This window comes from Halpernia sp. (assembly GCF_048269545.1).
Lineage (GTDB): Bacteria > Bacteroidota > Bacteroidia > Flavobacteriales > Weeksellaceae > Halpernia.
The window spans coordinates 1-115343 of record NZ_JBLXIJ010000003.1 but is presented as its reverse complement, the minus strand read 5'-3'; the positions used below and the strand labels follow the sequence as shown (position 1 = coordinate 115343).

At 31.1% G+C, this 115343-nt stretch carries 110 protein-coding genes (1 of these 110 running past the window's edge); 63 read left to right on the top strand and 47 right to left on the bottom strand.

All coding sequences use genetic code 11. The annotated features are described in order from the left end of the window. Together atpD and ACN0WB_RS06265 are read left to right on the top strand one after the other, a co-directional pair. A protein-coding gene (gene atpD, locus ACN0WB_RS06270) for a F0F1 ATP synthase subunit beta (protein ID WP_417429958.1) crosses the window boundary here: on the top strand, window positions 1-1424 show its 3' portion. It extends 85 nt beyond the left edge of the window; 1424 of the gene's 1509 nt are visible here — the last part of the coding sequence; its start codon lies off the left edge, out of view; the stop codon is at window positions 1422-1424. A gap of 78 nt (window positions 1425-1502) precedes the next feature. Continuing rightward, on the top strand, window positions 1503-1784 hold the full coding sequence (locus tag ACN0WB_RS06265) for a FoF1 ATP synthase subunit delta/epsilon (RefSeq protein ID WP_417429956.1): 282 nt from the start codon (window positions 1503-1505) through the stop codon (window positions 1782-1784). Between the two features lie 57 nt (window positions 1785-1841). On the opposite strand, the gene ACN0WB_RS06260 is transcribed toward ACN0WB_RS06265, so the two are convergent. The 4 genes from ACN0WB_RS06260 to ACN0WB_RS06245 form a co-directional block, all read right to left on the bottom strand. Then, window positions 1842-2591, bottom strand: coding sequence for a hypothetical protein (locus tag ACN0WB_RS06260; RefSeq protein ID WP_417429954.1), 750 nt, complete (start codon window positions 2589-2591; stop codon window positions 1842-1844). 76 nt (window positions 2592-2667) lie between these two features. Continuing rightward, window positions 2668-3078, bottom strand: coding sequence for a nucleoside diphosphate kinase regulator (gene rnk / locus ACN0WB_RS06255; RefSeq protein ID WP_417429952.1), 411 nt, complete (start codon window positions 3076-3078; stop codon window positions 2668-2670). A 72-nt stretch (window positions 3079-3150) separates the two neighbouring features. Further along, complete coding sequence (locus tag ACN0WB_RS06250) at window positions 3151-4422, bottom strand: aminotransferase class I/II-fold pyridoxal phosphate-dependent enzyme (RefSeq protein ID WP_417429950.1); 1272 nt, start codon at window positions 4420-4422, stop codon at window positions 3151-3153. Between the two features lie 105 nt (window positions 4423-4527). Further along, a complete protein-coding gene (locus ACN0WB_RS06245; protein ID WP_417429949.1) occupies window positions 4528-5565 on the bottom strand; it encodes a PLP-dependent cysteine synthase family protein in 1038 nt (345 codons plus the stop codon). A 225-nt stretch (window positions 5566-5790) separates the two neighbouring features. Between ACN0WB_RS06245 and ACN0WB_RS06240 the strand changes: the two genes are divergently transcribed. From ACN0WB_RS06240 to ACN0WB_RS06210, 7 genes are all read left to right on the top strand, one after another. Continuing rightward, window positions 5791-9276: a DUF2723 domain-containing protein gene (locus tag ACN0WB_RS06240; RefSeq protein ID WP_417429947.1), complete on the top strand. Its 3486-nt coding sequence runs from the start codon at window positions 5791-5793 to the stop codon at window positions 9274-9276. A gap of 231 nt (window positions 9277-9507) precedes the next feature. Beyond that, on the top strand, window positions 9508-10593 hold the full coding sequence (dnaX, locus tag ACN0WB_RS06235) for a DNA polymerase III subunit gamma/tau (RefSeq protein WP_417429945.1): 1086 nt from the start codon (window positions 9508-9510) through the stop codon (window positions 10591-10593). Between the two features lie 92 nt (window positions 10594-10685). Next, window positions 10686-11234, top strand: coding sequence for a hypothetical protein (locus tag ACN0WB_RS06230; RefSeq protein WP_417429944.1), 549 nt, complete (start codon window positions 10686-10688; stop codon window positions 11232-11234). A 34-nt stretch (window positions 11235-11268) separates the two neighbouring features. Further along, complete coding sequence (locus ACN0WB_RS06225) at window positions 11269-12348, top strand: chorismate mutase (protein WP_417429942.1); 1080 nt, start codon at window positions 11269-11271, stop codon at window positions 12346-12348. A 4-nt stretch (window positions 12349-12352) separates the two neighbouring features. Beyond that, window positions 12353-13132 carry a Fic family protein gene (locus ACN0WB_RS06220; RefSeq protein ID WP_417429940.1) on the top strand — a complete coding sequence of 260 codons (780 nt, stop codon included), beginning with the start codon at window positions 12353-12355 and terminating at the stop codon, window positions 13130-13132. Then, a complete protein-coding gene (rsgA, locus tag ACN0WB_RS06215; protein ID WP_417429938.1) occupies window positions 13125-14057 on the top strand; it encodes a ribosome small subunit-dependent GTPase A in 933 nt (310 codons plus the stop codon). Before ACN0WB_RS06220 ends, rsgA begins: the two co-directional genes overlap by 8 nt. Before the next feature lie 181 nt (window positions 14058-14238). Next, window positions 14239-14658 (top strand): nucleoside-diphosphate kinase, encoded by a 420-nt coding sequence (locus ACN0WB_RS06210; RefSeq protein WP_417429937.1) that lies wholly within the window; start codon window positions 14239-14241, stop codon window positions 14656-14658. A 111-nt stretch (window positions 14659-14769) separates the two neighbouring features. Here ACN0WB_RS06210 and rpe read toward each other — a convergent pair whose 3' ends face one another. Both rpe and ACN0WB_RS06200 read right to left on the bottom strand, forming a co-directional pair. Next, window positions 14770-15420, bottom strand: a complete 651-nt coding sequence (gene rpe / locus ACN0WB_RS06205) for a ribulose-phosphate 3-epimerase (RefSeq protein ID WP_417429935.1) — start codon at window positions 15418-15420, stop codon at window positions 14770-14772. Between the two features lie 71 nt (window positions 15421-15491). Next, entirely contained in the window at window positions 15492-16568 is a 1077-nt protein-coding gene (locus ACN0WB_RS06200; protein WP_417429933.1) for a M42 family metallopeptidase, read from the bottom strand. A gap of 51 nt (window positions 16569-16619) precedes the next feature. Here ACN0WB_RS06200 and ACN0WB_RS06195 point away from each other — a divergent pair, with 51 nt between their 5' ends. Together ACN0WB_RS06195 and ACN0WB_RS06190 are read left to right on the top strand one after the other, a co-directional pair. Then, window positions 16620-17324: a DUF4294 domain-containing protein gene (locus ACN0WB_RS06195; RefSeq protein ID WP_417429931.1), complete on the top strand. Its 705-nt coding sequence runs from the start codon at window positions 16620-16622 to the stop codon at window positions 17322-17324. 90 nt (window positions 17325-17414) lie between these two features. Beyond that, on the top strand, window positions 17415-18203 hold the full coding sequence (locus tag ACN0WB_RS06190; protein WP_417429929.1) for a S1/P1 nuclease: 789 nt from the start codon (window positions 17415-17417) through the stop codon (window positions 18201-18203). Here ACN0WB_RS06190 and ACN0WB_RS06185 read toward each other — a convergent pair. Next, window positions 18198-18614 (bottom strand): NUDIX domain-containing protein, encoded by a 417-nt coding sequence (locus ACN0WB_RS06185; protein ID WP_417429927.1) that lies wholly within the window; start codon window positions 18612-18614, stop codon window positions 18198-18200. The genes ACN0WB_RS06190 and ACN0WB_RS06185 overlap by 6 nt on opposite strands. 25 nt (window positions 18615-18639) lie before the next feature. Next, window positions 18640-19329, bottom strand: coding sequence for a tRNA (5-methylaminomethyl-2-thiouridine)(34)-methyltransferase MnmD (mnmD, locus tag ACN0WB_RS06180; RefSeq protein ID WP_417429925.1), 690 nt, complete (start codon window positions 19327-19329; stop codon window positions 18640-18642). A gap of 83 nt (window positions 19330-19412) precedes the next feature. On the opposite strand from mnmD, the gene ACN0WB_RS06175 reads away from it, so the two are divergent. The 3 genes from ACN0WB_RS06175 to ACN0WB_RS06165 all read left to right on the top strand — a co-directional run bounded on the left by ACN0WB_RS06175 (window position 19413) and on the right by ACN0WB_RS06165 (window position 22219). Further along, entirely contained in the window at window positions 19413-20486 is a 1074-nt protein-coding gene (locus ACN0WB_RS06175) for a branched-chain amino acid aminotransferase (protein WP_417429923.1), read from the top strand. A 71-nt stretch (window positions 20487-20557) separates the two neighbouring features. After that, entirely contained in the window at window positions 20558-21091 is a 534-nt protein-coding gene (locus ACN0WB_RS06170; protein WP_417429921.1) for an FKBP-type peptidyl-prolyl cis-trans isomerase, read from the top strand. A gap of 30 nt (window positions 21092-21121) precedes the next feature. After that, window positions 21122-22219: a peptidylprolyl isomerase gene (locus ACN0WB_RS06165; protein WP_417429919.1), complete on the top strand. Its 1098-nt coding sequence runs from the start codon at window positions 21122-21124 to the stop codon at window positions 22217-22219. 62 nt (window positions 22220-22281) lie between these two features. On the opposite strand, the gene ACN0WB_RS06160 is transcribed toward ACN0WB_RS06165, so the two are convergent. Next, window positions 22282-23112: an ion transporter gene (locus ACN0WB_RS06160; protein WP_417429917.1), complete on the bottom strand. Its 831-nt coding sequence runs from the start codon at window positions 23110-23112 to the stop codon at window positions 22282-22284. A gap of 134 nt (window positions 23113-23246) precedes the next feature. On the opposite strand from ACN0WB_RS06160, the gene ACN0WB_RS06155 reads away from it, so the two are divergent. Both ACN0WB_RS06155 and ACN0WB_RS06150 read left to right on the top strand, forming a co-directional pair. Further along, window positions 23247-24344, top strand: coding sequence for a Nif3-like dinuclear metal center hexameric protein (locus tag ACN0WB_RS06155; protein ID WP_417429915.1), 1098 nt, complete (start codon window positions 23247-23249; stop codon window positions 24342-24344). A gap of 4 nt (window positions 24345-24348) precedes the next feature. Further along, window positions 24349-25128 carry a zinc ribbon domain-containing protein gene (locus ACN0WB_RS06150; RefSeq protein WP_417429913.1) on the top strand — a complete coding sequence of 260 codons (780 nt, stop codon included), beginning with the start codon at window positions 24349-24351 and terminating at the stop codon, window positions 25126-25128. 61 nt (window positions 25129-25189) lie between these two features. Here ACN0WB_RS06150 and ACN0WB_RS06145 read toward each other — a convergent pair whose 3' ends face one another. The 3 genes from ACN0WB_RS06145 to ACN0WB_RS06135 are packed head-to-tail and all read right to left on the bottom strand — an operon-like array spanning window position 25190 to window position 26293. After that, a complete protein-coding gene (locus ACN0WB_RS06145; RefSeq protein ID WP_417430101.1) occupies window positions 25190-25348 on the bottom strand; it encodes a ferritin-like domain-containing protein in 159 nt (52 codons plus the stop codon). 35 nt (window positions 25349-25383) lie between these two features. Next, the gene (locus tag ACN0WB_RS06140; RefSeq protein WP_417429911.1) at window positions 25384-25899 is read right to left on the bottom strand and encodes a pyridoxamine 5'-phosphate oxidase family protein; all 516 of its coding nucleotides are present in this window, start codon (window positions 25897-25899) and stop codon (window positions 25384-25386) included. Window positions 25900-25915: 16 nt separating this feature from the next. Then, window positions 25916-26293: an STAS/SEC14 domain-containing protein gene (locus ACN0WB_RS06135; RefSeq protein ID WP_417429909.1), complete on the bottom strand. Its 378-nt coding sequence runs from the start codon at window positions 26291-26293 to the stop codon at window positions 25916-25918. 284 nt (window positions 26294-26577) lie between these two features. On the opposite strand from ACN0WB_RS06135, the gene ACN0WB_RS06130 reads away from it, so the two are divergent. From ACN0WB_RS06130 to ACN0WB_RS06100, 7 genes are all read left to right on the top strand, one after another. After that, complete coding sequence (locus tag ACN0WB_RS06130; RefSeq protein ID WP_417429908.1) at window positions 26578-27783, top strand: NAD(P)/FAD-dependent oxidoreductase; 1206 nt, start codon at window positions 26578-26580, stop codon at window positions 27781-27783. A gap of 13 nt (window positions 27784-27796) precedes the next feature. Continuing rightward, the gene (locus tag ACN0WB_RS06125) at window positions 27797-28816 is read left to right on the top strand and encodes a ligase-associated DNA damage response exonuclease (RefSeq protein WP_417429906.1); all 1020 of its coding nucleotides are present in this window, start codon (window positions 27797-27799) and stop codon (window positions 28814-28816) included. Continuing rightward, entirely contained in the window at window positions 28813-30393 is a 1581-nt protein-coding gene (locus ACN0WB_RS06120; RefSeq protein WP_417429904.1) for an ATP-dependent DNA ligase, read from the top strand. The genes ACN0WB_RS06125 and ACN0WB_RS06120 overlap by 4 nt, the downstream gene beginning before the upstream one ends. Next, window positions 30393-32852 (top strand): ligase-associated DNA damage response DEXH box helicase, encoded by a 2460-nt coding sequence (locus ACN0WB_RS06115; protein WP_417429902.1) that lies wholly within the window; start codon window positions 30393-30395, stop codon window positions 32850-32852. Before ACN0WB_RS06120 ends, ACN0WB_RS06115 begins: the two co-directional genes overlap by 1 nt. Continuing rightward, entirely contained in the window at window positions 32849-33490 is a 642-nt protein-coding gene (gene pdeM / locus ACN0WB_RS06110; protein WP_417429900.1) for a ligase-associated DNA damage response endonuclease PdeM, read from the top strand. Before ACN0WB_RS06115 ends, pdeM begins: the two co-directional genes overlap by 4 nt. A 17-nt stretch (window positions 33491-33507) precedes the next feature. Next, window positions 33508-34056, top strand: a complete 549-nt coding sequence (locus ACN0WB_RS06105; RefSeq protein ID WP_417429898.1) for a lipocalin family protein — start codon at window positions 33508-33510, stop codon at window positions 34054-34056. 67 nt (window positions 34057-34123) lie between these two features. Further along, window positions 34124-35374 carry a CinA family nicotinamide mononucleotide deamidase-related protein gene (locus ACN0WB_RS06100; protein ID WP_417429896.1) on the top strand — a complete coding sequence of 417 codons (1251 nt, stop codon included), beginning with the start codon at window positions 34124-34126 and terminating at the stop codon, window positions 35372-35374. A gap of 182 nt (window positions 35375-35556) precedes the next feature. On the opposite strand, the gene ACN0WB_RS06095 is transcribed toward ACN0WB_RS06100, so the two are convergent. The 5 genes from ACN0WB_RS06095 to ACN0WB_RS06075 all read right to left on the bottom strand — a co-directional run bounded on the left by ACN0WB_RS06095 (window position 35557) and on the right by ACN0WB_RS06075 (window position 39846). Next, a complete protein-coding gene (locus ACN0WB_RS06095) occupies window positions 35557-37416 on the bottom strand; it encodes a monovalent cation:proton antiporter-2 (CPA2) family protein (protein WP_417429894.1) in 1860 nt (619 codons plus the stop codon). Between the two features lies 1 nt (window position 37417). Next, window positions 37418-37939: an NAD(P)H-dependent oxidoreductase gene (locus tag ACN0WB_RS06090; RefSeq protein ID WP_417429892.1), complete on the bottom strand. Its 522-nt coding sequence runs from the start codon at window positions 37937-37939 to the stop codon at window positions 37418-37420. Between the two features lie 88 nt (window positions 37940-38027). Beyond that, a complete protein-coding gene (locus ACN0WB_RS06085; protein ID WP_417429890.1) occupies window positions 38028-38831 on the bottom strand; it encodes a TPM domain-containing protein in 804 nt (267 codons plus the stop codon). Continuing rightward, window positions 38812-39237 carry a TPM domain-containing protein gene (locus ACN0WB_RS06080; RefSeq protein ID WP_417429888.1) on the bottom strand — a complete coding sequence of 142 codons (426 nt, stop codon included), beginning with the start codon at window positions 39235-39237 and terminating at the stop codon, window positions 38812-38814. The genes ACN0WB_RS06085 and ACN0WB_RS06080 overlap by 20 nt, the downstream gene beginning before the upstream one ends. 3 nt (window positions 39238-39240) lie before the next feature. Further along, window positions 39241-39846 (bottom strand): LemA family protein, encoded by a 606-nt coding sequence (locus ACN0WB_RS06075; RefSeq protein WP_417429886.1) that lies wholly within the window; start codon window positions 39844-39846, stop codon window positions 39241-39243. Window positions 39847-39923: 77 nt separating this feature from the next. Between ACN0WB_RS06075 and ACN0WB_RS06070 the strand changes: the two genes are divergently transcribed. Continuing rightward, a complete protein-coding gene (locus ACN0WB_RS06070; RefSeq protein WP_417429884.1) occupies window positions 39924-40418 on the top strand; it encodes a dihydrofolate reductase in 495 nt (164 codons plus the stop codon). A gap of 255 nt (window positions 40419-40673) precedes the next feature. Next, on the top strand, window positions 40674-41237 hold the full coding sequence (locus ACN0WB_RS06065; RefSeq protein WP_417429882.1) for a DUF2892 domain-containing protein: 564 nt from the start codon (window positions 40674-40676) through the stop codon (window positions 41235-41237). Window positions 41238-41292: 55 nt separating this feature from the next. On the opposite strand, the gene ACN0WB_RS06060 is transcribed toward ACN0WB_RS06065, so the two are convergent. The 4 genes from ACN0WB_RS06060 to ACN0WB_RS06045 form a co-directional block, all read right to left on the bottom strand. Then, the gene (locus ACN0WB_RS06060) at window positions 41293-41928 is read right to left on the bottom strand and encodes a trimeric intracellular cation channel family protein (protein WP_417429880.1); all 636 of its coding nucleotides are present in this window, start codon (window positions 41926-41928) and stop codon (window positions 41293-41295) included. A gap of 44 nt (window positions 41929-41972) precedes the next feature. Next, a complete protein-coding gene (locus ACN0WB_RS06055) occupies window positions 41973-42344 on the bottom strand; it encodes a four helix bundle protein (protein ID WP_417429878.1) in 372 nt (123 codons plus the stop codon). Window positions 42345-42425: 81 nt separating this feature from the next. Then, window positions 42426-42887 carry a pantetheine-phosphate adenylyltransferase gene (gene coaD, locus ACN0WB_RS06050; protein WP_417429876.1) on the bottom strand — a complete coding sequence of 154 codons (462 nt, stop codon included), beginning with the start codon at window positions 42885-42887 and terminating at the stop codon, window positions 42426-42428. 107 nt (window positions 42888-42994) lie between these two features. After that, window positions 42995-43978 carry a D-alanine--D-alanine ligase gene (locus ACN0WB_RS06045; protein WP_417429874.1) on the bottom strand — a complete coding sequence of 328 codons (984 nt, stop codon included), beginning with the start codon at window positions 43976-43978 and terminating at the stop codon, window positions 42995-42997. 150 nt (window positions 43979-44128) lie between these two features. On the opposite strand from ACN0WB_RS06045, the gene ACN0WB_RS06040 reads away from it, so the two are divergent. From ACN0WB_RS06040 to murI, 5 genes are all read left to right on the top strand, one after another. Continuing rightward, window positions 44129-45139, top strand: a complete 1011-nt coding sequence (locus tag ACN0WB_RS06040; RefSeq protein ID WP_417429872.1) for a PASTA domain-containing protein — start codon at window positions 44129-44131, stop codon at window positions 45137-45139. 60 nt (window positions 45140-45199) lie between these two features. Continuing rightward, window positions 45200-46246 carry an RluA family pseudouridine synthase gene (locus ACN0WB_RS06035; protein WP_417429871.1) on the top strand — a complete coding sequence of 349 codons (1047 nt, stop codon included), beginning with the start codon at window positions 45200-45202 and terminating at the stop codon, window positions 46244-46246. A gap of 50 nt (window positions 46247-46296) precedes the next feature. After that, complete coding sequence (locus ACN0WB_RS06030) at window positions 46297-47247, top strand: PorP/SprF family type IX secretion system membrane protein (RefSeq protein WP_417429869.1); 951 nt, start codon at window positions 46297-46299, stop codon at window positions 47245-47247. Window positions 47248-47425: 178 nt separating this feature from the next. Next, window positions 47426-48535, top strand: a complete 1110-nt coding sequence (hemW, locus tag ACN0WB_RS06025) for a radical SAM family heme chaperone HemW (RefSeq protein ID WP_417430100.1) — start codon at window positions 47426-47428, stop codon at window positions 48533-48535. Window positions 48536-48661: 126 nt separating this feature from the next. Further along, on the top strand, window positions 48662-49492 hold the full coding sequence (gene murI / locus ACN0WB_RS06020) for a glutamate racemase (protein WP_417429867.1): 831 nt from the start codon (window positions 48662-48664) through the stop codon (window positions 49490-49492). A gap of 211 nt (window positions 49493-49703) precedes the next feature. Here murI and prmA read toward each other — a convergent pair whose 3' ends face one another. Continuing rightward, a complete protein-coding gene (gene prmA / locus ACN0WB_RS06015) occupies window positions 49704-50531 on the bottom strand; it encodes a 50S ribosomal protein L11 methyltransferase (protein WP_417429865.1) in 828 nt (275 codons plus the stop codon). Between the two features lie 95 nt (window positions 50532-50626). Between prmA and ACN0WB_RS06010 the strand changes: the two genes are divergently transcribed. After that, window positions 50627-50935, top strand: a complete 309-nt coding sequence (locus ACN0WB_RS06010) for a hypothetical protein (RefSeq protein WP_417429863.1) — start codon at window positions 50627-50629, stop codon at window positions 50933-50935. Between the two features lie 115 nt (window positions 50936-51050). After that, entirely contained in the window at window positions 51051-53918 is a 2868-nt protein-coding gene (locus ACN0WB_RS06005) for a M16 family metallopeptidase (RefSeq protein ID WP_417429861.1), read from the top strand. 63 nt (window positions 53919-53981) lie between these two features. On the opposite strand, the gene ACN0WB_RS06000 is transcribed toward ACN0WB_RS06005, so the two are convergent. The 4 genes from ACN0WB_RS06000 to ligA all read right to left on the bottom strand — a co-directional run bounded on the left by ACN0WB_RS06000 (window position 53982) and on the right by ligA (window position 60777). Next, the gene (locus tag ACN0WB_RS06000; protein ID WP_417429859.1) at window positions 53982-56117 is read right to left on the bottom strand and encodes a S46 family peptidase; all 2136 of its coding nucleotides are present in this window, start codon (window positions 56115-56117) and stop codon (window positions 53982-53984) included. A 119-nt stretch (window positions 56118-56236) separates the two neighbouring features. After that, a complete protein-coding gene (locus tag ACN0WB_RS05995) occupies window positions 56237-58177 on the bottom strand; it encodes a heavy metal translocating P-type ATPase (RefSeq protein ID WP_417429857.1) in 1941 nt (646 codons plus the stop codon). Window positions 58178-58220: 43 nt separating this feature from the next. Further along, the gene (locus ACN0WB_RS05990; RefSeq protein WP_417429855.1) at window positions 58221-58646 is read right to left on the bottom strand and encodes a Fur family transcriptional regulator; all 426 of its coding nucleotides are present in this window, start codon (window positions 58644-58646) and stop codon (window positions 58221-58223) included. Between the two features lie 127 nt (window positions 58647-58773). Then, the gene (ligA, locus tag ACN0WB_RS05985; RefSeq protein ID WP_417429853.1) at window positions 58774-60777 is read right to left on the bottom strand and encodes an NAD-dependent DNA ligase LigA; all 2004 of its coding nucleotides are present in this window, start codon (window positions 60775-60777) and stop codon (window positions 58774-58776) included. 244 nt (window positions 60778-61021) lie between these two features. Between ligA and cax the strand changes: the two genes are divergently transcribed. Continuing rightward, on the top strand, window positions 61022-62086 hold the full coding sequence (gene cax, locus ACN0WB_RS05980; RefSeq protein WP_417429851.1) for a calcium/proton exchanger: 1065 nt from the start codon (window positions 61022-61024) through the stop codon (window positions 62084-62086). 132 nt (window positions 62087-62218) lie between these two features. Here cax and ACN0WB_RS05975 read toward each other — a convergent pair whose 3' ends face one another. The 3 genes from ACN0WB_RS05975 to ACN0WB_RS05965 form a co-directional block, all read right to left on the bottom strand. Further along, window positions 62219-64294 (bottom strand): alpha-ketoacid dehydrogenase subunit alpha/beta, encoded by a 2076-nt coding sequence (locus ACN0WB_RS05975; RefSeq protein WP_417429849.1) that lies wholly within the window; start codon window positions 64292-64294, stop codon window positions 62219-62221. Between the two features lie 185 nt (window positions 64295-64479). Beyond that, entirely contained in the window at window positions 64480-64791 is a 312-nt protein-coding gene (locus ACN0WB_RS05970) for a hypothetical protein (protein ID WP_417429847.1), read from the bottom strand. 6 nt (window positions 64792-64797) lie between these two features. Beyond that, on the bottom strand, window positions 64798-66027 hold the full coding sequence (locus ACN0WB_RS05965; protein WP_417429846.1) for a hypothetical protein: 1230 nt from the start codon (window positions 66025-66027) through the stop codon (window positions 64798-64800). 193 nt (window positions 66028-66220) lie between these two features. On the opposite strand from ACN0WB_RS05965, the gene dnaE reads away from it, so the two are divergent. The 7 genes from dnaE (at window position 66221) to ACN0WB_RS05930 (ending at window position 78956) form a co-directional block, all read left to right on the top strand. Beyond that, window positions 66221-70825, top strand: coding sequence for a DNA polymerase III subunit alpha (dnaE, locus tag ACN0WB_RS05960; RefSeq protein WP_417429844.1), 4605 nt, complete (start codon window positions 66221-66223; stop codon window positions 70823-70825). A 74-nt stretch (window positions 70826-70899) separates the two neighbouring features. Continuing rightward, window positions 70900-71505: a TetR/AcrR family transcriptional regulator gene (locus tag ACN0WB_RS05955; protein ID WP_417429842.1), complete on the top strand. Its 606-nt coding sequence runs from the start codon at window positions 70900-70902 to the stop codon at window positions 71503-71505. Window positions 71506-71552: 47 nt separating this feature from the next. Continuing rightward, window positions 71553-72896 carry a TolC family protein gene (locus tag ACN0WB_RS05950; RefSeq protein ID WP_417429840.1) on the top strand — a complete coding sequence of 448 codons (1344 nt, stop codon included), beginning with the start codon at window positions 71553-71555 and terminating at the stop codon, window positions 72894-72896. 24 nt (window positions 72897-72920) lie between these two features. Then, the gene (locus ACN0WB_RS05945) at window positions 72921-73997 is read left to right on the top strand and encodes an efflux RND transporter periplasmic adaptor subunit (RefSeq protein WP_417429838.1); all 1077 of its coding nucleotides are present in this window, start codon (window positions 72921-72923) and stop codon (window positions 73995-73997) included. A 144-nt stretch (window positions 73998-74141) separates the two neighbouring features. Continuing rightward, window positions 74142-77321, top strand: a complete 3180-nt coding sequence (locus ACN0WB_RS05940) for an efflux RND transporter permease subunit (protein ID WP_417429836.1) — start codon at window positions 74142-74144, stop codon at window positions 77319-77321. 404 nt (window positions 77322-77725) lie between these two features. Then, on the top strand, window positions 77726-78247 hold the full coding sequence (locus ACN0WB_RS05935; protein ID WP_417429834.1) for a hypothetical protein: 522 nt from the start codon (window positions 77726-77728) through the stop codon (window positions 78245-78247). Between the two features lie 172 nt (window positions 78248-78419). Then, on the top strand, window positions 78420-78956 hold the full coding sequence (locus tag ACN0WB_RS05930) for a hypothetical protein (RefSeq protein ID WP_417429832.1): 537 nt from the start codon (window positions 78420-78422) through the stop codon (window positions 78954-78956). A gap of 213 nt (window positions 78957-79169) precedes the next feature. Here ACN0WB_RS05930 and ACN0WB_RS05925 read toward each other — a convergent pair whose 3' ends face one another. Beyond that, window positions 79170-79793, bottom strand: coding sequence for a porin family protein (locus ACN0WB_RS05925; protein ID WP_417429830.1), 624 nt, complete (start codon window positions 79791-79793; stop codon window positions 79170-79172). 238 nt (window positions 79794-80031) lie between these two features. Beyond that, window positions 80032-81078, bottom strand: coding sequence for a 3-dehydroquinate synthase (aroB, locus tag ACN0WB_RS05920; RefSeq protein WP_417429828.1), 1047 nt, complete (start codon window positions 81076-81078; stop codon window positions 80032-80034). Window positions 81079-81190: 112 nt separating this feature from the next. On the opposite strand from aroB, the gene ACN0WB_RS05915 reads away from it, so the two are divergent. The 8 genes from ACN0WB_RS05915 to ACN0WB_RS05880 all read left to right on the top strand — a co-directional run bounded on the left by ACN0WB_RS05915 (window position 81191) and on the right by ACN0WB_RS05880 (window position 91616). Further along, window positions 81191-82366: a proline dehydrogenase family protein gene (locus tag ACN0WB_RS05915; protein ID WP_417429826.1), complete on the top strand. Its 1176-nt coding sequence runs from the start codon at window positions 81191-81193 to the stop codon at window positions 82364-82366. 96 nt (window positions 82367-82462) lie between these two features. Next, window positions 82463-82714, top strand: a complete 252-nt coding sequence (locus ACN0WB_RS05910) for a redox-active disulfide protein 2 (protein WP_417429824.1) — start codon at window positions 82463-82465, stop codon at window positions 82712-82714. Between the two features lie 65 nt (window positions 82715-82779). Then, window positions 82780-85206: a replication restart helicase PriA gene (gene priA / locus ACN0WB_RS05905; protein WP_417429822.1), complete on the top strand. Its 2427-nt coding sequence runs from the start codon at window positions 82780-82782 to the stop codon at window positions 85204-85206. A gap of 149 nt (window positions 85207-85355) precedes the next feature. Further along, a complete protein-coding gene (gene dacB, locus ACN0WB_RS05900; protein WP_417429820.1) occupies window positions 85356-86813 on the top strand; it encodes a D-alanyl-D-alanine carboxypeptidase/D-alanyl-D-alanine-endopeptidase in 1458 nt (485 codons plus the stop codon). Between the two features lie 79 nt (window positions 86814-86892). Continuing rightward, window positions 86893-88824: a M1 family aminopeptidase gene (locus ACN0WB_RS05895; RefSeq protein ID WP_417429818.1), complete on the top strand. Its 1932-nt coding sequence runs from the start codon at window positions 86893-86895 to the stop codon at window positions 88822-88824. A gap of 200 nt (window positions 88825-89024) precedes the next feature. Then, complete coding sequence (gene kbl / locus ACN0WB_RS05890; RefSeq protein WP_417429816.1) at window positions 89025-90218, top strand: glycine C-acetyltransferase; 1194 nt, start codon at window positions 89025-89027, stop codon at window positions 90216-90218. A gap of 96 nt (window positions 90219-90314) precedes the next feature. Beyond that, window positions 90315-91100, top strand: a complete 786-nt coding sequence (locus tag ACN0WB_RS05885; RefSeq protein ID WP_417429814.1) for a type II CAAX prenyl endopeptidase Rce1 family protein — start codon at window positions 90315-90317, stop codon at window positions 91098-91100. Window positions 91101-91187: 87 nt separating this feature from the next. Next, on the top strand, window positions 91188-91616 hold the full coding sequence (locus ACN0WB_RS05880; RefSeq protein ID WP_417429812.1) for a DUF4268 domain-containing protein: 429 nt from the start codon (window positions 91188-91190) through the stop codon (window positions 91614-91616). Window positions 91617-91627: 11 nt separating this feature from the next. On the opposite strand, the gene ACN0WB_RS05875 is transcribed toward ACN0WB_RS05880, so the two are convergent. The 7 genes from ACN0WB_RS05875 to ACN0WB_RS05845 all read right to left on the bottom strand — a co-directional run bounded on the left by ACN0WB_RS05875 (window position 91628) and on the right by ACN0WB_RS05845 (window position 96749). Then, window positions 91628-91954, bottom strand: a complete 327-nt coding sequence (locus ACN0WB_RS05875; protein WP_417429810.1) for a type II toxin-antitoxin system RelE/ParE family toxin — start codon at window positions 91952-91954, stop codon at window positions 91628-91630. Next, on the bottom strand, window positions 91944-92156 hold the full coding sequence (locus tag ACN0WB_RS05870) for a hypothetical protein (RefSeq protein ID WP_417429808.1): 213 nt from the start codon (window positions 92154-92156) through the stop codon (window positions 91944-91946). The genes ACN0WB_RS05875 and ACN0WB_RS05870 overlap by 11 nt, the downstream gene beginning before the upstream one ends. Before the next feature lie 262 nt (window positions 92157-92418). Then, a complete protein-coding gene (gldG, locus tag ACN0WB_RS05865) occupies window positions 92419-94074 on the bottom strand; it encodes a gliding motility-associated ABC transporter substrate-binding protein GldG (protein ID WP_417429806.1) in 1656 nt (551 codons plus the stop codon). Window positions 94075-94158: 84 nt separating this feature from the next. Continuing rightward, complete coding sequence (locus tag ACN0WB_RS05860; RefSeq protein ID WP_417429804.1) at window positions 94159-94479, bottom strand: GIY-YIG nuclease family protein; 321 nt, start codon at window positions 94477-94479, stop codon at window positions 94159-94161. 91 nt (window positions 94480-94570) lie between these two features. Then, window positions 94571-95299 (bottom strand): ABC transporter permease, encoded by a 729-nt coding sequence (locus tag ACN0WB_RS05855; RefSeq protein WP_417429802.1) that lies wholly within the window; start codon window positions 95297-95299, stop codon window positions 94571-94573. 46 nt (window positions 95300-95345) lie between these two features. Continuing rightward, on the bottom strand, window positions 95346-95891 hold the full coding sequence (locus tag ACN0WB_RS05850; RefSeq protein WP_417429800.1) for a CopD family protein: 546 nt from the start codon (window positions 95889-95891) through the stop codon (window positions 95346-95348). Between the two features lie 30 nt (window positions 95892-95921). After that, on the bottom strand, window positions 95922-96749 hold the full coding sequence (locus ACN0WB_RS05845) for an SAM hydrolase/SAM-dependent halogenase family protein (protein ID WP_417429798.1): 828 nt from the start codon (window positions 96747-96749) through the stop codon (window positions 95922-95924). 166 nt (window positions 96750-96915) lie between these two features. Here ACN0WB_RS05845 and ACN0WB_RS05840 point away from each other — a divergent pair, with 166 nt between their 5' ends. The 4 genes from ACN0WB_RS05840 (at window position 96916) to ACN0WB_RS05825 (ending at window position 99942) form a co-directional block, all read left to right on the top strand. Further along, window positions 96916-97875, top strand: coding sequence for a PhoH family protein (locus ACN0WB_RS05840; protein ID WP_417429796.1), 960 nt, complete (start codon window positions 96916-96918; stop codon window positions 97873-97875). 112 nt (window positions 97876-97987) lie between these two features. Then, on the top strand, window positions 97988-98473 hold the full coding sequence (locus ACN0WB_RS05835; RefSeq protein WP_417429794.1) for a hypothetical protein: 486 nt from the start codon (window positions 97988-97990) through the stop codon (window positions 98471-98473). A 178-nt stretch (window positions 98474-98651) separates the two neighbouring features. Further along, complete coding sequence (locus ACN0WB_RS05830; protein ID WP_417429792.1) at window positions 98652-99167, top strand: porin family protein; 516 nt, start codon at window positions 98652-98654, stop codon at window positions 99165-99167. Between the two features lie 154 nt (window positions 99168-99321). Then, the gene (locus ACN0WB_RS05825) at window positions 99322-99942 is read left to right on the top strand and encodes a porin family protein (RefSeq protein ID WP_417429790.1); all 621 of its coding nucleotides are present in this window, start codon (window positions 99322-99324) and stop codon (window positions 99940-99942) included. Window positions 99943-100013: 71 nt separating this feature from the next. On the opposite strand, the gene ffh is transcribed toward ACN0WB_RS05825, so the two are convergent. Beyond that, on the bottom strand, window positions 100014-101381 hold the full coding sequence (ffh, locus tag ACN0WB_RS05820; protein WP_417429788.1) for a signal recognition particle protein: 1368 nt from the start codon (window positions 101379-101381) through the stop codon (window positions 100014-100016). A 577-nt stretch (window positions 101382-101958) separates the two neighbouring features. Between ffh and ACN0WB_RS05815 the strand changes: the two genes are divergently transcribed. The 10 genes from ACN0WB_RS05815 (at window position 101959) to ACN0WB_RS05770 (ending at window position 108887) form a co-directional block, all read left to right on the top strand. Beyond that, window positions 101959-102165 (top strand): AtpZ/AtpI family protein, encoded by a 207-nt coding sequence (locus ACN0WB_RS05815; RefSeq protein WP_417429786.1) that lies wholly within the window; start codon window positions 101959-101961, stop codon window positions 102163-102165. Continuing rightward, entirely contained in the window at window positions 102162-102527 is a 366-nt protein-coding gene (locus tag ACN0WB_RS05810) for a hypothetical protein (RefSeq protein WP_417429784.1), read from the top strand. Before ACN0WB_RS05815 ends, ACN0WB_RS05810 begins: the two co-directional genes overlap by 4 nt. Window positions 102528-102590: 63 nt before the next feature. Continuing rightward, window positions 102591-103724, top strand: coding sequence for a F0F1 ATP synthase subunit A (gene atpB, locus ACN0WB_RS05805; protein WP_417429782.1), 1134 nt, complete (start codon window positions 102591-102593; stop codon window positions 103722-103724). 64 nt (window positions 103725-103788) lie between these two features. Then, window positions 103789-103986, top strand: coding sequence for an ATP synthase F0 subunit C (atpE, locus tag ACN0WB_RS05800; RefSeq protein ID WP_417429780.1), 198 nt, complete (start codon window positions 103789-103791; stop codon window positions 103984-103986). Window positions 103987-104085: 99 nt separating this feature from the next. After that, window positions 104086-104583: a F0F1 ATP synthase subunit B gene (atpF, locus tag ACN0WB_RS05795; RefSeq protein WP_417429778.1), complete on the top strand. Its 498-nt coding sequence runs from the start codon at window positions 104086-104088 to the stop codon at window positions 104581-104583. A gap of 1 nt (window position 104584) precedes the next feature. After that, window positions 104585-105124, top strand: coding sequence for an ATP synthase F1 subunit delta (gene atpH, locus ACN0WB_RS05790; RefSeq protein ID WP_417429776.1), 540 nt, complete (start codon window positions 104585-104587; stop codon window positions 105122-105124). Between the two features lie 15 nt (window positions 105125-105139). Continuing rightward, the gene (atpA, locus tag ACN0WB_RS05785) at window positions 105140-106717 is read left to right on the top strand and encodes a F0F1 ATP synthase subunit alpha (protein WP_417429774.1); all 1578 of its coding nucleotides are present in this window, start codon (window positions 105140-105142) and stop codon (window positions 106715-106717) included. A 106-nt stretch (window positions 106718-106823) separates the two neighbouring features. Beyond that, window positions 106824-107684 carry an ATP synthase F1 subunit gamma gene (gene atpG / locus ACN0WB_RS05780; RefSeq protein ID WP_417429772.1) on the top strand — a complete coding sequence of 287 codons (861 nt, stop codon included), beginning with the start codon at window positions 106824-106826 and terminating at the stop codon, window positions 107682-107684. Window positions 107685-107789: 105 nt separating this feature from the next. Then, window positions 107790-108662 (top strand): DUF808 domain-containing protein, encoded by an 873-nt coding sequence (locus ACN0WB_RS05775; RefSeq protein ID WP_417429770.1) that lies wholly within the window; start codon window positions 107790-107792, stop codon window positions 108660-108662. A gap of 39 nt (window positions 108663-108701) precedes the next feature. Further along, a complete protein-coding gene (locus ACN0WB_RS05770; protein ID WP_417429768.1) occupies window positions 108702-108887 on the top strand; it encodes a hypothetical protein in 186 nt (61 codons plus the stop codon). A gap of 3 nt (window positions 108888-108890) precedes the next feature. On the opposite strand, the gene ACN0WB_RS05765 is transcribed toward ACN0WB_RS05770, so the two are convergent. Beyond that, window positions 108891-109316, bottom strand: a complete 426-nt coding sequence (locus tag ACN0WB_RS05765; protein WP_417429766.1) for an Lrp/AsnC family transcriptional regulator — start codon at window positions 109314-109316, stop codon at window positions 108891-108893. Between the two features lie 127 nt (window positions 109317-109443). Between ACN0WB_RS05765 and ACN0WB_RS05760 the strand changes: the two genes are divergently transcribed. After that, the gene (locus ACN0WB_RS05760) at window positions 109444-110160 is read left to right on the top strand and encodes a sulfite exporter TauE/SafE family protein (RefSeq protein ID WP_417429764.1); all 717 of its coding nucleotides are present in this window, start codon (window positions 109444-109446) and stop codon (window positions 110158-110160) included. Window positions 110161-110396: 236 nt separating this feature from the next. On the opposite strand, the gene ACN0WB_RS05755 is transcribed toward ACN0WB_RS05760, so the two are convergent. The 7 genes from ACN0WB_RS05755 to ACN0WB_RS05725 all read right to left on the bottom strand — a co-directional run bounded on the left by ACN0WB_RS05755 (window position 110397) and on the right by ACN0WB_RS05725 (window position 114918). Then, window positions 110397-110594, bottom strand: a complete 198-nt coding sequence (locus tag ACN0WB_RS05755; protein WP_417429762.1) for a hypothetical protein — start codon at window positions 110592-110594, stop codon at window positions 110397-110399. Beyond that, entirely contained in the window at window positions 110581-111120 is a 540-nt protein-coding gene (locus tag ACN0WB_RS05750; protein WP_417429760.1) for an STM3941 family protein, read from the bottom strand. The genes ACN0WB_RS05755 and ACN0WB_RS05750 overlap by 14 nt, the downstream gene beginning before the upstream one ends. A gap of 144 nt (window positions 111121-111264) precedes the next feature. After that, on the bottom strand, window positions 111265-111762 hold the full coding sequence (locus ACN0WB_RS05745; RefSeq protein WP_417429758.1) for a hypothetical protein: 498 nt from the start codon (window positions 111760-111762) through the stop codon (window positions 111265-111267). A 162-nt stretch (window positions 111763-111924) separates the two neighbouring features. Further along, entirely contained in the window at window positions 111925-112236 is a 312-nt protein-coding gene (locus ACN0WB_RS05740) for a helix-turn-helix domain-containing protein (protein WP_417429756.1), read from the bottom strand. A 5-nt stretch (window positions 112237-112241) separates the two neighbouring features. Continuing rightward, window positions 112242-112586, bottom strand: a complete 345-nt coding sequence (locus tag ACN0WB_RS05735) for a type II toxin-antitoxin system RelE/ParE family toxin (protein ID WP_417429754.1) — start codon at window positions 112584-112586, stop codon at window positions 112242-112244. Window positions 112587-113160: 574 nt separating this feature from the next. Then, window positions 113161-113925 carry a hypothetical protein gene (locus ACN0WB_RS05730; protein WP_417429752.1) on the bottom strand — a complete coding sequence of 255 codons (765 nt, stop codon included), beginning with the start codon at window positions 113923-113925 and terminating at the stop codon, window positions 113161-113163. A 369-nt stretch (window positions 113926-114294) separates the two neighbouring features. Next, window positions 114295-114918: a hypothetical protein gene (locus ACN0WB_RS05725; RefSeq protein WP_417429751.1), complete on the bottom strand. Its 624-nt coding sequence runs from the start codon at window positions 114916-114918 to the stop codon at window positions 114295-114297. Window positions 114919-115343 lie beyond the last annotated feature (425 nt).

Sequence of the window (115343 nt, the reverse complement as noted above, 5' to 3'; positions counted from 1 at the left end):
AAATTTATGACGCATTGGAAATCACCAAAAAAAATGGTGAAAAAGTAATTCTAGAAGTTGAACAACACATCGGTGAAGATACTGTAAGATGTATCGCGATGGACGCAACAGACGGGCTTCAAAGAGGTTACGATGTTGTAAGTCAAGGTCAGCAAATTACAATGCCGATTGGTGAAGGAATTAACGGAAGATTATTTAATGTAGTTGGAGATAATATTGATGGATTGCCACAAGTTTCTAAAGAAGGCGGTTTGCCAATTCACAGAGACGCTCCAAAATTTGATCAACTTTCTACTTCAGCAGAAATTCTTTACACAGGAATTAAAGTAATTGATTTAGTAGAACCTTATTCAAAAGGTGGAAAAATTGGTTTGTTTGGTGGAGCAGGAGTTGGTAAAACAGTTTTAATTCAAGAATTAATTAATAATATCGCGAAAGGACACGGTGGACTTTCAGTTTTTGCTGGAGTTGGTGAGAGAACGAGAGAAGGAAATGACCTTTTGAGAGAGATGTTGGAATCAGGCATTATAAAATATGGCGATGAATTCATGCATTCTATGGAAAATGGCGGATGGGATTTATCCAAAATAGATCTTGAAGTAATGAAAGAATCCAAAGCTGCTTTCGTTTTCGGACAAATGAATGAACCTCCTGGAGCAAGAGCAAGAGTCGCACTTTCTGGTTTAACTTTAGCTGAATATTACCGTGACGGAGGAGAATCTGGACAAGGAAGAGATATTTTATTTTTCGTAGATAATATTTTTAGATTTACACAAGCAGGTTCAGAAGTTTCTGCACTTTTAGGAAGAATGCCTTCTGCGGTTGGTTATCAACCAACTTTAGCCTCAGAAATGGGTGCGATGCAAGAGCGAATTACTTCTACAAAAAATGGTTCCATTACTTCTGTACAAGCGGTTTACGTTCCTGCGGATGATTTAACGGATCCTGCACCGGCAACAACTTTTGCCCACTTAGATGCAACTACTGTTTTAGATCGTAAAATTGCTTCTTTAGGAATTTATCCAGCCGTTGATCCTTTGGCTTCAACTTCTAGAATTTTAGCACCGGAAATTATTGGTGAAGAACATTACAAATGTGCGCAAGATGTAAAAGAAATTTTACAACGTTACAAAGCATTACAAGATATTATTGCAATTCTTGGTATGGAAGAGCTTTCTGAAGAAGATAAATTAGTAGTTTATAGAGCGAGAAAAGTACAAAGATTTTTATCTCAACCTTTCCACGTTGCTGAACAATTTACAGGTTTGAAAGGTTCTTTAGTGGATATTAAAGATACCATTAAAGGATTTAACATGATAATGGATGGTGAGTTAGATCATTTACCAGAATCTGCTTTTAACTTGAAAGGAACCATCGAAGAAGCTATTGAAGCTGGTGAAAAATTATTAGCAGAAAACGCATAAATTAGACATGAAATTTTTAGACATGAGATGTGAGATTTTTTTCAGTCTCAAATCTCAAATCTCTTAATCTAAAAAAGTATGAATATAAAAATATTAACACCCGAGTTTGTGGTTTTTGAAGGCGAAGTTAATTCTGTTTTACTTCCAGGAAAAAATGGGGATTTTCAGATTATGAATAATCACGTCGCTATTGTTTCTTCTTTGGTAAGCGGAAAAGTAAAACTTTATACTTCTGCAATTTCTGAGGAATATTCTAAATATTTTAAGAAAGAAAAAGAAAATGACAGTGTTTATTCTTTTGTAGTAAAAAGTGGCGTGATAGAATTTAATCACAATAAAGGAATTATTTTAGCTGAATAATCTATAAAATAAATAAAAAAATCCCGCTAAAGTTTAAACTTTAGCGGGATTTTTTTTTTAAACTTCTTGCTTTTTAAGCTGTCGATGTGCAACTAAAATCATCATCGTAATTAATAAAATTGAAACTAAAGACGCATTTAAAGTCCCTAAATTTAAACCGCCATTTGCTAATGGTTTAGTTAAAAAATCTCCGAAAGTAGCGCCAAATGGTCGGGTAAAAACAAAGGCAATCCAAAAGAGAAGGATTTCGTTTAATTTGGTAAAATAATGCATAAGAATGACTATCAAAATAATTCCTCCGGTAATCATCGCGCCATTTAAGTAACTTAAACCCAGATTATCACTCAAAAAATCGCCAAAAGCAGTGCCTAAACTATTTGAAAAAAGAACGGCAATCCAAAAATAAATTTCTTTTTTTCTTTCAAAAATTGGATAAACATTTAAATCTTGGAACTTTTTATACCAAAGAAATAAAGTAATAAGTAATGCAGTAACTAAAATTAAACTTCCAAAAGCGTAACCCAAACCCAAACTTCTATCCAAAAAATCTGAAATTTCAGTACCTAAAGTAGTAGTTCCAATGATTACCAACCAATAGAAAACAGGAATATATTTTTTAACAGAAAGTTGAATTCCCAAAACAACTAAGAAAAATACCAAAGTAATACCAATTCCTACGGCGTAACCCAAGTTTAAAGTTTGTGCAAAAAAATCACCAAGCGTTTCACCTAAAGTAGTGGCGACAATTTTCATTAGCCAAAATAATAAATTTATTTGTGCGACTTTATTAAAAAGTTTTTCGTTCATTTTTTTTGTAAATGTAAGAATTAACTAAGGGATATATTCATAAATATATTTTATAAAAATGAAAATATTAAATTTCTTATTGGTCAAAATTACCAGCAGCTTCTGGTTGGTAAATAATTTTAGTGATAACTATTTTGGTTTCTCCAGAAGGTAATTTCCAATTGATTTCATCGCCCACTTTATAACCAATTAATGCAGAAGCAACGGGAGAAAATATTGAAATTTTTCTTTCTTTTATATTTGCATCTTGTGGATACACAATTTTAATGGTTGCAGATTTATTGGTATTTTTAAATAAAATTTCCACTTCCGTATTCATTGTGACTAAATCTGCGGAAATTTCTTCTGGATTTAAAAGTTTTGCACTATTTAATTCTTTTAATAAAATTTCAGCTTCTTCAATTTTAATTGTATTGCTTTTTTTTGCTTGTGAAATGCTTTGGCGAATTCTACTGAAATCTTGCTTATTCATTGTAATTTGATTCATAATTTTTATTTTAAGTTATAAAAAAAACCGTTTGATTATTTATCAAACGGTTTTAAATTTTAAGAATATTTTTTAACTTTCTTTGAAGTCTAAATTATTTTCTTTTAAAAATGCTTCCGCTTGCTTTTTGTATTGTCCTGAAACGAGTTTTTCGTGTATCGCATCAAAAGCATCGAGAGTTTCATTAATTTCCGCATCAGAATGTGACGCTGTAGGAATCAATCGAAGCAAAATCATTCCTTTTGGAATAACTGGATATACCACAACAGAGGTAAAAATACCATAATTTTCGCGTAAATCTCGTACTAAAATTGTGGCTTCGATGGTTTCACCTTTCATCATAACCGGAGTTACACAGGTGTTTGTTTCACCAATATCATAACCTCTTTCTCTTAAACCATTTTGAAGTTTATTTACATTATGCCAAAGTTTGGCTTTAATTTCTGGATGTGAACGCAAAAGTTCTAATCTTTTTAAACCACCAATAACCATAGGCATTGTTAAAGATTTAGCGAAAATTTGTGAACGCATATTGTATTTTAAGAAACGGATAATTTCCTTTTCACCTGCAATAAAAGCACCAAAACCTGCCATAGATTTTGCAAAAGTGGAAAAATAAACATCAATTCCTTTTTGGCAATCTTGTTCTTCACCTACTCCTGCGCCGTTTTTTCCTAAAGTCCCAAAACCATGTGCATCATCTACCAAAAGTCTGAAATTATATTTTTCTTTTAAAGCGATAATTTCTTTTATTTTCCCTTGCATTCCACGCATTCCGAAAACTCCTTCTGTAATTACCAGAACTCCGCCGCCATTTTCTTTAGCTACTTTTTCTGCACGAATCAGATTTTTTTCTAAACTTTCTACATCATTATGACGATAAGTAAAACTTTTCCCCATGTGCAAACGAACACCATCTACGATACAAGCGTGTGAATCAGAATCATAAACAATTACATCGTGTCTTGAAACCAGAGAATCTATTGTAGAAACCATTCCTTGATAACCGAAATTTAATAAATAAGCGGCATCTTCTTTTACAAATGCTGCTAATTCTCTTTCTAGTTGCTCATGAGCTTCAGTTTCACCGGACATTGCTCTGGCTCCCATTGGATAAAACATTCCATATTTTGCAGCAGCTTTTGCGTCAGTTTCTAAAACTTCTGGATGATTGCAAAGTCCTAAATAGTCATTTGCACTCCAAAAAATAACTTCTCTTCCTTGAAATTTCATTCTCGGACCAACTGGTCCTTCTAATTTTGGAAAAACAAAATAACCTTCTGCGTAATCTGCAAATTGACCTAAAGGTCCTGGATTGTTTTTAATCCGTTCGAATATATCCATTTATTTTTTCTATAGTTTATTTTGGGTGCAAAGTTAGTGAAATTTACGATATATAAAAAGCCTTTAGTTTTCACAAAAGGCTGATTTATATTATATGTAATATTTTTATTTTATGAATTCCGTTTTAAAAACTTCTTTGTAATTGTGAACACAATTATTGCTAAAACCTTGTTTAGCCATCCAATCATCACTATAAACTTTAGAAATATAACGAGATCCGTGATCTGGAAAAATTAGTACAATTAAATCTTTTTCTGTAAAAGAATTATTTTTTGAATATTGCATCAAAGCTTGAACAACTGCACCTGTTGTGTAACCACCCATTATTGCCTCTTTTAATGCAATTTCACGTGTTTTGTAGGCACTCATTTCATCATTTACTCTTACAAATTCATCAACTTTATCAAACAATAATGCACCTGGAATTAAATTTTTACCTAAACCCTCTATTTGATAAGAATGAATTTCTGATTTATCTATTTTGCCTGTATCATGAAAAGTTTTTAAAATAGAGCCATCTGCATCTACACCAATAATTTTAATATTTGGATTTTGTTCCTTTAAATATTTTGCTGAACCAGAAAGTGTTCCGCCAGTTCCTGTGCAACCAAAAAGATGGGTTATTTTTCCGTCTGTTTGTTCCCAAATTTCAGGGCCAGTTGTTTGATAATGGGCATCAATATTTAATTCGTTAAAATATTGATTGATATAAAAGGAATTTGGAGTTTCTGCTGCAATTTTTTTTGCCACTTCATAATATGATCTGGGATCATCTGCTGCAACAGAAGCAGGGCAAACATAAACGATTGCTCCTAAAGCTTTTAAATATGCTATTTTTTCTGGTTTTGTTTTATCACTTACAGATAAAATACATTTATAACCTTTTATAATACTTACCATTGCTAAAGAGAAACCAGTATTTCCAGAGGTAGTTTCAACTATTGTAGAACCAGGTTTTAAAAGACCCTGCCTTTCTGCAGCTTCTATTATGTGAAGTGCAATTCTGTCTTTTGTAGAGTGTCCAGGATTTGAAGATTCTAATTTTGCATAAACGGTTGCAGGTATATTTTTAGTAACTTGGTTTAATTTAACCATTGGTGTATTACCAATTAAACCAAGAATATTGTCGTGTACATTAGTCATTTTTAATCAATTTTACTCTAAAAATCTGTTTGCAAAAATAATAAAAAAAAAATCAACGAAAGAAAATTGAGCTCTTTATATGATATAATGCATAATAATTTGTACAAATTTTTATAGAAAACATAATTTATAGACTTAAAAAAATAGGGATAAAAACTTTAAAATTTGTTAAAATAATCTTTGTATAAACTAAAATCATTAATTTCGCTGCATTAGAAAAAAATTATGAAAAATTGGTCTTTTAAAAGATGGAATAATGTTTTAGGTTGGCTTGTATTTGCAATAGCTTTTATAACTTACTTATCAACAATAGAACCTAATTTTAGTTTTTGGGATTGTGGAGAATATATTTCTTCTGCCGTAAAACTACAAGTTACTCACGCACCCGGTGCGGCACTTTTTCAATTGGTAGGTGCATTTTTTGCAATGTTTGCATTGGGAAATGGCGACCATTATTCTATTGTAATTAATGCAATGTCTGCTTTATTCAGTGGTTTTACCATATTGTTTTTATTTTGGACAATTACTCATTTTGTACGCAGAATGTTTCATAAAGAATTTTCTGAAGTCACTAAACGTGAAGAAATTACTATTCTGTTTGCGGGTTTAGTGGGGGCTTTATCTTTTGCTTTTTCTGATAGTTTTTGGTTTTCAGCAGTTGAAGGGGAAGTGTATTCAATGGCGTCGCTTTTTATCGCTATAATTTTATGGTTAATTACCAAATGGGAAAATGAGTTTCATGATGCAGATAATGAAAGATGGATTATCTTAATATTTTTTATAGTTGGACTTTCTGTAGGTGTTCATATGATGTGTATGTTGGTAATTCCTGCAGTTTGTTTTATTTATTATTCTAAAAATTACACTTTTACTTGGAAAAGCTTTTTAATAGCAAATCTTGTCACATTAATTATTTTAGCCTTGGTTTTTAAAGGAATTTTTCCATTTGTAATGACCATGTTCGGGAAATTAGAAATTTTCTGCGTAAATGGCTTAGGTTTACCTTTCCATTCGGGAACAATACTTGGTTTTATTATTTTAATTGCACTTTCTTATTTCATTATTAAATTATCTAGAAAATCTGAAAAAAGAATTTATCAAACAATTTCTTTGTCCTTGGTTTATATGATTATTGGTTTTTCTTGTTGGATGGTAATTCCAATTCGTGCCACTGCAAATCCACCTATGAATTTAAATAATCCAGACAACGCAATCGGAATGTTGGATTATTATAATCGTGCACAATACGGAGATTGGCCAACTGCTTATGGGCAAAATTACACCGCTTATCTTGATGCAAACGGAATTCAAAAAAACGAAGACGGAAGTTTTAAAACGGATAAAACGGATGACGTTTATGAAAAAGATGAATCGACTGGGACTTATAGAAAAACCGGTGAAAGATTTAACTACATTTTTTCTCCAGACCAAGTAAGTTTTATGCCGAGAATGTTTAGTGAAGATAAAGATGTAATGGCAAACTATATTTCAATGTATGGCGCGCCAGATTTTAGTTTTAATTATGAAAATCCAGAAATTGCAGACAATCCCGAAGCAAAAAGAGTTTTTGATGAAATGCACAAAAAATATGAAGATGGTACGATAAAAGTTTCAGATTATTTACAAGCGAAGCAATACAATTTAGTTCACGTTCAACGTCCATCTTTAGGACAAAATTTAGATTATTTCTTCACATTTCAAAATGGTTATTATTTTGTTCGCTACTTGATGTGGAACTTCGTTGGTCGCCAAAATGATTTAGAAGGAAATATGGAAAATACCAAAGGAAATTGGATTTCTGGAATTCCTTTTATAGATAATGCAATGTGGGGAAATCAAAATGATATGCCTGCAAAATTTAAAAATGAAAGTACAGTTGCGTTCTTTTTTCTCCCATTTTTATTGGGATTAATTGGTTTCTTTTTTCAATTAAATAAAGATTTTGGAAAATTTTACGCCATTCTTGCTTTATTTATAATTACAAGTGTCGGAATTGTTTTCTACACAGGAATGAAACCATTTGAGCCGCGAGAAAGAGATTATGCATTGGTCGGTTCGTTTTACGCTTTCGCTATTTGGATTGGTTTAGGAGCGGCTGGAATTCTCAGGTTCTTAAATAATAAATTAAAAAATAATACGACAAATTTAATTGCAGGTATTATTTTATTGGGAGTTCCATTTATGATGGCTTTCCAAAATTACAATGTTCACGACAGAAGTAATCGTTACGCAGCTTATGATTACGCATATTCAAGTTTAAAATCTTTACCGAAAGATGATATTTTATTTGTTTACGGCGATAATGATACTTATCCAGTTTGGGCAATTCAGGAAACTTCAGAATTTCGAAAAGATGTGAAAGTCGTTAATTTCACTTTACTTTCCACACCGTGGGACATTGATCAAGTGAAACGCAGAACTTACGATGCAATGCCTGTTCCTTCACAATTAAATCATGCAGATTATAGAGATGGAACGAATGATCAGATTTATCTGATGTCAAAAAAAGATTGGCAAACTATTTTTGCGAATTTAAAAGATTCTGGAGCGCCAGAAACGGCGATGGCGGAATTTAGAAAATATTTAACTCAAGATTCAATGACTTTTAAAGAAGCCATGAATTTTATTAAAAGTAAATCTGAAGATAAAAATGAAATTCTAAAAATGATTTTTGGTGATGAAAAATTTGATAAGTTTAATTTCATTCCAGTAAGTAAATTTATATTACCAGTTAATAAAGCAAATGCCATAAAAGCAGGAATTTTACTTCCAAAAGATGCTGCAAAAGCGGTAGATAATATTACAGTTACCTACAAAAGCAATAGTATGTTTAAAAATAATCTGATGATGATGGATATTTTTGCAAACTTTGATTGGAAACGTCCCATTAATTTCTCATCTGGCGGAATTTATGATGATGAAAATATTTTCTATATGAATGATTTTCTTCAGTTTGATGGTTTCAGTTATAGACTTACGCCAATAAAAACCGAACAATCTGAATCGGGAGATATGGGAAGAGTTGATGGAGATGATTTATATAAAATCGTAAAAAATTACCGATGGGGAAATTTCAAAGATTTAAATGCACATTTCGATGAAACTTGCACGCAAAATATTGTGAGCTACAGAAGCTCTGCAAGTCGCGCTGCAGAAGCTCTGGCTTTAAAAGGTGAAAAACAAAAAGCCATTGAAATTTTAGATTTAGCAAGTAAAGAAATTCCTGTTCAAAAATACAATGATCCTCGTTCTTTAAGTTCCATCGTTTACGGCTATATCGTTTCAGGTCAAGAACAAAAAGGTTTAAAATTAGCAGAAGAATTGAAAAAAGGAATTTTATCAGAATATGATTATTATGCCTCATTAAGTCCGCAAGAACAAAAATATTTAGGACGGCAAATGAAAACCAAACCTATGGAATACTCAATTGTAACAGGAGCTGTTGCAGATGCTTATAAAAAAACAGGAAATTCTACAAAAGCTTATGACTACTTAGTGAGTTCAATTCAGCCAATAGACAAAAGATTTGATATTTTTATAAAAGATTTAAAACAAATGGGCAAAGAAAAAGCAATGGAAAAATCTGAAGATGTACAAAAAATCACTCCATTTTATCAGTATTTATTTGAAATTATGAAACCTTACGATTCCACTTACACCAACGAAAAATTGAATCAAATTTCAAATGAAATGTTTAAAGCAACACAATAAATAAATTTATTTTAAAAAATTAAATCGGGTTAAAATTATTTTATCCCGATTTTTTTAAATGTAATTGTCATTCAGAAAGAAATGAAGCAAAGTGAAATGAAGTGAAGAATTTTTAAAAGAAAAAGATTTATTTCTCCGCACAGAATAACAATTGTAAAAATAAATCTTAAAAAATCACTTTAATTTTCAAAACCATTTTTTAGTAAAGACATATTTCCCTATTTTTGACCAATGGAAAATTTCGTTGTTTCTGCAAGAAAATACCGTCCGCAAGAGTTTGATACTGTTGTCGGACAATCTCACATTACAGATACTTTAGAACACGCAATTGGAAATAATCAACTTGCACAAGCTTTGCTTTTTTGCGGTCCGAGAGGTGTTGGTAAAACCACTTGTGCCAGAATTTTAGCGAGAAAAATCAACGAAAAAGACGGTTCAACTTCGGAAGATAATTTTGCTTACAATATTTTTGAACTTGATGCGGCTTCCAATAATTCAGTAGATGATATTCGGAATTTAACAGATCAAGTTCGTTTTGCACCACAAGTTGGAAAATATAAAATATATATTATAGATGAGGTTCACATGTTGTCTTCTGCCGCTTTTAATGCGTTTTTAAAAACCCTGGAAGAACCACCAGAACACGCTATTTTTATTCTTGCAACTACAGAAAAACATAAAATAATTCCCACGATTTTATCAAGATGTCAAATTTATGATTTTAAAAGAATCCAAATTGAAGACATCCAAAAACATTTAAAACAGATTGCAGACAAAGAAAAGATAAATTACGAAGAAGATGCATTGTTTTTAATTGCTCAAAAAGCTGATGGAGCTTTGCGTGACGCACTTTCTATTTTTGACAGAATGGTGACTTTTTCGCAAAATAATATTACTTTAGAGAAAACGGCGGAAGTTCTCAATATTTTAGATTACGATCAATATTTGAATATTGCAGATATTGCGAAGGAAAATAATATTCCAGAAATACTTTTTGCTTTTAATGAAATTGTAAAAAAAGGTTTTGATCCACATATTTTTATTGCAGGTTTGGGAAGTCATTTCAGAGATTTGATGATGGCAAAAAATCCTACAACTTTAGCTTTGATAGAAGTGGGAGAAAAAAGCAAACAAAAATACAGTGAACAAAGTAAAAATTGGTCTGCGCAAGATTTAATAGATGCGGTTGAAATTTGCAATCACGCAGATATTAATTATAAAAATTCTAAAAATCCGCGATTGACGGTAGAAATTGCTTTGATGCAATTGTCCAGTTTAAATCAAAATACTACAGTTTCTAAAAAAAAAAATTCTTAATTCTAGCGCCTTTTCTTAAAGAAAATTCAGGTTTAAAAGTAGTTTCAGAAGTTTCAAAAGTAGTTTCAGAAATTTCACAGGTAGAGATTTTAGTGAGATCTGAGATTAATAAAATTTTAGGAAACATAGAAGAAGCTTTAGAAAATCCAGTAATTCTTACCGCTGAAAAACCTTTAGTCCATAAAAAGGAAAAATCAAAATTCAGCATTTCTAATGCTTTAAAAATTGAGGAGAAAAAGGAAGTTTTAACTCCAATTTTACCTGATAAAGAAGCGCCTCAAAATCATTTCACAGAATCAGATTTACAACAAGAATGGCTAATTTTTTTGGAAGATTTAAAAACGACTAATTCATTGGTTTACAATGCTATTAATAGTTTTAAACTTAATAAAATTGGAGAGAACGGAGTTGAAATTTGTTGTCCTTCTAAAACGGCAAAATCAGAATTTAGTTCTGTAAGTGCACAATTTTTTAATCATTTTAAACGAAAAGTAAATAATTACCACATTGAAGTCACCTTTAAAATGGATACCAAACTTAAAAAAGAAATACTCACAAAACGCAAAATTTTTGATAAATTTGCCGAGATTAATCCAGTTTTAAATGATTTGAATGATCTTATGAAATTTGATTTTACTTAATTAATGATAAAAAATTGGCAAAGCCAAAACGTAGATGGAATTAAAAGAATTGAAAAATGAATGGGTAAATGAATTCCCAAAACCACTCATCATTGCCGGACCTTGCAGCGCAGAAAGTGAATCTCAAATGCTTCAAACGGCAAAAGAACTAAAAGAATCTAATGCAGAAATCCCAGTTTTCCGCGCAGGAATTTGGAAACCACGAACCAAACCAAATGGTTTTGAAGGTGTCGGTGTAATAGGTTTGAATTGGTTAAAAAAAGTAAAAGAAGAATACGGTTTTAAAACTGCGACAGAAGTAGCAAATGCGCATCACGTTTTTGCAGCATTAGAAGCAGATGTCGATATTTTGTGGATTGGGGCACGTTCTACAGTAAACCCATTTACAGTTCAAGAAATTGCAGTTGCACTTCGTGGAACTAAAAAACCAGTTTTTGTAAAAAATCCGGTAAATCCAGATTTAGCTTTATGGATCGGTGCTATGGAAAGACTTCTCGGACAAGGCGTAGAAAATTTAGGAGCAATTCACCGTGGTTTTTCAACTTATCAAAAAACAAAATATAGAAATATTCCAAACTGGCAAATTGCTTTGGATTTCCGCCATCAGTTTCCAAATATCCCGATGATTGTAGATCCGTCGCATATTTGTGGAAACAGAACGGGACTTGCAGCAATTACGCAAGAAGCTTTAAATGTGGGTTATCAAGGTGCAATGATTGAAAGTCATTTTTCACCGGACGAAGCGTGGAGCGATGCTTCACAGCAAATTACACCAGCCGTTTTAGCAGAATTAATTTCCAATCTAAAAATTAGAAATTCTGATATTTCTAAAATGGATGATGAAATGACACGTCACAGAACTTTAATTAGCGATATTGATTTCCAATTAATTGATATTTTATCTCAAAGAATGAAAGTTTCTGAGAAAATCGGAACTTTAAAAAAGGAAAATAATATTGCGATTTTTCAACCAGATCGATGGAAAATTATCACTGAATATGCTTCTCAAAAAGCCGAAGAAACTGGAATGAGCAGTGAATTTATTGAAAAAGTTTTTAAAGCAATTCACGAAGAATCGATTGAAGTACAGAATAGTATCATGATAAATAAATAATTTGATGACATTCAAAATTCTTAATTCTGATAATTTAGAAGAGTTCAAAAATTCTATAAATTTTGAATTATTAAATAGAATGGAAGAACTTGAGAATCGTGAAATTTCTTTTGATTATTTTAAAACAAACCATGCAATTTCCTCGGTTTTTTCGTTAAAAATAGAAGGTGAGAAAATCGAATTAGACAGTTTTTTTAAGCATAAATTTTTAAATATAAATTTTCTGCCGGATCACACAAAAAGAGCAGACGACTTATTTAACGCTTATGAATTCATGCAAAGCAATACTTTGAATTACAAAAACTTTCTGAAAAGTCATTCTATTTTAAGTCAAAATATTTTACCAGTTTCGAATAGGGGAAAAGTGAGAAAAAATCAAATGTTCATCATCAATAATGAAGGAAAAATTGAGTATGTTGCAGCAGATAAAGCATTAGTTGAAAATGAATTTAAAAAATTATTTGATGATATTCATTCATTGATTCCAGAGGATTTATCATTAAAAGAGATTTTCTTTTATGCGTCACAAATTCATTTGGTATTTGTTAAAATTCATCCATTTGAAGATGGAAATGGAAGAAGTGCAAGATTGCTTGAAAAATGGTTTTTAAAAGAATTTTTAGGTAGAAAAGCATTTGCTATTTCATTAGAGAAAAATTATTTTCAAAACCTAAAAAATTATTATTTTAATTTTAAAATAGTAGGTTTAGAATACACAGATCTTGATTATTCTAAATCTCTAGATTTTTTATTGATGACCGTAAATAGTTTAAAATATGACTAAAAAAGGCCTCATTATAAAATCTACCGGAAGTTGGTATCAAGTAAAAGAAGAAAAAACCGGAAACATTTTCGAGGCGCGCATTCGTGGAAAATTTAAATTATTAAAAAGTAGATTAACAAATCCTTTAGCAGTTGGTGATAAAGTAGAATTTCAACTTGAAATTGATGATGTTGCATGGATTACAAAAATTGAACCGCGAAGAAATTATTTAATTCGGAAATCGGTAAATCTTTCCAAAGAATCACATATTATTGCTTCAAACGTAGATATTGCGTGTTTCATTTTTACTTTAAAGCAACCCGAAACTTCTTTGGGATTTCTGGATCGTTTTCTCGCTTGTTGCGAAGCATACAATATTTTACCATTAATTTTATTTTCTAAAATAGATCTTTTATCGGAAATTGAAATTGAGTTGGTTGAACAAATTCAAAAAATATATCAAAATATTGGGTACGAAAGTTTGCTCATTTCTTCAGTTTCGAAATTAAATTTAGAACAATTAATAGAAAAAATTAAAGATAAAACTTCAGTTTTTTTCGGACATTCCGGCAGTGGAAAATCAACTTTAGTTAATGCTTTGCAACCGGGTTTAGATTTAAAAACTGGTTTAATTTCCGAAATTCATCAAAAAGGAAAACACACCACAACCTTTGCACAAATGCATTTCTGGAAATTTGGCGGAAGTGTAATTGATACTCCCGGAGTTCGTGAGTTTGCAATGATAGATGTGGAGAAAGAAGATATTCAACATTATCTCCCAGAAATTTTTAAACTCGGAAGATTGTGTAAATTTCACAATTGTATGCATATTAATGAACCAAAATGCGCGGTTTTACAAGGTTTAGAAGAAGACACTATTGAAGAATCGCGTTATATAACTTATTTAAAATTAATGGAAGAAGCGGAAGAAATGCAGAAAAATTAAGTTTAAAAAACACAAAACCCCAACCGAAGTTGGGGTAAAAACTAATAACCATGAAAACTCAATTAAACATGAGAATCGTGGTGTATATTTCAAATCTTGTGCCAAAAGAATACAATTGAAATTTAGTTTTCATTTTCTGTTATAATTCATTACTTTTGCGCCCAATTAAAAAAATATAAAAATGTCAGGAAAAATCACATTTACAATGATTAAACCAGATGCAGTTGCAGACGGTCATATTGGTGCAATTTTAGGAAAAATATCTGAAGCAGGATTTAAAATTAAAGCTTTAAAATTAACTCAACTTACAGTTGCAGATGCTCAAAAATTTTATGAAGTTCACGCAGAAAGACCTTTTTACGGAGAATTAGTAGATTTTATGTCATCTGGACCAATTGTAGCGGCAATTTTAGAAGGTGATAATGCAGTTGAAAGTTTTAGAACATTGATTGGTGCAACAAACCCTGCAGAAGCAGCGGAAGGAACTATTAGAAAAATGTTTGCAAAATCTATTGGTGAAAATGCAGTTCATGGTTCAGATTCTGATGAAAACGCACAAATTGAAGCGGCATTTCATTTCGCTGGTAAAGAGATTTTTTAAATAAGATTAGAGATTTAAGAGTCAAGATTTAAAACAAAAACCGTGGAATTTTTTTTCTCGGTTTTTTTTATAATTTTCTAAAATCTAAAATCTAAAATCTAAAATCTCATTCTAAATTTTCAAAAGTTCAATCATTTTCGCAGGATCGTCCGCCGAAAATACTGCATTTCCTGCAACTAAAACATCTGCGCCGACTTCGAACAATTTTGAAGCATTTTCAAGATTTACGCCGCCATCAACTTCTATCAAAGCTGTAGAATTATTGGAAATAATTAAATCTTTTGTTTCGGCGATTTTCTTATAAGTGTTTTTAATGAATTTTTGTCCGCCAAAACCTGGGTTTACACTCATCAATAAAACCAAATCTACCATTTCAATAATATCTTCTAACATTAAAACTGGCGTTGCAGGATTTAAAACTACGCCTGCTTTTGCACCAGATTTTTGAATTAATTGTATGGTTCTGTGCAAATGTGTGCAAGCTTCATAATGCACGGAAACCAAATCTGCCCCTTGTGCGACGAATTCTTCCACATATTTTTCTGGCTCTACAATCATCAAATGAACATCAATAAATTTATCAGAATATTCCTTCACCGTTTTCATTACTGGAAATCCGAAAGAAATATTGGGAACAAATCTTCCATCCATCACATCCACGTGAAGCCAATCCGATTGAGATTCATTTAGCATTTTTATATCCCTTTCTAAATTACCAAAATCTGCGGAAAGTAGGGATGGTGAAATTAATTTTGTTTTCATATTTCTAATTTAAACGTAAAACTTTAATTTTTTTTAATTAAAAAATCTAAAATCTAAAATCTAGATTCTAATTAATGATATTTCAAATTCATTTCCGGCGTTATTTTCAACAAAGTTTCATAAATTAATTTTATCACATTTGCGACATCTTCTTTTGAAACCATTTCCACCGTTGTGTGCATATATCTTAAAGGCAAAGAAATCAACGCGCTCGGAACACCTCCGTTGGAATGTGCAAAAGCATCGGTATCTGTTCCTGTGACGCGACTTGACGCTGCTCTTTGATACGGAATTTTTTTATTTTTTGCAGTTTCTACAATAACTTCTCGCAAATTATGATGTACGGTTGGAGCGAAAAATACAACTGGACCATCGCCGCATTTTTGGTCGCCTTCTTTTTTCTTTTCAATCATCGGCGTCGAAGTGTCGTGCGTTACATCCGTGATAATTGCAATATTGGGTTTTATTGAATCCGCAATCATATCTGCGCCGTAAAGTCCAACTTCTTCTTGAACAGAATTCACGATGTATAAACCAAAAGGTAATTTCTTTTTATTTTCTTTTAAAAGACGGGCAACTTCGGCAATCATAAAACCGCCGATTCTATTATCTAAAGCTCTGCAAACGAAATAACGTTCATTTAATTCAAAAAAAGCATCCGGATATGTAATCATACAACCGACATGAATTCCTAAATCTTCAACTTCTTTTTTTGTAATTGCACCACAATCAATAAAAATATTTTCAATTTTTGGTGTTGTTTCTTTCTCTGCACCCATTCTGGTGTGAATTGCAGGCCAACCAAAAACACCTTTTACAATTCCTTTTTCTCCATGAATATTCACAATTTTTGACGGCGCAATTAATTGGTCAGAACCGCCATTTCTGATGACGTAAATTAATCCATCATCTGTGATGTAATTTACATACCAAGAAATTTCATCGGCGTGCGCTTCTATAACTACTTTAAATTCTGCTTCTGGATTAATAACACCGTAAACTGTACCGTAATTATCAATTTCGACTTTGTCTACATATTTCTTTAAATAATTTTTCCAAATTTTCTGACCTTCGTGTTCGTAGCCAGTCGGAGAGGCGACATTTAAGTAATTTTCTAAAAATTTTAATGATTCTTTTTGAAACTGCATTATAAGGAATGATTTTTGCTAATTTGATTTGTTTTAATAGTGGTAAAAGTAATGAATTTTTATAAATTTTTTTTAATAATTTTCTTTTTTGGGAGTATTAATACGATATTTTCACAAGATACGATTGTGTCTAAATCTCTAGATCAATATCCTCCAGAAATGATTAAAATCGATGAATTTGGAAATCGGTATGTAAATGATGAAAGACAGAAAGCAAAAATTTATGAAATAAATGGCGAAACAGTTGTGGTGATGGATGAATTAGCATTATTTGGAAGACCACATTTTAACAATCAATTAGATCAGAATTATTATTATTTTCTCAATAAAAAATTAAGTAGAGTTTACCCATTATTTATCACAGCTTTAGAACAATATGATGATATTCAGCAAGAAATAAAAACGATTGATGCCAATAAAAGGAGAGCTTACATTAAAGATCGACAAAATAAATTGGCCGATGAATATGAATCTAAACTACGAGATTTGACAACTTCTGAAGGCCAAATTTTTGCAAAATTAATGAATCGTGCTACTGGAAAAACAGTTTTTGAAATTATAAAAGAACTTCGCGGTGGATGGAGCGCTTTTTGGTGGAATGTAAAAGGAAATATTGCAGATGTTGATATAAAAGAACCTTATGATCCTCATAGAAACAGAGTGGATGAATTTATAGAAAACCTTTTACAATCTAACTGGAATGCAGGTTATCTGCAACCCTATCCAGGTTACAAAAACTTTAAAGTCAAAAAATAGTAAGTAAATTTAAAAATATTTTTTCTGAAGAAATGTTTTATGGTGATAATTTGATACATTTGAACTTCTAAAAATAATATAATTTCACACATGAAACATTTGAAACTCATCTTGGTTTTTGCTTTTCTTTTAATTTTTAACTTTGGATATTCTTGGGGAACAACCGGTCACAGAGTAGTTGCGCAAATTGCACAAAACCATTTAACTGGAAAAGCAAAACGCCATTTGAAGAAAATTTTCGGGAATGAACCAATGGCTTATTGGGCAAATTGGCCGGATTTTATAAAATCTGATACAACAGGAGTTTGGAAACCAACCTCTTCATGGCATTATATTAATATTGAAAAACAAAATAATTTTAAAGATTTTGATATTGCAATAAAAAGTCAGAAAGCTCCAAATCTTTACACACAAATTCAAATTTTATCCGATCAAATAAAAGATAAAAAAACACCGATTAAAGATAAAAAAATAGCATTAATTTTTTTAATTCATTTGATGGGTGATTTAGCGCAACCGATGCACACAGGCCGATACGATGATTTAGGTGGAAATAAAATTAAACTTAAATTTTTTGGGCAAGACACTAATTTGCATAGTTTATGGGATTCTAAATTGGTAGATTTCACACAATATAGTTATACAGAATTTGCGAATGTCTTGGATGTAAAATCTGATGATGAAGTGAAACAAATTCAATCTGGGTCTTTAGAAGATTGGCTTTATGACAGTCATCAACAAGCGAATCGTATTTATGCTAATTCTGTCGCAGGAAAAAATTATAGTTATGATTATGATTATAAATTTGAATCACTTTTAGAAAGACAATTACTTTACGGTGGTTTAAGATTAGCAAAAGTTTTGAACGATATTTTATAAAAATTGCTCTTGTAATTTTTTGAAAACAATTTTGTCGATAGGCAATTTAAGTGGCTCTCCTTGCGTTTGTAATGGGAGCCATTCTGTTTTTTCTATACAAGGATCGATAATTAAAAATTCACTTTCATCTACAATTTCTGCTAAATAATATAAAGTCATTAGTTGTTCGTTTTCCCTAAAACGTGAAACTATAAAATCTTCCTGCGTATAAAAATGTGTGATATTTTTTATTTTAACATTGAGCTCTTCCAAAAATTCTCTTTGAAGACATTCTAAAACACTTTCTCCATATTCTAAACCGCCACCTGGAAATTTTACTAAAAAATCTCCGGCATATTCTTCATGTAAAACCAAAACTTTCTTGTCTTTAACAACACAAGCATAAACTCTGATATTAAAATTATCAATCATATTTTATTTTCTTGAAAAATTAAAATTAAGAAAAATCTTCGACTTTTAAAACCGCATTTACCATTTCTCGTTTTCCTTCTGGGCCTTTCAATTTTTTCACTTCAAAACCTAAGTTTTGTAAAGCTCTGCGAAAGCTTCCTTTAGAAGAATAAGTTGTTAAGAGTGAATCTTTTTTCATTTTATTTTTTACTTTTTCTAACAAATTGATTTCCCATAAATCGGGTTGAACCCGTGCTCCAAAGCAGTCGAAATAAACTAAATCAATTTCTGGAAGTTCTATATCATTTAATTGATTAAAATCGTTTTGGATTTTTTTAAAATAAAAATTAGGAACTAATTCCACTAATTTATCCCATTCACAAAAATGAATTTTTTTAAATATTTCTTCTAATTTATTTTCTTTAAAAAGTTTAAAATAAGCCAAATTAAGAATTTCACTCTCATTTACGGGATATTTTTCCAAAGTGAAATAATTAATTATATGATTTTTGTCAGTTTTCAAAAATTCATCAATCGTTACCAAAACATTAAGACCTGTGCCAAAACCGAGTTCTAAAATATTAATATCGTAATTTTTTAGCTTTTTTAATCCATTTTCAATAAAGACGTGTTTTGCTTCTTGAAATGCGCCATGTGAGGAATGATAGCTTTCGTTTAATTCTCTGATATATAGGGTATTAGAGCCATCTTCAGTAATTTTGATTTCTCTTTTCATTGTCTTTTTTATCAAATTTAAACTTAAATTTTCATATAAAAAAAATTATATTATATTTGTAAGACATCGAAAAAATAATTAAAATGATAATTCAAAAATCCGAGAATCCGAGAATATCTTCATTTGATCCTGAAAATTTTTCTTTTGGAAATACTTTTATTGATCACATGCTTATTTGTGAATATGAAGACGGAAAATGGGGAGAGCCAAAAATTGTTCCTTATGGTCCATTAGGTTTTTCACCTGCAATGATGGGAGTTAATTACGGACAAGCTTGTTTTGAAGGAATGAAAGCTTATAAAGATGAAAATGATGACGTTTTCTTATTTCGTCCGGAAAAAAATTATTCCAGAATAAATAAATCTGCAACAAGACTTGCGATGCCGGAAGTCCCGAAAGAAGTTTTTATGGAAGGTTTAAAAACTTTGATAGATTTAGATAGAGAATGGATTCCAAAAGGAGAAGGAATGTCTTTATATGTGAGACCACTTATTTTCGCAACTGAAGAAGTTTTGAAAGCAAGAATTTCTAATAAATATATGTTTGCAATTGTTGCAACTCCAGCAAAAAGTTATTATTCAGAACCTGTTTCTGTAAGAATTTCAGATCATTATTCTAGAGCTGCAAACGGTGGAGTTGGTTTTGCAAAAGCTGCGGGTAATTATGCTGCTTCATTTTATCCAACAAAATTGGCCAATGAAGAAGGTTTTGAACAAGTAATTTGGACGGACGATACTTCGCACGAATATTTCGAGGAAAGTGGAACAATGAATGTGTTTTTAAGAATTAATGATACCATTTATACTCCAAAAACATCAGATAAAATTTTAGATGGTGTAACTAGAGACAGCTTTTTAAAATTAGCAGAAAAAAGAAATATTAAAGTAATTGTAGGTGATGTAAAAGTTACAGAAGTTGTAGAAGCTTTTGATAATGGAACTTTGAAAGAAGTTTGGGGAGTTGGAACTGCGGTTGTTACAAGTGTTTTTAAAGCTTTAGGTTATCAAGATAGAATTTTGAATTTGCCAGTTTTATCTGACGAAGAAAGTTTTGCTATTTCTTTGAAAAAAGATTTAACGGATATTCAAACCAACAAAGCGGAAGATCCTTTTGGTTGGAGATTTAAAGTGGAAAAAAACGTCTTAGAAAAAGCTTAACTTTAATAAAACTTAAACTATAGAAACCGAGAAAATTTTCTCGGTTTTTTCTTTTTTAAAGTTCAACAAAAATGCTTAATTTCGCAGAAGTTTTTATGAAAAATATTATCATTCTTTTGACGTTTTGTTTAATTTCTTGTTCTAAAAATTCACAAGTTCATCCGCCAGTTGGTGGACTTTTGAGTCAGAAGGATTTAGAGATTTCTCGTAATAGAAGTCGAGATTTAAATCAAAATGAACGCAATCAAATTAAAAGTTGGATTCAAAATCAAAATGAAAAATTTTATCCAATGGCGATGAATTATTGGGTGAACAAAGAAGATTTAATTTCTAAACCCAAAAAATTAGATGGGACTTCTGTAAGTTATCAATACGATATTTATGATTTTGATAATGTGAAATTATATCCAGAATCTGTGATAAAAAAAAATGTGCAGTTGGGAAAATTTGAAGATTTAAAAGCGGTTGAAAATGTGGTAAGATATTTAAAATCAGGAGAAGAAGCCACACTTTTAGTCCCTTCTGTTTTAGCTTTCGGAACCTATGGTGATAATAAAAAAATCCCGAGCGATTTGCCTGTAATTATAAAAATAAAAGTTTTTTAATAATTTAAATTTTAAATAAAAAAATTAATTATGTATAAAAAATTATTAAGTTATTCAATCCTATTATTAACACTTATAAATTGTAAAACATTGAGTATAGACAAAGACACTTACAACGGACTTCAAGACGGTATTTATGCCAATTTCAAAACCTCTAAAGGTGAAATGCTGGTAAAATTAGAAGATAAAAAATCTCCAGTTACGGTTGCTAATTTTGTAGGTTTAGCAGAAGGAAAAATTGAAAATAAAGCAAAAAAGAAGGGAGAACCATTTTATGACGGAACTATTTTTCACCGTGTGATTAAAGATTTTATGATTCAAGGTGGTGATCCGCAAGGAACTGGAATGGGCGATCCTGGATATAAATTTGATGATGAAAAAAATGATTTGCAACACACAGGAAAAGGAATACTTTCTATGGCGAATTCTGGACCAAATACAAACGGTTCTCAGTTTTTCATTACGGAAGTTGCAACGCCTTGGTTAAATGGAAAACATACTATTTTCGGTCATGTTATAAAAGGTGAAGCCACAATTGATTCTATTGCAAACGTGCAAAAAGGGCCGCAAGATAAACCTGTAGTTCCAGTGGTTTTAGAAAAAGTTTCTATTATTACTAAAGGAAATGATTATAAACATTATGACGCAGCAAAAATTTTCAATGAAGGAAAATTTAAAATTCAAGAAAATAATAAAGTTTATTTAGAGAAAGCCGCTGCAGAAAAATTAAAAAAGGAAGAAGAATTTAAAGCAAATCAAGTAAAAATGGTAGAAGAATTAAAAGCAGGAATGCAAAAAACAGACTCTGGTCTTTATTATAAAATTACAAAAACAACTGAAGGAAAAGCGCCAAAATCAGGTGACATGGTTTCTGTACATTATGCAGGAAAATTAGTGGACGGAACTGAATTTGATTCCTCTTTTAAACGCGGAGAACCAATCGAATTTAACGTTGGAGTTGGACAAGTAATCAAAGGTTGGGACGAAGGAATCATGTTATTAAAAGAAGGCGAAACTGCGACTTTATTAATTCCATCAGATTTAGGTTACGGCGCAAGAGGTGCAGGTGGCGTAATTCCACCAAATACATGGTTAGTTTTTGATGTAGAACTTGTGAAAGTTCCGTAATAAAAATTAAAATATTTATTTTAAAATCGCTTTCAATTTTTGGAAGCGATTTTTTTATTTATTTAAAATTTCTCACCACAAATTTTACAAAATCTTGCATTTTTATCATTTTCCTCATTTCCACAACGTTCACAAGAAATTCCACTTTTTGCTTGCTTCCGAAATTGAGAAGTTACAATTCCAGTCGGAACTGCAATAATGCTATAACCACAAAGCATTACGATAATCGATAAAAATTTTCCGCCTGCAGTTGCGGGTGAAACATCGCCATAACCGACAGTTGTAATTGTTACAACCGCCCAATAAATGGATTGTGGAATACTACTAAAACCATTTTTCCCATCTTCAATCACATACATGCAAGAACCAATAATGATGATGAATATTACCAAAAACAGAAGAAAAATATAAATTTTTCGGCTACTTTCTTTTAAAGCTTTTACGATGAAAATTCCATCTTGTTGATAATCCGCAAGATTAAATATTCTAAAAATCCGAAGCATTCGAAGCATTCTTATAATCACGAAAAAATGCAAAACAGGAAATATTAAACTTAAATAAAATGGTGCAATCGCCAAAAAATCAATAATTCCCATTCCACTAAAAATGTAAGCTTTTTTATTTCGGATGGATAAAATCCGCAGAGCATATTCTAGTGTAAATAAAATAGTAATGACGAACTGTATTTCATAAAAAATGTGATTGTATTTCACATTAATCAAACTTACAGTTTCCATCATTGCTAAAGCGGTACTGATTAAAATTAATAGCAATAAAATAACATCAAAAATTTTCCCGGCTTTTGTATCCGCATAATAAATGATACGGTAGATTTTTTTTAAAGCGGGATTTTTCTCCGGTAAATAATTATATTCTGGTCGAACAGGTCTCATTCAATTAAAATTAAAAACAAATTAATATCTTCGTGAAAATTACGTAATTAAAATGAAATCGCTTATTGCAAATTTTTAGAAATTGATTTTAAATTTTCTGCGATTGCATTTAATCAAAAAGATGATAAAAACAAATGAATGTAAATGAAGTTTCAAAAGAATTGGCAAATCTTTTCCCTTTGCAAGAAGCGGAAGATTTTGATAATGTCGGATTACTTTGCGGAAATCCAGAGCGTGAAGTTTCTGGAATTTTAATTTGTCATGATGCTTTGGAAATTGTTGTAGATGAAGCCATTTCGAAAAATGTGAATGTTATTGTGGCGTTTCATCCCATTATTTTTTCTGGTTTAAAATCTATTACGGGTAAAAATTATGTAGAAAAGGCAGTTTTAAAAGCTGTTGAAAATAAAATTGCGATTTATGCAATTCACACTTCGTTTGACAATGATTATTTTGGAGTTAATTTTAAAATCTGTGAAACTTTAGGTTTAAAAAACCAGAAGATTTTAATGCCAAAAAAAAGTTCTTTAAAGCAATTACAAGTTTATGTCCCGAAAGAATATTCTGAAAATTTAAAAGAAGCATTATTTAAAGCAGGTGCAGGAAATATTGGTTTTTATGATGAATGCAGTTTTAAAATTTCTGGCGATGGAACGTTCCGACCAATAGAAGGTTCAAATCCTTTTTCTGGAAATTTAAATGAAAGAAAAAACACAAGTGAAGATTTAATTTCTGTCATATTTGAAAGTTATAAATTAAGTAAAATTCTTGCTGTGATGAAAAATTCTCATCCATACGAAGAAGTGGCGCATCAAATTATTAATTTAGAAAATGAAAATCAATATTCTGGTTTAGGAAGATTTGGTGAGTTTGAAAATGAAATAGAATCTGGAGATTTTTTAAATTTAGTTAAAGAAAAATTTAATTTAAAAATTATTAAACACAGCAAAACTTTAAATAAAAAAATCAAAAGAGTGGCAGTTTTAGGCGGAAGTGGCGCTTCAGGAATTTCTGCAGCAATGAAAAATAATTGTGACGCTTATTTAACTGGTGATTTAAAATACCATGATTTCTTCTCTGTAGAAGATAAAATGCTTTTGTGCGATATTGGTCATTTTGAATCTGAGCAATTTATTGTGCAACAATTATTTGAAAAATTATCACAAAAATTTAGTACCTTTGCAATCTTAAAATCTGTGGAAGATACAAACCCCGTAAAATATTTCTTTTAAAAATATGGCTAAGAAAAATATCGAAATTTCAGTAGAAGAAAAACTAAGAGCGCTTTATGATTTGCAAATTATAGACTCACGTCTTGATGAAATAAGAAATACAAGAGGTGAATTGCCGATTGAAGTGGAAGATTTAGAGATAGAAATTGAAGGTCTTGAAAAAAGATCTGAAAAATTTACCACTGAAATTAAAGAGCAAAATGACGAAATTAATAACAAAAAAGAATTAATGAGTCACGCTGCTTCTTTAATAGAAAAATACAAAACGCAACAAGATAATGTTCGTAACAACAAAGAATTTGAATCTTTATCCAAAGAAATTGAATTTCAAGAATTGGAAATCCAGTTGGCGGATAAAAGAATGAAAGAATTTGATGCTAAAATTTCTCACAAAAAAGAAACTTTAGATGAACTAAAAACAAAAATTGGAGAATTAAAATCTCATCTTGGTTACAAAAAAGATGAATTGGAAACTTTGGTTGCAGAAACTCAAAAAGAAGAAGAATTTTTATTAAAAAAATCTGAAGAATTTTCTAAGAAAATAGACCAAAGATTGTTGGCTTCTTACCAAAGAATTCGCAATGGTTCTAAAACTGGTTTAGCTGTTGTAGGTTTAGAAAGAGGTGCGCCAAAAGGTTCATTTTTCACATTGCCACCACAGAAACAAATGGAAATTGCGCAACGTAAAAAAATTATTATTGATGAGCATTCTGGTAAAATTTTGGTAGATGACGAAATGGTAAATGAAGAAAATGAAAAAATGAAAAACGTTATTAAATTTTAATTTAAACTTAAAATATAAAAAAAACGTCCCGAATCTCGGGACGTTTTTTTTGAAAAAAATCTTATTTTTTACTTGTTGTTTCGGGAGTTACTTTAAAATATTTTCTCAGTTTCCAAGCCATTTTTTCATGTTCCTGAATTAAGCCTGTTAAGAAATCTGCAGAACCCACATCTTTAAATTTTTCTTCACATTGATCAATAAAATCACGTTGTGATTTAATAATACTTTCATGTCATAATATTTTATTTTTTTAAGTTATTTATTTTTTACGTTTAAACTTCCTTCAATTCCATCAGAATTATCTGTTTTTTTACCAGAAATTGCAGCGGTGACAAAACTTAACATGGTTACTAATTTTCCAGCTTTCGTATCCCAATAATAAGTTTCATCGGGTGTTACTCGGATAATACTTACATTTGGATCTTCTTTTCCATCAAACCAAGCATTTGCTAAAGGTGACCATTTTTCTTCAATTGTAGATTTATCTTTATAAATAAAAGCTTTTCCAAAAACTGATTTATATTCAGAATTACTTTTATTCATAAAAAATAACTGAACTTTATTATCATCTTTTATTTCAAAATTCTTGTTGCTTTGATCTCCACTTATAAACCAAAGATTACCTTCTTTGTCGGTTTCTTGCAAGCTCATCGGTCTTGCGGTAATTGGTAATTTGCTTAAATCTGTACAGAACATGCAAATTCTTGCACTTTCAGATAAGTCTTTTAATTTTTCTATTGCTTTTGTTTGGTTTAAATTTTCCTTTGACATAATACATTTTTTTCGTTTATATTTTTTCGTTTCCATTGGCGCACCAAAAGATTGCATTTTCCAAATCTTCTGCAGGAAAAGTTTCATATTCACCGGGCATTATAACGCTTAAAATTTCAGTTATATTCCGAATTCCTACTTTATCTGTTACAATTGCAATTCTATTCCAATTGGTTAAATTTTTAATTCCAATAGCTGCGTCTTCTACCATTGCACCGAGCGAAAAATCTCCTAAACTAGAATCTAAATAAAGAAGAAAATTCAATTCATCAAATTCATTCAGTTTTGCTTTTATTTGGGGAATCACACAGTTTTCATAATCTTCTTTTGTTATTTTTCCACTTGCTTTAAATGCAACAATATTATCGGGAGTTTGTGGTAAATTGGTAATCATAATTTTTAATTTTAATCTTTTTTTGAAGCGTCAAGTTTTTATCTATTATCACTTTGGTTTCCCGCTATTCGTTCTATCTTTTTTCTCTTGTCTTGTGACAAGTTAAAAAAGGATGCCACTTCTATCGGGGCTAAAAAGATCTTTTACTTTTTATGTATATTCAATTATTGCACCACAGAAATTATTTTTCTCTTTATTGGTGTTAAAATTTTCTTAAAATATTTTTTTAGTAAGTAATCCTTTTAAAGGCGCAATAATTGCTAACATTTTTTAAAATATATTTTATGGATTTAAAATCAAACGAACCCTTCTGGTTGGTAAAAAACGGGATTATCGATTCTTATCCTTCATTAAAAGAAGATATAGAATGTGAAGTTTTAATCGTAGGAAGCGGAATTACAGGAAGTCTTTTAGCTTACCAAATGATAGAAGAAGGTTACAAAACGGTTTTAATAGATAAAAGAGAAATATGCAATGGAAGTTCATCTGCGACAACTTCAATGTTACAATATGAAATAGATGTTCCTTTATTTGAATTACAGCAACAAATTGGTAGAAAAGGCGCAGATTTAGCCTATAAAGCTTGTTCAAAATCCATTGATGATTTAGAAAATATTTGTTTAAAAATAAACTCAGAAGCAGGATTTACTAGAAAAAAATCACTTTATTTTGCTGCTAAAAAGAAAGATGTTTCTTGGTTAAAAAAAGAATTTGAAGCGAGAAAAGAAGTGGGTTTTTCCGTGAAATGGTTAGAACCAAAACAAATTTTAGATAAATATAATTTAAAAAACACCTTAGGTGGAATTCTTTCAACGCAAGGCGCAAGTGTAGATGCATTTAAATTAGCGCATGAATTATTAAAATACAGTTCCCAAAAAGGGTTGAAAATTTTTGATAAAACAGAATTGAAAACGGTGAAATCTAAAAATGATTTTAACGAAGTTACTACAACACAAAATGTTAAAATCAGTGCAAAAAAAATAATTTATTGTGTGGGTTATGAAAGTACAATTCTAATAAAAGAAAATTTCGTGAATTTGAAAAGTACTTATGCGATGGTAAGTGAAGTTAATCCTGAAAATTTAAAAAAAATAGACGACACTCTTTTTTGGAATACCGATTCTCCATACATTTATATGCGAACAACCGAAGACGGAAGATTATTAATCGGCGGAGGAGATGAAGATTTCAAAGATCCAAAAAAGCGAGATAGATTATTGGGTAAAAAAGAAAAAGAAGTTTTAAAAGTATTAAAGAAAATTCAACCAAACTATCAGTTTTACACAGATTTCACTTGGGCAGGAACTTTCGGAGAAACAAAAGACGGTTTGCCTTACATCGGTGAACATAAAAAATTTCCTAATTCTTTTTTTGTTTTAGGTTTTGGCGGAAATGGAATAACATTTTCAGTCACCGGAATGGAAATGGCTTCAGCTTATTTAAAAAATAAAAAACATCCACTCGCAGAATATTTTAAATTCGGAAGATAAATAATTAATTTTTATGAATCTCATAAAATTTACAAATAAAGGCATTTATTGCATTCCCGGAAAATTTTATCTAGATCCATGGCGACCTGTAGATTTAGCGGTAATAACGCATGGCCACGGTGATCACGCAAAATGGGGAATGAAAAAATATATTTGTCATCATTTTACCAAACCAATTTTAAAAATTAGAATTGGTGAAGATATTAATTGCGAGAGCGTTGGATATAATGAACAAATTACGATTAACTGCGTAAAAGTGAGTTTTCATCCCGCCGGACACATAGTTGGTTCTTCCCAAATCCGCATGGAATATAAAGGTTATGTCACCGTTTTTACCGGCGATTATAAAGTTCAAGACGATGGAATTTCTACTCCTTTTGAATTGGTGAAATGCAACGAGTTTATTACGGAAAGTACTTTTGGTTTGCCGATTTATAATTGGTTAACTCCACAACAATATGCAGAACAAATGCAGAATTGGGTTTCTTTGAATAAAAGTCAGGATAAAATTTCAACCTTCATTGGTTATTCTTTAGGCAAAGCACAAAGGATAATGAAATCAGTAGAAGGCGCTGGTAAAATCTACGTTCATAGTTCTATCGGAAGATTAAATGAAGCCATTGAAAGTTGTGGCATCAAACTTCCAGAGTATGAAATTTTAGATTTTCACGATGACATTAAAAAAGTAAAAGGCGAAATTGTAATTGTTCCGCCGGCTTTATCAGATTCCAATATGATCCGAAAAATTCCGAATCGGGCAACTGCTTTTTGTTCCGGCTGGATGCAAGTTCGTGGTTCAAGACGTTGGAAATCTGCCGATGCAGGTTTTGCTATTTCCGATCACGCAGATTGGAATGGTTTAATTGATACAATAAAAGCAACTGGCGCAGAAAAAGTTCATGTCACTCACGGACAAATTGCTGTTTTTACAAAATATTTAAATGAAATCGGCATCAACGCTTTTGAAGTAAAAACGCATTTCGGCGACGAAGAAGAAAGTTCAACGGAAACTACTAAAGGAGAAGAAATATGAAACACTTCGCTGAACTCATAAACGCAGTAGAAAGCAGTAATAAAACCACCGCAAAAGTGGATGCAATTGTGCGCTATTTAGAAATTGCAGATGAAAATGACAAACTTTGGTTTCTCGCTTTATTTACTGGAAAACGCCCGAAAAGACCAGTTAATTCAAATTTTTTAAAAGAATGGGCTTATGAAATCACCGGAATTCCGGAATGGCTTTTTATGGAAAGTTATTCTTCCGTGGGCGATTTGGGCGAAACAATTTCTTTAATTTTACCTGCACCCGAGGAATTAATTGAAAAACCATTGCACCAATGGATGCAGGAATTGTTAGATTTAAAAGCAAAATCCGACGAAGAAAAAAAAGAATATGTTTTAGAAAGTTGGAACGGTTTAGATTATACAGAACGCTTTATTTTCAATAAATTAATTGGCGGCAGTTTCAGAATTGGTGTTTCAAAAAAGATTTTAATAAATTCATTAGCCAAATATTCGGGAATTGAAAGCAGCACTTTGATGCATTCAATAATGGGAAAATGGGAAGTTGCAAATACCATTTTTTCAGAATTAATTTCCGGCGAAAATATTAATCCAGACAATTCTAAACCATATCCATTTTGTCTTGCTTATCCAATTGAAAAAACCGTCGAAGAATTGGGCGATATCAATGATTGGCAAGCGGAATACAAATGGGACGGGATCCGCGGACAATTTATCAAAAGAAATGACGAAGTTTTTATCTGGTCGCGCGGTGAAGAATTGGTAAATGATCAGTTTCCCGAATTGGTTTCGGCGTTTTTAGAAATGGACGGTGATTTTGTTTTGGATGGGGAAATTTTAGCCGTTTTAGATGATCAGGTTTTAAATTTTTCTGTGTTGCAACAACGTTTAAACCGAAAAACAATTTCCGCAAAAATGATGAAAGAAATTCCAATTCAAACTTTTGTTTACGACATTCTCGAGATTGACGGAAAAGATCTGCGTGATTTAGATTTGGTTGAACGTCGTTTGATTTTAGAAAATTTAATTGAAAGCAATATTGTAGAAAATATAAAAATTCCCGATTTGGTAATTTGCAAAGATTGGGAAGATTTAGCAAAAGCAAGAGAAACCTCACGTGATAATAATTCCGAAGGTTTAATGCTCAAACAAAAATCTTCAAAATACCATTCCGGAAGAAAAAAAGGCGATTGGTGGAAATGGAAAGTTGACCCGTTAACAATTGATGCGGTCTTAATTTATGCCCAAAAAGGAAGTGGAAGACGAAGTGGTTTTTACACTGATTATACTTTTGCCGTTAAAAAAGACGACCAATTAGTGACAATTGCAAAAGCCTATTCTGGTTTAACGGATAAAGAAATAATGGAAGTAAGTCGTTTTGTAACAAAAAATTCTTTGGAGAAATTTGGTCCAGTCAGAACGGTAAAACCCGAACTCGTTTTCGAAATTGCTTTTGAAGGAATCGGTTTTAGTAAAAGGCACAAAAGTGGCGTTGCGCTTCGTTTTCCGAGAATTGTAAGATGGCGACGCGAGAAAAAAGTAGATGAAATTGACGATATTGAAGAAGTGAAAAAACTAATTACTTAATGACAGATTTTCAAAATTCCGAAGGTTATAAAATCATCCAAAACTGGTTGGCTGAAAAATCATTTTCGCCATTTGAATTTCAATTGAAAACCTGGGATAAATACAACCGAGGCTATTCCGGAATGGTGATTTCACCAACTGGTTTTGGTAAAACTTTTTCGGTTTTTCTGGCAATTATTACTGATTATCTCAACAATCCCAAACAATATAAAGATGGTTTAAAATTGCTTTGGATTTCGCCGCTTCGCGCTTTGGCAAAAGATATTGCAAAAACAATGACAGACGCCATTTCTGAAATTGGTTTGGACTGGACAGTCGGAGTTCGAAATGGTGACACGCCTCTTTCAGAAAAAGCCAAACAAGTGAAAAAAATGCCGGATATTTTGCTGGTAACGCCAGAAACTTTACACTTACTTTTAGCCCAGAAAAATCACCAGCGTTATTTTAAAAATTTAAAATGTGTCGCTGTTGATGAATGGCACGAACTTTTAGGAAGTAAACGCGGCGTTTTAGTCGAGTTGGGAATTAGCAGATTATTTTCTTATCAAAAAAAATTAAAAATCTGGGGAATCACCGCAACAATCGGGAATTTAGATGAAGCGCTGGAAGTTTTAATTCCTTATGATTTAAAGAAAACAAAAATCGTCGCCAAAGAAAAAAAGAAAATCGATATTATTCCGGTTTTTCCGGATGAGGTTGAAATTTTACCTTGGGCAGGACATTTGGGTGGAAAATTAGTGGACAAAGTGGTGCCCATTATTTTGGAAAGTAAAACCACCATAGTTTTTACAAATACCAGAAGTCAGGCGGAAATGTGGTATCAATTGCTATTAAGTTATTATCCGGATTTTGCCGGACAAATCGCCATTCACCACAGTTCTATTGATAAAGATTTACGGATTTGGATTGAAGAAAATTTAAGTTCCGGTTATTTGAAAGCGGTCGTTTCAACGTCTTCTTTGGATTTAGGTGTTGATTTTAAACCTGTGGATACCGTAATTCAAGTCGGTTCCGCGAAAGGCGTTGCAAGATTTTTACAACGGGCGGGTAGAAGTGGACATTCGCCGTTTGAGACTTCAAAAGTTTATTTCGTTCCCACGCATTCTTTGGAATTAATTGAAGTTGCCGCGTTAAAAGAAGCCGTAAAACAAAACGTGATTGAGCCCAGAATTCCGATGGTAATGACTTTTGATGTTTTGGTGCAATATCTCGTTACTTTGGCGGTTGGCGAAGGTTTTGAACCTGTGGAAACTTTTAAACAAATTAAGAAAACTTTTGCTTTCAGTTTAATTACTGATGAAGAATGGAATTCGCTTTTACAGTTTATAACCGTTGGCGGCGGCGCTTTTAAAAATTATGAAGAATTCCATAAAGTGGTGATTGAAGATGGAATTTATAAAGTAACGAGCCGCAGAATTGCGATGCTTCACCGGATGAATATCGGCGTAATTGTGAGTGATGCAATGATGAAAGTAAAATTTATCAGTGGCGGTTATGTGGGAATGATCGAAGAATATTTCATCACAAAACTAAATAAAGACGATAAATTTATTTTGGCGGGTCGCGTTTTGGAAGTAGTTCACATTAAAGAAATGACGGTTTACGTAAAAGGCGGAAAAGGAAAAGCGCGCGTTCCCAGTTATCTCGGTGGAAGATTACCAATGAGTTCATATTTGGGGCAATTTTTACGTTTAAAATTATCAGATTCTTTGACGGCAAAAACTTCAGAAAAAGAACTTACTTTTCTCCATCCACTTTTGGTAAGTCAAAGCGAACGTTCTTTAATTCCGAAAAAAGATGAATTTTTGGTGGAATCTATTCACACGCGAGAAGGTTATCATTTATTTATGTATCCGTTTGAAGGCCGGTTAATTCATGAAGTGATGTCGGCTTTGATGGCTTTTCGTTTGAGTAAATTTGAGCAGTTATCGTTTTCAATGGCGATGAATGATTACGGTTTTGAATTATTTTCCGCGAAAGAAATCCCGATTGATGACGGTATTTTAGCAGAAATTTTAAGCAAAGACAATTTAATTCAGGATGTTTTAAGTTCAATTAATGCGACGGAAATGGCGCGAAGAAAATTTCGTGATATTGCCGTGATTTCCGGAATGGTGATCCAAACTTATCCCGGACAACAAAAAAGTAACAAAAGTTTGCAATCTTCCGCAGGTTTGGCTTTTAATGTTTTGGGCGACTATAATCCCGAAAATTTACTTTATAAACAGGCCTTCACAGAGGTTTTTAACCAACAGATTGATGAAGCGAGATTGTATGAGGCTTTTGAAAGAATCGAAAATTCAAAAATTATCCTCAAATTTGCAAACGCTTTCACGCCGTTGAGTTTCCCCATAAAAGTGGACAGTTTGCGGCAATCTATGAGTAATGAAGATTTGAGCGATAGAATTCGACGTTTGCAGGAAGCGTCAATGAAAAAGAAATTTAAGAAAGGAAAATGATCGAGGTTTTAGAGAAGAAAATTGAAAATGAAATTTTAATATTTACAAATTTACGTGCGGTTTTTTGGAAAAGGGAAAACGCATTAATCATAAGCGATTTGCACGTCGGCAAAGCCGCTCATTTCAGAAAAAATGGCATTGCAATGCCGACCGATATTTTGCAAAAGGATTTAGAAAACCTTGAGAAACTTTTAGATTTTTTTGATGTTCATCATTTATTGATTGTAGGCGATTTATTTCACGCAGGAAAAAACTCTGAACTGTATATTTTTTGCGAATGGCGAAAACAGTTTTCTCATCTAAAAATTACTTTGATAAAAGGCAATCACGATAGAATTAAAAAAGAATTTTATTGTGATAACTGTATTGATTTAATTGAGAATAAATTAGAAATTCCTCCTTTTACTTTTATCCACGAACCTAAAATTCAAGAAGAACAATTTACTATTTCAGGTCACATTCATCCGGGCGTGATTGTGGGAAACAGAAAAGAAAGTGTAAAAATGCCGTGTTTTTCTTATTCGAAAAACCAGTTGATTTTGCCGGCTTTTAGTGAATTTACTGGTTTAGATACGAAAACCTTGAAGCGAAATTTTAAAGCAATTGCATTTACAAAAGGTCTAATTTTTGAAGTTTAAATTTAAAATAAAAAACAATGAAAAGTTTCAGTAGAATAGCACTTGGTTTAGGCTTAAGCGCTGCCGCAATATTTTTATTAAATTCTTGCGCGATTGGTTTACCAAAAGGTGCGGAAGCCGTTACGAATTTTAATGTTAATAAATATGTTGGTAAATGGTTTGAAATTGCAAGATTAGATTATCGTTTTGAGAAAAATCTAGATCATGTTACTGCGACCTATTTTACAATCGGAAATGGCGATTTGAAAGTAGATAATCGTGGTTTCGATTATAAGAAAAATAAGTGGAAAGATGCTTTTGGGATTGCAAAATTCGCAAAATCTCCAGATATTGGTGAGTTGAAAGTATCTTTTTTCAGACCATTTTGGGCATCGTACAACGTAATTGATATTGATGAAAATTATAAATATGCTTTAGTTATTGGGAAGAATACAGATTATATGTGGATTTTGTCGCGTTATGAAACTATTCCCGATTCTTACAAACAGCGCTTTTTAGCCAAAGCAAAATCTTTGGGTTTTAAAACTGAGGATTTGATTTGGGTAAATCAAGATATTAAGTATTAAAATAATTGAAATTACTTTAATTTAAATTTTTTTATATTTTTTATTCCAAATTTTAATACTCAAATAAATGAAAGCAGCGCTCATAACCATTGGTGATGAAATTTTATCCGGAAATACAGTCGATACCAATTCCACTTTTATAGCAGAACAACTGAAAAATATCGGTATCAAAACCGTGCAGATCTTTACCATTTCCGACGAGATTGAAATCATAAAAAAAACCTTGGAACTCGCTTTTGAAATGTCTGATCTGGTCATTACAACCGGCGGTTTAGGGCCGACAAAAGATGATAAAACCAAGACTGCTTTTAAAGAATATTTCAATGACGAACTGGTTTTGGATGCGACCACTTTCGAGCATTTAACGCAGTTATTTATAAAAAGAAAACGCGAACATTTACTGGAAATCAATAAAGACCAAGCCGTAGTTTTATCGAAAGCCTTTATATTTCAAAATTTTAATGGAACGGCGCCGTGTCAAATGGTGGAAGAAAATGGCAAGATTGCGATTTGTTTGCCTGGCGTTCCGTATGAGGTGAAACCTTTTATCAAAAACCAAATCGTGCCGTTTTTGCAGACGAAATTTCAATTACCTTTTATAGAATCCCGCATTATTTCTGTGGTAAATTACCCAGAAAGTTTGCTGGCAAATGATATTGAAAACTGGGAATTAAATTTACCAAAACATATTTCACTTTCTTATCTTCCTGTTGGAAATCGCGTGAAATTGCGTTTAACCGCGAGTGGGGAAAATCAGGAAAAATTATTAAAAGATTTGGAAACTGAAGTTCAGAAAGCAGTTTCAATCATTGGCGACCGCGTAATTGCGACCAACGAAGATAAAATTGAGCAAATTCTGCAGAATCTTTTAATTGAAAAAAAACTGAGCATTTCAACCGCAGAAAGTTGCACTGGTGGAGAATTAGCGCGGCTAATAACTTCTATTCCGGGTGTTTCACGTTATTTTTTAGGCGGCATAATTCCTTATGAAACTGAAAAGAAAATTCATATTTTAGGAATTAATAAAAATTTAGTAGAAAAATTCACCGTCGTAAGTGAAGAGGTTGCCGCAGAAATGGCAGAGAAATGTCAAGAATTATTTAAAACTGATATTGCGCTTTCAACAACTGGCGTTGCAGGACCAAATAAAGGTGAAGATGGAAAAGACGTGGGAACGGTTTTTTATTCAATTAGAATTAATAATAAAACTGAAAATTTTAAATTATTTCTGCCACATTTGGATCGGGAAGATTTTGTGAAATTTGTATCGCAGAAAGTGGTGCAGGAATTGGTGACTTTGCTAGTTAAAGAGAAATGATTATTGACTCGGAGATTTAGCAGATGACGCAGATTGATGCTATTTTAAATCTGCCAAATCAGTAAAATCTGCGAGAATATTTATTTTAGTATTTGGTGAAAACCTTTACTGCTTAGATTCCTACGGAATGACAGAAATACTTTTAAAAAATATCGAAGTATCGATAATTAAACAAAAGGAAATTAATTTTCCAAATCTTCCTCTTCATTTTCCTGAAACTTTTTATCGTCAAAATTTAAATTATCCAATGCTAAAAGTTCAGATTCTCGTTCTAAAGCGTCTTTGGTCGTAAAAGTGAAATCATCAGATATTTTAGATTTGGCTAATTTTCGCGTCACTTCTTTATCAATTAAAGTAAATCTTTTTGCCATTCGTCTTGCTGCATATTTTCTCATTCCAGTATTTTGCAAAATATCAACCGCCATATTTACGGCAGTTCCCAAAGTTTCGCGGTAAATATTTTCAATTCCATTATTAATAAAGGTAAATGCATCATTTCTGTTTTTTGCACGAACAAATATTTTTAAATTAGGAAAGTTTTCTTTTGCCATTTCAGAAATATAAAGGTTGTCTTCTGGTTTATCCAAACACAAAACTAAAATATCGGCGTGTTCTGCACCTGCAGTTTTCAGCATTTGCAAACGCCGTGCATCGCCGTAGTAAACTTTAAATCCATATTCCCGTAAAATTCGAACTCTATTAGAATCGTGATCTAAAATTGTGGGTTTTAATTTATTGGCGCGTAATAATCTTCCAACTGTAGAACCAAAATGTCCAAATCCTACGATAATTATTTTCCGTTGCTCAATGTCTTGATGTAATGAATCTTCTTCCTTGTCTTCTGATAATTTAATATTAAAATTAGGTGCGATAAATCTTTCATTTAAAATTAATAAAAATGGAGTTGCAAACATGGTGATTGCCACAACAGCCAACATTTGGGAATGGAAAACTGGCTCTACCAAATATAAATTTGAGGAATAATTTAGTAAAACAAAAGCAAATTCACCAACTTGTGACAAAGCAAATGCGTAAAGAAAATTCTGATCGTTTGTCATTTTATGAAATTTTCCTATCCCAAAAAGCACTATGAATTTCACTATTAAAACCGCGGCTGCTGTTCCAAAAATAAATATTGGATCTTGGATAATGACATTGAAATTAATTGTAGAACCGACGCTTACAAAAAAGACGGCTAAAAGTAAACTTTTAAATGGATCAATATGACTTTCCAATTCGTGTCGAAATTCACTATTCGCGAGCATTACACCCGCAATAAATGCTCCTAAAGCTGGACTCAATCCAACCACAATCATTAATTCTGAAACACCTAAAACTAAAAATAGAGAAGAAGCGGTTAAAAGTTCATTCATCCCCGATTTTGAAACATATCTTAAAAATGGAACAAAAACATAGCGACCTAAAATTATTAAAATTACAACTCCTAAAATTACAGAAAAAGATTGCACCCATTCTGGAAATCTTTGTAAAAATAAGGTCCCAACTGTTTCTTCTTTTGGTTTATAATTGGCAATGATTGGTAATAAAGCCAAAATTGGAATTACAGCAATATCCTGTAAAAGTAACGTGGAAAATGAAGCTTCGCCTGCAACAGTATTGAAAATATTTTTTTCCTGTAAAGTCTGTAAAACAATTGCGGTGGAAGAAAGTGAAAAGCAAATAGCGATTGTTATGGCTTGATCAGTGCGCCAATTTGCCCAGCTAAAAATTGCGAAAAGTAAAACCGTTGTTAATACAACTTGAGCTAATCCTAAACCAACTATTTTCTTTCGCATTCCCCAAAACTTTTTGGGTTCTAATTCTAAACCAACCAAAAATAAAAGCATAACTACACCAAATTCTGTAGCATGCATTATATTATCGGCTTCATTTCCAGTTAATTTTAATACAAATGGTCCGATAATAATTCCACCTAAAATATAACCGACAACAGAACTTAAACCCAATTTCCTTACCAACGGAACCATGATAATTGCCGCGCCAAGAAAAATTAGCGTTGTCATTGCAAAAGAGGATTCCATTTTATTCTTCTAATAGTTTTTTAAAATCTAATTTGTGTTGTACTATTTCTTTTTTACTGATTTTATCGGCGTTATAAATACATTTTATTTCTTTTAATTTAATATTATTTACTTCAAGACAAACCAATAATCCTGAAAGTAATTCTTCAATTGTAAAATGAAATTTCCCATTTTTTGAGTAACAAGATTCATCGCCTTCCGCAGTAATTAAAATCACAGCATCTACTTTTTCCAAAGGATTTTTCTCATTTTTTTGTTGCCAATGTTTGTCAAAAACTTCATCAATCCAAAGTTTTAAAAGTGGCGGCATTCCAAACCAAATTAAAGGAAAATGGAAAATGATGCGTTCGTAATTGGGTAATCTTTTGCGTTCCCGAAAAGCTGCAATATGAAAATCATGGTAATCTTCATACAAATCCCGAAAATCCAAATGCTCATATTTGCCGTAAAATTTTATTATTTCACGGTTGGATCTGGAATGTTCCAAATAAGGATGAGCAAAAAGAACTAAAGTATTTTTCAAATATGTATGTGATTCTGGTAAAAATAATTATTTAAAATTAAAAAACCTAAAAAAACAGTTCCAAAAAATGAAACTGTTTTAAATTTATTTACCAACCGCCACTTGCGCCGCCGCCTCCAAAACTTCCGCCACCGCCGAAACCTCCAAATCCCCCGCTGGAAGAACCACCACCGAAACCGCCCCCAAATCCACCACCTCCAATCGGAAATGGGAAAAAACCACCGGGATAAAGTTTTCTTCCTCTTCGTGAAAGTCCAACATCATCGTCATCATTAGAATTTCCACCACCTTTATTTTTAAAGAAATTAAAAATGAAAATTATAGCGAAAACAATAAGCATGATTTGAAAAAAACTTAAACCTTCATCCTTATCACTTTTTTGTTTCTTTATTGGTTTAAATTTTCCTTGTACGGCTTCCATAATTGCGGAAGTTCCGCGGTCAATTCCTGTAAACCATTGTCCTTGTTTAAAAGCGGGCGTAACCAAATAATCCATTATTTGACCCGCAACCGAAGCAGTGAGATATGGTTCCACTGCGCGACCTTGTTGAATAGACATAGTGTGATCGTTAGTTGCAATTAAAAAAACAACCCCATTATCAATTCCCTTTTGTCCGATTTTCCATTGTTCTCCGTACATCGTGGCCAAAAAATTTACATCTTGTCCGCCAGTTGTAGGTATAATTATAACTTCAATTTCTGTGGAAGTAGAATCTGAAAATTTTATTAATTTTTGGTTTAAAGTTTCTTTTTCTTGTGCTGTTAAAATTCCTGTTTCGTCATAAACGGGATATAAAACGGCCGGTTTTTTTGGGACATTTTGCGCTGAAATGATTACATTTAATCCCAGTAAAAAAAGTATAAGAAAACGTTTAAGAGAAGGTAATCTCATCAGATAATTCATTTTTATTTTCTCCTTTCACAGGAAAATATTTTTTCAGTTCAATTCCAGTTTTTAAAATGGCATTTTTTAAGCCTTCACAATAATTTTGTTTTGCAAATTCTTGAGTTACTTCATCGTGAAGATTATCCCAGAAGTTTTGGTGAACTACTTTATGAATTCCTGTATCACCAATTATTGTGAGATATCGTTGTTCAAAATTCACATGGAACAAAACAGCGTTGCGCTGTGCCGTATGCTCCATATTTAATGATTTGAAAATTTCAAAAGCTATTTCCGCATTTTGAGTTTCTGTAGCAGAATCTATATGCACACGAATTTCTCCTGTAGAATTATTTTCTGCAGTTTTTATGGCTTCTACGAGTTCAGCTAAATCTTTGTTGGTTAGAAATTCCATTAATTATTTAAAAACTTCGGGCGCTTTTGCTGCTCCTGCATCTGCTTTGAAATAAGGTTTTTCTTTAAAGTTGGTAAAATTTGCTAAAATATTATTTGGAAACTTTTTTATTGAAGTATTATATTCTTGCGCAGCTTGGTTAAAATAAACGGTTTCAGTTCTGATGCTGTTTTCAATAGCGGTATATTCTCGCTGAAAATTTAGATATTGTTGATCTGCTTTTAGATTAGGATAATTTTCTACAACAGCCATTAATCTACTTAACGAGCCCGTTAATTCTCCTTGTGCGGCTTGAAATTTTGCCATATCTGCTTCAGTCATATTTGAAGGATCAATATTAATTGCAGTAGCTTTTGATCTGGCTTCAATTACATCTGTTAATGTAGATTTTTCAAAATTTGCGTAAGATTTTACTGTATTTTCTAAAGCAGGGATTAAGTTTGCTCTTTTTTGGTAAACTGTTTCTACATTGGACCATTTTGTGTTTACATTTTGTTCTTGAGTAACGAAATTATTATAACCACTTTTCCCCCAAAAAAATACAATTGCAGCGATAATAAGTAGAACAATACCGATAGTTCCGGCGCTCATACAACCTTTGTTTTTCATAGTTTTATGTTTTTAATATTTTATTTGAGAACCAAATATACAAATTATGTGCTAAATTTGTAAAAATTTGAAAATTAATGGTTACGCTTGTAGTTGCAATGGGAGAAAACAATGAAATTGGCTATCAAAATCAATTGTTGTGGCATCTTCCGAAAGATTTAAAACACTTTAAAGAAATAACAACAAATCATCCCATAATTATGGGGCGAAAAACTTTTGAAAGTATAGGTAAAGCTTTACCAAACCGTACAAATATTGTGATTAGTAATAAAAGTGATTGGTTTGAAGAAGGCATTTTAATTGTTGGAAGTATAAAAGAAGCTTTAAAATTTGCCAAAAAAATTGATGAAGAAGTTTTCATAATTGGCGGTGGAAGTATTTACGGACAAACCATTGAATTTGCGGATGTTTTAAAAGTAACTTTAGTAAAAACTACTTTGAAAGCAGATACTTTTTTCCCGAAGATTAAAGGAAAAGAATTTACTAAAACAGAAGAAATCTGTTTTGAAAAAGATGAAAAAAATGTTTTTGACTTTTGTTTTCAAACTTGGGAACGGAAAAAAGCAAAATAATTTTAACCGCAAATGAGGCAAAAGCATAATTCAGAAAAATTAGGAAATCAAAGGAGGCAAAAGTGAAATGTTATTTGTATTCATTTTGCAACTTTTGAATTTCTTAAAAATCATATTTTCTTTTGTCTCTTTTGCTGTAGAATTTTAAATAAGCTATAAAATAAATTTTATTGATTTTTTTTCTGATAAATCTATAAAGTTTAAACTTTGAATTCTAACTTTTGAATTCTATCTTTGCACAATTAAAATAAATAAATGAATAAGTATATAAAATTTTTAATTTCTGCGGTAATTATTGCTTTAGGCGTTTTCTTAATGATGAACAGACAAATTGGATGGGGAATTGTAGTCGTAATTTTAGCAGGAATTCCAATATTTTTATTTTTTAAAAATGAATTTATTCTTTTAGCATTTTATCAATTAAGAAAGCAAAAAATGGAAAAAGCTGGAGATTGGTTAGATAGTATTACAGATTATAAAAAGCAACTTCATAAATCACAGTTTGGTTATTTTCATTATTTGAGAGGTTTGACTTTTGCTGAAAAAGAGCCACAAAAAGTAGAACCATTAATGAAAAAAGCCTTAGATTTTGGTCTTAATATGAAACACGATCGTGCAATGGCAACTTTAAATTTAGCAGCAGGAGCGTTGCAAAAAGGTAGAAGACAAGAAGGCGCAAGACTTTTAGAAGAAGCAAAAAAATTAGACACTTCAGGTATGATGACTGAACAAATAAAAATGCTAAAAGACCAAATGAAATTACCGACAATGCAAAAACACATGCATAATCCAAACATGCGAAACCGCGGTAAATTTTAAGGAATAATATTTTAAATAATTCAATTCTGGAAGTATTTTTCAGAATTTTTTTTGGTTACATTTCCGAATTATTACGATCGGACCAATAAAATTTTGGAATTTCCCATTGAAATCTCACAGCTAAAGTTCTAATAATTACAATCGTTAAAATTGTAAAAATCTGTACAAAGGTATAAGAAAAAGTAAAATATTTTACTGCGATTAAAAAGAATAAACCGCCCACTAAACATGCTGTTGCGTAAATTTCTTTCCTAAAAATGAGTGGAATTCTATTAAGTAAAATATCCCGAATTACACCTCCAAAACAACCTGTAATTGTTCCCAAAGTAAGACAAATAACTGGATGAAGATTTGCAGAAAGTCCTTTCTGAACACCTACAATTGTAAATAATCCCAAACCAAAACTGTCAAATAAAAATAATGTTACACGAAATTTCTTTTCAAAGGATTTTACAAGCATCGCAAAAATACAAGAAACAAAAACGACAACACAAATAAAAATATCGTGCATCCAAAAAACCGGAACATCTAGCAAAACATCTCGCACAGTTCCGCCACCAACTGAAGTAACAAAGGCAATAATTAAGACGCCAAATGGATCAAATCTTTTTTGCATCGCCGCAAAGGAACCAGACATTGCAAAAGCAATTGTTCCTAGAATTTCGATGATAAAATTTATTTGTTCGTGCATTTAAAAATGGGTAATAAATAATTGGTAATGAGTAATATAAAAAATTATTTTGGGATCTTATCGGACAGTTTCTTTTTATAACTCGTCATTACTTTTACAATTTCGTCGCATTCAGATTTTAAAGGTAGAAATATTTCTATTGGTAAATAGTCTAATTCTTCAATCACTTCTAACCAAAATTGAGTTTCATCTGCTTCTTCAACAACAATACATAATTTTGAAAATTTTTCTTTTTCCGATCTTGCTCTTCCAACTGCTCTATAATTTGCAGCTATTGATGAAGAACATCGGTATATTTGTTTTCTAATGACGGACAAATCTTCGGAATATTTTAATGGAGATAATGATTTAATAATTGCAATGCATAGTTTTTTAGTTCTGTCTCGAAAAGTTTGATTAAAATCTAAATTACCCATTTTAATTAATTTTAATTTTACTGTTTTTTTGTTAATTACCAATTACCAATTACCAATTATTAATTACCAATTACCAATTGCTTATACTTTTACCGCATCTGGAACTAATATTTCATAATTTCCTTTAAATGAAATAATTTCTCTTACAATACTGCTGCTAATAAAGGATTTACCAGCGGAAGTTAAAAGAAAAATAGTTTCTATTTTATTGTCATGCGTTAAAGTTCGGTTGGTTTGTGCGATGGCTTTTTCAAATTCGAAATCGGCAGGATTTCTAAGTCCACGAAGAATAAAATTAACATTTTTACTTCGGCAATAATCAATGGTTAAACCTTCAAAAGAATCTACTTCTACGTTGGGAAAATCTTTGAATGTTTCTTTAATAAAATTAATTCTTTGTTCTAAAGTAAACATATATTTCTTTTGAGAATTTTGCCCGATTGCAATTATTATTTTATCAAAAAGTGGTACTGCTCTTTCTACAATATCGAAATGACCAAGTGTAATGGGGTCAAAAGAACCCGGGAATACTGCAGTTTTCATATTTTAAATTATTTTTTGTTTTCAAAGTTCTTACAAACTCGTCTAATTTAATGCTTGTTTATTTTCAAATTTCTAAATCGCGATTTCATAAGTATAGTTTTTCTTTATTATTTTGCCAAAGCTTTTTCTATTTCGTGACCACACAAATCTTCCAAAGAAATTCCATAATGTTTGGCTTGTTGTGGTAAAATACTCGCCGGGGAAAATCCAGGATTGGTATTCATTTCCAACATATATGGAGTTCCGTTCATAATTATAAATTCTGATCGAGAAAAGCCGCTCATTCCTAAAGAATTGTACGCTTTTATGGCAATATTTTCTATTTTTTTTCTCGTTTCATCATCAATTCTTGCGGGTGTAATTTCTTGGGAAGCACCTTCATATTTAGCTTCATAATCAAAAAATTCATTTTCAGAAACTATTTCTGTAATTCCCAAAACTAGGGTTTCACCTTTATAATCTAGAACTCCAACTGAAACTTCCATTCCGTCGAGGAAACTTTCTATTAAAATTTCATCATCTTCTGCGAAGGCAAAATCAATTGCTTTTTGTAAGTTTTTAATATCTTTTAATTTTGTAATTCCCAAAGAAGATCCAGATTGATTGGGTTTTACAAAAACTGGAAGTCCCAATTTCTCCACCACTTCTTCTTCCGAAACCGTTTCTCCTTTTCTTAAATAAATACTTTTCGCGGAAGGAATATTATATTTTGAAAGTACAGCAAGTGTATCTTTTTTATTAAAAGTAAGAGCGCTTTGATAAAAATTACAACCGGTATATTTTTGTCCAACTGCGTCCCAATAAGCTTGCAGAATGCCATTTTCTCCAGGAGTTCCGTGGATAATATTAAAACAAACATCAAATTTCACTTTATAACCGCTTGATAAATTGACACAAAAATCAGATTTATCTATTTCCATTTTATCACCTCGGTCATCTATGAAAAACCAACCATCTTTTAAGATTTGTACTTTGTAAACATTATATAAATCTTTATTTAAAGAGTCATAAATTAGTTGTCCACTTTTTAGTGAAACTACATATTCATCAGAATAGCCGCCCATAACAACGGCAATATTTTTCTTAATCATAGGAGAAAATTAATGTAGCAAATTTAGAGAAATGTTTTTTGGTAAAATAGCTAATTATAAATCTATTTTAAGAATTTAAATATTTTTCTATTCCCAAACGGAAAAAGAATTTTTATATATTTGCGTTATTATTTTAATTAAATAAAAACTATGCTGAAATCACTTTTCCATTGGAAAGTATTAGTAAATCTACTCCTTGCTATGCTTATTTTTACTGGACTTGTTTGGCTTACATTTCGGTGGTTAGAATTTCATACCAATCATGGTAAAGAAATCGTTATACCGAGTTTAGTCAATAAATCTACACAAGATGGAATAAAAATTTTAGATGAAACTGGCTTAGAATATGAAGTTGATAGCGCAGAATTTAATCCTAAATATAAACCATTTCAAATCTTAAAAATGTTTCCTGCAGCAGGATCTCATGTAAAAGATGGGCGAATTGTGACATTACTTGTTAATCCGCGTTCTTGGGCTCCAGTTACAGTTCCAGACATTATTGATAAATATAAGAATACAGCTTTTAGAAATTTAGAAGCTGTAGGTTTAAAAGTGGGAGATACAATTTATGAACCGAGTATCCAAACAGATGCAGTTCTTAGAATGCAACTTAATGGAAGCATTTTAAAACCAGGAACTTTACTTCCTAAGTTTAGCGTGATTGATTTAGTTATTGGAGCAGGGCCAAAAAGAAACATTTCAATTCCAAATTTGGTCGGTTTAACAGTTCAAGAAGCTAAAGCAATTATTGCACAAAATCTTTTTGAAGTTGGTCTTGTAGAACATGAAGATGGTGGAAGAGACGAATCGGATATCGTTTATTATCAAGATCCTGAAAGTAATTCGGTTCGAGATCAAGGAATGCAAATTGATTTATGGGCAAGTAAAAAAACACCCGCAGAATTGGGAAGTAAAATTTCTCAATTAAATTCTATGTATAGAATTAGAATTGATACTACTTCCACTCGCATCAAAGATTATGTACCGCCAGTTTACGATGAACCGGTGAAAATCCCAAATGAATCTAAACCGGAAGTGAAACCTAAACCGGAACAAGATTCAAAACCAAAAGTTGAAAAAACCACTACAACTGCAGCTCCTAAAGTTACACCAAAACCAACTCCGGTGAAGCCAAAAGCCAAAAAAGTGGTAGTAGAATAAAAAATTATTTAACTAAAAAAACTTTGACTTTGTTGAAGTTTTTTTATTTTAAAAATATAAATGAAAAGCGAAAACGATAGTTTAGAAGATAATGAAAATGACGAAGAAAACTCTGGTCTCTACGAGCATTTTAATATAAAAGTTGACGCAAATCAATCCTTGCTTAGAATAGATAAATATTTGTTAATTTTTCGTCAAAATTCTACCAGAAATAAAGTCTCACAAGCTTGTCGCGCAGGAAATGTTTGGGTTAATGGAAAAGCAGTAAAACAAAATTATCGCGTAAAACCAGGAGACGAAATTTCCGTTCTTTTGGCACATCCGCCGAGAGAAAATATAATTGTTCCACAAGATATTCCTTTAAATATTATTTATGAAGACAATGATGTTTTAGTTGTAGATAAAGAAGCGGGAATGGTTGTTCATCCAGGACACGGCAATTGGGACGGAACTTTAATTAATGCGTTGGCTTTTCATTTTCAAAAAGATAAAAATTTTAAATCCGATTTAGACCGCGTTGGTTTAGTCCACAGAATTGATAAAGACACGTCCGGTTTGCTCGTAATTGCAAAAAATGAATATGCTTTGAGTTTTTTAGCAAAACAATTTTTTGACCGCACAACTAAAAGACTTTATTGGGCTTTTGCGTGGGGAAATTTTACTGAAGATGAAGGAACAATTACAGGAAATATTGGTCGACATCCAAAAAACAGAATGCAAATGTTTACTTTCGAAGATGGAAGTTTTGGAAAGCACGCCGTTACACATTACAAAGTTTTAGAAAGATTTAAATACATTACTTGGGTAGAATGTAAATTGGAAACTGGAAGAACTCACCAAATTAGGGCACATTTTAAACATATAGGTCATACTTTATTTAATGATGAGCGTTATGAAGGACATCATATTTTAAAAGGAATTAATTTACCAAAATATAAAAAATTCGTTCAAAACATTTTTGAAATTTTACCCAGACACGCTTTGCATGCACATAGCTTAGGTTTTATACATCCTGTAACTAAAGAAGAAATGTATTTTGAAAGTCCGATGCCAAAAGATATGCAAGAAGCTATAGAAAAATGGCGAAATTATTTAGAAAACAATTAGATTTTATATTTTTTACCTAAATTTGGCGTTATTAGTTTTTAAAAAAGAGTGTGAGAAAATTATATATATTTTTTGTTGTATTAATGAGTGGTTTTGCTGTCGCGCAAGAAACTTTGCCAATTTATCAACAATACCTTTTAGATGGACAGTTTTTATTAAATCCCGCACATTATGGTGAGACAGATGATGTGGTAATCAATGGAAATTATCAAAAACAATTTTCAAAACTTTCAGAATCTCCAAATGTACAATCCATAGGAATTCATGCCAATGTTTTTGATAGAGTCGGAGCAGGAATTTCATTTTTCCGTGATCAAAATGGACCCATTTCATCCAATGGAATTTCCGCAGGAGCCGCTTATTTTATTCCGCTAAGTGATGATGGTGAAAGAAAAGACCAATTTTCTTTCGGAACCAATGTTAACTTTTATAACATGAGTTTTGACTATGGCGCTTTAAATCCGCAAGACCCAAATGACCCTTTGCTTTATGAAGGAAATAATAATATTTTCATAGTTTACGCAAATCTTGGTTTACAAGCAACTTACAAAAATTTCTTTGCAGGCGCTTCAATTGTAGATATTCCTTTAACAAACGATATTCCAGTTGTAAACGGAATAGAACCGTCGCCAACAAAATATATTTTAAATCTGGGTTATAATTATATTCTTACAGAAGGATTTTCTTTAGAACCTTCGGTTTTGGTTAACTTAAATACCAATTCTTCTAAATTGGTTGATTTTAATATTTTAGCTAAAGTTTATAATGACACCAATCTTTTTGCAGCTGGCGTTAGTTTCCGTACTGCGAATGATAATGTTGGAAGTCAACAACTCAGTTTATCTCCGATTATAAAAGCGAAAATTAATAAATTTACTTTTGGCGCGACTTATAATATGGGAATGTCCGATATTCAATCTTACGGCGGAAACAGTTTTATGTTGAGTATTGGTTATAATTTTGATAATTTTATAAACAGTCGAGGTTACAGATACCGATAGATTTTTTTTGGGCAGCTTTTTCCGCCTTCCGCTCCCAATCTTTTGTTCGTCGTTCCTCCTCACAAAAGGATTTCCGCTCAAGTCGGGCTGCAAGTGAACGCTGAAAAACATTTAATTTATTCAATATTTCTATAATTTTTTCTAAAATCTACAACCTAAATCCTTGATTTACCTCCACATTCCTTTCTGCAAACAAAAATGCAGCTATTGCAATTTCCATTTTTCTACTTCATTAAATTTAAAAAATGAAATGATTTCTGCGATGGCAAAAGAAATAAAAATGCGCCAAAATGAATTAGAAAATAAAACCTTAAAATCTTTGTATTTCGGCGGTGGAACACCATCTTTATTAAAAGTAGATGATTTAAAATTTTTAATAGATGAAGTTTTAAAACATTACACTTTTGATGAAAATATTGAAATAACTTTAGAAGCAAATCCAGATGATTTAAGTCAAAATTTTTTAAAAGAATTATCTAAAACAGAGTTTAATCGTTTATCAATCGGAACACAATCTTTTTACGAACCCGATTTAAAAATGATGAATCGCGCGCACAATTCAGCCGAAGCAGAAAGTTCCATCAAACGAGCGCAAGATTTTGGTTTTGAAAATTTAAGCATCGATTTAATTTATGGTTCGCCAACTTCAAATATGGAAATTTGGAAGCAAAATCTTCAAAAAACAATTGAGTTAGAAGTTCCGCATATTTCGTCTTATGCTTTAACGGTTGAACCAAAAACCGCGCTACATCAATGGGTTTTAACTAATAAAATTTCTGAACCAAATGAATCTGAACAAAATGAAGAATTTTATTTTATGTCCGGTTTTTTAAAGGAAAATGGCTTTCAACATTACGAAATTTCCAATTTTGCAAAACCCGGTTTTCATTCCAAACACAATTCCGCGTATTGGAATTATAATGAATATCTTGGAATCGGTCCATCCGCACATTCGTATAACGGAAATAACAAAAGAAGTTGGAATGTAGCAAATAATCAGAAATATATTCAAGAAATTTCACAAAATAAATTAGCATTAGAAACAGAAATTTTAAGTGAAAAAGAACAGTTTAATGAAATGTTGATGATTGGTTTAAGAACAAGTTTAGGAGTAGATTTTTTAAAATTAAAAGAGAAATTTACCGAAGAATTTTTAGAAAAATCACAAACTACAATTCAGCAAAAATTAAATGATGGATTTCTAATTTTAGATAATAATTATTTAAAAATCCCAGAAAAACATTGGTTCCTCGCAGATGGAATTGCAAGCGATTTATTTCTGGTTTAGATTCAAGATTTCAAATTTGTGTCATTTGTGTTTTTAATTAAAGAATATTACTGCTATTTGTGTTAAGAAAAATCCATAAAATAGTTTCTAAAAATTCATTAAATTTGTCTATTCAATTTCAAACTTTTGAAAACACAAAAAGAAAACTTCACTCATCTTTCCGCCTCACAACCCATCGGTATTTTTGATTCGGGCGTCGGTGGATTAACCGTTGCAAAAGAGATAAAACGCTTAATGCCACACGAAAATCTGATTTATTTCGGTGATACAAAACATTTACCTTACGGTGATAAATCCAAAGATGCAATCATAGGATATTCCGTAAAAATTGCACAATTTTTATTGGAAAAAAATTGTAAAGCGATTGTAATTGCGTGTAATTCTGCGACAGCAAATGCCTTAAAAGAAGTTTTAGAATTGGTACAAAACCAAGCTTTGGTGTTTGATGTTATAAATCCTGTAGCGGAAAAAGTCGCTTTTGAAATTCACACAAATGTCGGAGTTATTGCAACAAAAGCAACCATAAATTCTGGACTTTACCGCAAAAGTATCAGAAAACATAATAAATTTATTAAAGTAGATGAATTGGCGACACCACTTCTGGTTCCCGCGATAGAAGAAGGTTTTAAGAATCACGCGATTACACATTCCATTATTTACCATTATTTGAGCAATCAAAAATTAAAAAATATTGAAACTTTAATTTTGGGTTGTACGCATTATCCCTTGTTGATTGATGAAATCCGCCAATATTATGGAAATCGTGTGAGAGTAATAGATTCACCGAATATCGTGGCAAATCAAGTAAGACATTCTTTGGAAAAACGACACTTGCTAAATGAGCAAAATCCAGAAGCAAGTTATGATTTTTATCTTTCGGATCTCACCAAAAACTTTGAAAAAATTTCTAAAAAATTCTTTGGGAAATCTATAGAATTGAAGTTGCAGGTTTTGTAAACTTCATTCATTGTTCAAAACGATGAACATAATCAATCTAAGACCAATTAAATAAAACCACAAAGTCACAAAGTTTTAATTTTTTAAAAATGTATAATTTTTTTCTTGTAGTAAGTACGCAAATTTTCTGAAAATCTTCAGATTTTCTCCTTTATGAACTGTAAGAATAATTTTGGAATTAATCCTTTGTGACTTTGTGGTAAAAAAGAAATTATTTCTCAAGCAGTAAAGAAACCCATTCTTCCCGCTGAATTTTCTTCGTTAGTTTTAAATTTTCAGCATTACAAACTTCCAAAATATCGTCCACATCAAAGAAACACAAACCGGAAAGCAAAAGTTCACCGTTTTCATTCAAGTTTTTTACATAAATTGGAATATCGGAAATCAAAATATTTCGGTTGATATTGGCTAAAATAATATCAAAACTTTCTTTTCCTAAATTATCTGCAGTTCCTAATTCAACTTTGAAGTCAACATTATTTCTCGCTGCATTTTCTATAGAGTTTTCCACAGACCATTCATCAATATCAATTCCCAAAGTTTCTGCCGCACCACTCATTTTTGCGAAAATCGCCAAAACAGAAGTTCCGCAACCCATATCTAGAACGGTTTTCCCTTTAAAATCCATATCCAACATTTGCTGAATCATCAAATAAGTTGTCGCGTGATGTCCCGTTCCGAAAGACATTTTTGGCTGAATGATAATTTCAAAAGGCAGGTTTTTAGCTTCGTGAAATTCTGCCCGAATCGAAACTTTATCTTCAACAATAATCGGCGAAAAGTTTTTTTCCCATTCTTCGTTCCAATTAATATTGGGCATTTCTTGGGAAGTGTAAAAAATTTCAACTTCAGGATTATTAAGCAAATCCAAAGTTTTTAATTCATTTTCACTAAAAAATTCTTTTTGAATATAAGCCAAAATTCCGTCATGTTCTTCTGTAAAACTATCGAAACCAATTTCAATTAATTCCGCCATCAAAATATCACTCCACGGTTGAACTGGTTTAATTTTAAAGTTAAATTCTAAATAGTTTTGCATAAAATAATTTTTGCAAAAATAAGGTATTTGAGATTTAAAAAAAATCATTAATACTTTTATTGAGTTTTTTTATAACTTTATTAAAAATTAGAAATATGTTTAAATTTAGGTTAATTGCAGTATTTACTTTGATTTCTTTAATGACTTTTGCACAGGAAAAAACTTCCGAAACTATTCCATTAACTAAAATTGAAATTATACCACAAAATGATACAATTCAATTATCCAAAAGCAAATTGTTATTAAATCAGTTAAATAAGACAAAAACTCCTTTAATGATTATGCCAAATTCAAAACCAAAAGATAGTTCCAAATATTCTGCCTTAAAAGGGAGAATTAGAAATGATTCTGTTTATACAATTTTAAATTCAGTTCCAAAAAAAGAACGTTTAGCTAAAAAATAATTACGGATTTTTCTTAAAATTAGAATGAAAAGAAATGAGAAAACATTTCTGAATTCTGTATTTTCGCAAGATGGAATTTTAAGTAAAATTCTATTAAAATTAATTTTTCTACTAAATGATTTCCACGCAATTTCCTGAAATTTCTACGACCGACGAAAACGGTTTTACTTATAAAACTTTCGAAAACGACCCTAATAAAGTTAGAATTTATACTTTAAAAAATGGCTTACAAGTTTTTTTAGCTCAAAATTTTGATGCGCCAAAAATTCAAACTTATATCCCGGTAAAAACGGGAAGTAATAATGATCCAAAAGACAACACAGGTTTAGCCCATTATTTAGAACACATGATGTTTAAAGGAACTTCAAAGCTTGGAACTTTAAATTGGCGAGAAGAAAAAAAATATTTAGACCAAATTTCTGAATTATATGAAGCTCATAAATCTGAAAAAGACATACAAAAAAAGAAAGAAATTTATAAAAAAATAGATGAAGTTTCGCAAAAAGCGAGTGAATTTGCCATCGCAAATGAATATGACAAAGCGATTTCTTCACTCGGTGCAACTGGAACAAATGCTCATACTTGGTTAGATGAAACGGTTTACAAAAATAATATTCCAAATAACGAACTGGAAAAATGGTTGGAAATTGAAAAGGAACGTTTTTCTGAATTGACTTTAAGATTATTTCATACTGAATTGGAATCTGTGTATGAAGAATTTAATCGAGCGCAAGATAATGACGGCAGAATTACTAACTATGCTTTGATGGAATTGCTTTTTCCTACACATCCAAACGGGCAACAAACCACTTTGGGAAAAGCAGAACATTTGAAAAATCCTTCTATGAAAGCTATTCATCAATATTTTGAGGATTTTTACGTGCCGAATAATTATGCTTTAGTTTTGGTAGGTGATTTTGAATTTAAGGAAACCATAAAATTAGTTGACAAATATTTTGGTAAATTAAAACCGAAAGAATTGCCTTTAAAGGAAAAAATACTTGAAAAACCTTTAACCAAAATTTCTAAAAAAGTCGTAAAATCTCCTACAATTGCTCGTGCTCAAATTGCGTGGAGAACTGACAGTTATGGTTCAAGAGAATCCCAATTGGCAGATATTTGCGCTAATATTTTAACAAATAGAGGAGAAGCTGGACTTTTGGATTTAAATATTAATCAAGCCCAAAAAGCACTTTTTGCTCAAGCTTTTTCAACAGGTTTTAAAAATTACGGCTATTTTTCTGCCGTAATTGTTCCGAAAGAAGAGCAAAGTTTAGAGGAAGGAATTGCAATGCTTTTGGAGCAAATTAATTTAATTAAAAAAGGAGAATTTGAAGATTGGCTTCTGGAAGCGATTTTCAATGACTTTAAATTACAGCGTTTAAAAGCCTTAGAAACTGCAGATGGTTTAGCATGTAATCTTTACGACACTTATATAAAAAACAGAACTTGGCAGGAAGAATTGCAAGAAATGTCGGAATACGAAAGCATCACAAAAGAAGAAATTGTGGTTTTTGCAAATGATTTTTTTAAAGAAAATTATGTTGTAGTTTACAAAGAAAAAGCCGAAAATGAAGATTTAATTCGAGTTGATAATCCAGGAATAACACCAATAAAAATCAATAGAGATGTAAAATCTGATTTTTTAAAACGAATTTTAGCACAAAAAACACTTCCGATAAAACCTGTCTTTATTGATTACCAAAAAGAAATTGAATCTACAATTTTGCGGGAAAAGAAAATCAGCTTTGTAAAAAATAAGGAAAATAATTTGGCGCAAGTTCATTATATATTTCCTTTTGGAAGCGATAATGATAAAGAATTGGGTTTAGCGATGCAAGTTTTGCAGTATTTTGGAACTGCCAATTTTTCAGCTGATCAGCTTAATCAAGAGTTTTATAAACTGGGAATTTCTAATGATTTTAAAACAACACACAATGAATTGCGAATTTCTCTCATTGGTTTAGAAGAAAATATTTCCAAAGGAATGGCGCTTTTGCATCATTTGATGACAACTGTAAAACCGGAGCAAAATGTTTATTTAGAGTTTGTAAATACAATTTTAGAAAGTAGAGAAGCAGCGAAAAAAGATAAAAACAGAATTTTTTCTGCTTTGGTTGATTACGCAAAATTTGGAAAAAATTCTCGAAAACGCGATTTAATTTCGGAGAAAGAATTAAAAAGTATTGATGTAAAAAGTTTGACAGATAAAATTAAAAAAATCTTCAGTTTTCCGTATCAAATTTTCTTTTATGGAAAAAATTTAACACAGTTTTTGCAGTTTGCAGAACCGTTTATAAAACCGGAATTATATAAAATTCTTGAACCAAAAATTTACCCAGAACCGAAAACTTCGGGCAAAGTTTATTTCGCAAATTATGAAATGGTGCAATTGGAAATGAGCAAAGTAGCGAAAGGAAATCTTGTAAACATTGAAAATTTTGGAAAAATAAATGTTTTTAATGAATATTTTGGAAGCGGATTGTCTTCTATTATTTTTCAGGAATTACGTGAAAGTAAAAGTTTGGCGTATTCTGCCTATGTTTCTTACGCCGCAAATGCAGAAATTTCTCATCCAGATTATATTTCAACCTATATCGGAACGCAACCGGATAAATTAAAAATTGCAGTGGATGCGATGGATGAATTGATGGAAAATTTACCACAAGTTGAGTTTCAGTTTATCAATTCTAAAAACTCTGCTTTTAAAAAAATTGAATCAGGAAGAATTAATCGAACCAATATATTTTTCAATAAACTACGGTTAGAAAAATTGAATGTTGATTACGATTTACGAGAAGAAGTTTATAAGGAAATCGGAAAATTAACCTTAGAAGATTTGACGGATTTCTATAATTCTAATGTAAAACCATTAAAATTTAACACCGCAATTATTGGTAAAAAAGAAAATTTAGATATAAAAGCGCTTGAAAAATTGGGAGAATTTCAGGAATTATCTTTGGCGGAGATTTTTGGATATTAATCCTTTTTTTTTAATTCAAAAAAACGCGCTATAACGCGCGTTTTTCTATTTAGTGGATGAATATTATTTCACAATTTTCATTTCATTTAAAAGCCATTTTGCATCGGCGTATTTATCGATAATGAATAAGACATATTTTATATCCACCATTATATTTCGGCATAATTTCGGATCATAATTAATGTCACTCATCGTTCCTTCCCATTGTCTGTCGAAGTTTATACCGATTAAATTTCCGTTAGCGTCTAAAGTTGGACTGCCAGAATTTCCGCCAGTTGTGTGATTGGTGGCCGTGAAATTTACAGGAACATCACCTGTTGCATCTTTGTAAACGCCGTAATCTTTAGTATTGTAAAGATTAATTAATTTTTTCGGCACATCAAACTCATAATCTCCAGGAACATATTTCTCCATCACTCCTGCTAAATGCGTTTGATAACCGTAATAAACAGCGTCTCTTGGATTTGAACCTTTCACTTGTCCATAAGTCACACGCAAAGTAGAATTCGCATCAGGAAAAAATTTTCTGTCTTTATCGGTCGCCAATAATTGCGCCATGTAAGTTTTTTGCAATTCATTTATTTCCGTTTGGTAGTCATTAAATTTGCCGTCAACTTTAGTCATATAACTTTCTTTCAAGTTATTTGCTAAGATATAAAAAGGATCTTTTTTAATTGAATTTATAAAATCTGGTTCTTCTAATAGCGCTTTAACATTTGTACTTGCCATTTTTCCATTCAAATTTCCTCGACCAGAAATAAGTGAATTTTTAGACCAATTTTCTATAGTTGTATAATTTTCAGAAACATTAGAAAATTGTTTGAAATCATCTGGTAAAAATTCTGCAGGCGTTTTTTGTTGATACAAAGCCAATAATTCTGCGGTTACTTTTGCATCTAAAGCGCCTTCATAATCTTTATAGAAATTTGAAAGTGTTTCTGCAAAACGATTTTCAGCTTCACGTGACATTTTTCCACTTTCTTTGGCATCTACATAATTAATATAATAATTAGCTAATCTTAAAGTTTCAGCATTTCTCACAACTTCGCCGTAATAAGCGTTGTTTAAAGCGTATGGCGCTTGTTCAGTATAAAGTGTATTAAATTTAGAAATTGTGGTTTTAATTTCTGGATTTTTTTTCTCTAAATGCATCTCATACTCTTGCTTTTTTTGAACGGCTTTAGATTTTTTTAATCCTTCCACTTCGCCGATCCATTTTTTCCAATAATTAGCTACTGATGCGTATTTTGATGCATATTTTAGACGAGTTGCATCGTCAGTTCGCATTTTTTCGTTCAAAGTTTTTAATGCAATTTCTCTAACTTTTATTTTCGCTGGATCTATGTCATCAATTATTTTCTCAATAGCGATTGACGGTAAATATTCCTGAGTTCTGCCCGGAAATCCAAACACAAAAGTAAAATCATCTTCTTTTTTATCTTTTAAAGAAATTGGTAAAAAATATTTGGGTTTATATGGTACATTATCTACAGAATATTCAGCAGGATTATTATTTTTATCTGCATAAATTCTAAACATTGAAAAATCTCCTGTATGACGTGGCCAAACCCAATTATCGTTATCAGAACCAAATTTTCCAATACTTTGCGGCGGTGCACCAACCAATCTTATGTCTTTAAAAGTTTCAATAACGAAAGCATAATATTTATTGCCGTCATACATTGGTTTAATAATTACTTTTTGAAAAGAATTATTTTTAAAACCGGCAATTGTTGTTGCAATATTTGCTTTAATCATTGCTGAAGTTTGTTTTTCACCTAAATTTTTTGTGTTAGCTAAAACCTGATCTGTGACTTCTTTGATGTCTGTTATAAAATCCACTTTAACCCCTGGATTTGAAAGTTCACCCTTCATATCTTTTGCCCAAAAACCGTTAGAAAGCAGATCATTTTCCACGGTAGAATGTGATTGAATTTGTCCAAATCCGCAATGGTGATTTGTTAAGAGTAAACCATTTGGAGAAATAATTTCAGCCGTACAACCGCCGTTAAATTGAACAACCGCGTCTTTTATACTCGGTCTATTAGTGTTCCAAATATCTTTGGCGGAAATATTCATGCCCAAAGATTTCATTTCTTTTTCATTCACCTCGGTTGGAATCCACATTCCACCGTATTCTTGCGCTATTGCAAAAGCAGAATTAAATAAAAAAGCTGCTATAATTATTTGTTTCTTCATATCAATTTTTAAAAGTCCTAAAATACTAAAATTAAAAGGATTTTTAAAATTTAAAAATTTTAACCAAATGAGAAACTAAATTTTAACTTTCAAAAAATCTAAAATTTAAAATCTAAAAATCAGAACTTCATTTTCTGAATTCTCACCGCATTCAAAATTGCCAAAAGTGCCACACCAACATCCGCAAAAACCGCTTCCCACATTGTCGCTAAACCACCTGCGCCCAAAATTAAAACAATAAATTTTACTCCAAAAGCCAGCGAAATATTTTGCCACACAATTTTTTTGGTTTCTTTTCCGATTTTAATAGCCATTGGAATTTTAGTCGGTTTATCGTCCTGAATCACAACATCCGCTGTTTCTACAGTTGCATCACTTCCCAAACCGCCCATCGCAATTCCGACATCTGAAAGCGCAACAACCGGTGCATCATTTACACCATCACCAACGAAAGCCACGGTTTCTTTTCTGGCTTTAATTTTATTTAATTCTGACACTTTATCTTCTGGCAATAGACTTCCAAAATAATTTTGAATACCCAAAGTTTTGGCAACTTTTTCAACAACCGCGGTTTTATCGCCACTCAACATGGTGACTTTTATTCCTAATTTTTTCAACGACTCAACCGCGGATTTTGCCTCTTTTTTAATTTCATCTGCTATTGTAATATAGCCGACAAAGTAATTGTCGAAAGCGATGGCAACTACACTTTCAGGATTATTTTCTAAATTTTTATCATATTTAATATTGAATTTTTCCAGTAATTTAAAGTTTCCTGCTAGAAATTCTTTACTATTAAAATTGGCTTTCAAACCAAAACCGGCAATTTCTTCAATATTAGAAATATTTTGTGCGTGATTTATTTCACCCACAAAATCGTGAATCGCCGTCGCAATCGGATGCGTAGATTTACTTTCTATTAAATTTAATTTTTCTAGAATATCTTTTTCATTAAAATTTTTGTCAATTTTTATGTCTTGAACTTTAAAAACACCTTCCGTCATCGTGCCAGTTTTGTCCATCACCACATTCTGAATTTTGGCTAAAGAATCTAAAAAATTTCCACCTTTAAATAAAATTCCGTTTCTGCTCGCGGCGCCAATTCCACCAAAATATCCGAGCGGAATACTGATTACCAAAGCACAAGGACAAGAAATTACAAGAAAAACCAAAGCACGGTACAACCAATTTCTAAACTCATAATCTGCAACAAAAAAGTAGGGTAGAAATGTGATTGCAATTGAAAGATAAACTACAATCGGAGTGTAGATTTTCGCAAATTTTTTAATGAAAAGTTCGGTGGGTGCTTTTTGCGAGGACGCATTTTGAACCAATTCTAAAATTTTAGACAATTTGCTATCATTGTATTTTTTGGTAATTACCACCTCAGAAACCGAGTTTAAATTAATCATTCCGGCAAAAACAGGGTCACCTTTTTTCTTGGAATCTGGTTTACTTTCGCCAGTTAAAGCGGCGGTATTGAAACTTGCGCGTTCAGAAATGAGTTCGCCGTCCAAAGCCAATTTTTCGCCAGGTTTTAATTGTACAAAATGGCCTACTTCAACTTTTTCGGCTTTAATTGTTTTCGGAATATTATTTTCTAAAATCGTCACCTCATCTGGTCTTTGGTCTAAAAGATTTTTAATATTTCCTTTTGCCCGACGAACTGCTAAAATTTGAAAATTTTCTCCCACGCTGTAAAAAAGCATCACTGCAACGCCCTCTGGATATTCACCAATTGCAAATGCGCCAATTGCAGCAATCGACATTAGGAAAAACTCTGAAAAAAATTGACCTTTTTTAATACTTTCAAAAGCTTCTTTTAAAACCGGAAAACCGACTGGAATATAAGCCAAAATATAAAGTGCAATTCTAAAATAACCTTGAAACCAAGTCGGTTTTAAGATATAATCGAGAATTATACCTATTATTAATAATATAAAAGAAATTATAGCAGGAAAGAATAGTTGTAAAAGACTATTATTTGCATTTTCTTGGGAATGATCGTGATCGTCGTGGTTATGAGAAGTTTCCTCTGTGCTGCAGCAAGATTGTGACATTTAATAATTTTTTTACAAAATTAGCCAAAAACAAAGTGCAACACTATTGCATTATTTGCGTGCATTCTTTGCAAATACCGTTTGCCACGAATTTTAAATCTTGGATTTTGTAACCTTTCGGGAATTTTAAACCTTCAAAATCGACATCTTCCAAACACGTTGTTTTTTCACATTTGTTGCAGTAAAAATGCAGGTGAAAGTCATAATGATTATCTTCATCGCAAGCGTCGTTGCAAAGTAAATACTGCGTCGTATTATTCTCCTGAATCCCGTGAATAAGTCCTTTTTGCTCAAAAGTTTTTAGGGTTCTATAAAGTGTGCTTCGGTCAGAATTTTCTAAAATTGTTTCTAAATCAGCGAGTGAAATCGATTTTTTTTCAGATAAGAAAACATCCAAAACCAACTTCCGCATCGCCGTAATGGGGATTTTTTTATGCTCTAATTTTTGTTCTACAAATTCGGAATTCATTCTTGTGGTTCTATTTTTTTTACTTTCGCAGATTGTACAGATTAAGCAGATTTTTAATTTTTGTACAGATATTAATCTGCGTTCTCTGCAAAATTTGCGGGAAAATTTAATCAGATTATGCGGTTTTTTAATTAAATAAATCCAAAAATTCCTGTTCATCCAAAATTGTAATCGTGCCCAAATCCTGTGCTTTTTTTAATTTGCTTCCGGCTTTTTCGCCAACCACGAGATAATCCAAATTTTTAGAAACCGCAGAAATATTTTTTCCCCCATTTTTTTCTACCATTTCTTCTGCAGCTTCACGCGTGAACAGGGATAATTTTCCCGTGAATAGAAAGGTTTTTTCTTCTAAAACATTAGAAATTGTTTGGTTGAAATTTTCATCTTTTTCCATTTTTACACCGTATTCTTTTAATCTTTCAACCATTAAAAGATTTTCTGGATTTTGAAAAAATTCATGAATACTTTCCGCAATTTTAATTCCAATATCTTCCACCTGAACCAATTCTTCGAGACTCGCATTTTGCAATTCTTCTATAGTTGAAAAATTCTTAACTAATTTCTTAGCAACCGTTTCTCCTACGTGTTTTATACCGATTCCAAACAATACTTTTTCAAACGGAATTTCCTTTGATTTCTCAATACTTTCAATAATATTTTGCGCCGACTTTTCAGCCATTCTCTCCAAAGGCAACAATTGTTCTTTGGTTAAAACATAGAAATCTGCGGGATTTTCCACTAATTTTTCCCTGTAAAGTTGCTCAATAGTTTCACTTCCCAAATTCTCAATATCCAACGCTTTTCGGGAAACGTAGTGAATCATTCTTCCCACAACTTGTGGCGGACAATGCAATTCATTCGGGCAAAAATGATTCGCTTGGTCTTCCATTCTTACAAGTTCAGTTCCGCATTCTGGGCAACTTTTTATGTATTTAACTGCTTTAGAATTTGGTAATCTTTTTTCTAAATTAATACCGACAATTTTTGGAATAATTTCGCCACCTTTTTCGACATAAACGAAATCATCTTCATGCAAACCGAGTTTTTTTATTTGGTCTTCGTTGTGTAAAGTCGCACGTTTTACGGTTGTTCCAGCTAATAAAACAGGTTTCAAATTCGCAACAGGCGTTATTGCTCCCGTTCGTCCAACCTGATAAACTACGCTTTCTAATTTGGTCTCCACTTTTTCTGCTTTAAATTTATACGCCATCGCCCAACGAGGCGATTTTGCGGTGTAACCTAAAATTTGCTGTTGTTTTATATTATTGATTTTCAATACAATTCCATCAATTTCGAAGGGAAGATCGTGGCGTTTTTTGTCCCAATAATTAATGAAATCTTTTATTTCGTCTAAATTTTTACAAAGTTTGGCTTCGTTTGAAATATTAAAACCCCAGGTTTTTGCTTTTTGCAATAATTCCCAGTGCGTTTCTACGGGAATTTCTTCAGAGATAAACTGATATAAAACCGCCGATAATTTTCGTTTTCTAACTTCCGCTGAATCCTGCATTTTTAAACTTCCGCTTGCTGTATTTCTCGGATTCATAAATAAATCAAGACCTTCTTCTTCGCGCTTTTCGTTTATTTTATCAAAATTTTTTCTAGTTAAATAAATTTCGCCGCGCATAAAAAAACGCTCCGGGAAATCACCGTTTAAAGTTAAAGGAATGTCTGAAATTGTTCTTACATTTTGTGTAATTTCATCTCCTTGAAAACCATCACCACGCGTTACAGCCTGAATTAATTTTCCTTTTTCATAAAGAATTGAAATAGATGCACCATCATATTTTAATTCTGCTACAAATTCAATTTCATCTTTTCCAAAGGTTTTCTCAATTCGTTTTTCCCACTCTTCAAGGTCATTAAAATCATAAGAATTATCTAAAGAATACATTCTAAATTGATGTTGAATGTTGGGAAAATTTTTTGTGATTTCTCCACCGACTCGCATGGTTGGTGAATTTTCATCAAAAAAATCAGGATTTTCTCTTTCTAGTTTTTGAAGTTCTTTTAATTTTTGGTCAAATTCAAGATCAGAAATTAAAGACTCATCATTTTGATAATAAGCATAGTTATATTGATGAAGTTGTGCGCGAAGTTGCTCGATTTTCTGTTTTATTTCTTGAGACATTTTTAGTAAATCACTTTTAACAAAAATAAGGAATTGATTTTACTTGCCACTCTTTTTAAATGATAAAAAGTTATAACTAATTAGTCGTATTTCACAGCCCGGCTTGAGTGGAGCTCTTTTTGTGAAGCGGAACGCGGAGCAAAAAAGCGGGAACGGAAGACGGATAAAGCTGCCAAAAAAAATAATCCAATAAAATAATCTCTAAAATTTTGAAAAAATGCTAAATTTGTTTTATAAAAGGTTTATGAAGAAAAAAGATTTATTTTTAATTATTGGCGCATTAATCGTAACTGCAATTACTGGTTTCGCCGCACATTCAGAAATAAATTCTGTTTTACTTTTTTTAATTGCTGCGTTTGCATTGGTTTTAGTAGCGATGATTGTCGGCAAAGCCACAGAACAGTTGGGAAGTAGAATGGGACCTGCTGCAACAGGTGTTTTGCAATCGGCATTAGGAAATTTACCTGAACTTTTTGTGTGTATTTTCGCTTTGAGAGCGGGTTTAGATACGGTTGTGAAATCGGCTTTAATTGGTTCAATTTTAGGAAATTCGGTCTTGGTTTTCGGAATGGCGATTTTGTTAGGCGGTTTAAAAAATGGACGACAATATTTTCATTCCGAAGCACCCAAAATGAATTCTGTTTTAATGATTTTAGCATTTGCGGCAATGGCTGTTCCTACTTTAACATTTTATCTTCACACACCTGCAGAAAGCCACATTAATATGCTTGATATTTTAGTTGCCGTTGTTTTAATTGTTGTTTTTTCTACAAGTTTAATATTTTCTATTAAAGGTGATAAATCTTTAAGACCAGATAAACCGGAAGATGAGCGTGAAAATCATTCCGATTGGTCTTTAACATTGACTTTAATTATTTTGGCAAGTTCAGGTTTAGGCGCTGCATTTGTATCCGATTGGTTTGTTGATGCTTTAAAACCAGCAATGGATTCTCTCGGAATTAATGATGTTTTTGCTGGATTGATCGTGGTTGCAATCGCAGGAAACGCAATAGAAAATTTAGTGGGAATTCAGTTAGCTTTAAAAAATAAAGCGGATTATGCGGTAAGTGTAATTATGAATTCTTCTCTTCAAATCGCTTTATTTTTGTATCCAATTTTAATTATTTTATCTTTCTTTTTGGGTGGTGCGGTCTTATCATTTGTGTTAAGTCCTTTACTTTTAGCTGCGTTTGCTTTGGCGGTAATTGTAAGCGCTTTTATTGTATTTGATGGTGAAAGCATTTGGTTAGAAGGTGTTGCGTTAATTGGACTTTATATTATTATTGCGGCTGCTTTTTGGTGGGGATAGTTTTTAAACCACAAAAGTCACAAAATTTTTTTGGGTTTTAAAGTTTAAATTAAAACTTTTTAAAGTTAAAAAAAATATTTCTTTTGCGATTCATTGCGCTCTTTGCGGAAATCTTTGCGTCTTTGCGTGAAACTAATAAGCCAAAATCTCTGAAATTTTCACCGACACTTTCTCAGCATTCGGTAACATTTCTTTTTCTAAAATTAAATTAATTGGGACTGCAGGTAAATTTACAGAACCCAAAGTTTCAACCGGTGCATCTAAAAATCTAAAACATTCTTTAGAAATTCGTGATGCAAAAGCTTCTGCGAAAGAGTTTTGCAATGGCTCTTCTGTTAAAACTAAACATTTTCCGTGTTTCTTTACACTTTCAAAAACAAATGATTCATCTAATGGAATTAATGTTCGTAAATCTATAATTTCAACTTTTCCTTGATGGTTTTTTGCGGCTGCTTTTGACCAATAAACGCCCATTCCATAAGTGATAATAACCATGGATCGACCTGCGTCAATTTCAGTTTTATTAGCTTCTAAAATTGTATTTGCTTTTCCAAAAGGTAAAATATAATCTTCAGCGGGCTCAATCGTTTTTGCGTCTTCAGTTCCAGGAACTTTGCTCCAATACAAACCTTTGTGTTCAAGCATGATAACAGGATTTGGATCGTAATATGCAGCTTTTAATAAACCTTTAAAATCTGCTGCATTACTTGGATACGCGATTTTTATTCCTTTAATATTAGCTAAAATACTCTCCACACTTCCGCTATGATAAGGTCCGCCGCCGCCGTAAGCGCCTGTTGGAACTCGAATAATATTACTCACAGGGAATTTCCCACAACTTAAATAAGAAGATTTTGAAATTTCTGTGATTAATTGATTAATTCCTGGATAAATATAATCTGCAAACTGAACTTCCACAATTGGTTTTAAACCAACCGCGCTCATTCCAACCGTAGAACCAATAATATAAGCTTCTTGAATCGCAGTATTAAAAACACGTTTATTTCCGAATTTTTTACCTAAAGTTACGGTTTCGCGGAAAACACCGCCAATTCTTTCTCCCACATCTTGCCCGTAAAGTAAGGCTTCCGGATGTTTGTACATGATTTCCTGAATGGCGTGAATGGCCGCATCCACCATCACAATTTTCTCTTTTGTATCTGTGGGAACGCGTGTTCCGGTTTCTTCTAAAATTGGTGTGGGAACAAACACAAAATCTTCTACAGAATTTACATCTGGTTCTTCTGCTGCAATGGCTTTTTCAAAATCTTTTTCTACGATTTTTCGGGTTTCTTTGGTGATTTCTTCTAATTGAGTTTCATCAAAACCCTCATAAAGCAGATAATTTTTAAGAATAATTCCCGGATCTTTTGCATTGTGTTTTGCTAAATCTGCTTCATCACGATAAAATTCTCTACGAACACCCGAAGTATGATGACCGATCAAAACCGTACTTGCACAAACTAAAAGTGGTTTTTGTTCTTCACGAACGAAATCAAACGCACGCTTCATATGTGTGAAACTTTCCACAAAATCAGTCCCGTTAAATTTCATTCTTTCTAAACCCACAAAACCTGCGGCAAAATCATAAACATCGGAAGTTCTGGCTTCTTCCTTGGTTACAGAAATTCCCCATTCATTGTCCTGAACTAAATAAATGATAGGCAATTGATGCAAAGCGGCAAACTGAAAGGCTTCCGAAACTTCACCTTCCGTGACAGAATTATCGCCCAAACTGCAAACGACGACCGGGTTTTCATCAAATTGTTTTAAATTAAATTCCTGGATATATTTTAAACCCTGTGCAACGCCGGTTGTTGGGATTGCCTGCATTCCTGTCGCGGAACTTTGGTGGATTATTTTAGGAAAATTTTCATCCAAACTTGAAGGATGAGAATAGTAAGAACGCCCGCCGGAAAAAGGATCTTCGGCTTTTGCCAATAATTGCAACATCAGTTGGTATGGCGTAAAACCCATTCCCAAAAGCATCGCTTCATCGCGGTAATAAGGCGAAACCCAATCTTCTTTTTTTAATTGGTAAGCCGTTGCGAGTTGCACGGCTTCGTGACCGCGGGAAGTGGAATGCACATATTTCGTAATATTTCTGTTCTCTTCGTAGATGTCTGCAGTTGCTTTTGCGAGCATCATGTGATGAAAAGCCTGTAATAAAATGTCCTTCGAAACCAAGTTTTCTGTGTTTAATTCCATAGAACTCAAAGTTACGGAAAGTTTGGCTAATTTGGAAAATGGTTTTTTGAGGAATTATTTTTTAAATGAGTAAAAAAAATTTTTGAAATTTTACTTAAAATTACTTAAATGCGAATAGGTTTAATATAATAAATTTAGAATTTTTATAGTGTTTCTTTGGTAAAGTTCTATATAATTAAAAACTATTAAGTAGGATTTAATTTTAAGTATTGTAATTTTATAATGTTTGCTTTGATAATATTTTCAATCTCTTTTTTTTGTTTAATCTTCACATTTGCATCATCGTTATCCAAAAGATAATCTAAATTTATGTACGATGAGTTAAAAAGACTATTTGAATTTTCATTTAAGAAAACAAGTGTTTCGTTATCTAAGATAAATTCTGTAATGTTTTTTACACACCAACATAAATATCCTAAATCTTTATGTGCGATATCTTCGATTGATAAACCGTTGTATTTACCAAAATTAATAATTTGGTTAAATTTATATTCCATAATTAATTAATCTAAATTCCAAAATGCATCGTTCATAGTTTCTGGATTGTCCGTTCCAGCCGCATCTCTTAGCCAATTATTATCGTTTGGCTCATAATCTTGATTGTAATATTCTTCCGAATAGTCTCGTTCTGTTTTATATGTAAGTTCCTCACTTTCGGTGTCGTATTCAATGTTATTTATAATTTCTTCATTTATTTCATCAGATTTACTAAGAAGAATATCAAAGAATAGTTTGTCTCTTGTTACACAATAATTAAATGAATTTTCTTCCGAATTATAGTTCAAATTAATTTTATTAAAGTTCAATCTAATGTCATCATTTGTTAAAAATTCATTAGTTTCTAGAGTAGTATTTTGAATTTTGTATTCAAAAAAAACATCCCTTACTTTTTTAACTGAAATATACTGTCTAGTAAGTATAGGATTTATGAAAAAAGTTGGACTTAATACAAACCATTTAAGGTTTTGGTTTGCCCATAAAACAAATTCAGTGTCAAATTTATTAGGTTTGTAGTAATATCCAAGATTTTCAAATTCAACATTGTCAGAATTATCGATAACTTCTGATACATATTGAAAATATAAATTCAATAGTTCTTGGTATTTATTACTAATTATATTTTGAGGATAAATAAATATGAAATTTGGACCCACCGAAATTAAAAGTTGATCAACTAATAAATCTGTCATCGAACCACCTTGTTGAAAAAAATCAAACGAAGGTTTGCTGGTATTATTAAAATATTCTGATCTGATTGAAGTAACCAATTCCTTAATTTTTCCAAGTGTTTTGGTTTCTTTAAATTTTTCAAATTCTTCGCGAAGCAACAATTTAAAATTTTCTTCTAATCGCCAAGTGAATGATTGTTCTTTGAACGATATGAGATTATCTGAGTACAAATGTGGATTAAGTTCTTGTGATTTTGGAACGATTTGAATATATTTTTCGACAATTTCTCCATTTCTAATTTTAAAAACAATCACAGCGGATTCGTAATAAAATGAACCCTTATATTTTCTATTATAATTTAGAGCGGGATTAATTTTTAGAGATAATTTCGCATTTACCCACTTCGAAAATATTTCGCTACTATTTAATAAGTCGTCGTTTGATAGATATATTTTGTCATCAATAATTTTCCAGACATACAATTTGTAATCGACCTGATCATTTGGTAATAATTTAATTAACTCTGGGATTTTAAAATGTATTTTTTTATAAATCAAAAACATATTAAGATAATATTTACAATTAAAATGACATTCAAATATACACAAGTTTTTAGAAAAAATATTTGATAAGAATTTGATTGATACTTAGTACAATTTAATTTTAATAATTTAAATAAAACAAATCAAAATTCTCAAAACCCCTACTTTTTTTTCTGCTAATTTTAAACTAATTTTACAAAAATTCTTCCTTTAAATGTATTTAGTTTTCGATACCGAAACCGCTGGTTTACCTCAAAATTTCAACGCACCGCTCACAGATTCAGACAATTGGCCGAGAATGGTGCAGATTGCGTGGCAACTTCACGACAATGACGGAACTTTGCTGGAAAATCAAGATTATCTCATTAAACCAGAAGGTTTTGATATTCCTTTTAATGCGAGCAGAATTCACGGAATTTCTACTAAAATGGCAAGAGAAGAAGGTCGAGATTTGATCGAAGTTTTAGAAGAATTTGCAGAAGTTTTAAAGAAAACAAAAATTGGTGTTGGTCACAATGTAGAGTTTGATTATAATATTGTTGGTGCAGAATTTTTACGTAAAAATTTAGAAAATTCTTTAGAGAAAGTGGCGTCTGCAGATACGATGATCTTGGGAACGGATTATTGTAAACTCGGAAGCGGAAGAAACGGCAAATGGAAATCTCCGAAACTGGAAGAATTATTTGAAATTCTTTTTCAGCATAAATTTGATGAAGCACACAATGCAGCCGCAGATGTAAATGCAACAGCGCAAATTTTCTTTGAAATGATGCGTTTAAATATTATTTCCGCGGAAGATTTAAAAATCAGCGAGGAGGTTTTCCAGAAATTTCAATCTCAACATTCTTCACCTATAAAACCTTTTGGAATTGTTGTCAGAAGGCAGGTTGCAGCCAATAAAAACCGCAAGAATAAAGTTGATTTTGGTGATACAGATGAAATTGAAATCGGTGATTATTTTAATTTTCACAACCACAGTATTTATTCCTCTTTGCAATCTTCTTCAAGTATTCAAGATTTAATTACAAAAGCTACGAAAAATAATTTTCCGGCTGTTGGTTTGGTGGATTTAGGAAATTTAATGGGTGCTTTTAAATTTATATCAGAAGTTGAAAAATACAATAAAAGTTTAGAGGATAAATTAAAAGAAGAAGATTCAGAAAATTTTGATATTTCTGAGAAAAAATTAATTCCAGTTTTAGGTTGTGAATTTTATATTTCAGATCGTCCAAATCAAAAACAATTTACGAAAGACGATCCCGATAGACGTACTAATGTTGTGCTTTTAGCAAAAAATTTAAATGGCTATAAAAATTTAACCAAGCTTTCAAGTTTGGGTTTTGTAAATGGATTTTATTTCGGAGTTCCAAGAATTAGTCGGGAGATGATTTCTGAATATAAAGAAGATTTAATCGCCGTGACTTCTGGTATAAATGGCGACATTCCAGATGCTATTTTAAATTTTGGAGAGCAAAAAGGAGAAGAATTATTTAAATGGTGGAAAAACGAATTCGGTGGTGATTTTTATGTTCAACTTCAAAACCATCATTTGCCAGAAGAAGACTATTTAAATCAAATTTTACTTCAGTTTGCAGACGAATACGAGGTTAAAATTTTAGCACAAAATGAAACTTTTTATACAGAAAAAGGAGATTCAAAAATTCAGGATATTCTTTATTGTATTAAAGATGGAGAAAAATTAACGACCGAAATTGGAAAAGGTTTTGGAAAAAGAAGAGGTTTAAAAAGCGATAATTATTTCATAAAAGATTCGGAAGATTTAAAGAAAGATTTTCAAGATTTTCCAGATGCTTTTGAAGCTTATTCAGAATTATTACAAAAAATTACACCTTACACTTTAAAGCGTGATGTTTTATTACCAAAATTTGAAATTCCTGAACAATTTTTAGATCCAAAAGATTTAGAAGACGCAGGAAAACGTGGTGAAATGGCGTATTTAACACACTTAACTTATGAAGGCGCGAAGAAAAGATACGGTGAAATTTCTGAAAAAATAAAAGAAAGAATTGATTTTGAATTAGAAGTTGTAGCCAAAACGGGTTATCCAGGTTATTTTTTAATTGTGCAAGATTTCTGTGAAGTTGCGCGGCAAATGGGCGTTTGGGTTGGTCCGGGACGTGGATCTGCGGCTGGTTCTGTGGTCGCTTATTGTATCGGAATTACAAATGTGGATCCTATAAAATACGATTTACTTTTTGAGCGTTTTCTCAATCCAGAACGTATTTCAATGCCCGATATTGATATTGATTTTGATGATGAAGGAAGAGATAAAATTATAAAATGGGTGGTTGAAAAATATGGGAAAAACCAAGTTGCACAAATTATTACATACTCAGTTTTAGGAGGAAAATCTGCCATAAAAGATGCGGGAAGAGTGATGGATGTTTCTATTTCCGAAACTAATAATATCGCAAAACTAGTTCCAGGAACTCCCGGAATGAATATCGGAAAAGCCTTGGCAAAACCGGAAAAATTACGTCCGGAAGATCGCGTTTTGGCAGATGAAATGAAAATGATTTTAGAAAATTCCAATGATGGGAGATTTCCTGTTTTAGATGCTGCACGAAAAATGGAAGGTTGCATTAGAAATACAGGTATTCACGCATGCGGTGTGATTATTACGCCGGAAGATATTTCAAATTTAGTTCCTATAACAATTGCTGCAAAAGATGCCGATATTTTGGTTTCACAATTTGATAATTCTGTGGCGGAAGATGCAGGTTTGCTTAAAATGGATTTTCTTGGCTTAAGAACTTTAACGATTTTAAAACATGCCATTGCATTAATTAAAGAAAAACATAATATTGAAATTGACTTAGATAATTTATCCTTGGATGATGAAAAAACTTTTCAATTATTTAAAGAAGGAAAAACGGTTGGGATTTTTCAATATGAAAGTCCCGGAATGCAAAAATATATGCGCGAATTGAAACCTACAAAATTTGAGGATTTAATTGCGATGAACGCACTTTATAGACCAGGACCTATAAAATATATTCCAAATTTTATCAATCGGAAAAATGGTTCTGAAGAAATAGTGTATGATTTACCAGAAACCAAAGAATTTTTAGAAGAAACTTATGGCATCACTGTTTATCAGGAGCAAGTAATGTTGTTGTCACAGAAATTAGCTAATTTCACAAAAGGTGAAGCCGATACTTTGAGAAAAGCAATGGGTAAAAAGCAAAAAGCTGTTTTGGATAAAATGTATCCGAAATTTATTGAAGGTGGAGAAAAAAATAATTTAGACAGACAAAAATTAGATAAAATTTGGAAAGATTGGGAAGCTTTTGCAGAATACGCATTTAATAAATCTCACTCCACTTGTTATGCGTTAATTGCTTATCACACCGCTTATTTAAAAGCCAATTTTCCGGCAGAATATATGGCAAGTGTGATGAGTAATAACATTAATAACACGAAGCAGATTACACTCTTTATGGAAGATTGTAAAAATATTGGGGTGGATGTTTTAGGTCCAGATGTAAATGAGTCTTCTTACCATTTTGCTGTGAATGACAAAGGACAAATTCGTTTCGGATTGGGCGCTATTAAAGGAATTGGAGAAGGTCCGAGTGAAGCAATTGTAAAAGAAAGAAAGAAAGGAGCTTTTAAAAATATTTATGATTTTTTTGAAAGAACTCCCTTTTCACAAATGAATAAAAGAGTCGCAGAAAGTTTAGTTTTCGGCGGTGGTTTTGATGAGGTTGATTCTTATCACAGGGCTCAGTATTTTGATACCGATAATTCTGGAAGAACGAATTTGGAAATTTTGCTAAAATATGGACATAGTTTTCAGGAAGGAAAAAATGAAATTGAACATTCACTTTTTGCCGATTTTGCTGATGAAGTGAAGATTGAAAAACCAAAAATTAATCCAGCTCCTGAATGGCAAAATATGCACAAACTTAATAAAGAAAAGGAAATTATAGGATTTTATCTTTCTGCGCATCCGCTAGATGAGTTTCAATATCAGTTTAAATTTATACAAGGCGCACTTTCTCGAAAAGAAATTTTAGAAACAAAAAAAGAAGAAATCGAACTAGAAACGGTGATTTTACCCACAGAAATAACAGAGGAAAATGATGATATTGAAGTTTTAGATTTAATTGAAAATAGCGATGATGAAGAAGAAATTATTGAAGATGTTTTGAAAAAAGTAGAACCAAAAGGTGCTTTCAATTTTCTTAATTTAGATGAAGTTGAAGTTTATAAAAACCAAGTTTTTGCAGATTTAAATCCTAGTTTATTTGTAGAAAATAAAATAGAGTGGAACGAACGCAAAAAAATAAATGACCGCTCCAAAGAGTTTACAGTTGCAGGTTTAATCACAGAATATGAAGTAAAAGACAGCCCAAGAAGTGGAGAAAAAATTGCTTTTTTAACTTTGGAAGATTATACAGGAAGTCAAAGTTTTCGATTAGGTGATCGCGATTACTTGAGACTTCGTGATAAAGTAGATGTGCAACGTTTTGTGATTATTAAATTTAAATATTCGCTTTCGGCAGACGGTCGTGTTTTTGTGAATATTACAGATGTGGAAGATTTACGAGAATCTTTACAAAAATTTGCAAAAAGTATGAGTGTTGTAATTAATTTGGAAGATTTGCGTAAACAAGATTTAGAATTTTTTCAATCATTAATTAAGAAAAAAGGTGATAAAAAATTAAATTTTTATATTAAAAATAAAGAAGAGTCTCATATCGAGATGCATTCTGTACAAACGCATATTGCGATCAATGAAGAAACTTTGTCTTTATTTAATACAATGAATAAATTTGAATTCTTTCTAAATTAATTATTAGAATACTTAAAAAAACTTGGAAACTATTTTTGTTTTTAAGTTTTTTTAGAATATCTTTGCATCTTATTATGAATGAAAAAACAATTTTTTTAGAAAAAGTTTCAGAATTATTTTTTGAAAATGGTGCAAAAGCCGTCACTATGGATGATGTGGCAAAACATGTTTCTATTTCAAAAAGAACTTTGTACGAAGAATACAAGAACAAAGAGGAACTTTTAACGGCGATTTTAGATTTTAAATTGCAAAAGATAATTGATACCATCAAAACCAATGACGCAGAAAATACAAATGCCATTGAAAAAGTTTTGATAAAAGATAATGACTTTGAGAAATTTTCCAGCACCAATCAGAGTGTTTTTATTCGACAGTTACTGAAGTATTATCCTTCGATCTTTGATCAACATATTTTGAATATGAACGAAAAAATATCTGAATTTTTAGTAAAAAACATTGAAAAGGGTAGAGAAGAAGGACTTTATAGAGCAGATTTTAACGAAAGTCTTTATATCCGATTTTTGTTAAAAATTATGCTGTCCTTTGAAAATTCGGTGTTGTTTGAAAATGAACAGTGCGAAAGAAGTAACTTCTGTTTTGAAGGGGTTTTATTTTACCTCTATTCAATCAGCACGGAAAAAGGCCGGGAGATTTTAGAAAAAGCAAAATTGAAGCAATAATTTAGAACTAAATTTAAAAATAATAAAGAATTATAAAACGATAAGTAATGACCAAGTGGACAAAATTAATATCTATACTTCTTTTGGGTTCAACTTTTTTTAGAGTTGCCGCCCAACAAAGTATTACATTAAAAGAAGCAATTGAGTTTGCGTTACAAAATAAAGCGGATGCTAAAAAGGCGGCTTTGAGTGTAAAAAATTCAGATTATCAAATTATGGAAGCCAAAGCCGGAGCGCTTCCTAAAATTACGGGCTCAGCAAATTTAACTTACAATCCAATTTTGCAGGAAAGTGCTTTGCCGGGCGAAATTTTCGGTGCTCCTGGAACAACTATTTTGGTGCCTTTTGGACAGAAATGGGTTGCAGTTGGAGGCGTAAATTTAACGCAGGCTTTGTTTAATCAACAGGTTTTTGTGGGTTTAAAAGCCGCAAAATCGACAAAAGAATTTTATGAGTTAAATGCGAGTTTGACGGAAGAACAAATTATCGAGCGTGTTTCTACGGCATATTTTCAGGTTTTTACGGTTAAAGAAAAACTGAATACTTTGGAAAGCAGTTATGCAAGTACGGAAAAAGCAAGAAATATTATTAAAAGTTTATTTGACAATGGATTGGCTAAAAAAATTGACTTAGACCGAACAAATGTTAATTTGACAAATATAAGCACGGTGATTACGCAAAGTAAAAATGCCGTAACGCAAGCCGAAAATGCTTTAAAATTTTATATGGGAATGGCGATTAATACGCCAATTGAAGTGGTTGCGCAAGATATGGAAGTAACACCACATCTTTTTGACGATTCTGTTTCCACGGATAACCGCACAGAAATTAAAATTTTAAACAAACAAAAAGAACTCTTAGAATTTCAGAAAAAAGCAGATGAAGCAGAATATTATCCAACCGCTTCTTTGAACGCAGGCTACAATTGGCAAGGACAAGGAAATAAATTTCCATTGACACACGGAAGTTCAAATGGTGTGAACTGGTCAGATTATTCTACCATTAGTTTGGGCATAAAAATTCCCATATTTAATGGATTCGCGACCAAAGCAAAAGTCGCAAAAGCACAAATTGACATTGAGAAAAATGACGCAGATATTGAGGATAGAAAATTGGCTTTAGATTTAGATTATCAAAATGCAAAATCTCAGATCAACAACAGTTTGTCAGCTATTGACAATCAAAAAGCGAATGTGACTTTAGCAGAATCTGTTTTAACCAATACCAAAAGCAATTACCAATATGGTTTAGCAACTTTGACGGATTTACTTGATGCTGAGAATTCTTTGGTACAGGCGAAAAATAATTATACCAATGCCGTTTTAGATTACAAAATTGCAGAAATCCAATACTACAAATCGCAAGGTGATTTGAAACATTACATTAAATAAAAACTCATTACAAACATTTTTAAAATGAAAAAAGCAAGACCATACATTTACACCGCTCTCGTGATTATTTTAGTAGTTCTCGGTGCTTATACTTTAAAGAAAAATAAAGAAAAAAATAAGGAACAGACGGCAATTGTGGCCCAAACAAATACCTCAGTTATCGTTAATTCTGCGATTGTGAAATACGAACATATTTCTACAGATTATTCGGCAAATGGAACGTTTGCGCCCTTTCAAAGTTTAACTTTTCCCTCAGAAATGAGCGGCAGAATTGTGCGTGTTTTAGTTGATGAAGGAAGTAACGTAAGAATTGGGCAAACTTTGGCAACCATCAAAAAAGACCAATTGGAAGTTGATAATTCTACTGCAAGAGCGACTTATCAAAATGCCATTATCGATAATCAGCGCTATGAAAATGCTTTTAAAACAGGCGGCGTAACCAAGCAACAATTGGATCATTCCAGGCTGCAGTTAAAAAATGCAAAAGCACAATTGGATCAATCCAACATCAGAGTTGGCGATACCAATGTTCGCGCTACGATAAATGGTGTCGTAAATAGACGTTACATCGAACCAGGAAGTGTTGTTGCACCAGGAACGGCGATGTTTGATATTGTGAATGTTTCCAGTTTAAAATTAAAAGTGACCGTTACTGAAGCGCAAGTGGCGAATTTGCATTTGGGTGATAAAATCGAAGTGAAAGCAAGTGTTTTTCCAGAAGATACTTTTGGTGGGAAAATCACATTTATCGCGCCTTTGGCAGATGCTTCTTTGAGTTTTCCTGTTGAAATTCAGATCTCAAATATGTCTAAAAATAAATTGCGCGCAGGAATGTACGGAACGGCAGTTTTTTCTTCCAAAGACAAAGGAATTTCTCACGCCATGTTAATTGTGCCGAAAGAAGCATTTGTTGACGGTGTAAGTAGCGGACAAGTTTTCGTAATTAATAAAGATAAAACTGTAACGCTTACAAAAGTAACAACAGGTAGAATTTTTGGAGATAAAATCGAAATTATTGACGGTTTAAAACCGGATCAAATTGTTGCAACAACGGGACAAATTAATTTGGTGAACGGCGATAAAGTTCAGATCGCCAAATAGAAATTCGACTTTAGAATTTTTTTAATTCTAGATGTAATTTAATTATTTAAAAATATATATGAAATCGACCTCTACGAAACTGTTTAGAGTTCAGTATCGAATTTTGGCGGTAGCATACGACCTTAAAAAAATTATCATATCCATATGAAATTAGCAGAAATATCCATAAAACGTCCCACGTTAATTATTGTGCTTTTCGCAATTTTAACGATTGGCGGAATCGTTAGTTACAATAGTTTAGGCTACGAACTTATCCCGAAATTTGATATTAATACCATCACAATTTCTACGGTTTATCCAGGTGCTTCGCCGAGTGAAGTTGAAAATTCCGTAACTAAAAAAATTGAAGATGCCATTTCTTCGCTCGAAAACGTTAAAAAAGTAGAGTCAAAATCGTTTGAAAGTCTTTCACTCGTTACGGTTACTTTAAATGCAGGCGCAGATACGAATTACGCGATTAATGACGCACAAAGAAAAATAAATGCAATTACTGCGAATCTGCCAGAAGATGCAAAACCGCCCGCTCTCTTAAAATTTTCATTGAGTGATTTGCCAATTATTACCGCTGGTGCAACTTCTAATTTAAATCAAAAAGATTTTTACGACCTTTTAGATAAAAAAATTGAACCAGTTCTTTCCAGAATTCAAGGTGTAGCGCAAGTGAAATTAGTTGGAGGACAGGAACGTGAGATAAAAGTGAATCTCGATCCAGCAAAAATTGAAGGTTTTGGTTTATCTGTTCCAGAAATTCAACAGGCTATTTTAAGTTCAAATTTAGATTTCCCAACAGGAAATGTGAAAACCAGAGATAATTCTACAATCATTAGACTTTCTGGGAAATACAGAAGTATTGAAGAATTAAATAATCTGGTTTTACAAACAAAAGATGGCGCACAAGTTCGTTTGGGCGATGTTGCTTTTGTAGAAGATGGTCAGAAAGATGTGGAAAAAATCGCGAGAGTAGATCAAAAAGCAGCAATAATTTTGCAAGTTGTGAAACAAACCGATGCAAATGCAGTAGCCGTGAGTGAGAAAACGCGCGCCGCAATTAAAAAGATTGAAACGGATTATAAAAAACAAAATGTAAAAATTGATATTGTAAATGATTCCACTTTATTTACATTGAATGCTGCAGATAATGTAACGCACGATTTATTAATTGCCGTAGTTTTAGTGGCGCTCGTAATGTTGCTGTTTTTACACAGTATTCGGAATGCATTTATTGTAATGGTTTCAATTCCGGCTTCATTGATTGCCACATTTATTGGAATTTATCTTTTGGGCTATACTTTAAATTTAATGAGTTTATTAGGACTTTCTTTAGTTGTCGGTATTTTGGTGGATGATGCAATTGTAGTTTTGGAAAATATTTACAGACATATGGAAATGGGCAAAAATAAGGTCCGCGCCGCGTATGATGGAACTTCCGAAATTGGCTTTACAGTAATGGCAATTACGCTTGTAATTGTGGTGGTATTTTTGCCAATTGCGTTAAGTACAGGTTTGGTTTCTAATATTATTTCACAGTTTTGTGTGACTGTTGTTATTGCGACTTTATTGTCATTACTTTCGTCATTTACAATCGTTCCGTGGTTATCTTCCAGATATGGAAAATTAGAAAAATTAACTGGTGCCAATATTTTTCAAAGATTCATTTTAGCCTTTGAGCAACGATTGGATATGTTTACAAACTGGGTTTCCGGACTTTTAAAATGGTGTTTAAAAAGTAGAAAAAATAAAATAATATCAATGGTTTTGGTCGTTGTTTTATTTTTTGGATCCATTTTCGGCTTATTTGGTGGCGGTTTTATTGGTGGTGAATTTTTCGCCAAAATTGACAAAGGTGAGTTTTTAGTTCAAATAGAATTACCAAAAGACGCGTCCATTGAGCAATCAAATTTTATGGCTCAAAAAGCAGAAAAATATTTAACTTCTCAAAAAGAAGTTTCGCGTGTCATTACAACCGTCGGACAAACCAGTGATGGATTTGGTGGCGCACAAGCAACTGCATACAAATCTGAAATTGACGTTATTTTAGTGGATAAATCGAAACGTGAAGACAATTCCTTTATCGCAGCAGCGAAATTAAAAAGACAATTAGAAAGCGTTTTAGTTGGTGCAAAAGTGAAGACTGTTCCAATTGGACTTTTGGGTGCAGAACGCGCACCTTTGGCTTTAGTTGTAACGGGTTCTGATCTAAAATCTGCTTTAGAATATGCAAAACAAGCGGAAGCACAATTGCGTACAATTCCTGGTGCAGCAGAAATAAAACTGAGTATTGAAGGCGGAAGTCCGGAAATTAATGTGCAAGTGGATCGTGATAAAATGTCTTTGTTAGGTTTAAATTTACAAACCGTTGGATTAACCATGCAAACTGCTTTTAGCGGAAATACAAATGGAAAATACCGCGCCGGAGATAATGAATACGATATTAATATTCAATACAACCAAAAGGGACGTTCCACGATTAATGATGTTAAAAATTTAATTTTTGTCAATAAAACCGGACAACAAATAAAATTGGAACAATTTGCAAGTGTCACAGAAGGTTCTGGTCCAAGTTTCTTGGAAAGACGTGATAAATCTCCGTCTGTAACTATTGAAGCACAAGCGATTGGGAAACCTGCGGGAACAATTGCCGATGAATGGCAAGCAAAATTTGAAACTTTGAAAAAACCAGCCGGCGTGAACTGGATTTGGAGTGGCGATAAAGAAAACCAAACGGAAGGTTTTGGAACTTTGGGACTTGCTTTGGGCGCTGCAATACTTTTGGTTTATTTAGTAATGGTCGCGCTTTATAACAGTTTTGTGTATCCGTTCGTCGTTTTATTTTCAATTCCGTTGGCTTTGATCGGCGTTTTGATTGCGCTTGCTTTAACAAATAATTCGATCAATATTTTCACTATTTTAGGAATGATTATGTTAATTGGTCTGGTCGCGAAAAACGCGATTATGATTGTAGATTTTACTAATCACAGAAAAGAAGAAGGAGAATCTACCTACAACGCTTTGATACAAGCCAATCACGCAAGATTACGTCCAATTTTAATGACCACAATTGCCATGGTTTTTGGGATGCTTCCAATCGCTTTGGCAAATGGCGCTGCCGCAGAAATGAATAATGGTTTAGCGTGGGTTGTCATTGGAGGACTGGTTTCTTCGCTATTTTTAACTTTAGTAATTGTCCCGGTTGTTTATTCGATTTTTGATGGTTTGATTCGAAGAGCGACAAAAGGAAAAACAATAGATTACGAAGCAGAAATGCATGCAGATTATACACCTCACGAATTAGAAGATGACGGTTTCTCTGTAAAACACCAATAGTTTTATTTAAATTGTCTTTAAAAATCCGTTCTGACTTTTTGTTGGGACGGATATTTTTTATTTTTAGGAGCAAGACGTTTGTTTAATTTTTTGAGCATTGTTCCCGCTTTCCACTATATCTTTTTCGTCATTGCGAGCAAAGCGAAGCAATCTGTTGAACTTTTAATTAATCGCAATAACAAAAAAGGATGCCGTTTCAATCGGGGCTAAAAAGACGGGAATATTTTTTTTGATAATAAAGAAAGCATTATTTATAAAACTCAAAATACATTTTAAGTATTCTTTGTGTTTTTTTTCTATATTTGATTTAGAAATAAAGTATGATAAACGTCATACATATACACCCAAATTTGGGTGGTTTTATATGATTTTGTCATACATATAAATGAGTTAGCAGTCATTTTATGAAAACACTTATCCAAATATTGATATTTTTTATTTCATTAAATTTTTTCGGTCAAACTGAAAATATAAATAGTGGAAAATATCATCCTGCAAAAGAAATTTTTGAGACGAAATACAAAAAAATGACCTTTGGCAAATTCCTACCTTCACAAATAATTGTTACCGACAATAAAGTTTCTTTTAACATTACAAAATCTTTTGAATTTAGCGAAAAAAGTAATCAACTAACAAAATTGATTTTGACAAGTGGACTTCTTGACCCTTATGAAATAAATGGCAGTTATCAACTTACAATTTCTATAATTGACGAACTATATCTTTTGAATCCAAATCCGCAAACAAGAAGATTTAAATTTTGGATTTATAATTCAAATTCAAAAAATTCATTCTTAAATTCTGTAAATCCAAGCGAATATTATTTTGAACTACAAAATGAAAATGCAGATGAAAATACTACTTTGGCAGATTTTATAAAAGGTGCACAACTGACATTTCTGACCTTTGGAACAATAGTAATTTAGAAAAAAAACGTCTGCTAACAGCGGTTTTGCAATAGTGCGGGATTTTCGCTAGTTTAAAGATTTTAGAAATTCCGAAGATTATTTTATAATAGAAAGATTTTATATATTTATCCGCACCATCGCAAAGCCGCAAAACGTTATCTGATATTTTAACATTGCTCTCCACAAAATTATGAGATTAATATTTTTAATATTTTCAGTTGTGATTTCAAATTTAAATTTTGGACAAGTTCCCAAAGTTGAGAAAAACTACAGTTTAAATAAATACATTGATTTATTTATAGAAAATTCAAAAAGCAACGATGATTTTTTTAGAAAGAAAGACGCAGTCTTAATTGTAAATTCGTTTTCTGATAAATCTAAAAATCAATTTTATGTTATTTTAAAAGAAGATTACAAATCGGAAATTTTAGAATATTTTAAAACTAAAACTTTTCATTATAACCTTATTAACTTAATTGTAGTTTCCAAAAAAATTCAGGACTATAACTTTACTAGAAAAGTAATTAAAAATTTAAAAAATTCAAACTATAACTTAAAAAAAACATCAAAAGTTGAAAATGAAAAACGGTACGGTAATATCTCAAATGATCCTTATCAATGGGTTTTAGTTTTTGACCAAAATATGAAAATTCAACATATAGATGTCACTGAAGATCCAAATCGTCAAAAGACAAAAAATTTAATAATAAAAATAAAATGTCTATAAAAAACATCAGATAACAGCGTATTGGCAATAGTGCGGAGGAATCGCAAGTTTAACCGTTTTAGATGTTCCGAAGGTTAATTTATAATAAGAAAGTTTCCGCTCCGCTTCCGCACGAATCCTTTCGTTTGGCAATCTCAAAAACAAAAAAAGCCGAGCAAAAAAGCCCGGCTTAATAATGAATTTAAAATTTGTTTTTTGGAAAACTAAAGAAAATTATTTTCCAAATTTGTAAGCCAATCCAACTTGGAAAGCATTATTTTTCACAGAATCTCCGTTATTATTTTTCAAAATATCAGTAACTCCTGCAACATATCTTGCTGTAATTCCCAGTTGTGGCGTGAAATAATAACCAGCACCAATTCCAACTCCAAAATCAAAATTGTTGAAATTGTCTTTGTTTAAAGGAACAATTGTAGAATTATTTGTATTTCCGTTTGTAGAAGATTTATATTTATCTTCTGCATTTACCAAAAATCCCATTTGTGGACCTGCTTCCAAGTAAAATTGTGGCGTTGCATTATATTGAAACATCACCGGAACTGAGATATATCCTAAATTTCTGGAGTAAGAAGCTGTATAATTATTTCCACCAACTGTAGAAGTTCTATCTACTTTTGAGCCTAAATCATTATAAATCACTTCGGGTTGAATACTAAAGTCAGAAGAAAGTGGAGCGTTTAAAAATACACCTGCATTAAATCCGATTTTAGAACTTTGATCGCTTAAGTTTGAATCTTTAGAAAGTGAAGAAACATTCATTCCACCTTTTATACCAAACTGTTGTGCGAATGTTAATGAACTTGCAGCAATTGCAGCTGCTAAAAATACCTTTTTCATAATCTTAAATTTTAATTTTCTAATTTTTTATTTCACCTCAGTTAATTTATTTTTTTGAGGCTTGACTTTGGGATACTTTCAAATAGTTTGCCATTATGAAAGCGAAATCAGTAATAGAAATTAAAACAAGTGTTTAATTATTTTTTGAGTGATTATAAAAATTTGAAAACCAGATATTTAAAAAAATAAAAAAAATATTATTTAGAATTATTATAAATTGCAAATATTTTATTACAAATTATTGTTTTGCTAGATTGCGATAAAATTCTAATGTTTTTAGAACAGCATTTTCTGAAACTTTAATGTCAAAATTACCTTTTCCAAGTCTTTCTAAAAGTGAAAATTTAATCTCTCCCGAAGAATTTTTCTTGTCATTCAGCATTAATTTGGTGATTTCGCCGTCATTAAAACCCTCTATAGTTTGATAAGGAAAATAAAATTGTAACGCTGTAATTATATGTTTTGAAGTTTCTTCTGAAATATAATTTTGCAAATAAGACAGATAAGTTTCACAGATCATTCCCATTGCAACTGCTTCTCCGTGCGGAATTATATTTTCTTTTTGTAAAAACAAACTCTCGAAAGCATGCCCAAAAGTATGGCCAAAATTTAAAGTTTTTCTAATATTTTGTTCTTTAAAATCAATTTCTACAACATGTTCTTTTATTTCCATTGAACGTAAAATATGATTTTCTAAATGTTCTGCAGAAATTTCTGTGATTGAAATTAAATCTTGCCAATGTTTTTCATTCGCAATTAAACCGTGTTTCAGCATTTCTGCAAAACCGCTTCTTAATTGTTCAAATGGTAAAGTTTTAAGAAAGCCAGGAAATGCAAAAATTTCTTCTGCTTCAGAAAAAGTTCCCACAATATTTTTTAAGAATGCATGATCAATTCCGGTTTTTCCGCCAATTGAAGCGTCACACATTCCCAAAAGTGACGTCGGAATATTAATAAATTTAATTCCTCTTTTATAAGTTGAAGCCACAAATCCGCCCAAGTCTGTAATGACGCCGCCGCCTAAATTGATCATTAAAGCATTTCTATCGGTTTTAAATTCTGCTAAAATCTCCCACAAATGTGAGGCGGTTTCAATGGTTTTTAAATCTTCACCGGCTTCAATTTCAATAATTTCGAAAGGAAGTTCTGTTTCCAGATTTCCTAAAAGTAGGGGAAGACAGAATTCATGCGTATTTTCATCAACCAAAATTAAAAGTAAACTTGGTTTTAAATTTTCTATAAATAAATTTAGCGCCGAAAAATCATCATCTAAAAAAGAAATCATAAATAGTTTTTTACAAATTTAAACATATTAAAGAAAGTCTTTATTTTTCATTTAAATTTCTTTTAAAAAGTAATAATATTAGTAAATTTGGAACATAAAATTATTCAAATTTATGTTTGTTTTTAACGATACCAAAATTGCTTTTGCCGATAAATCTGATGCTGAATTAAGAAAAGCCTATTGGATGTTTAAACTAATTGAACAACCAACTTTAACCAAAATCGGAACTTCAATTTTAAATTTTTCTGTTCACAATAACATTCCATTTGCAGGAGATGTTGTTAAATATACTTTGTTTGCTCAGTTTTGCGGCGGTGAAACGCGTGAAGAAAGCATGAAAGTGGTAAAAAAAATGTTCAAACATCACGTTGGAAGTATTTTCGATTATTCTATTGAAGGCAAAGAAGAAGAAGCGGTTTTTGATAAAACTTTGCAGGAAATCAAAGAAAATATAAAATTTGCCGAAGGAAATCCTGCAATTCCTTTTGTGGTTTTTAAACCAACTGGTTTTGGTAGAATAGATTTGTATGCAGAAGTTGGAAGTGGAAAAGAATTAACGACTTCCGAAAAAGAAGAATGGAGCAGAATTGTGAATAGATTTGATGAAGTTTGTAAAATGGCTTTTGAAAGAAATGTAGTAATAATGATTGATGCCGAAGAAACTTGGATGCAAGATGCAGCCGATGAATTAATCTTCGAAATGATGAAAAAATACAATCAGCAAAAAGCAGTTGTTTGGAATACCATTCAAATGTACCGCACAAAAAGATTAGAATATTTAGAAAAAGATTTAAAAAGAGCGCAAGAAAATAATTTCTTTTTAGGCTACAAATTTGTTCGCGGCGCTTATATGGAAAAAGAAAGAAATCGCGCTGCAGAAATGCATTACGAAGATCCAATTCAACCAACCAAAGAAGCAACCGACAATAATTATAATGCCGCAATCGATTTTGTTTTAAATCATTTAGATCGGGTTTCCGCATTTTTCGGAACCCACAATGAAAAATCCACAGAATTAGTGATGGATAAAATGAAAGAGCGCGGTTTGGAAAATGATAATCCGCATTTATTTTTCGGTCAATTATACGGAATGAGCGATAATATTACTTACGTTTTAGGCGAAAAAAATTACAACGTTTCAAAATATTTACCTTATGGACCGGTGAAAGATGTGGTTCCATATTTAACAAGAAGAGCGCAAGAAAACACTTCTGTTGCCGGTCAAACTGGTCGTGAATTGGGTCTGATTTCTAAAGAATTGAAACGTAGAAAAAGTGAAAATAATTAAAAAAATATCTCTTTTTTAATTATTTTAAAGTAAACTATTAAATTAATTATAAATTTTTTCGTTTATTTAATTAAAAAGAATTTCAAAATAGAAAAGATGAAAGACAATAAACTAGCAAATGTTTCAACAGAAAAGTTATTGAAAGATAAGAAAACCATAAAAGCTTTATCTGGAATGTTAGCTGCAATTTTAATTTTATTACTTTTAATTTCACTTTTTATTACTTTCACAAAAGGTTTTACGCCTTTACTTGTAATTCCAATTGCATTACTTCCAATTTTAAATTTGAATTTTAAAAATTTAAAAGAAATAGATAAAGAACTAAAACAAAGAGAAAATTCAAATTAGAATTAATTTTCTCAAATCTCAAATCTCAAATCTCAAATCTAATTTCATATTTCGCCCAAATCATATTGCCCTTAAATTTAAAAGGAACTTTTACATATAAAATTCCGGAAAATTTGGTGGAAGATATTGAAATCGGAATGCGCGTTTTAGTGCCATTTGGTGGAAAAAAAATTTATACTGGAATAGTTTCTGAACTTCACGATCGTGAACCAGAAACTTTTGTTGCCAAAGAAATCATCAATCTTCTCGATGAAAAACCAATTTTACCAAAAGAACAACTGGATTTTTGGCAATGGCTTTCAGATTATTATCTTTCAAATATTGGTGAAATTTATCGGTTTGCGTTTCCGTCTTCTTTAAAATTAGAAAGTGAAACTTATTTGAAATTAAAACCAAATACGGAAATTGATTTTGAAAATCTGGACGGGAATGAAATGTATCTCATTCAAGCTTTAGAAGTTCGGCAAATGATTAATCTAACGGAAATTGAAGCTTTTATTCCAAAAAAAATAATTGTAAAAACCATCAATTCTCTAATTGATTTGCAATACATAGAAGTGGATGAAAAGATTTCTGAAAAATATAAAGCCAAAGAAATTGCTTATTTAAGGGTGAATGAAGATATTTTAAAAGATAATTCTTTACCCAATGTGTTGCAAAGTTTAAATAAATCCCCAAAACAAAAAGATTTATTTCTTTTAATTTTAGCTAAACAACAGGAAAATGTAAATCTTCCTGTAAAGAAATCTTCTATTTTTGAAGATGGAAATTTCGCGTATTCTCAGTTAAAATCTTTAATTGATAAGAATATAATTGAAGAATATTTAATTCAAAAAGACCGATTGAAAACTTATGAAGGCGAAACTGAAGATTTAGAAGAATTAACTGAACTTCAGAAAAGAGCGAAATTTGAAATAGATTTGGCTTTTGAAAATCAGAAAAATGTTTTGCTTCATGGCGTAACTGCTTCGGGAAAAACGCATTTGTATTTAGAAAAAATCGAAGACTGTATTTCGACAGGAAAAAATGTTCTTTTTTTACTTCCTGAAATTTCTTTAACTAAACAAATCATTCAAAGATTAGAAAAGAAATACGGAAAAAGTTTAGGATTTTATCACACCAAATTGACGGATTTTGAAAGAGTAGAAGTATGGCGTAAAATTAGAAATAATGAAATTAAAGTTCTGATAGGAACAAGAAATGCACTTTTTTTACCTTTTCAAAATTTAGGTTTAATCATTGTGGATGAAGAACATGATTTTGCTTACAGACCGCGAGAATTTTCACCTTATTTTAATGCAAAAGATGCTGCTCAAATTTTAGCTAAATTTTATTCTGCAAACGTAATTCTCGGTTCTGCAACGCCCTCTGTAGAAAGTTATTACGCCGCAAAAAAAGAAAAATTAACTTATGTTTTTTTAGCAGAAAGGTTTGGAAATGTGGCTTTGCCAAAAGTGGAGCTCATTAATTTCGAGGAAGCGCAAAAACTTCAACAAACAAAAGGTCATTTTTCTCTTAAATTAATTGAAGAAATTACAGAGAATTTAAAGCAAAAAAACCAAAATATAATTCTTCACAACCGCCGTGGTTATGCAAATGTTGTAGAATGTGAAACTTGCGGATATGTTCATTATTGCAGCAATTGTGATGTTGTAATGACATATCACAAATATTCCCGTGAAATGAAATGTCATTATTGCGGGCAAAAAGCAAATAAACCAACGGTTTGTCCCAAATGTAATTCCGAAAATATAAATGAACGCGGCGTTGGAATTGAGCAAATTGAAGAAGAATTACAAAAATTATTTCCAGAAAATGAAATCGATAGAATGGATGTAGATTCTATGCGGAAGAAATTTGCTTATGAAAAACTCTATGAGAAAATAGAAACAGGAGAAGCAGAAATAATTCTCGGAACTCAGATGATTTCCAAAGGTTTGGATTTTGATAATATTGAATTAGTCGCTATTCCAAAAGCAGATGCCTTGCTTTATGTGCAAGATTTTCGGGCAGAAGAAAGAGCGTATCAATTAATTACGCAGGTTTCTGGAAGAGCAGGAAGAGTTTCTGGTGAAGGAAAAATTGTGATTCAAACTTATAATCCAACGCATCCCGTTTTTAAATTAATTCAAGAAAATAATACTTCAGAAATTTACAGACATTTTTTAGAAGAAAGAAAGAAATTTCTTTATCCGCCTTTTGTAAAATTATTGATGATTGAATTAAAACACAGAAGAGAAGATAAAACCGATCGCGCTTCGCAATTTTTAGGTTCAGTTTTAAGAAAATATTTACCAGCAGAATGTGTTCTCGGTCCAGAAAAAAGTCCAATTTCTAGGATTAAAAATTTGTATCAATATCAAATTTTACTCAAACTTCCGAAAGGGAAAAATTATGAGAATTTTAAATTTTTGGTTTTAAAATCATTTGAAGAGTTTGATGAAATTACTGGTTATCATTCTGTTAAAAAATCAATTTTTGTTGATTTTTAACATTTTTTAACACTATTTACCGAGATTTTATAGTTTCAATCATAAAGTTGTATTGTAATAATCTTTACTTTTGAACGTTTTAAAATAGTTCTTTAATATTTAATTTAATTAAATCGGCACTTTTTGAATGTTTAAAAATAAAGTAATATATGTTTAAATTAAAAAATCTCTTCATATTTCCTGCTCTTTCTTTTTCAATTTTTGCAACTGCGCAAGGAACATTTGCTTCTAATAAATATACTTCCGGAAATGATAATTTTACAAATGTAAAAGAATCTTTTTCTGAAAATAAATCTCTTGCAAAAGATGAAGTAGAAAGTGAAATTAATAAAATGATGAGTGATCCGGTTTTACGAAATGCCAATTGGGGTTTCGTAGTTTATGATCCGATAACTCAGAAAATTGTAACTTCTTATAATGAAACAACACCTTTAGTTCCGGCTTCTACAACCAAACTTCTAACAACCGATACTGCTTTTGGTTTGGTAGGAGAAAATTTTAAATGGAAAACTCAGTTAGAATATAAAGGAGATATTTCTGAAGATGGAACTTTAACTGGGAATTTATATATTGTTGGAAGTGGAGATCCTTCTTTAGGAACGAGAAAAGCAGGTGCAGCTTCTTATACAGAAATAGTTTCAGATTATATCAGATCCATTGCAGATGCAGGAATTAAAAAAATAAAAGGTGATATTATTATCCAAACTGCGGTTTTTAAAGTAAATAAAAGTCCAGTTTTACCAGAAAATATTGTTTGGGTAGAAGATAATAATTATTATTTACCAGTTGGGACAACTTTGGATATTAATCCAAGAAATGAAAAATTAGTTGTTCCTGCTAAAAATCCTTTTAAAGAAACGGAACGTTACTTTTATGTTTCACCTTATGCGCACAAAATGGTTTTTGCAAGTGCTTTTGATGGTAAAAATTATTTAAGTACAACTTTGCCAGAAGCGCCGTCTTATTTAGCGACACTTCTAAAAAATTCTTTAAATAAAAGTAAATTGCCTATCTCTGGTTCTGTTATAAATATTAAAATACAATTAAAAGCTGAAAACAGAGAAGTTCTTTACACTTATGAATCGCCTACTTTAATGGATATTGTTCATTATACAAATCAACACAGTGATAATGGTTTAGCTGAAGCAATTCTAAGAATGGTTGGTTTTCAAAAATTTGGAGACCAAAGTTTATCTTCCGGAAAAGAAGCGGTAATAAGTCATCTTACAAATATTAATTTTGATTTAAAAGGTTTAAATTATATTGACGGAAGTGGTTTATCTCACAGTAATACAGTAACTCCGATTGCTCAAGCTAAATTTTTAGCGAGTAGAATGAAGGAAAATTATTTTAAAGATTATTTTGAATCTTTACCAATTGCTGGTCAATCTGGAACTTTGAGAAGAATGTTTGTAAACAGCGATGCGAACGGACAAATTTTTGCAAAAACAGGAACTTTAAATAAAGTAAAAGCTTTGGCTGGTTATATTAAAACTAAAACGGGAAGAACTTTAACTTTTTCCTTATTAGTCAATAATTACGCCGGTTCTGTGGCTCAAGTAAAACAAAAAATGGAATTACTTTTAACGCCAACTTTAGAATTGTAATTTCCTTAAATTAATAAATACCAAACCTTTTGATTGAATAATCAGAAGGTTTTTTTATCTTTAAAATTAAATTCCAACATTGAAAAATATTTATTTAATTCTTTTTATTTTGCTTTTTAGTTATCAATTAAAAGCACAAAATATTAATGAAGAAGCAGCTCGGAAATCTTTGATAAAAAGCGAAAAAAGAAATTACTCAAAAATGATTTCCTTTAACATAAATCCGAATACTTTAAACTACAATTTAAAATCTCAAAGATTAGAATTACAAGTGGATCCAGCTGTTCAAAAAATTTCTGGAACGGTGACTTCTCAGTTTATTCCCAATCAAAATTTGGCTTCTATTTATTTTGATTTAGCAAATACTTTAACCGTTTCTGAAGTAAAATTTCACGGAAATAATCTCAATTTTAGCCAACTCCCAACAAAAGAATTAAAAATTGATTTTAATTCTTCACTTCCTGCGAATACTTTAGATTCACTTTCAATCACTTATTCAGGAGTTCCAGATTTGTCAACTGAAGCTTTTACAACAGGATTTCAAAGTGGAGTTCCCGTTTTGTACACGCTTTCTGAACCTTATGGCGCACAAGAATGGTTTCCCACGAAACAAAGTATGAATGATAAAATTGAAAAAATCCAAATGATTGTGACTGCTCCGTCGCAATATAATGTGGCTTCAAATGGGAAATTAATTTCAGAAAATATTTCCGGTGCAAATAAAACAACGTTTTGGCAAACAAAATATCCAATTCCCGCTTATTTAATTGCAATAGGTGTTACAAATTATACAAAATTTAATGATACAATGGGAATTCCCGCTTTTCCTTTTGTTAATTATGTTTATCCTTCAACTGCTGCAAATCAAACTTCAATGGATAATATCAATTGGACAAAGCAAATTATGGACGTTTATGAACAATATTTTGGAGATTATCCGTACAGAAATGAAAAATATGGGCATATGCAATTTGGTTGGAATGGGGGAATGGAACACGCCACAATGACTTCTATGGGAAGTTTTGGAAAAACTTTAATTGCTCATGAATTGGCGCATCAATGGTTTGGTGATAAAGTCACTTGCGGCGCTTGGAATGACGTTTGGTTAAATGAAGGTTTTGCCACTTTCGGCGAACATTTAGCAAGAGAAAAATTATTAAATACTCCGGCTGATTTTAGAAATTATTTACAAGGTGAAATGAGTTATATAGGTTTCTATCCTGGTGGAAGTGTTTATGTTTCTGATGCTAATTTAGGAAATATAAATGCTATTTTTGATAGCCGTTTATCTTATTCTAAAGGTGCTTATGTTTTGAGAATGTTAAAATGGATTTTGGGAGATTCTGTATTTTATCAATCTTTAAAAGATTATAATTCTCGACCAAATTTGGCTTACAATTATGCTAAAACTGAAGATTTTAAAAACTCACTTTTGCAATCCACTGGAAAAGATTTTTCAGATTTTTTTAATGAATGGATTTACGGACAAGGTTATCCAACTTATAATATTGAATACAATCAATCTGCGATAACTAAAAATTTAACCTTTAAAATTTCTCAAACTCAAAGTGATTCTTCTGTTGCTTATTTCAAAATGCCACTTCCCATAAAAGTAACGGGAACTTTAGGAGAAACGGCTTATTTTGCATTAGATAATGATTCAAACAACCAATATTTTACTGAACCACTTAATTTTATAGTTGCAAATGTTGAGTTTAATTATGATTTGCAGATAATTCAAAAAAATTCAAAAGTCACTATGAACGCGGCATTATCTACTCATGAAAATTCCAATATCTCGAAAATTCAAATTTATCCAAATCCCGTACAAAATAATTTAAATATTATCGGTTTAAAAACAGCAGAAAATTTTGAAATTTATTCTTTAGATGGCCGCAAAATAAAATCTGGAAAATATTTACCAAATAAAAGTCTCAATGTTTCCGAACTTGTAAAAGGAACTTATATTTTGAAAATAAATAATCAAAGTTTTAAATTTATAAAAGATTAAATCTATTTCAATTTTTCATTTTGTCAAAATTTTAAAGCGCACAAAAAGTAAGTTTGACAAAGTTTATATAAGTATTGTCTAAATTTTTCTTCAGTAATAAATCACAATTTCCGTAAATTAGCACTTCTATAAATTTCAATTTCAATTTCAATTTCAATTTCAATTTCAAATCTCAAATCTAACATCTAACATCTATTCAAATGATATCACAAAATTTCCTTCACAACCTACAAACAGAACTTCAAAATATTGAAAACGAAGGTTTATATAAAAAAGAACGCATCATTACTTCGCCGCAATCTGCGGAAATTACTGCGAATGGAAAAGAATTACTCAACTTTTGTGCGAATAATTATTTAGGATTATCAAACAATCAAGAAGTGGTGAAAGCATCGCAAACAATGATGGATTCTCACGGTTACGGAATGTCTTCTGTTCGTTTTATTTGTGGAACACAAGATATTCACAAAACTTTAGAAGAAAAAATCTCCAGCTTTTTAGGAATGGAAGATACCATTTTGTACGCCGCGTGTTTTGATGCAAATGGTGGTGTTTTTGAACCACTTTTTTCCGATCAAGATTGCATTATTTCTGATGAATTGAATCACGCTTCAATTATTGATGGTGTAAGACTTTGTAAAGCAGCGAGATATCGTTACAAAAATAATAATATGCAGGATTTGGAAACCCAATTAATTCAGGCTTCTAAACAAAACCACCGTTTTACAATTATAGTGACAGACGGCGTTTTTTCAATGGACGGAATTGTGGCAAATTTAAAAGGCGTTTGTGATTTAGCCGAAAAATACGGCGCTTTAGTAATGGTAGATGATTCTCACGCCACAGGATTTATTGGAAAAACTGGTCGCGGAACGCACGAAGCAAACGAAGTAATGGGAAGAGTAGATATTATTACTTCTACTTTGGGAAAAGCTTTAGGTGGCGCTTTGGGCGGATTTACTTCTGGTAAAAAAGAAATTATTGATATGCTTCGACAACGTTCTCGTCCTTATTTATTTTCAAATTCTCTCTCGCCTGGAATTGTAGGTGCAGCCATAAAAGTTTTGGAAATGATTTCTGATGACACTTCTTTGCGTGATAAAGTAATGGAAAACTCAGAATATTTTAGAAAAGAAATGAAATCCAAAGGTTTTGATATTCCAGATGGCGATGCAGCAATTGTTCCTGTAATGCTTTATGACGCACCTTTGGCGCAGAAAATGGCAGAAAAATTAATGGACGAAGGAATTTACGTCATCGGTTTTTTCTTCCCGGTTGTACCAAAAGGAAAAGCCAGAATTCGGGTTCAACTTTCTGCGGCGCACACTAAAGAACAGTTGGATAAAGCGATTGCAGGTTTCACGAAAGTGGGCAAGGAATTGGGCGTGATTTAAAATTTGATACAAGATTATATAATTAATATCAAAATTTTAATATTTTGATTTCAATGAAAAGATCATAAATATTATTTTTAAAAACTAACTTTTTAAATGAGTAAAATTTTTCAGAATATAAATTTAAAAACTAGAAATTTTGGAGCTCTAAAAATAGGTGTCTCATTTATTGTTTTATTTGTGCTTTACCATTCCGCTGAATACATGATATTATTCAAAAATAATATTTTTGGATTTTTCGGTTTTCAGTTGCTTTTTTTTATAGCTGCTTGGTTTTTGGGAAACTGGAATAAAATGAATGGTTTTACATTTTGGGGTTTATCATTTTCGAAATTAAAACTCAAATATTTTTTGATTGGAATATTTTTAGGTCTTTTATTATATGGTGTTCCTTATTTAATTTCACTTTCTATTGGAGCAGAGTTTATTACAAACATTCCGCATTGGAAAGATATATTAAAATTAAGTTTACCATTTGCTTTTGGTGTAATGTTTTCATCATTTTCCGAAGATGTTTTAACTCGCGCAACTATCTACAATTTATTTAATAATAAAATAAAAGTTATAGGAATTGTACTAATTTCTTCTCTTGTTTATTTGCTAAATCACATCTACAGACTTAATGAAGGTTTAGAAACTTTAAGTTATATTTTTTTCTTGGGTTTTTTACTAATTATTCCTTTGATTTTAACTAAAAATCTTTGGATTACTGGTTTTATGCATTGGTCTGGAAATGTTTTTTTTTATATAACGCACAATGTTATTCAGACAGAAAGTGGCACTTATTTTCTAACACCTAATCAAATTTTTTTAATTTGGATTTTAATTTTAATTCCAATATTATATTACTTAGGCTCAAAATATAAAGAAAAACTTATTTAATGTTTAAGTAATCCTCGATGTTTTAAAGTTAAAAATTTTAAAAGTTTATCGAAGATTTGCAAAAAGTGACCCTTAATAAAAAAAACAATGTTTTCCAAAGAACAATCCGCCGCTTTAAAAAAAGAATTCTGGACTGCTTTTGGCAAATCTTTCCCCAGAAAATGGATTTTGTACAACACAAAAATTAAAGATTTTTCTTTTAAATTTTATGCAGATAATAAAAAAGCAGAAGTTTCTTTAAATATAGAAATGCAAGATGAGGTTTTCCGGAATGCTTATTTTGAAAAAATACAAAGTTTAGAAAATCTTTTTCTTGAAGAAATCCCAGAACTAATTTTTGAAGAAAATTTCACTTTAGAAAACGGAAAAATCATCAGTAAAATCTGGATAGAAAAAAGTGGAGTTAGTATATTTAATAAAAATTCTTGGCGCGAAATTTTTGAATTCTTTGTAGAAAATATGGAAAAAATGGAAATACTTTTTTTTGAATATGAAGATTACATTAAAGATATTTGAGGTTTTATTTTCTAAAGGATATTATTAATAATTTGCTGAATTTCACTATCGGAAATGGTGTCTTTTTCGCCTTTATTATAAATTGAAAGAAGTAAAATAGTGGAATCATTTATTTGAACAAACGAAATTACTCTAGCGCCGCCAGATTTTCCTTTATTTTTTGAAGCAATCGCAAGACGAATTTTATAAATATCATTTCCTAAAGGTGTTCCTAAAGTTGGATCATTTTCCAATTGAGTAAAAAGTTCTGCCAATTCTTCTTTTAAAGAAGCATATTTTCTAGCCAATCTTTTGGCGTCTTTCTTAAAATGTTCAGAAAGTTCTACTTTATAACTCATGAAGAAAATCTTTCGCGAGTGTTGTTTTTAGTTTTCCCTGCTTGTATTGTTTCAAATCTTTGAAGCCTTTTTCCAGGTTTCTAACAATTTCTTTTTTTGTATCTCCTTCAGAATCTTCTATTTGAACAAAATCAAGGTTTTTTAATAGTTCTAAAAAGAAATTATATTTTGATTCTTGAATATTTAGAGTAACCTTTTTCATAATGCGAAAATTATATTTAATTTTACTAAACAAAGTTAGTAATTTTTATTATTTTCAATATGAAGATTATATAAAAGGTATTTAGTAAAGTATTCTTGCTTTTTTATCATTTAATAGAAATCTAAATTGTGAAAATAAAATTGCTAAGATTCCTACGGAATGACAAACACTCATAAAAAAAATTACTTCTGAAAATCTTCAACAGATTGCTTCGTTCCTCGCAATTACGCATAAAATTTCTCAGATTAATTCTCCGCAATGACTAAGAAAATTTCCGTTTTCGCAACCAATAAAAAAGTCCGCCCAAAACAGCTAAAATTCCCAAAGTCAAAAGCAAATTAAACCATTGCCAATAATTTTTTTCATCGTCAATTCTTTGTCTGTCAAGTAAACGCGCTTCAATATTTCGGTTGCGCAAAGTCATTAAATTAGAATCATCTAAAAGATAGTCTAAAGAATTTTGCAAAAATTGCGCATTCCCATACGTTTGTTTCGTGAGCAAATCTTCTCCTAAAGGTAAAGCTTTTCCTTTCCAAACTTGGTTTCGAGCGACGTCTCCATCTGCAATTACAATCATTTTATTGTTAGAACTTTGCGCTTTAAAATTGGGATAAGAAGATTTTTCAATTCTATTTTCATAAGCGGAAGTAAATTTTCCATCTAAACTTACGGCGTAAATTTTCGGTGAAGTGAGTTGCTCATTTTCACTTAAAGAATCGGCTTTTACAATTTCGGAAAGCGATACATAATTCGGAACAGATTTCAATAAAGTTCTGTCGCTGCTTTCAAAAAGCACATTTGTTTTAATATTTTTTCTTCCCAAAGTATCGATAGAAGTGGGAAATTCAAACTTTACAGGATTGATGTTTTTAGTTATTGGATTATTATTTTCGGCAATTCCCAATGGAAAATATGGCCAAAGAAAACTGCTGTATTGCGGATTTCCGGCAACTTCTCCCGAAACAATTCTGATGAGTGCAGATTTTTTTAAATCTTTTACCAAAGCTGGATTAATGCGAAGTCCATAATTAAAAAAGAAATCTGTCATATTTAAATCCATCGGATAAGCCATAATTTTTTTGGCAGTAAAAAGCGTGTCCATTTCCGCATTCACCGCATCAATCATCCACAAAGTTTTTCCGCCGTTCATAATATATTGGTCGAGAATTACTTTTTCATTTTCCGTGAACGCTTTTCTGGGTTTTGCAATTACCAAAGCGCTCATTTTTTTTAATTTTGGAACATCAGCTAAAGAAAGTTCCCTTTTATTTTCCGGAATTATTGGTCCGATATTATAATTTTCCAATGCCATTTGTAAAAATCCTTGAAAATGATCTGGACTTAATTCTGCTTGATTGACTAAAAATCCGATATTTTTTTTCTCTTCTTCCGTCATTATTTTGATGTTGGAAGCGAAATTATATTCTAAATTTTCTATGGATTTATTGAGTTGTTCAGAAGAATCTAAACCTGTTTGATTGATAATCAAAGGAATTGAAGTTCCGTAAGAATTGTATTTTAAAGTTGCGTAAGGAAACATCACGATTTGTGAAATTTTCCCATCTTTCATATCTGGTAAAATGGAAGGTTGCATTCCCATCGCTTGCAAAGTATCTTGCGACATTTTGGTTTTTATGGGATCAATAAATTTAAAATCAATTTTCGGATTTACTTTTTGAAATTCTTCTAATAAAAATTTAGTTTCATTTTGAAGTTGCTTAAAACTTGCCGGAAAATCGCCATCTAAATAAACATCAATTTGCATGGGTTTTTTCACAGATTCTAAAACTTTTATGGTAGAATCAGACAATGTGTAACGTTTTTCTTTAGTTAAATCCCATCGAAATTTAAACACACCAAAAACGCCTAAAATTAAAATTAAGGCTAAAAATAAATAGATGATTTTCTTTTTATTCATGTTTAAAATTATTTTTCTTAACGTATTTTTGTCATTCCGTAGGAATCTAAACAATCAAATTTTCAAAAAAACGATATTATTAATTTAAATTTTGTAATTAAACAAATCATTTAGAAATTCTAAATTAGGATTAATTTCACGAATTAGTTTTAATTTTTTTTCTCTAGATAAATTTTTAATTTCTTTTTCTCTTTCAATTGCTAATTGTATCCATCCAAATTTTTGATAATAAATTAAATATTTTGTGCCATATTTTGAAGTAAAACTTTGAGGATTATGGTTATTAAAATGTTCATTAAGTCTACGATGTAAATTATTTGTTACTCCTGTATATAATACTGTTCTATTTTTATTTGTAAGAATATAAACATAAAAATTATAAATTCCTTCTGTAAATTCAATCATTGGATAAATTTAGTGTAGATTCCTACGGAATGACAAAATGATGTGATTATATTGATGAATATTACTGATCGTAAATAAATTTCTTAAAAAACTACTTTTTCTTTTCAACAAAGACTTTAGCTAAAAATAAACTTAAAGCAATTATCAAAACAAAATAAAAAACATCTTTACTTTCAACCAAACCACGAGAAAAACCAATATAATGTTGATAAAATCCTAAATTTTGTAAAAAATAATCTGCGCTACCTAAAAGTTTATAAGATGCCAATTGTTGGATTCCAAAATATAAAATAAAACATAAAAAAACGCCCGACAAATAAGCCATAATTTGGTTTTTCGACCAAGAACTTGCTAAAATTCCGATGGCGGAAAAACTGGCAATCAACAATATTAAACCAATATAACTTCCGAACGTCATTCCCAAATCGATATTTCCTTCTGGAATACCTAAAAAATAAACGGTATAAAAATAAATCAGCGAAGGCAAAAGACATAAAATTCCGACCAAGAAAACGGAGAAAAATTTTCCTAAAACGATGTCTGAGATTTTCACGGGTTGAGAAAACAGCCATCTTAAAGTGCCATTTTGTTCTTCTTCCGCCAAAGTTCTCATCGCTAAAGCAGGAATAATGAACATCAAAAGCCACGGAACGAGCACAAAATAACTTTGTAAACTCGCCGTTCCGATTTCGAAAATATTAAAATCATTATCAAAGAAAAAAAGAAAAAGCGTTCCAAGTAAACTAAAAGCGCCTAAAATTAACCATGCGCTCCAATTGCCGAAGTAAGACCAAAGTTCTTTTTTAAAAATTGCGATCATTCTTTATTTGTTATTTGATAGTGGTCAGTTGATAGAAAAAAACAATTCACTTTTTCTTTTTGTTCACCAGTTTCACGGTTATTGTTATTAGCAAAACTAAAACGATAAATCCTAAAATTAATTGCCACCAAAAATCTAAAACATTGTTTTTTAAAATGGCAGTTATGACGATTAAAAACAATAAGAAAGTCGCAATTTCATTGAATTGTCGTAGTTTTAAATTTGGAATTTCTAAATCATTTCCGTCTAAAATTTTGATTTGTAAAATACGTTTCCAAGCCCAATAATGGTATAAAAATAATCCGATTAAAAAAGTGAGTTTCAAATGAAACCAATGCATTTTTAAAAGAGAAGGATTTAGAATTAACATTGTAATCCCGCAAACTGTCATTATCACAAAAGCTGGAACAATAATAATATTCCACAAACGACGCATCATAAAAAGATACTGTTCGCGTAAAATTATTTTTTTTTCTTGCGCGAAAGAATCTGTATCTTTATAATAAACAAATAAGCGCACCAAATAAAAAAGTCCAGCAAAATAACTAACCATAAAAATAATGTGAAACGCTTTGATAATGAGATACAACATAATTTTTTCTAAGTGACAAAGATAGTATTTTTAAGAAAATTCTACATAAATTCTTTCGCCAACATTAATTCCCAAAAGCGTTTTCGCACCATTGTGTTTATTGCCTTTGTAAATACTAATTTCTAATAAATCTGCATCATTAAAAACGGCGATAGATTTTCCGTGGTATTGCATTTCATTTTTCCAATCGGGGATAAACGCAGTGTATCTTTCGAAGATATTATTTAAAGAAAGATTTCGGAACTTCACAATATAACTTTCGTGGGTTGAACTTATTTTTTCGAAGAAATTCTTTGAAATATTAGAAATTACATTTCCAAAATTATCGATGTACATAATTTCTCCTACTATAATTTTTTCAAATTCATTATAAACTGCACGCGGAAAAGTAAGTTGAACGGGATTTTTTAATTTTCTTCCAATAACTTCAGGTAATCCGCCATTGTGCAAATGCACTGCAGCTGGAACAAAAATATCGGTACTTGCAAATTTTACCACATCATCAAAGCGATTGTTTAAAGTAATTTCGTAAACTGCTTCTGGTTTTTGATCAAAAAATATTAAAGATAATAAACCATTATCTGCTGCGATAAAATAATGTCCATTTGCTTTGTATAAAATGGCTTTTCTGTCTTTTGAATAAAAACTGTCAACAGAAATAATATGAATGGTTCCTACAGGAAAATTTGCGTACGCATTTCTAACAATATAAGCGGTTTCTGTAAGATGATACGCCGTAATCTCGTGAGTAATATCTACAATTTTTACGTCTTCATTCATGCTCAAAATTTTACCTTTAATGGCTGCAACGCGATGATCTACAAGACCATAATCTGATGTTAAAGTAATTAAGGGCATAAAAATTTTGGTTAAAAAACGAATTTTGTGTGAAGTGCAAATTTAATTTAATTAGTTTAGAAAAGAAAGTTTCTTTGAAATGATTCATTTAAAATAGCGTAGTTTGGAATATTTATTTTAAATTTAATTCATTAATATTTAATCTTAAAATTTAATCAAAAAGTGAATGCTTGAACTGAACTACGAAATTTCTGAAATAGATGTAAAATCTTTCTACGGCGTTAATAATCAATTTTTTAATTTAATTAAATCCAGTTTTCCAACCCTTAAAATCACAGGGCGAGATAATATTATTTATGCAAAAGGCGACCAAGAAACACTGGATATTTTTAAAATAAAATTAGAAGATATGGTTGCATTTATTAAAAAATATGATTCAATTAATATAAAAGATGTAGAAAGTATTCTTCGCATTAAAGATGAACAAGAGAAAAAATTAGTTTTTGATAATGATGTGATTGTAAAAGGCATTAGTGGGAAAATTATAAAAGCCAAAACAACCAATCTTAAAAAATTAGTAAAAGAAACTGAGAAAAAAGATATGGTTTTCGCTATTGGACCAGCTGGAACGGGGAAAACTTATACAAGTGTGGCTTTAGCTGTAAAAGCTTTAAAAGAAAAAGAAGTAAAACGAATTATTCTTACGCGACCTGCAGTTGAAGCAGGAGAAAGTTTAGGATTTTTACCAGGAGATTTAAAAGAAAAATTAGATCCTTATTTACAGCCGCTTTATGATGCGCTCCGAGATATGATTCCACATGAGAAATTAGAAGGATTTATAGAGAAAAATGTAATTGAAGTTGCGCCATTGGCTTTTATGAGAGGAAGAACTTTAGATGAAGCCTTTGTAATTTTAGATGAAGCACAAAATACGACGCATTCTCAGATGAAAATGTTTCTTACCAGAATGGGCATGAATGCGAAATTCATAATTACAGGAGATCCAACTCAAGTAGATTTACCATTGCGCCAAAAGTCTGGTTTAAAAGAAGCTATGAGAATTTTAGAAAATGTAGAAGAAATTGGTTTTGTGCATCTTACAGAAGAAGATGTTGTAAGACATCCGGTTGTTAGGAAAATAATAGTGGCTTATGCACAAGAAGATATGAAACAAAGACAGGATTAATTTATTGTATAGATTTTATATAATTTTAACATTTTATTTATAAGTTATTTTACAATTTGTTGTTTAATAAAAAAATAATTGTATTTTTACTTAAAATTTAAACTTTTTAATTATGAAAAAAATTCTTTTAGTAGGTGCTATTGCACTTTTCGGAGCAATGAATGCTCAAACAGGTTTCAAATTAGGCGCTCATATTGGTTTACCAACAGGTGACGCAAATACCGCTTACAGCTTTAGTTTAGGAGCAGACGTTGCTTATATGTGGCCAGTTTCTGCAGAATTTAATTTAGGTCTTGTTTCTGGATATACCGCTTTTACGGGAAAAACAGTTTCCGGTTATAAAGTTCCTTCATTAAGTTTAGTTCCGCTTGCTGCTGCAGCACAATATAATGTTTCGCCTCAATTTAGTATTGGTGCAGATTTAGGATATGGTTTCCTTTTTGCTTCCGGTACAAGTGATGGTGGTTTTTATTACCAACCAAAAGTTGCTTACCATTTTGGACCAAGTGAAGTAAACTTTGGTTATATGGGAGTTACTAAAAGCGGATCAACTATAAGTGCAGTAAACTTAGGTTACGCTTATTCTTTTGGGAAATAGTTTTTGAATAAACATAATAATTATACTTTTAATTATTTTAAATAACCACTTCTTCACAGAAGTGGTTTTTTTGTGAGTATACTTAAATTTTTAAATGATTTAAATCACATAATTATAAAATTTTTAAATTAGAATTTGACCTATTTTTGCGATTCTAAAATTTTAAAAAATTATAAAAATGAAAAAATTATTACTTGTTGGTGCGGTTGCACTATTCGGTTCTATGAATGCTCAAAAAACTTCTTTCGGAATTAATGGTGGTGTAATCTCTGGTTTTGCAAAAGCAAAAACCCCTTCTGGAAATTCTACTGATTCTAATGTAGGATTTTATGCGGGTTTTTTTGCAGAAATAAATGCGGGAAATCAATTCAAAATTCAACCAGCAATTAATTATGCAAATATTCAAGATGGAAGTGCTTTGCAAATTCCCGTAATGGTGAAATATTATGTAGATCCAAAATTTAATTTACAAGCTGGTCCACAATTTACTTTTGATTTAGATGAAAATCCAATTCCAGATTATTATAATTCTACTAATATTGGTTTGGCTTTAGGTGCAGCTTATGAATTTACACCAAAATTATTTTTAGAAGCTCGTTACTCATTTCAATTAAATAATCATTTAAAAAATGCACCAAGTGGTTATTCTGTAAGAGCAAATTATTTAAATTTTGGTTTAGGTTATAAATTTTAAACTTGAATTATTAATAAAAATTAAAAGCCGAGATTTCTCGGCTTTTTTTATGACTTTTCTCTTCTGTCACACTGATTTAATTCATATCAAAATTAAATTTTCAGATTAAAAAGAGTTATAATTTTACTTTAGAAATATTTTAAAAGCTTATAAAATGAAAAAGTTATTATTAGTTGGTGCAATTGCACTTTTCAGCGCAGTAAGTGCACAAAAAAATTCACTTTTAATTGGTGGAAATATTGGTTATAACACCAGTAAAACTACGGTTGGATCAAACCCAAGTATTAATGCAACATCCGATCAATTTTCTTTTAATCCACTTATTGGTTATCAATTTGCCGATCATCTTACCGCAGGTGTGAAATTTGGTGTTTCAACTTCAAAAGACACTTTCAATTATACAAATAATTTAAGTGGAACTCAAAAAACGAATAGTTTTACATACGGTGTTTTTGGTAGATACACAATTCCGTTAAGTGATTTATTCGCAGTTTATGGAGATTTATATGTGTTTGGAATGAATGGTAAAATTACAACGCCAAGTTTTAATGGAACAGGAATTACTTATTCTGATACTAAAACAAATGGTTATGGGATTTCTTTGGTTCCAAATATATTTATTAATTTAAAAAATTCCTTCAAATTAAATTTTAATATTGGAGGTTTAAATTACACTCATAATGAAATAAAAGGAGTTGATAATAAAACCAATCAATTTGGTTTCCAGTTTGGAAAAGGAGCCGTTGTTGGTATTTCTAAAAACTTTAAACTTTAAAAGTTTTTTTAATTTAAACATAAAAATCCTGAGAAATTCTCAGGATTTTTTTTGAACTATTTTTCTGAATTTTATTTTCCGAAAAGATTACCGCCCATTCCTGGAACTTTTGGCATACCTTTGCTCATCATTTGCATCATTTGTTTTCCTTGTGGTCCTTGCATCATTTTCATCATTTTTCCCATTTGTTCAAATTGTTTCATTAAAGCATTGACATCTTCAATTTTTCTTCCCGCACCACGAGCAATTCTTTGTTTTCTTGTCGTGTTGATTAAAGACGGCGTTCTACGTTCATCAGGAGTCATACTGTGGATTATGGCTTCAATGTGTTTAAAGGCATCGTCATTTATATCAACATCTTTAATTGCTTTTCCAACTCCTGGAAGCATTCCCATCAAATCTTTCATATTTCCCATTTTTTTAATTTGATTGATTTGTTTTAAGAAATCATCAAAACCAAATTCATTTTTAGCAATTTTTTTATGAAGTTTTTTTGCTTCTTCTTCGTCAAATTGTTCTTGAGCTCTTTCTACTAATGAAACAACATCACCCATTCCCAAAATTCTGTCCGCCATTCTCTCAGGATAGAAAACATCAAGCGCTTCCATTTTTTCACCTGTAGAAATAAATTTTATGGGTTTTTCTACAACTGTACGAATCGTTAAAGCAGCTCCACCTCGTGTATCACCATCTAATTTTGTTAAAACAACACCGTCGAAATTTAGAACATCATTAAAGGTTTTTGCTGTATTTACAGCATCTTGTCCCGTCATAGAATCTACAACGAAAAGTGTCTCGGTTGGTTTAATAGTTTGATGAACGTTTTTAATTTCATTCATCATGGCTTCATCAATCGCTAAACGTCCCGCAGTATCCACGATTACAACATCGTGTTTATTTTCTTTAGCAAAATTAATTGCATTTTCAGCAATTGAAGATGGATTTTTATTTTCTTCTTCTGTGTAAACTGAAATTCCAACTTGACTTCCTAAAACTTTTAATTGCTCAATTGCAGCTGGTCTATAAACATCACATGCAACCAATAAAGGATTTTTTGCTTTTTTCTGTTTTAAATAATTGGCTAATTTTCCAGAAAATGTAGTTTTACCAGAACCTTGTAAACCTGCAATTAAAATTATAGTGGGTTTCCCAGAAAGATTAATTCCTTCTTGCGAACCGCCCATTAAATCTACCAATTCATCGTGAACAATTTTCGTCATTAATTGTCCCGGACTTAAACTTGTTAAAACATTTTGTCCTAAAGCTTTGTCTTGAACTCTTTTGGTTAAATCTTTGGCGATTTTATAATTTACATCGGCATCTACAAGTGCACGACGAATTTCTTTTACCGTTTCTGCAACATTTATTTCCGTAATTTTTCCGCGTCCTTTTATATTGTGAAGCGCCTTATCTAATTTATCCTGTAAACTGTTGAACATATTATAAACTTATTTGGAATGCAAAAATAAGGAAATTTAATTTTTGTTTTGGTTAAAATTAATTAACATTAAAATATTTAGAAAAACTGAAAATATAATTTTAAAATTGTAGCTAAAAATTATTCTGGTGTAAATTTACACAACATTAAAACCAAAATAATAACAAGACAAAGCATAACTTTATCTGCACAAAATGATGAATGGCTAAAAAAATAAGTAAGTTCCGAAGAATTTTCCAGTAAAAGCGAAGCAATTAATTATTTGATTAAACAAGCGCGTTCTCAAGAAGAATATTATCATGTTGTGAGAATGAAAGTTGAAAAAGGAGAAAAAAGTGGTTTTTCACCAAAACTAAAGAAGAACTTTTAGCCCAAATTCAAAGTAAATATTAAGAAAGATTTGAGGTCTTGCGTATGTGAAATAGATACAATCTATTTTAAAGTTAGAGATGAAAATACTGTGAAAATTATCACCATAATTGGTCGCCAAGATTTTAAATAATTTTTCTATTTCAAACTTCTGATGAACTTTTCCCAAAACCTTTTCTTTTGCTACTTTTACGGTTTAATAAATAACAATGAAAGATTACGGTTTTTATTCCACAGTCGTTTTCCAAATGTTGGCAACTATTGCTTTGGCTTTTTGGGGCGGAAATTGGCTGAATAACTATTTCGGTTTTCAAAACAAATTATTAACCGTCGCAATCGGTTTTGTTGGACTTTCATTAGCTTTGTACAATACCATAAGATTGCTTAAAATTAAAGAACAAAAAGATAAAAAATGAAAAAAACTACACTTTATATTATTCTATATTTCCTCATGTTTTTTTTACATTTCGGCATTTGGCAATATTTTAAATTAGGTTTTGAAGTCACTTTCTTGAAATATTATCTTTTCCTAACTATTATTTTTATGATGGTTATTACCATTTTATCCATTTTCAAAAAAATATATCCAGATTATCTTGGCTTTGTTTTTATGGGATTAATTTTAATAAAATTAATGATGATTATGATTATTAAAAAGAAACTTAATATTACTGAAGTTCCGCTGTATAAACTGCATTTTGTACTACCTTATTTAATTTCTTTAATACTGGAAACTTTATACGCTGTAAATTTAATTAAAGATGAAAAAAATCAGTAATAAATGGCTTTTTTATTCTGATAATTTGTTATATTTTTGCAAAACTTTAAACAAGTTATAGTAATGCTGAAAAGAATAATACTGGTTCTGGGTTTTTTATCGATATTTTCAACATCTTTTGCACAGCACGAGACTGCAAAAAAGTTGGTAACGCCAGAAAATTCTGAAGCGAAAGCACCGCTGAATGAAGCTGAAAAAACTAAAATTGAAAATAAAGAATACATAGATCACCACATTTTAGATGGTCATAGTTTTGATATTATGGCGATCAAAAATGCAGATGGTTCTGAAACGCACGTTGGTTTTCCTCTACCTGTTATTTTTTATGACAAAGCAAACGGATTTCATGCTTTTATGAGTTCCGAATTTGAACATGGTGAAAAAGTAAAAGAAAGTAAAGGCGCTTTTTATAAATTATCCCACGAAAAAATTTACAAAACCGATGCAAAAGGAACTTTAACTCTTAATAAAGAAGGCCACGCAGAAAATGAAAAAATGCTCGATTTATCATTAACAAAAAGTGTATTAATGATTATCATTACTAGTTTAATGTTAATTTTAATTTTCACCACTATTGCGAAAAATTACAAAAAATCCTCTGTGCCTTCTGGTGCGGGTAAATTTTTTGAACCGATAATTGTTTTTGTGCGCGATGATATTGCAAAACCAAACATTGGTAAAAAATATCAGAAATATATGAGCTTTTTATTGACCATATTTTTCTTTATTTTATTTTTAAATTTATTTGGCTTAATGCCTTTTGGTATTAATGTGACAGGAAATATTGCGATTACTTTTGCATTGGCTCTTTTAACATTTTTAATCACACAATTTACTGCTAATGGAAATTATTGGCAACATATTTTTTGGATGCCTGGTTTACCTTGGTGGATGAAAATTGTAATGATGCCGATTGAAGTTATCGGGGTTTTCATTAAACCTTTTGCGTTAATGATTCGTCTTTTTGCAAATATGAGTGCAGGTCACATCGTAATGATGAGTTTAATAGCTTTAATTTTTTACTTTAAAAATATTATTGCAGGCGTTGCTTTTCCATTCTTAACATTTGTGATTTACTTATTAGAAATTTTGGTAGCGCTTTTACAAGCTTATATTTTCACTTTGCTTTCTGCCGTTTATTTCGGGATGGCAAATGAAGAACATGGCCACGAAGGTGAAGAAGGAATGGTACATTAATTAAGAAAGATAGGATTTTTATAATCCATATTAAAATAGAAACTAATTTTTTAAAATTTATATTATGAACGAACAAATTCCAAGAATTATCGGTGGTGGTTTAGTTGTAATCGGAACAGGTATTGGTATCGGAAAAATCGGTGCTGCTGCTTTAGAAGGTATGGCAAGACAACCAGAACAAGCTGGAAAACTTCAAGTAGCGATGCTTATCGCTGCAGCTCTTGTAGAAGGAGTAGCTTTTGCTGCACTTTTTGCATCTTAAGAAGTTTCAAAATTTATCACTTGCCGAGAACGGTTGGTTACGGCAAGTGATTTTTTAAAAAATTAATTACAAAAAAATAATTTTTATCATATAATAATTATGGCATTATTAGAAAATTTTTCATCCGGTTTATTTATCATTCAGACGCTCATCTTTTTGATATTGCTTTTCGTTTTGCATAAATATGCTTGGAAACCAATTTTAGATGCGGTAAATGAAAGAGAAATCTCCATTGTAGATTCTTTGAACCAAGCAAAATTGGCAAGAAAAGAAGTTGAAAATTTAACTGCTGAAAACGAAAATATTATCCGTGCTGCAAAAGTAGAACGTGATGCTATTTTGAAAGAAGCAAGAGATATTAAAGACAGAATTGTAGGTGAAGCAAAAGATGTTGCAAAAGCAGAAGGTGATAAAATGATTGAGCATGCAAGACAATCAATTCAATCTGAAAAATTAGCTGCAATGGCAGATATTAGAAAACAGATTGGTTCGCTTTCAGTAAATATTGCGGAATCTATTTTGAAACAAAAATTAGATAATTCTGACGCACAAAATACTTTGGTAGAAGATTATTTAAATAAATCAAACTTAAACTAAAATGCGAACTTCGAAAGTAGCAAAAAGATACGCACAAGGTTTATTAGATTTTTCTAAAGATTCTAATTCTATTACCGAACTTTTCGGTGAGATGAAAGAATTGGTGAAAATTCTGAAGTCCTCTAAAGAATTAAATAATTTTCTTAAAACTCCAGTTTTGGATAGTAAAAAGAAGATTGCAATTTCTAGTGAAATATTTAAAAGCTTTTCATTAACGTCAAAAAACTTCATCAGTTTAATTATTAAACAAGGTAGAGAAACTTTGTTGCAAGAAATTGCACAGGATTATATTGATAAGGTGGAAACCTTAGAAGGTGTGCAAAAAGTATCTTTAACTTCTGCTACTCAACTTTCTGAAGCGAATGTAGAAGCAATTTTAAAATCCACAAATTTGGTGAATGCAGCTCAAAAATTTGATTTGCAAACCAATATTAACCCAGATGTTTTGGGCGGTTATATTTTAAGAGTAGGAGATCAGCAAATTGATGCTTCTGTTCGCTCTAAATTGAGCCAATTAAAAAAAGAATTTCAATTAAATTAAGAAAATAAGTATAAAATGGCAGAAATAAATCCAGCTGAAGTTTCAGCAATTTTAAAACAGCAATTAGCCAATTTTGATACGCAATCTAATGTAGAAGAAGTAGGAACAGTTCTTACAATTGGTGATGGGATTGCGCGCGTTTACGGTTTAGAAAATGTACAATACGGAGAATTGGTGAAATTCGAAAGTGGAGTAGAAGGCATCGTTTTAAATCTTGAAGAAGATAATGTGGGTGTTGCTCTTTTGGGAGAGTCCAGATTAATTAAAGAAGGTGATACTGTTAGAAGAACTGAAAGAATTTCTTCCATTAAAGTGGGAGAAGGAATGCTTGGAAGAGTTGTCGATACATTAGGAAATCCAATCGATGGAAAAGGACCAATCGAAGGAACAACTTACGAAATGCCTTTAGAAAGAAAAGCTCCAGGAGTAATTTTTCGTCAACCTGTAACAGAACCACTTCAAACTGGGATTGTTGCAATTGATTCTATGATTCCAATTGGAAGAGGACAAAGAGAATTAATTATTGGTGATAGACAAACTGGTAAAACTGTAGTTGCAATTGATACTATTTTAAATCAAAAAGAATTTTTTGATGCAGGCGAACCTGTTTATTGTATTTATGTTGCAATTGGACAAAAAGGTTCAACTGTTGCACAAATTGTAAAAACTTTAACAGATAAAGGAGCAATGGCTTACACAACAGTAGTTGCTGCAAATGCTTCAGATCCAACACCAATGCAAGTTTACGCACCAATGGCGGGTGCTGCAATTGGAGAATATTTCCGTGACACTGGTCGTCCAGCTTTAATTATTTATGATGATTTATCTAAACAAGCAGTTGCTTATCGTGAATTGTCTTTATTATTAAGAAGACCACCGGGACGTGAAGCTTATCCAGGAGATGTATTTTATTTACATTCTAGATTATTAGAAAGAGCTGCGAAAGTAATTGCCGATGATAAAATTGCTGCTCAAATGAACGATTTACCCGAATCTTTGAAACCAATCATCAAAGGTGGTGGTTCTTTAACGGCACTTCCAATTATTGAAACTCAAGCAGGTGACGTTTCTGCATATATTCCTACGAATGTAATTTCTATTACAGACGGACAGATTTTCTTGGAAACAGATTTATTTAATTCTGGTGTTCGTCCCGCAATTAACGTAGGGATTTCGGTTTCCAGAGTAGGAGGAAATGCGCAAATTAAATCTATGAAAAAAGTGTCCGGAACATTAAAATTAGATCAAGCACAATACAAAGAATTAGAAGCTTTTGCGAAATTTGGTTCAGATTTAGATGCGGCAACAATGTCTGTAATTTCTAAAGGTGAAAGAAATGTTGAGTTGCTAAAACAACCAGTAAATTCTCCACTTCCTGTCGATAGCCAAGTTGCAATGATTTATGCTGGAACAGAAAATCTTTTAAGATCTATCCCAATTAGAAAAGTGAAAGATTTCCAAAAAGAATATGTAGATTTCTTAAGAACAAAACATCCTGAAACAATGGCTGCCATTAAATCAGGTAAGATTGACGATTCTATTACAAGCGTTTTAAAACAAGCCGCTTCAGAATTAGCTACAAAATATAATTAAATTTGGTTGTTAGTTGATAGTTGTCGGTTGACAGTTTTAAAAATATTATTTAAAACTTAATTCGTAAACCAACAACTATCAAGTAACAACTGTCAACCAAAAAAGAATGGCAAATTTAAAAGAAATACGCGCGAGAATTACTTCCATCTCTTCTACGATGCAGATTACGAGTGCCATGAAAATGGTTTCTGCCGCAAAATTGAAGAAAGCACAAGATGCAATTGTGATGGTAAGACCGTATTCTGAAAAACTGCAAGAATTAATAGAAAATGTTAATTCTAACCCAGATCCAGATAATATTTCGCCCTATGCAAAACAACGATCTGTAAAAAAAGTACTTTATATTGCGGTAACTTCAAATAGAGGTTTGGCGGGAGCGTTTAATTCTTCTGTAATTAAAGAACTTAATACCCGAATTTCTACTGAAAATTGTGAAGTTGAAATTCTTACTGTTGGTAAAAAAGTACATGATGCAGTTCACAAAACCCGAAAAGTATTTGATAATCAAAGTTCAGTTTTTGATGCTTTAACTTTTGATGTGGTAGGTAAATTCACCAAAAAAGTGATGAATGAATTTACTTTAGGTACTTTTGATAAAGTATATATTGTTTATAATAAATTTATAAACGCTGCAACACAAGAAGTAATTACAGAACAAGTTCTTCCCATTGCAATGCCTGAAATTTCTGCTTCAACAATAAAAACAGATTACGTTTTTGAACCCAATGCAAAAGAAATTTTAGATGTTCTTATACCGAAATCTATTAAAACACAAGTTTATAAAGCAATTTTAGATTCTGTTGCCTCCGAACATGGCGCAAGAATGACGGCGATGCATAAAGCAACGGATAATGCAGAAGCATTAAGAAATGAATTGAAAATTTTCTACAACAAAGCACGACAAGCTGCAATTACAAATGAAATTTTGGAGATTGTTTCTGGTGCAGAAGCGCTGAAAGCTTCTTAGGAAATCTAAAAGATATTAAAATGAAACACCGTTTTTTTCGGTGTTTTTTTTGATTAATAATAACTTCAATTTTTCTATATTTAAACTTTAAATTATTTTTATTTTATGGCTTCAGGATTTTTTGCAGTTTTAGATGATATCGCAGTTTTGCTTGATGACGTTGCAATGATGAGTAAAGTTGCGGCTAAAAAAACCGCTGGAATTTTGGGCGATGATTTAGCCGTAAATGCCGAAAAAGCTTCAGGTTTTGCTTCAACTAGAGAATTGCCAGTTTTGTGGGCAATTACAAAAGGTTCGTTATTAAATAAATTAATAATTCTTCCAATCGCATTTTTATTAAGTGCTTTTTTTCCCGTTGCTATTAAAGTTATATTGATTCTTGGTGGAATTTATCTCGCTTTTGAAGGCACAGAAAAAATCTATGAATGGATATTTCCTCATCCAAAACATGAAGATTTAAGCAAAGTAGAAAATGAAAATGATATTTTAGTTTTAGAAAATTCCCGTGTAAAAGCAGCAATTGTAACGGATTTTATTTTGTCCGTAGAAATCGTCATTATTGCAATGAGCACTGTTGTTGCAAAACCAATTAGCACACAAATTATTGTAGTTTCCACTATTGCAATTCTTGCAACCGTCGGTGTTTACGGAATTGTTGCATTGATTGTAAGAATGGATGAAGCCGGTTTTTATTTAATAAAACACAGCAAAAAAGAAAAGAGTTTCAAACAAAAACTAGGAAATATTTTGGTTCAAGCTTTACCAATCGTCATTAAAGCTTTAGCGATTATTGGAACAATTGCGTTGCTCTTAGTTTCCGGAGGAATTTTCCTACATAATATCGATTGGTTTCATCATTTTTTACCGACTTTACCAAATTTGTTGAGAGAATTTATTGTAGGAATTTTAGTAGGATTTGCGAGCGTAATTTTATTTAAGCTATTTTTAAAAGTAAGATCATTATTTAAATCAAAATGAACTTAAAATTCAGTAAGTTTTCTAAATTTTAAAATATTTTTGGTTTTTACAATAAAAAACATTTCTTTCAATCCAAATTTTTTCTTTTTAAGTTCTAGTTTTTCCGCGGCTCATCCGAATTTAGAAGTTTTAAATAATGAAATTGAAACCAATCCAAAATCTTTAATTGAAATTGTAATTAGTAAAAATAAAGCGGCAGAATTTAAACAATGGTTAGATTCCTAAATATTAATCTTCATTTTTCGTGATTTCTGAAAGTATTAAATGCGTTGTAGGCGAACCAAATTTGGTGAGTTTATCAATGAAATGTTGCAGATGAAGTTGATCTTTCAAAACAACTTGCATGTGAATATTATAAGGTCCGGTAATCCTAAAAACCTGCTGTACTTCGGGATAAGTTGTGACTTCCCTTAAAATATCTTGCAATTTCCCGTCAAATATTTTGAGCATTATAAAAACTTCAAGTCCATTTCCTAATAAAGTTTGGTTTAGCTGTACGCTGTAAGATTTTATGACACCTAATTCTTCCAATTTTTGAATTCTTTCTCTTACTGATGAAGGGGAAAGCGACACTTTTCTACCGATTTCTGCAAAAGAAAATCTTGAATTTATTTTTAATATATTGATTATTCGGTGATCTATTACGTCAATCATTGATTCAATGTTTAATATTGCTAAAATACATTTATTTTTCTGAATTACATATCAAATTCAATTAAATCAATTTTTATATTTCTGCTTTTGCTTATAATTTTGTATTATTAAATTATTATTTTTTCTAATGAATATTGAGATTTTTATCATTCTAATTGTTGGTATTTTCGCGGGCTTTTACGTGCAAACAATTTTCGGATTTGCTGGTTCACTTGTAGCGCTTCCAATTTTACTTTTTAAAATGTCACTTCCAGATGCGATTGCATATATTTCAATATTTTATATGTTTTCTTGCATTTTACTTTTAACTAAAGAATGGAAAAATTTAGATTTTAAAATTATATTACAACTCTCTTTCACAACTGTAATTGGGATTTTGATAGGAATTACTGTTCTTACTTTTTCTAAACCCCTATTTTTAAAAACAGGACTTGGAGCTTTTATTTTAGCTTACGTTGCTTATATTTCTTTGGGAAAAAGAAAATTGAAACTTAATAAATTTGGGATTTATATTTTTGGAATTTTTGCTGGTTTTTTCTCTGGCGTTTTTTCTACCGGCGGACCGCTGCATGTAGTTTGTGTAGAAAATTCTGTGAAAGATGTGAAAACTTTTAGAGCAACTATGATCGGTTTGTCTGGCGTAATTACAGTTACAAGAATTCCCGCTTTGGCAATAAGTGGAATTCTACATGAACATCATTTGAAAATGGCATTCATGGTTTTTCCTGTTTTTCTTTTAGCACAGTTCTTAGGAAAACGAACTTTTGTGAAAATTAATGAATTTTTTTTTAAAAAAATATTAATTGTTTTATTATGTATTTCAGGTATTTTATTAATGTTTTGAAAATATAATTTCAATTATATTTTAATTTAAGTCAAAGCAGATTTTTAATATTAACAATTTTTTCTATAGTTTATTTCCACATTCTAAAAATTAATTAATATTAAAAAAAAGAAGGAGAAATATTTCTCCTTCTTGGCTTTGATGAGTCTTTTAAAATTTTTTTTAAAAATGGTATTATAAATTGTCTGGTTTTATATGTCTCTTTTCCAATTCTTTTTTAAAATCTTTCAAAGATTTTATGTTACAATAAATATACTAAAAAGTGCCAAAAACACTGCAACAATAGTAAAATTTGATTTTGAAATTGCTAAATAAATTGCTGTTATTAAAAGCATAAAAAGTACAATTCCATAAATTTTATTTAAACTTTTTAATTTTTTCTGCTCTTTTAAAAGTTCTTCGTTTGAGACGTTTTCAAATTTATTTTTCTCCATTTTTATTATTTTCTAATAAAGATTGATTTAAAAGTTCATACAATTTATTAAAGTTGATTTTCAAAGAATTAGCGGAAATATTGACTGGAGAATTACTTATTTTATAATTAATCCGCATGGCTCTTTGTTTAAATTTACTTTTAACTTTATCAATATAATTTTCTGGATTTTTTAAAATAATAACTATAAATTTTTGATTGGTAATAGTTGTCATTTCTATAGCATTAATATCTTCCCATGGAATGAATCCCGCAGAAAGTCCGCTTGAATTATCGGTAATTCCGTGGTAATTAATTATAATTCCGGGATTTTTATCAATCATTTTTTTGAAAATATAAAAGCCACAAATTCCAAAAAAAACCAAACCAAGAATTCCCACAATGTAAATTGCTATTTCGCTGTGAAAAACGGCGTTTGAAAATTTTGACGGATTGCTAAGAAACCAAATGCTTCCGGCAACAAATAAAATACAACCAAAAAACATAAGACTGAGTTTTGATTTGCTAAGATCTATTTTGGTCTCCATATATTTATTTCTGTTTTATATCTATCTTTAAATATCTGCGACCAAAATACGAAATTTTCTACTTGCTAAAAACTAAATTAACTGCTAAGATCTTCGATGAAAACTTCATATCCGCTTGTAGAAATATCTTGTTACCTGCTGTGTTTACTCAGTTTGCCATTCGAAATCCTTTTCATCCGTTGAAACTAATATCCGTTTTGACTTTCCATTTTCTATCCTCCAATGAGCGGTATAAGTTCCTGCGCCATCAGAAAAATAAGCAAATAGTTTGAGATAGTTTTTATATTTTTTTAACTTAAATTGATTTCTATTAAGTTGTCCGGTAAAATTTGGATTAAACATTTGACTAACGTCTAAATTTGTTGGTTTTCCATTAATTTTAATCGCAAGCTTTACAAGTTCTTTTTTTGGATTTTCAATTTGTAAATCTGATCCAAACCATTTTTTATTGTCAATTTCGCAGATAAACTTTTCATCTCCTTTTTTGCAAAATTTGATAAAATGCCTTGATTTGTCGAATTTCTTTATTTCGTAATTTATATGGACATTTTTAGAAAGCGTAATTACATTGTTTTTATTTTGTCCAGAATGATGAACAAAAAATGATACAAAAATGAAGATGTAAACTAACTTAGATTTCAAGACGGCATTTTTTTTAACATAGCAGGTAGCGTTTTGCGGCTTTGCGATGGTGCGGCTTAATATGACAAATCTTTCTATTATAAACTAAACTTCGGAAGATCTAAAATGGTAAACTTGCGATTCCTTCGCACTATTGCCAATACGATGTTATGCGGCGGCGTTTTAGGCAAGTTGAATCTTTTTGTCACGAACTTTTACGTTAAATTGTATTTCCGCCTTTAGAGCCGTGAAAACTTTTAATATAGTTTCAATAGTTGCAGAATTTGCGTGATTTTCAAGTTTAGAAATCTGAGATTTATTAACGCCTATAATTTCGCCCAATTGTTCTTGCGTTAAATTTTGTTCCTTTCTTGTGGTTTTAATCATTCTTCCCAAAAGTTCCATTCTCAATTCATATTCGTATTCATTACGTTCTTTTGTTCCTTTTAGTCCAATATGCTTATCTTCTATTTCGGCTAACGTATATTGCTTCATAATTTCTATTTTTCAAATTCTTTTGCGTCAAAATAATTCTTCTTAATTCTTTCCGCCCTTTCAATTTCATTTGTCGGTGTTTTCTGAGTCTTTTTGATAAATCCATTTGTAGCAAAAACTAAAGTATTTTCTTTATTTGTCTTGTCCCAAAAAGCCAACAATCTAATTTGTTTACCTAGATATTTTGTTCTAAATTCCCAAATATTTTCATTTAATTTTTTGAATAATTCTGGGTCATTTGTTTGTTCGGCAACACGAACATTAAAAATCACTTTATTTTTAGATTTAAAGTCAAGCGTTTCCAAAAATTTATCAACTTCCTCCAAAAATATTGCTTCGAAAAACTGCATCAAAAATTGTTTTAATCAAAGATAAATAAAGTTTACAAATATCGCAACTTTTATTACGGAATTTTTACTCGCAATATTGGTAACGCTGTCGTACGTTGGGAAAAATCGGCCCGAAGGGCGATTTTTCCCAACGGTTTTCGGCTTTGCGATGGTGCGGCTTAAAATCTAAAATCTTTCTATTATAAACGAAATTTCGCAAAATCTAAAATATTTAAACTTGGCGAAATCCCGCACTATTGCAAAGCCACTGTTGTAGGATGTTTTTCAAATAAAAGGGAGGTTATAACTTAAACCTCCCTCACTTTAAAAAAGTTTAAATTCTCCTAAATAAATTTTATTAAATCTTAAATAAAAATAAATTAATAAAAAAACTAATAGGTATATAATAGAAATAAAAAAATATTTTGTGCTAGATTTTGCATCGTTATTTTTTTCAAATTCATCAGCGGTTATTACCATTTTAACAACAAATATTATTAAAATAGGTAAGGAAATTGGAATGAATCTAATTGTAAATAGCAAAAAACAAGACATCGCAATTAGTATTCTTTTGTACATCATAATTTTTATATTTTTAAAAAAAGTATGCGTATGTTAGACAACTGGCAAAATTAAATATTGTTTCGGCTGCCTTTAATTCTGGAAAAACCAGTTTTACTGCATCCTTAACAAGATTAAATGTCAGACTTTCGCCGTTTAAAAGACCAAAAAGATCTCTAATAACTGAATAATTTGATCCTAGATAAGTGCCTACGGCTAAAATTGCACAGCCGCCAACTTCTCCCCATGTAATTTTTGATTCATTTTGATATTGTGGATCATTATTGAAATCATCTAGATCATCTTTAAAATCAATAAAAGTTCCTTCAAGAGTATTTGGTCCAAAAGTAGGATGTGGATTTTTTTGTAATGCGAGGTCAACGGTATTTTTTGCATTAATTAAAACAGTATTAACAACTTCTTGTTTTTCTTGGTCTGTCAGAAGATCAAATTCCTTATTTGAATTCGCAAACAAAAATAGATAAGTAGTGGTATCATAAACTGCATCATTTTCAATAGCAATATCTTCTGAAGTTTTTGAAAGATTGCTTTTTTGAGACTTTTGCGCAATTTTACTGGTAATCTCAATTTTAGAAATTATTGATGTAGATTTAAGATACGATTTTGTAAAATCTATAAAACTTTTATCATTTTTTAATTTGTTTTCGAAATTTTGTTTTAAAACATTGTGATTAAGTTCTGTATTTTGATTAGGTATTTCTTCTCTATTACAGGAATTAATATTGAAAATGAATACAAAAAATAGTATTAGAGTGATTGTGGATTTAACTATTTTCATAATAATTTGAAATTTTTATTTTCCTACTTATTTTGCCAAATTATAACAGAATTTTTTGGCTTTTCTCAAATTGAGAGGGTATAGGTTTTCAGTTGTTCCGCCCCGTTGTAAAATTTATTATTTTTCAGAATCTTTTACTATTATTTCTAAGCGCTTCTTCTATTTCCTTTTGTCAATCGAGTCTCCTCGTTGCGAAAAGTGATATTCAGATAACGTTCCGTCGAAAAAAATATCCTACAACGGTTTGTGGCTTTGCGATGGTGCGGCTTAAAATGCCAAATCTTTCTACTATAAACTAATCTTCGAAATATCTAAAATCTTTAAACTTACGAAAATCCCGCACTATTGCAAAACCGCTGTTATGCGAGGTTATTTTTCCCAGGTTATTCTGTAATAATATTGCACATCAGGATTTAGTAAATGATATTCATAACTTTTTGTAGTTTTATCAAATTCAATTTCTTTTATTTTCTCAAATTTTGCACTCATTTTACTATTCATTTTGCATCTTGTCAAAATAGCATTTGAATCGTAATTGTCATTTTTGTTTTTTAAAATTATTCTATAATGAATAATATCTATTTCATCAATCACTCTTGTTTCAACATGAGGTAATGATTTTCCATCTACATCATCTAATTCTGCCTTAAAATGTAAAACACTATTCTGATTGTAATGTAATGGTTTTTTAAACTTTAGGATTGCTTTGTCATATGAATCTGGATTTTTTTCGTCAACAACATTTATGACATCTTGTAAATCAGAAGTGATTTTCGGCATAATGCTGCCACTCCACTTAAAATTATAATCCATTTCTGTAAGTATAGGTTTCTTACATTGTAATAATTTATAAGTTTCATATATAATATGCTTTCCATCTGTTGTTTCATATTTAATAAATGTGGAACGATTTTCATGGTCACCATTGCCATCGTTCGATTTTAAAATTCTAAAAAGAAAATAAATCAGATAAGAAGTAAATGCTAGAAGCATCAAAGAAAAAAATGCCAATGCTATAAATATCGCATACTTATTGGATATAAATAAAAAAACAAGCCCTAAAATTGACGCAAAAGACGCAAAAAATGCGAAATGCCCCGAAAATAGACTTGTTATTGTTTTAAAGTTCTTAGTCATAATTAAATAGTTTATACAAAACTATTTAATTTTTTTTATTTTAAGCATCTCCACCCATAATACTTTTGTTTTGTTTTGTTTTGTTCATTTCGTTTTGCAAATATATAACAAATGTATAACAATTTTCATATTCAAGGTTATATTAACTTACTTTTAATATTCAATTCCTCTGTAAAAGTCTGTTTCACATAATCTCGCATAATCTACGGCTCGGCTTTGTCGTCGTTCCGAAAAGGAAGTTGAAAACTTCTTTTTAGGAATGCGTCAAAGGCGACTGTTGT

Coding starts and splice junctions, on each gene's coding strand:
- ACN0WB_RS06265 (WP_417429956.1), top strand. CDS start 1,503: ATGAATATAAAAATATTAACACCCGAGTTTGTGGTTTTTGAAGGCGAA.
- ACN0WB_RS06260 (WP_417429954.1), bottom strand. CDS start 2,591: ATGAACGAAAAACTTTTTAATAAAGTCGCACAAATAAATTTATTATTT.
- rnk (WP_417429952.1), bottom strand. CDS start 3,078: ATGAATCAAATTACAATGAATAAGCAAGATTTCAGTAGAATTCGCCAA.
- ACN0WB_RS06250 (WP_417429950.1), bottom strand. CDS start 4,422: ATGGATATATTCGAACGGATTAAAAACAATCCAGGACCTTTAGGTCAA.
- ACN0WB_RS06245 (WP_417429949.1), bottom strand. CDS start 5,565: ATGACTAATGTACACGACAATATTCTTGGTTTAATTGGTAATACACCA.
- ACN0WB_RS06240 (WP_417429947.1), top strand. CDS start 5,791: ATGAAAAATTGGTCTTTTAAAAGATGGAATAATGTTTTAGGTTGGCTT.
- dnaX (WP_417429945.1), top strand. CDS start 9,508: ATGGAAAATTTCGTTGTTTCTGCAAGAAAATACCGTCCGCAAGAGTTT.
- ACN0WB_RS06225 (WP_417429942.1), top strand. CDS start 11,269: ATGGAATTAAAAGAATTGAAAAATGAATGGGTAAATGAATTCCCAAAA.
- ACN0WB_RS06220 (WP_417429940.1), top strand. CDS start 12,353: ATGACATTCAAAATTCTTAATTCTGATAATTTAGAAGAGTTCAAAAAT.
- rsgA (WP_417429938.1), top strand. CDS start 13,125: ATGACTAAAAAAGGCCTCATTATAAAATCTACCGGAAGTTGGTATCAA.
- ACN0WB_RS06210 (WP_417429937.1), top strand. CDS start 14,239: ATGTCAGGAAAAATCACATTTACAATGATTAAACCAGATGCAGTTGCA.
- rpe (WP_417429935.1), bottom strand. CDS start 15,420: ATGAAAACAAAATTAATTTCACCATCCCTACTTTCCGCAGATTTTGGT.
- ACN0WB_RS06200 (WP_417429933.1), bottom strand. CDS start 16,568: ATGCAGTTTCAAAAAGAATCATTAAAATTTTTAGAAAATTACTTAAAT.
- ACN0WB_RS06195 (WP_417429931.1), top strand. CDS start 16,620: ATGAATTTTTATAAATTTTTTTTAATAATTTTCTTTTTTGGGAGTATT.
- ACN0WB_RS06190 (WP_417429929.1), top strand. CDS start 17,415: ATGAAACATTTGAAACTCATCTTGGTTTTTGCTTTTCTTTTAATTTTT.
- ACN0WB_RS06185 (WP_417429927.1), bottom strand. CDS start 18,614: ATGATTGATAATTTTAATATCAGAGTTTATGCTTGTGTTGTTAAAGAC.
- mnmD (WP_417429925.1), bottom strand. CDS start 19,329: ATGAAAAGAGAAATCAAAATTACTGAAGATGGCTCTAATACCCTATAT.
- ACN0WB_RS06175 (WP_417429923.1), top strand. CDS start 19,413: ATGATAATTCAAAAATCCGAGAATCCGAGAATATCTTCATTTGATCCT.
- ACN0WB_RS06170 (WP_417429921.1), top strand. CDS start 20,558: ATGCTTAATTTCGCAGAAGTTTTTATGAAAAATATTATCATTCTTTTG.
- ACN0WB_RS06165 (WP_417429919.1), top strand. CDS start 21,122: ATGTATAAAAAATTATTAAGTTATTCAATCCTATTATTAACACTTATA.
- ACN0WB_RS06160 (WP_417429917.1), bottom strand. CDS start 23,112: ATGAGACCTGTTCGACCAGAATATAATTATTTACCGGAGAAAAATCCC.
- ACN0WB_RS06155 (WP_417429915.1), top strand. CDS start 23,247: ATGAATGTAAATGAAGTTTCAAAAGAATTGGCAAATCTTTTCCCTTTG.
- ACN0WB_RS06150 (WP_417429913.1), top strand. CDS start 24,349: ATGGCTAAGAAAAATATCGAAATTTCAGTAGAAGAAAAACTAAGAGCG.
- ACN0WB_RS06140 (WP_417429911.1), bottom strand. CDS start 25,899: ATGTCAAAGGAAAATTTAAACCAAACAAAAGCAATAGAAAAATTAAAA.
- ACN0WB_RS06135 (WP_417429909.1), bottom strand. CDS start 26,293: ATGATTACCAATTTACCACAAACTCCCGATAATATTGTTGCATTTAAA.
- ACN0WB_RS06130 (WP_417429908.1), top strand. CDS start 26,578: ATGGATTTAAAATCAAACGAACCCTTCTGGTTGGTAAAAAACGGGATT.
- ACN0WB_RS06125 (WP_417429906.1), top strand. CDS start 27,797: ATGAATCTCATAAAATTTACAAATAAAGGCATTTATTGCATTCCCGGA.
- ACN0WB_RS06120 (WP_417429904.1), top strand. CDS start 28,813: ATGAAACACTTCGCTGAACTCATAAACGCAGTAGAAAGCAGTAATAAA.
- ACN0WB_RS06115 (WP_417429902.1), top strand. CDS start 30,393: ATGACAGATTTTCAAAATTCCGAAGGTTATAAAATCATCCAAAACTGG.
- pdeM (WP_417429900.1), top strand. CDS start 32,849: ATGATCGAGGTTTTAGAGAAGAAAATTGAAAATGAAATTTTAATATTT.
- ACN0WB_RS06105 (WP_417429898.1), top strand. CDS start 33,508: ATGAAAAGTTTCAGTAGAATAGCACTTGGTTTAGGCTTAAGCGCTGCC.
- ACN0WB_RS06100 (WP_417429896.1), top strand. CDS start 34,124: ATGAAAGCAGCGCTCATAACCATTGGTGATGAAATTTTATCCGGAAAT.
- ACN0WB_RS06095 (WP_417429894.1), bottom strand. CDS start 37,416: ATGGAATCCTCTTTTGCAATGACAACGCTAATTTTTCTTGGCGCGGCA.
- ACN0WB_RS06085 (WP_417429890.1), bottom strand. CDS start 38,831: ATGAGATTACCTTCTCTTAAACGTTTTCTTATACTTTTTTTACTGGGA.
- ACN0WB_RS06080 (WP_417429888.1), bottom strand. CDS start 39,237: ATGGAATTTCTAACCAACAAAGATTTAGCTGAACTCGTAGAAGCCATA.
- ACN0WB_RS06075 (WP_417429886.1), bottom strand. CDS start 39,846: ATGAAAAACAAAGGTTGTATGAGCGCCGGAACTATCGGTATTGTTCTA.
- ACN0WB_RS06070 (WP_417429884.1), top strand. CDS start 39,924: ATGGTTACGCTTGTAGTTGCAATGGGAGAAAACAATGAAATTGGCTAT.
- ACN0WB_RS06065 (WP_417429882.1), top strand. CDS start 40,674: ATGAATAAGTATATAAAATTTTTAATTTCTGCGGTAATTATTGCTTTA.
- ACN0WB_RS06060 (WP_417429880.1), bottom strand. CDS start 41,928: ATGCACGAACAAATAAATTTTATCATCGAAATTCTAGGAACAATTGCT.
- ACN0WB_RS06055 (WP_417429878.1), bottom strand. CDS start 42,344: ATGGGTAATTTAGATTTTAATCAAACTTTTCGAGACAGAACTAAAAAA.
- coaD (WP_417429876.1), bottom strand. CDS start 42,887: ATGAAAACTGCAGTATTCCCGGGTTCTTTTGACCCCATTACACTTGGT.
- ACN0WB_RS06045 (WP_417429874.1), bottom strand. CDS start 43,978: ATGATTAAGAAAAATATTGCCGTTGTTATGGGCGGCTATTCTGATGAA.
- ACN0WB_RS06040 (WP_417429872.1), top strand. CDS start 44,129: ATGCTGAAATCACTTTTCCATTGGAAAGTATTAGTAAATCTACTCCTT.
- ACN0WB_RS06035 (WP_417429871.1), top strand. CDS start 45,200: ATGAAAAGCGAAAACGATAGTTTAGAAGATAATGAAAATGACGAAGAA.
- prmA (WP_417429865.1), bottom strand. CDS start 50,531: ATGCAAAACTATTTAGAATTTAACTTTAAAATTAAACCAGTTCAACCG.
- ACN0WB_RS06010 (WP_417429863.1), top strand. CDS start 50,627: ATGTTTAAATTTAGGTTAATTGCAGTATTTACTTTGATTTCTTTAATG.
- ACN0WB_RS06005 (WP_417429861.1), top strand. CDS start 51,051: ATGATTTCCACGCAATTTCCTGAAATTTCTACGACCGACGAAAACGGT.
- ACN0WB_RS06000 (WP_417429859.1), bottom strand. CDS start 56,117: ATGAAGAAACAAATAATTATAGCAGCTTTTTTATTTAATTCTGCTTTT.
- ACN0WB_RS05995 (WP_417429857.1), bottom strand. CDS start 58,177: ATGTCACAATCTTGCTGCAGCACAGAGGAAACTTCTCATAACCACGAC.
- ACN0WB_RS05990 (WP_417429855.1), bottom strand. CDS start 58,646: ATGAATTCCGAATTTGTAGAACAAAAATTAGAGCATAAAAAAATCCCC.
- ligA (WP_417429853.1), bottom strand. CDS start 60,777: ATGTCTCAAGAAATAAAACAGAAAATCGAGCAACTTCGCGCACAACTT.
- cax (WP_417429851.1), top strand. CDS start 61,022: ATGAAGAAAAAAGATTTATTTTTAATTATTGGCGCATTAATCGTAACT.
- ACN0WB_RS05975 (WP_417429849.1), bottom strand. CDS start 64,294: ATGGAATTAAACACAGAAAACTTGGTTTCGAAGGACATTTTATTACAG.
- ACN0WB_RS05970 (WP_417429847.1), bottom strand. CDS start 64,791: ATGGAATATAAATTTAACCAAATTATTAATTTTGGTAAATACAACGGT.
- ACN0WB_RS05965 (WP_417429846.1), bottom strand. CDS start 66,027: ATGTTTTTGATTTATAAAAAAATACATTTTAAAATCCCAGAGTTAATT.
- dnaE (WP_417429844.1), top strand. CDS start 66,221: ATGTATTTAGTTTTCGATACCGAAACCGCTGGTTTACCTCAAAATTTC.
- ACN0WB_RS05955 (WP_417429842.1), top strand. CDS start 70,900: ATGAATGAAAAAACAATTTTTTTAGAAAAAGTTTCAGAATTATTTTTT.
- ACN0WB_RS05950 (WP_417429840.1), top strand. CDS start 71,553: ATGACCAAGTGGACAAAATTAATATCTATACTTCTTTTGGGTTCAACT.
- ACN0WB_RS05945 (WP_417429838.1), top strand. CDS start 72,921: ATGAAAAAAGCAAGACCATACATTTACACCGCTCTCGTGATTATTTTA.
- ACN0WB_RS05940 (WP_417429836.1), top strand. CDS start 74,142: ATGAAATTAGCAGAAATATCCATAAAACGTCCCACGTTAATTATTGTG.
- ACN0WB_RS05935 (WP_417429834.1), top strand. CDS start 77,726: ATGAAAACACTTATCCAAATATTGATATTTTTTATTTCATTAAATTTT.
- ACN0WB_RS05930 (WP_417429832.1), top strand. CDS start 78,420: ATGAGATTAATATTTTTAATATTTTCAGTTGTGATTTCAAATTTAAAT.
- ACN0WB_RS05925 (WP_417429830.1), bottom strand. CDS start 79,793: ATGAAAAAGGTATTTTTAGCAGCTGCAATTGCTGCAAGTTCATTAACA.
- aroB (WP_417429828.1), bottom strand. CDS start 81,078: ATGATTTCTTTTTTAGATGATGATTTTTCGGCGCTAAATTTATTTATA.
- ACN0WB_RS05915 (WP_417429826.1), top strand. CDS start 81,191: ATGTTTGTTTTTAACGATACCAAAATTGCTTTTGCCGATAAATCTGAT.
- ACN0WB_RS05910 (WP_417429824.1), top strand. CDS start 82,463: ATGAAAGACAATAAACTAGCAAATGTTTCAACAGAAAAGTTATTGAAA.
- dacB (WP_417429820.1), top strand. CDS start 85,356: ATGTTTAAATTAAAAAATCTCTTCATATTTCCTGCTCTTTCTTTTTCA.
- kbl (WP_417429816.1), top strand. CDS start 89,025: ATGATATCACAAAATTTCCTTCACAACCTACAAACAGAACTTCAAAAT.
- ACN0WB_RS05885 (WP_417429814.1), top strand. CDS start 90,315: ATGAGTAAAATTTTTCAGAATATAAATTTAAAAACTAGAAATTTTGGA.
- ACN0WB_RS05880 (WP_417429812.1), top strand. CDS start 91,188: ATGTTTTCCAAAGAACAATCCGCCGCTTTAAAAAAAGAATTCTGGACT.
- ACN0WB_RS05875 (WP_417429810.1), bottom strand. CDS start 91,954: ATGAGTTATAAAGTAGAACTTTCTGAACATTTTAAGAAAGACGCCAAA.
- ACN0WB_RS05870 (WP_417429808.1), bottom strand. CDS start 92,156: ATGAAAAAGGTTACTCTAAATATTCAAGAATCAAAATATAATTTCTTT.
- gldG (WP_417429806.1), bottom strand. CDS start 94,074: ATGAATAAAAAGAAAATCATCTATTTATTTTTAGCCTTAATTTTAATT.
- ACN0WB_RS05860 (WP_417429804.1), bottom strand. CDS start 94,479: ATGATTGAATTTACAGAAGGAATTTATAATTTTTATGTTTATATTCTT.
- ACN0WB_RS05855 (WP_417429802.1), bottom strand. CDS start 95,299: ATGATCGCAATTTTTAAAAAAGAACTTTGGTCTTACTTCGGCAATTGG.
- ACN0WB_RS05850 (WP_417429800.1), bottom strand. CDS start 95,891: ATGTTGTATCTCATTATCAAAGCGTTTCACATTATTTTTATGGTTAGT.
- ACN0WB_RS05845 (WP_417429798.1), bottom strand. CDS start 96,749: ATGCCCTTAATTACTTTAACATCAGATTATGGTCTTGTAGATCATCGC.
- ACN0WB_RS05840 (WP_417429796.1), top strand. CDS start 96,916: ATGCTTGAACTGAACTACGAAATTTCTGAAATAGATGTAAAATCTTTC.
- ACN0WB_RS05835 (WP_417429794.1), top strand. CDS start 97,988: ATGAAAAAAATTCTTTTAGTAGGTGCTATTGCACTTTTCGGAGCAATG.
- ACN0WB_RS05830 (WP_417429792.1), top strand. CDS start 98,652: ATGAAAAAATTATTACTTGTTGGTGCGGTTGCACTATTCGGTTCTATG.
- ACN0WB_RS05825 (WP_417429790.1), top strand. CDS start 99,322: ATGAAAAAGTTATTATTAGTTGGTGCAATTGCACTTTTCAGCGCAGTA.
- ffh (WP_417429788.1), bottom strand. CDS start 101,381: ATGTTCAACAGTTTACAGGATAAATTAGATAAGGCGCTTCACAATATA.
- ACN0WB_RS05815 (WP_417429786.1), top strand. CDS start 101,959: ATGAAAGATTACGGTTTTTATTCCACAGTCGTTTTCCAAATGTTGGCA.
- ACN0WB_RS05810 (WP_417429784.1), top strand. CDS start 102,162: ATGAAAAAAACTACACTTTATATTATTCTATATTTCCTCATGTTTTTT.
- atpB (WP_417429782.1), top strand. CDS start 102,591: ATGCTGAAAAGAATAATACTGGTTCTGGGTTTTTTATCGATATTTTCA.
- atpE (WP_417429780.1), top strand. CDS start 103,789: ATGAACGAACAAATTCCAAGAATTATCGGTGGTGGTTTAGTTGTAATC.
- atpF (WP_417429778.1), top strand. CDS start 104,086: ATGGCATTATTAGAAAATTTTTCATCCGGTTTATTTATCATTCAGACG.
- atpH (WP_417429776.1), top strand. CDS start 104,585: ATGCGAACTTCGAAAGTAGCAAAAAGATACGCACAAGGTTTATTAGAT.
- atpA (WP_417429774.1), top strand. CDS start 105,140: ATGGCAGAAATAAATCCAGCTGAAGTTTCAGCAATTTTAAAACAGCAA.
- atpG (WP_417429772.1), top strand. CDS start 106,824: ATGGCAAATTTAAAAGAAATACGCGCGAGAATTACTTCCATCTCTTCT.
- ACN0WB_RS05775 (WP_417429770.1), top strand. CDS start 107,790: ATGGCTTCAGGATTTTTTGCAGTTTTAGATGATATCGCAGTTTTGCTT.
- ACN0WB_RS05765 (WP_417429766.1), bottom strand. CDS start 109,316: ATGATTGACGTAATAGATCACCGAATAATCAATATATTAAAAATAAAT.
- ACN0WB_RS05760 (WP_417429764.1), top strand. CDS start 109,444: ATGAATATTGAGATTTTTATCATTCTAATTGTTGGTATTTTCGCGGGC.
- ACN0WB_RS05755 (WP_417429762.1), bottom strand. CDS start 110,594: ATGGAGAAAAATAAATTTGAAAACGTCTCAAACGAAGAACTTTTAAAA.
- ACN0WB_RS05750 (WP_417429760.1), bottom strand. CDS start 111,120: ATGGAGACCAAAATAGATCTTAGCAAATCAAAACTCAGTCTTATGTTT.
- ACN0WB_RS05740 (WP_417429756.1), bottom strand. CDS start 112,236: ATGAAGCAATATACGTTAGCCGAAATAGAAGATAAGCATATTGGACTA.
- ACN0WB_RS05735 (WP_417429754.1), bottom strand. CDS start 112,586: ATGCAGTTTTTCGAAGCAATATTTTTGGAGGAAGTTGATAAATTTTTG.
- ACN0WB_RS05730 (WP_417429752.1), bottom strand. CDS start 113,925: ATGAAAATAGTTAAATCCACAATCACTCTAATACTATTTTTTGTATTC.
- ACN0WB_RS05725 (WP_417429751.1), bottom strand. CDS start 114,918: ATGCTTCTAGCATTTACTTCTTATCTGATTTATTTTCTTTTTAGAATT.